The sequence below is a fragment of the Sphingobacterium sp. LRF_L2 genome (assembly GCF_965644235.1).
Taxonomy (GTDB): Bacteria; Bacteroidota; Bacteroidia; order Sphingobacteriales; family Sphingobacteriaceae; genus Sphingobacterium.
In genome coordinates, this window is the sequence record NZ_CBFFRI010000004.1 from 497,743 (window position 1) to 613,085 (window position 115,343).

Annotated in this window: 102 protein-coding genes (2 of these 102 only partly in view); 47 read left to right on the top strand and 55 right to left on the bottom strand. The window is 39.3% G+C overall.

Features of this window, described 5'->3' with window-relative positions:
* The 6 genes from ACSZOX_RS10905 to ACSZOX_RS10930 form a co-directional block, all read right to left on the bottom strand.
* Positions 1 to 24 carry the beginning of a hypothetical protein gene (locus ACSZOX_RS10905; protein WP_437919987.1) on the bottom strand. 312 nt of this gene lie to the left of the window's left edge, so only the first 24 of its 336 coding nucleotides appear in the window; the start codon lies at positions 22 to 24; its stop codon lies off the left edge, out of view.
* 225 nt (positions 25 to 249) lie between these two features.
* The gene (locus ACSZOX_RS10910) at positions 250 to 933 is read right to left on the bottom strand and encodes an SRPBCC family protein (protein WP_437919988.1); all 684 of its coding nucleotides are present in this window, start codon (positions 931 to 933) and stop codon (positions 250 to 252) included.
* Positions 934 to 1,303: 370 nt separating this feature from the next.
* Positions 1,304 to 2,947, bottom strand: a complete 1,644-nt coding sequence (locus ACSZOX_RS10915) for a sulfatase family protein (RefSeq protein ID WP_437919989.1) — start codon at positions 2,945 to 2,947, stop codon at positions 1,304 to 1,306.
* A gap of 43 nt (positions 2,948 to 2,990) precedes the next feature.
* Positions 2,991 to 4,445, bottom strand: coding sequence for a RagB/SusD family nutrient uptake outer membrane protein (locus tag ACSZOX_RS10920; protein ID WP_437919990.1), 1,455 nt, complete (start codon positions 4,443 to 4,445; stop codon positions 2,991 to 2,993).
* Between the two features lie 18 nt (positions 4,446 to 4,463).
* Positions 4,464 to 7,904 carry a TonB-dependent receptor gene (locus tag ACSZOX_RS10925; protein WP_437919991.1) on the bottom strand — a complete coding sequence of 1,147 codons (3,441 nt, stop codon included), beginning with the start codon at positions 7,902 to 7,904 and terminating at the stop codon, positions 4,464 to 4,466.
* A 166-nt stretch (positions 7,905 to 8,070) separates the two neighbouring features.
* Positions 8,071 to 9,213 carry a FecR family protein gene (locus tag ACSZOX_RS10930; RefSeq protein WP_437919992.1) on the bottom strand — a complete coding sequence of 381 codons (1,143 nt, stop codon included), beginning with the start codon at positions 9,211 to 9,213 and terminating at the stop codon, positions 8,071 to 8,073.
* Positions 9,214 to 9,393: 180 nt separating this feature from the next.
* On the opposite strand from ACSZOX_RS10930, the gene ACSZOX_RS10935 reads away from it, so the two are divergent.
* Entirely contained in the window at positions 9,394 to 9,972 is a 579-nt protein-coding gene (locus ACSZOX_RS10935; protein ID WP_437919993.1) for an RNA polymerase sigma factor, read from the top strand.
* Positions 9,973 to 10,020: 48 nt separating this feature from the next.
* On the opposite strand, the gene ACSZOX_RS10940 is transcribed toward ACSZOX_RS10935, so the two are convergent.
* Complete coding sequence (locus ACSZOX_RS10940) at positions 10,021 to 10,725, bottom strand: LytR/AlgR family response regulator transcription factor (RefSeq protein ID WP_437919994.1); 705 nt, start codon at positions 10,723 to 10,725, stop codon at positions 10,021 to 10,023.
* Between the two features lie 4 nt (positions 10,726 to 10,729).
* The gene (locus tag ACSZOX_RS10945) at positions 10,730 to 11,740 is read right to left on the bottom strand and encodes a sensor histidine kinase (protein WP_437919995.1); all 1,011 of its coding nucleotides are present in this window, start codon (positions 11,738 to 11,740) and stop codon (positions 10,730 to 10,732) included.
* Positions 11,741 to 11,893: 153 nt separating this feature from the next.
* Between ACSZOX_RS10945 and ACSZOX_RS10950 the strand changes: the two genes are divergently transcribed.
* The 5 genes from ACSZOX_RS10950 to ACSZOX_RS10970 are packed head-to-tail and all read left to right on the top strand — an operon-like array spanning position 11,894 to position 16,147.
* Positions 11,894 to 12,223 carry a hypothetical protein gene (locus ACSZOX_RS10950; RefSeq protein ID WP_437919996.1) on the top strand — a complete coding sequence of 110 codons (330 nt, stop codon included), beginning with the start codon at positions 11,894 to 11,896 and terminating at the stop codon, positions 12,221 to 12,223.
* Positions 12,198 to 13,136: an FAD:protein FMN transferase gene (locus ACSZOX_RS10955; protein ID WP_437919997.1), complete on the top strand. Its 939-nt coding sequence runs from the start codon at positions 12,198 to 12,200 to the stop codon at positions 13,134 to 13,136. The genes ACSZOX_RS10950 and ACSZOX_RS10955 overlap by 26 nt, the downstream gene beginning before the upstream one ends.
* Entirely contained in the window at positions 13,115 to 14,371 is a 1,257-nt protein-coding gene (gene rsxC / locus ACSZOX_RS10960) for an electron transport complex subunit RsxC (protein WP_437919998.1), read from the top strand. Before ACSZOX_RS10955 ends, rsxC begins: the two co-directional genes overlap by 22 nt.
* Complete coding sequence (locus tag ACSZOX_RS10965; protein WP_437919999.1) at positions 14,368 to 15,453, top strand: RnfABCDGE type electron transport complex subunit D; 1,086 nt, start codon at positions 14,368 to 14,370, stop codon at positions 15,451 to 15,453. Before rsxC ends, ACSZOX_RS10965 begins: the two co-directional genes overlap by 4 nt.
* Positions 15,446 to 16,147 carry a nitroreductase family protein gene (locus ACSZOX_RS10970; RefSeq protein WP_437920000.1) on the top strand — a complete coding sequence of 234 codons (702 nt, stop codon included), beginning with the start codon at positions 15,446 to 15,448 and terminating at the stop codon, positions 16,145 to 16,147. Before ACSZOX_RS10965 ends, ACSZOX_RS10970 begins: the two co-directional genes overlap by 8 nt.
* Positions 16,148 to 16,242: 95 nt before the next feature.
* Here ACSZOX_RS10970 and ACSZOX_RS10975 read toward each other — a convergent pair whose 3' ends face one another.
* The 4 genes from ACSZOX_RS10975 to ACSZOX_RS10990 all read right to left on the bottom strand — a co-directional run bounded on the left by ACSZOX_RS10975 (position 16,243) and on the right by ACSZOX_RS10990 (position 22,896).
* Positions 16,243 to 17,766, bottom strand: a complete 1,524-nt coding sequence (locus ACSZOX_RS10975; RefSeq protein ID WP_437920001.1) for a SusD/RagB family nutrient-binding outer membrane lipoprotein — start codon at positions 17,764 to 17,766, stop codon at positions 16,243 to 16,245.
* Positions 17,767 to 17,973: 207 nt separating this feature from the next.
* The gene (locus tag ACSZOX_RS10980) at positions 17,974 to 21,321 is read right to left on the bottom strand and encodes a SusC/RagA family TonB-linked outer membrane protein (protein ID WP_437920002.1); all 3,348 of its coding nucleotides are present in this window, start codon (positions 21,319 to 21,321) and stop codon (positions 17,974 to 17,976) included.
* Between the two features lie 4 nt (positions 21,322 to 21,325).
* Entirely contained in the window at positions 21,326 to 22,297 is a 972-nt protein-coding gene (locus ACSZOX_RS10985; protein WP_437920003.1) for a FecR family protein, read from the bottom strand.
* 44 nt (positions 22,298 to 22,341) lie between these two features.
* Complete coding sequence (locus tag ACSZOX_RS10990; RefSeq protein ID WP_437920004.1) at positions 22,342 to 22,896, bottom strand: RNA polymerase sigma-70 factor; 555 nt, start codon at positions 22,894 to 22,896, stop codon at positions 22,342 to 22,344.
* Positions 22,897 to 23,235: 339 nt separating this feature from the next.
* Here ACSZOX_RS10990 and ACSZOX_RS10995 point away from each other — a divergent pair, with 339 nt between their 5' ends.
* Together ACSZOX_RS10995 and ACSZOX_RS11000 are read left to right on the top strand one after the other, a co-directional pair.
* The gene (locus tag ACSZOX_RS10995) at positions 23,236 to 24,360 is read left to right on the top strand and encodes a sensor histidine kinase (protein ID WP_437920005.1); all 1,125 of its coding nucleotides are present in this window, start codon (positions 23,236 to 23,238) and stop codon (positions 24,358 to 24,360) included.
* Positions 24,347 to 25,039, top strand: a complete 693-nt coding sequence (locus ACSZOX_RS11000; protein WP_437920006.1) for a LytR/AlgR family response regulator transcription factor — start codon at positions 24,347 to 24,349, stop codon at positions 25,037 to 25,039. The genes ACSZOX_RS10995 and ACSZOX_RS11000 overlap by 14 nt, the downstream gene beginning before the upstream one ends.
* A gap of 128 nt (positions 25,040 to 25,167) precedes the next feature.
* On the opposite strand, the gene ACSZOX_RS11005 is transcribed toward ACSZOX_RS11000, so the two are convergent.
* Positions 25,168 to 26,301 carry a DUF3500 domain-containing protein gene (locus ACSZOX_RS11005; protein WP_437920007.1) on the bottom strand — a complete coding sequence of 378 codons (1,134 nt, stop codon included), beginning with the start codon at positions 26,299 to 26,301 and terminating at the stop codon, positions 25,168 to 25,170.
* A gap of 1,675 nt (positions 26,302 to 27,976) precedes the next feature.
* On the opposite strand from ACSZOX_RS11005, the gene ACSZOX_RS11010 reads away from it, so the two are divergent.
* From ACSZOX_RS11010 to ACSZOX_RS11020, 3 genes are all read left to right on the top strand, one after another.
* A complete protein-coding gene (locus ACSZOX_RS11010; RefSeq protein WP_437920008.1) occupies positions 27,977 to 28,576 on the top strand; it encodes a Crp/Fnr family transcriptional regulator in 600 nt (199 codons plus the stop codon).
* Positions 28,577 to 28,681: 105 nt separating this feature from the next.
* Positions 28,682 to 29,308, top strand: coding sequence for a MauE/DoxX family redox-associated membrane protein (locus tag ACSZOX_RS11015; protein WP_437920009.1), 627 nt, complete (start codon positions 28,682 to 28,684; stop codon positions 29,306 to 29,308).
* A gap of 138 nt (positions 29,309 to 29,446) precedes the next feature.
* The gene (locus tag ACSZOX_RS11020; protein WP_437920010.1) at positions 29,447 to 29,740 is read left to right on the top strand and encodes a hypothetical protein; all 294 of its coding nucleotides are present in this window, start codon (positions 29,447 to 29,449) and stop codon (positions 29,738 to 29,740) included.
* 85 nt (positions 29,741 to 29,825) lie between these two features.
* Here ACSZOX_RS11020 and ACSZOX_RS11025 read toward each other — a convergent pair whose 3' ends face one another.
* From ACSZOX_RS11025 to ACSZOX_RS11035, 3 genes are read right to left on the bottom strand one after another with little or no spacing between them, the layout of a single operon-like run.
* Complete coding sequence (locus ACSZOX_RS11025; RefSeq protein WP_437920011.1) at positions 29,826 to 31,187, bottom strand: RagB/SusD family nutrient uptake outer membrane protein; 1,362 nt, start codon at positions 31,185 to 31,187, stop codon at positions 29,826 to 29,828.
* Positions 31,188 to 31,191: 4 nt separating this feature from the next.
* A complete protein-coding gene (locus tag ACSZOX_RS11030; protein ID WP_437920012.1) occupies positions 31,192 to 34,443 on the bottom strand; it encodes a TonB-dependent receptor plug domain-containing protein in 3,252 nt (1,083 codons plus the stop codon).
* Complete coding sequence (locus ACSZOX_RS11035; protein WP_437920013.1) at positions 34,379 to 35,350, bottom strand: hypothetical protein; 972 nt, start codon at positions 35,348 to 35,350, stop codon at positions 34,379 to 34,381. Before ACSZOX_RS11035 ends, ACSZOX_RS11030 begins: the two co-directional genes overlap by 65 nt.
* A 966-nt stretch (positions 35,351 to 36,316) precedes the next feature.
* On the opposite strand from ACSZOX_RS11035, the gene ACSZOX_RS11040 reads away from it, so the two are divergent.
* Positions 36,317 to 36,538: a helix-turn-helix transcriptional regulator gene (locus ACSZOX_RS11040; RefSeq protein WP_437920014.1), complete on the top strand. Its 222-nt coding sequence runs from the start codon at positions 36,317 to 36,319 to the stop codon at positions 36,536 to 36,538.
* A 223-nt stretch (positions 36,539 to 36,761) separates the two neighbouring features.
* Positions 36,762 to 39,209 carry an SIR2 family protein gene (locus tag ACSZOX_RS11045; RefSeq protein ID WP_437920015.1) on the top strand — a complete coding sequence of 816 codons (2,448 nt, stop codon included), beginning with the start codon at positions 36,762 to 36,764 and terminating at the stop codon, positions 39,207 to 39,209.
* Between the two features lie 128 nt (positions 39,210 to 39,337).
* Here the strand turns inward: ACSZOX_RS11045 and ACSZOX_RS11050 are convergent, their stop codons facing one another.
* A complete protein-coding gene (locus ACSZOX_RS11050) occupies positions 39,338 to 40,567 on the bottom strand; it encodes a hypothetical protein (protein WP_437920016.1) in 1,230 nt (409 codons plus the stop codon).
* Positions 40,568 to 40,959: 392 nt separating this feature from the next.
* Between ACSZOX_RS11050 and ACSZOX_RS11055 the strand changes: the two genes are divergently transcribed.
* The 4 genes from ACSZOX_RS11055 (at position 40,960) to ACSZOX_RS11070 (ending at position 44,988) form a co-directional block, all read left to right on the top strand.
* Positions 40,960 to 42,576: a reverse transcriptase domain-containing protein gene (locus ACSZOX_RS11055; protein WP_437920017.1), complete on the top strand. Its 1,617-nt coding sequence runs from the start codon at positions 40,960 to 40,962 to the stop codon at positions 42,574 to 42,576.
* Positions 42,577 to 42,601: 25 nt separating this feature from the next.
* Positions 42,602 to 43,210, top strand: a complete 609-nt coding sequence (locus tag ACSZOX_RS11060) for a hypothetical protein (RefSeq protein ID WP_437920018.1) — start codon at positions 42,602 to 42,604, stop codon at positions 43,208 to 43,210.
* Positions 43,211 to 43,275: 65 nt separating this feature from the next.
* Positions 43,276 to 44,316: a hypothetical protein gene (locus ACSZOX_RS11065; RefSeq protein WP_437920019.1), complete on the top strand. Its 1,041-nt coding sequence runs from the start codon at positions 43,276 to 43,278 to the stop codon at positions 44,314 to 44,316.
* 177 nt (positions 44,317 to 44,493) lie between these two features.
* Positions 44,494 to 44,988, top strand: a complete 495-nt coding sequence (locus ACSZOX_RS11070; protein ID WP_437920020.1) for a hypothetical protein — start codon at positions 44,494 to 44,496, stop codon at positions 44,986 to 44,988.
* A gap of 197 nt (positions 44,989 to 45,185) precedes the next feature.
* Here ACSZOX_RS11070 and ACSZOX_RS11075 read toward each other — a convergent pair whose 3' ends face one another.
* Positions 45,186 to 46,031 (bottom strand): DUF3037 domain-containing protein, encoded by an 846-nt coding sequence (locus ACSZOX_RS11075; protein ID WP_437920021.1) that lies wholly within the window; start codon positions 46,029 to 46,031, stop codon positions 45,186 to 45,188.
* Positions 46,028 to 46,897, bottom strand: coding sequence for a HipA family kinase (locus ACSZOX_RS11080; RefSeq protein WP_437920022.1), 870 nt, complete (start codon positions 46,895 to 46,897; stop codon positions 46,028 to 46,030). Before ACSZOX_RS11080 ends, ACSZOX_RS11075 begins: the two co-directional genes overlap by 4 nt.
* 196 nt (positions 46,898 to 47,093) lie before the next feature.
* Here ACSZOX_RS11080 and ACSZOX_RS11085 point away from each other — a divergent pair, with 196 nt between their 5' ends.
* From ACSZOX_RS11085 to ACSZOX_RS11100, 4 genes are all read left to right on the top strand, one after another.
* Positions 47,094 to 49,655: an AAA domain-containing protein gene (locus ACSZOX_RS11085; RefSeq protein WP_437920023.1), complete on the top strand. Its 2,562-nt coding sequence runs from the start codon at positions 47,094 to 47,096 to the stop codon at positions 49,653 to 49,655.
* 50 nt (positions 49,656 to 49,705) lie between these two features.
* Positions 49,706 to 49,873 (top strand): hypothetical protein, encoded by a 168-nt coding sequence (locus ACSZOX_RS11090; protein ID WP_437920024.1) that lies wholly within the window; start codon positions 49,706 to 49,708, stop codon positions 49,871 to 49,873.
* Between the two features lie 39 nt (positions 49,874 to 49,912).
* Entirely contained in the window at positions 49,913 to 50,488 is a 576-nt protein-coding gene (locus ACSZOX_RS11095; protein WP_437920025.1) for a hypothetical protein, read from the top strand.
* A gap of 111 nt (positions 50,489 to 50,599) precedes the next feature.
* Complete coding sequence (locus tag ACSZOX_RS11100; RefSeq protein WP_437920026.1) at positions 50,600 to 51,259, top strand: hypothetical protein; 660 nt, start codon at positions 50,600 to 50,602, stop codon at positions 51,257 to 51,259.
* A gap of 258 nt (positions 51,260 to 51,517) precedes the next feature.
* Here the strand turns inward: ACSZOX_RS11100 and ACSZOX_RS11105 are convergent, their stop codons facing one another.
* From ACSZOX_RS11105 to ACSZOX_RS11115, 3 genes are read right to left on the bottom strand one after another with little or no spacing between them, the layout of a single operon-like run.
* Positions 51,518 to 52,000, bottom strand: coding sequence for a hypothetical protein (locus ACSZOX_RS11105; RefSeq protein ID WP_437920027.1), 483 nt, complete (start codon positions 51,998 to 52,000; stop codon positions 51,518 to 51,520).
* A 9-nt stretch (positions 52,001 to 52,009) separates the two neighbouring features.
* Positions 52,010 to 52,495 carry a helix-turn-helix domain-containing protein gene (locus ACSZOX_RS11110; protein ID WP_437920028.1) on the bottom strand — a complete coding sequence of 162 codons (486 nt, stop codon included), beginning with the start codon at positions 52,493 to 52,495 and terminating at the stop codon, positions 52,010 to 52,012.
* Positions 52,496 to 52,522: 27 nt separating this feature from the next.
* On the bottom strand, positions 52,523 to 52,954 hold the full coding sequence (locus ACSZOX_RS11115) for a hypothetical protein (protein ID WP_437920029.1): 432 nt from the start codon (positions 52,952 to 52,954) through the stop codon (positions 52,523 to 52,525).
* A gap of 642 nt (positions 52,955 to 53,596) precedes the next feature.
* On the opposite strand from ACSZOX_RS11115, the gene ACSZOX_RS11120 reads away from it, so the two are divergent.
* The 3 genes from ACSZOX_RS11120 (at position 53,597) to ACSZOX_RS11130 (ending at position 55,769) form a co-directional block, all read left to right on the top strand.
* Positions 53,597 to 54,067 carry a hypothetical protein gene (locus ACSZOX_RS11120; RefSeq protein WP_437920030.1) on the top strand — a complete coding sequence of 157 codons (471 nt, stop codon included), beginning with the start codon at positions 53,597 to 53,599 and terminating at the stop codon, positions 54,065 to 54,067.
* A gap of 566 nt (positions 54,068 to 54,633) precedes the next feature.
* Positions 54,634 to 54,918, top strand: coding sequence for a hypothetical protein (locus ACSZOX_RS11125; RefSeq protein WP_437920031.1), 285 nt, complete (start codon positions 54,634 to 54,636; stop codon positions 54,916 to 54,918).
* A 74-nt stretch (positions 54,919 to 54,992) separates the two neighbouring features.
* Positions 54,993 to 55,769: a metallophosphoesterase gene (locus ACSZOX_RS11130; RefSeq protein ID WP_437920032.1), complete on the top strand. Its 777-nt coding sequence runs from the start codon at positions 54,993 to 54,995 to the stop codon at positions 55,767 to 55,769.
* Positions 55,770 to 55,805: 36 nt separating this feature from the next.
* Here ACSZOX_RS11130 and ACSZOX_RS11135 read toward each other — a convergent pair whose 3' ends face one another.
* Positions 55,806 to 56,378: a YdeI/OmpD-associated family protein gene (locus tag ACSZOX_RS11135; RefSeq protein ID WP_437920033.1), complete on the bottom strand. Its 573-nt coding sequence runs from the start codon at positions 56,376 to 56,378 to the stop codon at positions 55,806 to 55,808.
* A gap of 424 nt (positions 56,379 to 56,802) precedes the next feature.
* On the opposite strand from ACSZOX_RS11135, the gene ACSZOX_RS11140 reads away from it, so the two are divergent.
* Both ACSZOX_RS11140 and ACSZOX_RS11145 read left to right on the top strand, forming a co-directional pair.
* Positions 56,803 to 57,480, top strand: coding sequence for a hypothetical protein (locus ACSZOX_RS11140; RefSeq protein ID WP_437920034.1), 678 nt, complete (start codon positions 56,803 to 56,805; stop codon positions 57,478 to 57,480).
* 139 nt (positions 57,481 to 57,619) lie between these two features.
* A complete protein-coding gene (locus ACSZOX_RS11145; RefSeq protein ID WP_437920035.1) occupies positions 57,620 to 57,952 on the top strand; it encodes a YegP family protein in 333 nt (110 codons plus the stop codon).
* Positions 57,953 to 58,050: 98 nt separating this feature from the next.
* On the opposite strand, the gene ACSZOX_RS11150 is transcribed toward ACSZOX_RS11145, so the two are convergent.
* Together ACSZOX_RS11150 and ACSZOX_RS11155 are read right to left on the bottom strand one after the other, a co-directional pair.
* Positions 58,051 to 58,683 (bottom strand): response regulator, encoded by a 633-nt coding sequence (locus ACSZOX_RS11150; RefSeq protein WP_437920036.1) that lies wholly within the window; start codon positions 58,681 to 58,683, stop codon positions 58,051 to 58,053.
* Positions 58,676 to 60,637 carry a tetratricopeptide repeat-containing sensor histidine kinase gene (locus ACSZOX_RS11155; protein WP_437920037.1) on the bottom strand — a complete coding sequence of 654 codons (1,962 nt, stop codon included), beginning with the start codon at positions 60,635 to 60,637 and terminating at the stop codon, positions 58,676 to 58,678. Before ACSZOX_RS11155 ends, ACSZOX_RS11150 begins: the two co-directional genes overlap by 8 nt.
* Before the next feature lie 166 nt (positions 60,638 to 60,803).
* On the opposite strand from ACSZOX_RS11155, the gene ACSZOX_RS11160 reads away from it, so the two are divergent.
* The 4 genes from ACSZOX_RS11160 to ACSZOX_RS11175 all read left to right on the top strand — a co-directional run bounded on the left by ACSZOX_RS11160 (position 60,804) and on the right by ACSZOX_RS11175 (position 64,422).
* Entirely contained in the window at positions 60,804 to 61,283 is a 480-nt protein-coding gene (locus ACSZOX_RS11160; protein WP_437920038.1) for a hypothetical protein, read from the top strand.
* Between the two features lie 281 nt (positions 61,284 to 61,564).
* On the top strand, positions 61,565 to 62,560 hold the full coding sequence (locus tag ACSZOX_RS11165; RefSeq protein WP_437920039.1) for an OmpA family protein: 996 nt from the start codon (positions 61,565 to 61,567) through the stop codon (positions 62,558 to 62,560).
* 185 nt (positions 62,561 to 62,745) lie between these two features.
* Complete coding sequence (locus ACSZOX_RS11170; protein ID WP_437920040.1) at positions 62,746 to 64,020, top strand: DEAD/DEAH box helicase; 1,275 nt, start codon at positions 62,746 to 62,748, stop codon at positions 64,018 to 64,020.
* A 180-nt stretch (positions 64,021 to 64,200) separates the two neighbouring features.
* The gene (locus tag ACSZOX_RS11175; RefSeq protein WP_437920041.1) at positions 64,201 to 64,422 is read left to right on the top strand and encodes a hypothetical protein; all 222 of its coding nucleotides are present in this window, start codon (positions 64,201 to 64,203) and stop codon (positions 64,420 to 64,422) included.
* Between the two features lie 85 nt (positions 64,423 to 64,507).
* On the opposite strand, the gene ACSZOX_RS11180 is transcribed toward ACSZOX_RS11175, so the two are convergent.
* A complete protein-coding gene (locus ACSZOX_RS11180) occupies positions 64,508 to 64,861 on the bottom strand; it encodes a LytR/AlgR family response regulator transcription factor (protein WP_437920042.1) in 354 nt (117 codons plus the stop codon).
* A 299-nt stretch (positions 64,862 to 65,160) separates the two neighbouring features.
* Here ACSZOX_RS11180 and ACSZOX_RS11185 point away from each other — a divergent pair, with 299 nt between their 5' ends.
* The 3 genes from ACSZOX_RS11185 (at position 65,161) to ACSZOX_RS11195 (ending at position 67,782) form a co-directional block, all read left to right on the top strand.
* Complete coding sequence (locus ACSZOX_RS11185) at positions 65,161 to 66,219, top strand: hypothetical protein (RefSeq protein WP_437920043.1); 1,059 nt, start codon at positions 65,161 to 65,163, stop codon at positions 66,217 to 66,219.
* Between the two features lie 38 nt (positions 66,220 to 66,257).
* Positions 66,258 to 66,962: a hypothetical protein gene (locus ACSZOX_RS11190; protein WP_437920044.1), complete on the top strand. Its 705-nt coding sequence runs from the start codon at positions 66,258 to 66,260 to the stop codon at positions 66,960 to 66,962.
* A gap of 349 nt (positions 66,963 to 67,311) precedes the next feature.
* Complete coding sequence (locus ACSZOX_RS11195; RefSeq protein WP_437920045.1) at positions 67,312 to 67,782, top strand: response regulator; 471 nt, start codon at positions 67,312 to 67,314, stop codon at positions 67,780 to 67,782.
* Here the strand turns inward: ACSZOX_RS11195 and ACSZOX_RS11200 are convergent, their stop codons facing one another.
* From ACSZOX_RS11200 to ACSZOX_RS11215, 4 genes are all read right to left on the bottom strand, one after another.
* Positions 67,783 to 68,898 (bottom strand): hybrid sensor histidine kinase/response regulator, encoded by a 1,116-nt coding sequence (locus tag ACSZOX_RS11200; protein WP_437920046.1) that lies wholly within the window; start codon positions 68,896 to 68,898, stop codon positions 67,783 to 67,785.
* An 82-nt stretch (positions 68,899 to 68,980) separates the two neighbouring features.
* A complete protein-coding gene (locus ACSZOX_RS11205) occupies positions 68,981 to 71,125 on the bottom strand; it encodes a sensor histidine kinase (protein WP_437920047.1) in 2,145 nt (714 codons plus the stop codon).
* Between the two features lie 4 nt (positions 71,126 to 71,129).
* On the bottom strand, positions 71,130 to 71,900 hold the full coding sequence (locus ACSZOX_RS11210) for a methyltransferase domain-containing protein (protein WP_437920048.1): 771 nt from the start codon (positions 71,898 to 71,900) through the stop codon (positions 71,130 to 71,132).
* A gap of 12 nt (positions 71,901 to 71,912) precedes the next feature.
* Complete coding sequence (locus ACSZOX_RS11215; RefSeq protein ID WP_437920049.1) at positions 71,913 to 72,725, bottom strand: hypothetical protein; 813 nt, start codon at positions 72,723 to 72,725, stop codon at positions 71,913 to 71,915.
* Positions 72,726 to 73,373: 648 nt separating this feature from the next.
* Between ACSZOX_RS11215 and ACSZOX_RS11220 the strand changes: the two genes are divergently transcribed.
* A complete protein-coding gene (locus ACSZOX_RS11220) occupies positions 73,374 to 73,574 on the top strand; it encodes a hypothetical protein (protein ID WP_437920050.1) in 201 nt (66 codons plus the stop codon).
* A gap of 253 nt (positions 73,575 to 73,827) precedes the next feature.
* Positions 73,828 to 74,211 carry a DUF2314 domain-containing protein gene (locus ACSZOX_RS11225; RefSeq protein WP_437920051.1) on the top strand — a complete coding sequence of 128 codons (384 nt, stop codon included), beginning with the start codon at positions 73,828 to 73,830 and terminating at the stop codon, positions 74,209 to 74,211.
* Between the two features lie 125 nt (positions 74,212 to 74,336).
* On the opposite strand, the gene ACSZOX_RS11230 is transcribed toward ACSZOX_RS11225, so the two are convergent.
* Both ACSZOX_RS11230 and ACSZOX_RS11235 read right to left on the bottom strand, forming a co-directional pair.
* Positions 74,337 to 74,993 carry a response regulator gene (locus ACSZOX_RS11230; protein ID WP_437920052.1) on the bottom strand — a complete coding sequence of 219 codons (657 nt, stop codon included), beginning with the start codon at positions 74,991 to 74,993 and terminating at the stop codon, positions 74,337 to 74,339.
* Positions 74,994 to 75,012: 19 nt separating this feature from the next.
* Positions 75,013 to 76,089: an ATP-binding protein gene (locus ACSZOX_RS11235; RefSeq protein ID WP_437920053.1), complete on the bottom strand. Its 1,077-nt coding sequence runs from the start codon at positions 76,087 to 76,089 to the stop codon at positions 75,013 to 75,015.
* 497 nt (positions 76,090 to 76,586) lie between these two features.
* Between ACSZOX_RS11235 and ACSZOX_RS11240 the strand changes: the two genes are divergently transcribed.
* Together ACSZOX_RS11240 and ACSZOX_RS11245 are read left to right on the top strand one after the other, a co-directional pair.
* A complete protein-coding gene (locus ACSZOX_RS11240) occupies positions 76,587 to 77,084 on the top strand; it encodes an RNA polymerase sigma factor (RefSeq protein ID WP_437920054.1) in 498 nt (165 codons plus the stop codon).
* 305 nt (positions 77,085 to 77,389) lie between these two features.
* On the top strand, positions 77,390 to 77,839 hold the full coding sequence (locus ACSZOX_RS11245) for a PA2169 family four-helix-bundle protein (protein ID WP_437920055.1): 450 nt from the start codon (positions 77,390 to 77,392) through the stop codon (positions 77,837 to 77,839).
* A 256-nt stretch (positions 77,840 to 78,095) separates the two neighbouring features.
* On the opposite strand, the gene ACSZOX_RS11250 is transcribed toward ACSZOX_RS11245, so the two are convergent.
* Positions 78,096 to 78,299: a hypothetical protein gene (locus tag ACSZOX_RS11250; protein WP_437920056.1), complete on the bottom strand. Its 204-nt coding sequence runs from the start codon at positions 78,297 to 78,299 to the stop codon at positions 78,096 to 78,098.
* Positions 78,300 to 78,728: 429 nt separating this feature from the next.
* Here ACSZOX_RS11250 and ACSZOX_RS11255 point away from each other — a divergent pair, with 429 nt between their 5' ends.
* The 3 genes from ACSZOX_RS11255 (at position 78,729) to ACSZOX_RS11265 (ending at position 84,037) form a co-directional block, all read left to right on the top strand.
* Positions 78,729 to 79,847, top strand: coding sequence for a baeRF6 domain-containing protein (locus tag ACSZOX_RS11255; protein WP_437920057.1), 1,119 nt, complete (start codon positions 78,729 to 78,731; stop codon positions 79,845 to 79,847).
* A 136-nt stretch (positions 79,848 to 79,983) separates the two neighbouring features.
* Positions 79,984 to 82,227 carry a bifunctional alpha,alpha-trehalose-phosphate synthase (UDP-forming)/trehalose-phosphatase gene (locus ACSZOX_RS11260; RefSeq protein WP_437920058.1) on the top strand — a complete coding sequence of 748 codons (2,244 nt, stop codon included), beginning with the start codon at positions 79,984 to 79,986 and terminating at the stop codon, positions 82,225 to 82,227.
* 1 nt (position 82,228) lies between these two features.
* Positions 82,229 to 84,037, top strand: coding sequence for a glycoside hydrolase family 15 protein (locus ACSZOX_RS11265; RefSeq protein ID WP_437920059.1), 1,809 nt, complete (start codon positions 82,229 to 82,231; stop codon positions 84,035 to 84,037).
* Between the two features lie 86 nt (positions 84,038 to 84,123).
* Here ACSZOX_RS11265 and ACSZOX_RS11270 read toward each other — a convergent pair whose 3' ends face one another.
* Entirely contained in the window at positions 84,124 to 84,309 is a 186-nt protein-coding gene (locus tag ACSZOX_RS11270) for a hypothetical protein (protein ID WP_437920060.1), read from the bottom strand.
* 267 nt (positions 84,310 to 84,576) lie between these two features.
* Here ACSZOX_RS11270 and ACSZOX_RS11275 point away from each other — a divergent pair, with 267 nt between their 5' ends.
* Positions 84,577 to 84,825 (top strand): Rho termination factor N-terminal domain-containing protein, encoded by a 249-nt coding sequence (locus ACSZOX_RS11275; protein WP_437920061.1) that lies wholly within the window; start codon positions 84,577 to 84,579, stop codon positions 84,823 to 84,825.
* Between the two features lie 17 nt (positions 84,826 to 84,842).
* The gene (locus ACSZOX_RS11280; RefSeq protein WP_437920062.1) at positions 84,843 to 85,886 is read left to right on the top strand and encodes a DNA topoisomerase IB; all 1,044 of its coding nucleotides are present in this window, start codon (positions 84,843 to 84,845) and stop codon (positions 85,884 to 85,886) included.
* A 134-nt stretch (positions 85,887 to 86,020) separates the two neighbouring features.
* Here the strand turns inward: ACSZOX_RS11280 and ACSZOX_RS11285 are convergent, their stop codons facing one another.
* From ACSZOX_RS11285 to ACSZOX_RS11305, 5 genes are all read right to left on the bottom strand, one after another.
* Positions 86,021 to 86,587 (bottom strand): DUF4142 domain-containing protein, encoded by a 567-nt coding sequence (locus ACSZOX_RS11285; protein ID WP_437920063.1) that lies wholly within the window; start codon positions 86,585 to 86,587, stop codon positions 86,021 to 86,023.
* A 139-nt stretch (positions 86,588 to 86,726) separates the two neighbouring features.
* Entirely contained in the window at positions 86,727 to 87,245 is a 519-nt protein-coding gene (locus ACSZOX_RS11290) for a hypothetical protein (RefSeq protein ID WP_437920064.1), read from the bottom strand.
* 94 nt (positions 87,246 to 87,339) lie between these two features.
* Positions 87,340 to 87,846 (bottom strand): pyridoxamine 5'-phosphate oxidase family protein, encoded by a 507-nt coding sequence (locus tag ACSZOX_RS11295; protein ID WP_437920065.1) that lies wholly within the window; start codon positions 87,844 to 87,846, stop codon positions 87,340 to 87,342.
* 103 nt (positions 87,847 to 87,949) lie between these two features.
* A complete protein-coding gene (locus ACSZOX_RS11300) occupies positions 87,950 to 88,795 on the bottom strand; it encodes a helix-turn-helix domain-containing protein (protein WP_437920066.1) in 846 nt (281 codons plus the stop codon).
* Between the two features lie 83 nt (positions 88,796 to 88,878).
* Positions 88,879 to 90,237, bottom strand: coding sequence for an amidohydrolase (locus tag ACSZOX_RS11305; RefSeq protein ID WP_437920067.1), 1,359 nt, complete (start codon positions 90,235 to 90,237; stop codon positions 88,879 to 88,881).
* Positions 90,238 to 90,483: 246 nt separating this feature from the next.
* Between ACSZOX_RS11305 and ACSZOX_RS11310 the strand changes: the two genes are divergently transcribed.
* Positions 90,484 to 90,942 (top strand): MaoC family dehydratase, encoded by a 459-nt coding sequence (locus ACSZOX_RS11310; protein WP_437920068.1) that lies wholly within the window; start codon positions 90,484 to 90,486, stop codon positions 90,940 to 90,942.
* Positions 90,943 to 91,006: 64 nt separating this feature from the next.
* On the opposite strand, the gene ACSZOX_RS11315 is transcribed toward ACSZOX_RS11310, so the two are convergent.
* The 5 genes from ACSZOX_RS11315 to ACSZOX_RS11335 all read right to left on the bottom strand — a co-directional run bounded on the left by ACSZOX_RS11315 (position 91,007) and on the right by ACSZOX_RS11335 (position 95,056).
* A complete protein-coding gene (locus tag ACSZOX_RS11315) occupies positions 91,007 to 91,876 on the bottom strand; it encodes a DUF808 domain-containing protein (protein ID WP_437920069.1) in 870 nt (289 codons plus the stop codon).
* Positions 91,877 to 92,027: 151 nt separating this feature from the next.
* A complete protein-coding gene (locus ACSZOX_RS11320) occupies positions 92,028 to 93,668 on the bottom strand; it encodes a PepSY-associated TM helix domain-containing protein (protein WP_437920070.1) in 1,641 nt (546 codons plus the stop codon).
* Entirely contained in the window at positions 93,658 to 93,957 is a 300-nt protein-coding gene (locus tag ACSZOX_RS11325) for a hypothetical protein (protein ID WP_437920071.1), read from the bottom strand. Before ACSZOX_RS11325 ends, ACSZOX_RS11320 begins: the two co-directional genes overlap by 11 nt.
* A 3-nt stretch (positions 93,958 to 93,960) precedes the next feature.
* Positions 93,961 to 94,242 carry a hypothetical protein gene (locus ACSZOX_RS11330; protein WP_437920072.1) on the bottom strand — a complete coding sequence of 94 codons (282 nt, stop codon included), beginning with the start codon at positions 94,240 to 94,242 and terminating at the stop codon, positions 93,961 to 93,963.
* A 103-nt stretch (positions 94,243 to 94,345) separates the two neighbouring features.
* Positions 94,346 to 95,056 (bottom strand): DUF4198 domain-containing protein, encoded by a 711-nt coding sequence (locus tag ACSZOX_RS11335; protein WP_437920073.1) that lies wholly within the window; start codon positions 95,054 to 95,056, stop codon positions 94,346 to 94,348.
* A gap of 381 nt (positions 95,057 to 95,437) precedes the next feature.
* Between ACSZOX_RS11335 and ACSZOX_RS11340 the strand changes: the two genes are divergently transcribed.
* Positions 95,438 to 95,851: an OsmC family protein gene (locus tag ACSZOX_RS11340; RefSeq protein WP_437920074.1), complete on the top strand. Its 414-nt coding sequence runs from the start codon at positions 95,438 to 95,440 to the stop codon at positions 95,849 to 95,851.
* 1,266 nt (positions 95,852 to 97,117) lie between these two features.
* Entirely contained in the window at positions 97,118 to 98,269 is a 1,152-nt protein-coding gene (locus ACSZOX_RS11345) for an NYN domain-containing protein (RefSeq protein ID WP_437920075.1), read from the top strand.
* Between the two features lie 65 nt (positions 98,270 to 98,334).
* Here ACSZOX_RS11345 and ACSZOX_RS11350 read toward each other — a convergent pair whose 3' ends face one another.
* Entirely contained in the window at positions 98,335 to 100,056 is a 1,722-nt protein-coding gene (locus tag ACSZOX_RS11350) for an ABC transporter ATP-binding protein (protein WP_437920076.1), read from the bottom strand.
* 27 nt (positions 100,057 to 100,083) lie between these two features.
* A complete protein-coding gene (locus ACSZOX_RS11355) occupies positions 100,084 to 101,841 on the bottom strand; it encodes an ABC transporter ATP-binding protein (RefSeq protein WP_437920077.1) in 1,758 nt (585 codons plus the stop codon).
* A gap of 123 nt (positions 101,842 to 101,964) precedes the next feature.
* On the opposite strand from ACSZOX_RS11355, the gene ACSZOX_RS11360 reads away from it, so the two are divergent.
* Positions 101,965 to 102,978, top strand: coding sequence for a helix-turn-helix domain-containing protein (locus ACSZOX_RS11360; RefSeq protein ID WP_437920079.1), 1,014 nt, complete (start codon positions 101,965 to 101,967; stop codon positions 102,976 to 102,978).
* Between the two features lie 575 nt (positions 102,979 to 103,553).
* Here ACSZOX_RS11360 and ACSZOX_RS11365 read toward each other — a convergent pair.
* Genes ACSZOX_RS11365 through ACSZOX_RS11395 form a run of 7 tightly spaced genes read right to left on the bottom strand, consistent with a single transcriptional unit; the run spans position 103,554 to position 112,016 of the window.
* The gene (locus ACSZOX_RS11365) at positions 103,554 to 104,528 is read right to left on the bottom strand and encodes a Gfo/Idh/MocA family protein (RefSeq protein ID WP_437920080.1); all 975 of its coding nucleotides are present in this window, start codon (positions 104,526 to 104,528) and stop codon (positions 103,554 to 103,556) included.
* Positions 104,529 to 104,530: 2 nt separating this feature from the next.
* Positions 104,531 to 105,742: a M20 metallopeptidase family protein gene (locus ACSZOX_RS11370; protein WP_437920081.1), complete on the bottom strand. Its 1,212-nt coding sequence runs from the start codon at positions 105,740 to 105,742 to the stop codon at positions 104,531 to 104,533.
* Positions 105,743 to 105,750: 8 nt separating this feature from the next.
* Positions 105,751 to 107,316 (bottom strand): SLC5 family protein, encoded by a 1,566-nt coding sequence (locus ACSZOX_RS11375; RefSeq protein WP_437920082.1) that lies wholly within the window; start codon positions 107,314 to 107,316, stop codon positions 105,751 to 105,753.
* Positions 107,297 to 108,682: a neutral/alkaline non-lysosomal ceramidase N-terminal domain-containing protein gene (locus ACSZOX_RS11380; protein WP_437920083.1), complete on the bottom strand. Its 1,386-nt coding sequence runs from the start codon at positions 108,680 to 108,682 to the stop codon at positions 107,297 to 107,299. Before ACSZOX_RS11380 ends, ACSZOX_RS11375 begins: the two co-directional genes overlap by 20 nt.
* A gap of 6 nt (positions 108,683 to 108,688) precedes the next feature.
* On the bottom strand, positions 108,689 to 109,468 hold the full coding sequence (locus ACSZOX_RS11385) for an SDR family NAD(P)-dependent oxidoreductase (protein WP_437920084.1): 780 nt from the start codon (positions 109,466 to 109,468) through the stop codon (positions 108,689 to 108,691).
* A 35-nt stretch (positions 109,469 to 109,503) separates the two neighbouring features.
* Positions 109,504 to 110,682 (bottom strand): galactonate dehydratase, encoded by a 1,179-nt coding sequence (gene dgoD, locus ACSZOX_RS11390; protein WP_437920085.1) that lies wholly within the window; start codon positions 110,680 to 110,682, stop codon positions 109,504 to 109,506.
* An 11-nt stretch (positions 110,683 to 110,693) separates the two neighbouring features.
* The gene (locus ACSZOX_RS11395; RefSeq protein WP_437920086.1) at positions 110,694 to 112,016 is read right to left on the bottom strand and encodes an aspartate aminotransferase family protein; all 1,323 of its coding nucleotides are present in this window, start codon (positions 112,014 to 112,016) and stop codon (positions 110,694 to 110,696) included.
* A gap of 171 nt (positions 112,017 to 112,187) precedes the next feature.
* Between ACSZOX_RS11395 and ACSZOX_RS11400 the strand changes: the two genes are divergently transcribed.
* Positions 112,188 to 113,000, top strand: a complete 813-nt coding sequence (locus ACSZOX_RS11400; protein WP_437920087.1) for an SMP-30/gluconolactonase/LRE family protein — start codon at positions 112,188 to 112,190, stop codon at positions 112,998 to 113,000.
* A gap of 53 nt (positions 113,001 to 113,053) precedes the next feature.
* Here ACSZOX_RS11400 and ACSZOX_RS11405 read toward each other — a convergent pair whose 3' ends face one another.
* Both ACSZOX_RS11405 and ACSZOX_RS11410 read right to left on the bottom strand, forming a co-directional pair.
* Positions 113,054 to 113,698 carry a GntR family transcriptional regulator gene (locus ACSZOX_RS11405; protein WP_437920088.1) on the bottom strand — a complete coding sequence of 215 codons (645 nt, stop codon included), beginning with the start codon at positions 113,696 to 113,698 and terminating at the stop codon, positions 113,054 to 113,056.
* A 70-nt stretch (positions 113,699 to 113,768) separates the two neighbouring features.
* A protein-coding gene (locus ACSZOX_RS11410; RefSeq protein ID WP_437920089.1) for a hypothetical protein crosses the window boundary here: on the bottom strand, positions 113,769 to 115,343 show its 3' portion. The gene runs 1,161 nt beyond the window's last position; the window shows 1,575 of its 2,736 coding nt (coding positions 1,162–2,736); the start codon falls outside the window, past its right edge; it ends in the stop codon at positions 113,769 to 113,771.

A 115,343-nucleotide genomic window follows, 5' to 3' on the forward strand; every position in this document is an offset into this window, starting at 1 on the left:
TATTGTTTCCAATTCCTTCTTCATGTTATATTTCCTTTCTTGACTATTAATATTATCCTTTGCAGAAACTAGCAATTCACAGACCAATGCCAAGCCGCGCCTTATCGGAGATCACATTTTACGTGTTTTTAAACAACGAACAGGTAGTTGTAAGGAAAAAAACAGAATTAATACGGACTACAGGTTGGTATATAACAGCTCTCCACCAAAAAAGCCTTGTGACCTTTCCCACAAGGCTTTTTTTTAACGTTACTCTACCATATCAGTAACTTCGTCATGCCCATTTTCTAACAAACGGCCAACTTCCTGAATATAACCAGCAACATAATCTTCGACTAAAGCATGAAAAGGCTGTATGACGCTCTTGCCAAATTTCCCGGCCGGCGGTGTATAACTAAAAACAAATTCCAACCGTGTCTCTTCAGGCGATCTACCTGGATGCACTTCAAACTTACCACTATTATAAAATACCGTATCATTCGCCGTGCTCCAACCCAAAAATTCATTATCCCTTTCCTTTACGATGAAAAAATCCCATTTCGCAGTCACACCTAAAAGATCCGCCTCCACGTGCCATCCACTATAGGTACCGTTTAACGGACTTACCGACTTCACCCAAGAGAAATGCTTTGTTAAATTGGTAAAATCACGAAGGTAAGCGAACACCCGATCAGGTCTTTGTCGGATGATAGCCTCCACCTTACAATTGAGTTGTCCATGATTTTCGTTGAGCCTTCGTAATAACGTAATGAAAGGCAATTTACCCGTCAATCCCATATAAAAAAGAAGCGCACTCGACGCTATTTTGACCGGAAGAGGTATACATCTTGTATTTGTCAATAAAATTCCTTGCGCCGCACATATCGCTAAAATTTTGGCAAAATCAGCTACGGGATGCGTATGTTTACGTTCGGTGATCTTTGTGATATCCATACTTTTTTGTTTTTTGTTTTTATGCCTTTACGTCTTACTTTATTTTATATGAAATGTCCAGATTTCCTTTGGAGAGCTCATTTCGCTCGGTTATCTTCATTTGTGTTTATTGATCGTGTTTAATTCCAATAGAATCAATGAGCTCATTACATTCGGTTTCCAATCATGGACATTCCACATGTATAACAAACAAAAGAGCATTCAGATTCGATTCAGCCTATTTTAGGTAGATTCCCCCATTGCATTGCCTTCGTTTTCAACGCTATAGAACTACATCGATCGAGTTTTCATCAACCTCCCATTGCAATCTTCACAAAAAAAGCATGGGTTATCTCCCATGCTTTTCTTCATTTCTGGCACGAACAAGTAATTAATGTTTTGCCTGTTCCGCTTTCAATATCGCTTTAGCTTCGCTATCCTCATATTTATCGATGGATTCCGTTAAGTAGCCCGCCAATTGACTAATCACTTTTTTATACGAAGCGTTACTATATTCGTTCACGAGCTCATTCGGATCCTTCTGTAGGTCGTACAACTCCCAGTAATCTTTCGGACCGTAAAAACGCACCAATTTATAGCGATCGGTACGCACGCCGAAATGCGGAGAAACATGATGTGGCTGCGGAAATTCATAATAATGGTAATACGTAGCCTTGCGGGAATGTTCCACACGTCCATTGCTCTGCAAAACATTTAAGAAAGATTCACCCTGGATATCGTTAGGAACCTTCACGCCAGCAATATCCAACAAGGTAGGTGCCCAATCAATATTAAGCAACTGCTGATTGATTTTTGTCCCTGGTTTCACCACATGAGGGTACTTAATCACAAAAGGAGTCCGCAACGACTCTTCGTAAATAAAACGCTTGTCAAACCAACCATGTTCACCCAGGTAAAACCCCTGATCCGAACCATAAATAACAATCGTATTTTCAGCCAAACCATGTGCATCCAGGTAATCCAATAGTTTACCAATGTTTCGGTCCAACGCATTCGCTGTAGATAAATAATCTTTGATGTAACGCTGATACTTCCATTCTACCAGTGCCTTACCCGTCAAATTCTTGGCATCAAATTCCTTACTGATCTTATCGTAATACGCCTGAATTTTAGCTTTTTGCTCCGGATTAAACCTATCGGTAGTCGAACGAAGATACCTTTCCACTTGTCTCTTCTGTTGATCCGATAAGCTATCCACGGTCGTCCCTAGATACGCCTTCGTAAATTCCTCCAACTTCTTTTCGCGGCTCCGATTATCGTCCTCATACTTATGCACCTTCAGATCCTCCTTCAAACGCATGGTTTTATCAATGGTCATATCCTGATCCGCTGCTGCAACCCTTCCATTGTAATCATCGTAAAAAGTCTCTGGCAACGGAAAGTCAACATCATCATAGGCCCCAAGGTCCTCCAAATCCGGTAGCCATTCGCGGTGTGTAGCCTTCTCGCCCACCACCAGGAAAAATGGTTTACTATCATCCCGTTGGTCCAGCCAATCCGTTGCCAGCTCCGTAATCACATTCGTCACGTAACCTTCCATGCGTATGGTATCGTTATTGGGATTAATAAAGTCTGGATTATAATACTGCCCCTGACCAGGCAATACATTCCAATAATCAAAAGCATCCCCCGGCAAGTTTCCAAGATGCCATTTTCCCACCCAAGCAGTCTGGTAATCTGCCTGCTTTAACAGTCGGCTAAAAAGCTGTTGCTGTACATTAAACACACCTTCATTTGCCTTATAGCCATTTTGATGACTATACTTTCCCGTCAATAGATTAGCACGACTCGGTCCACAAATCGAATTTGTCACCAAAAAATTCTGGAAAACGGCTCCCTCGTTCGCAATCTTATCAATATTAGGCGTTTTTGCATATTTATTACCGTATGCACCTATAGCTTGGTAAGCATGGTCGTCCGAAAAGATAAATAAAATATTAGGTTTCTTTTGTTGAGCGAACAAACCACTTATTCCCAATAAGCAGCCTGTCAAAAGTAAAAATCGTTTCTTCATATTTTTTTAATGGATCACTGTAGATAAAAAGTAAGACTTCGTGTTAATTATAACCCTCGTTTTGCGTTAAATTCGAATTAACTGATAGTTCGCGCTGTGGGATAGGAAACAGCACATGATAATCGCGTACATTTGCATTTCCCTTACTACGCAATACAGACAGCAAGTTGCCTGTGCGCACCAGATCAAACCAACGTTTATTTTCGTAGCCAAATTCCCAGCGTCGCTCATTCAATACCGCCTCCTGAAAATCCGCTTTCGTCAAGTTGACCAGATCAACAGTCGCGTCGCTCGTCGTAATCGATTTCCCATACGCCCTTCTTCGAATACGATTGATGGCATCATAAGCCTCTGCTGTAGGTCCATCCTGAAGCTCATTCAACGCTTCCGCATAGATCAACAAAGCATCCGCATACCTAAAAATAGCAAAATTAAGATCAGCTTCCCCTAAGTTTTGTATTGCCGCGGCATCAAAATACTTATACCAATGAGGTTTAAAGGTCACTGCCCCCGCTCCCGCATCGTAACTTGTAAAGAACGTACGATCCCGTCTCAAATCTCCAGCAGCAAAGCTGTCATAATATTCCTGCGTAGGCACATCGGCACTATTTCCCGCAACTTTTCCACCACCAGGCAAAGGGATAAGGCTTCTTGGAAGATACATAGACATACTAAAGCCCGTAGAGCTTCCCGTAAAACCTTTATTTTGTATCGCAAATAAAAATTCCTTATTAAACTTATTCTCCGGTGTAAAAAGATCAAAATAATCTGCTTCCAAACCATAGCTCTGCAGATCAATAACCTCCTTGGCCTTAATACGCGCATTTTCGTAGTCCTTCAACGTAAGATATGCATCCGCCAATAGTATTTTAGCAGACGCTTTCGTTGCTCTTCCAGCATCGCTGGAAGCATTCACCTCATCCAGGTGTTCTTCGGCAAAAGTTGCATCCGCAATAATGCTGGCATACACCTCTTCCACCGAACTTTTCGCGACATTCAGGTTTTCAGCAGAAGTTGTCGGTTCGAGCACCAAAGGTACAGCACCAAAAAAGCGGACCAGGTAATAATACAGCAAGCCCCTCGAAAAGCGCGCTTCGGCAACCAACCTATTTCGTTTCGTTTCATCAAAACTGATTTCCGGTATTTTAGCAACCGCCACATTCGCATCATTTACGGTCGCATAAATTGCACTAAACAAAGTTTCAATACGATCATTTACAGGACCAAATGTAAAACCATCTAAAGCAAATATATACGAATTAGCCACGCCTTGACCACACTCCGCATTATCGGTAGGCAGTTCCGAGAGCAGGTAGAGTTGCCTAGAGTAAATCCCGTCATAGACTGCCGCCACCGCCGCCTCCGCATCAGCCTCCGTCTTGTAAAAATTGTCCGTTGTCATCGTTGATGGCGCATCCTCCTGTAAGAAATCCTTACAAGAAGATACCGTCCCTAAAACAAGAAACAGAAGTGGATATAGAATAAAGTTATTCTTCATTTCAAAGTATATAAATCATTAAAAATTAAGATTAAGTCCGAATAGAAAAGTTTTTGCACTCGGATAAGCATCCGAATCAATTCCGCGCAAAATATTATCTTTTCCACTTCGGTTTACCTCTGGATCATAGCCCGTATAGTTGGTCCAAGTCCATGGATTCAAGGCCGAAACATACAACCGTAGGCTATTAAACGCCCTGGTGCGGAGCTGTTCTCCTCTAAACGTATAACCGAAAGTAACTGTCCCTAGACGAAGGAACGATCCATCTTCCAACAACGCATCCGAAAAAAGAAAAGACCGTGTGAGGCTCGCTCTCGGAATCGTATTGCTTGGATTGGTTGATGTCCATCGATCCTTCACCGCAGCCCCACTATTTTTCTGACCCGTAGGCAATTCCAAATCCGCGCGCGTACTATTCAGTATCGTATTACCATATACCCAATTAACAAACACATTCAGATCGAAATTTTTATAGCTTAAGTTGTGTGACATTCCACCAAAGAACTTCGGATCCGCATTTCCTATAAATGTACGATCCGCAGCATCTAGCACACCACTACCATCCAAGTCTTTATAACGTCGATCGCCAGGACTCGCATTAGGCTGCGCACCGCCTGCAATATCATCAGTCGATTGAAAAATACCATCACTCACATAGCCATAAAAACTACTGATTGGGTTACCCGGCCGAATGACAATAGGATCCGATATTTTTAGGTAACTGTTGATTTCACCGGTTAAAATTTCGGTAACAGGCCCCAGATCGAGAACCTTATTCCGATTAAACGCAATATTCGCCTGGGCAGTCCACCTCAGTTTGCGATCCATAATTTTTGCCTGCAGTCCCAGTTCCAATCCTTTATTTTCAACACTCCCCACATTACGAAGTGCCGACGAGAACCCACTGGACCAAGGCACATTCGTATTCAACAGCATATCATTCGTCTTTTTATAGTACAGATCTGCCGTCAAGTTGAGCGCACCATTAAACAAGCCTATCTCCGTACCCACATCATACTGCGAAGTCGTTTCCCATTTCAAATCAGCGTTCGGAATATTTCCAGGCGAAAAACCTGTGACCACATTATCACCGATCACGTAGCTCAGATCCGCAAGGCTTGCCAACGACTGGTAGCTCGCAATTTCCTGATTTCCTGTCCTACCATAGCTGGCACGGAGCTTCAGCTCACTGAATATCCCCAAATTTTTAATAAATTCCTCTTCCGTAAACTTATAAGCAATAGCTGCAGACGGAAAAAATCCATATTTATTGTTGTCCCCAAATTTTGAGGAACCATCAATCCGTCCCGTTGCTGTTAGCAACAAGCGATTATTAAATCCATAGTTTAGGCGACCGATATAAGACAATAAGCTCCATTTTGTTATATTGGTATTTGGCGTGCCAATATTGGAGGCAGACGCTAAGTTATTTGCCCCCAGCAGATCATTAATAAAACCAGTCGCGGCTGTAGATACCAGCTGACGTTCGTACTGTTGCGCTGTAAATCCCCCAAGTACGTTGATCGCATGTTTACCGAATGTGTTATCGTACGATAATGTATTTTCATTCAGCCACGAATAGGAACTTGCACTACCGGCCTTTCCACTGCCATTCACACTAAAACCCGCCAAGGTTGTACGCGGAGCGTAGTAAGTTTCTCGGTTGCTACTGATATCAGCTCCAACACTCGTACGAAACCGCAAACCATTGACAATCTGATATTCTGCAAAAATATTACCTAAGGTACGGTAGGTGAACGCTTTGTTCGTAATCTCCAGCGCCGTTGCCACGGGATTTCCCATAGCAATACCACGATCATTTTGAAGCACATAGCTACCGTCGGCATTGTATACCGGTAAAATAGGCGAAAATGTCAACGCCGCCTGCACCGGACCAATTCCCCCTTCGCCCCCCCCTGTCGCACTCAACGCCTGATTCGCATCACTTCGGCTAAACGTAAAATTATTGCCAAACGTAAGCTTCTCGTGTACCTTTTGCTCATAATTAAACCGTGCTGACAAACGTTTAAATCCCGAATTAATGACAATACCGTCCTGATCGTAATAGTTGATACTCGCAGCATAGCGTTTTTTACTGTCGCCACTCGAGACACTTAGGTTGTAGTTCTGCAAAGGTGCGGTTCTGAAAATCTCATCCTGCCAGTTTGTCCCTTCGCCAAACGAAGCTATTTCGTCCTGCGAATACACCTCACTATCGTTCGCATCGTTAACCAACAGCGCAAACTCAGTCGCATTCAGCAGCGGAATAGTCTTGCGTACCTTCTGCAAACCATAGTAGGCACCAAATTCCAACAGCGTTTTTCCCTCCTTGCCCTTTTTTGTAGTAATAATCACTACCCCGTTTGCACCACGGGAACCATAAATAGCCGTAGCAGACGCATCCTTAAGGATTTCGATAGACTCAATATCCGCTGTATTCAATTGACTCAATGCATTGACGCGCGGGCCGGCGGTCACACCCGCACTCGCACCCGAATCGTCGTTATAGACCGGAAAGCCATCGATCACATACAGTGGCTCGCTACCCGTATTCACCGAGTTATTCCCCCGCACGCGGATGCTTGTTCCACCACCAGGCTGATGCGAGGTGGTAGTTACCTGCACACCAGACGCCTTCCCTTTCAATATATTATCAAAAGATGCCGTTACCGTGTTTCTCACGTCAGCCGATGAAATCGACGAAATAGCCCCGGTAAGGTCCGAACGCTTTTGCGTACCATAGCCCACGACGACAACCTCGTCTAAATCCACATTCGAAGGCCTAAGTGCAATTGTCGCCGGCGAAGCAGTTATCACCAACCTTTGTGTTTCGTAACCAACAGAAGAAACAATAACCGTAAACGGTAACTTCTGTCCAGTAACAAGTTCGAAACGACCGTCATGATCCGTATACACACTATGCGTCACCGCATCAAGCTGAACCGTTGCACCTTCCAGTCCCGCACCCGTTCCTGCATCAACGACCTTTCCCACCAATGCCGCGTTAATAATGGGACTTGTCTTTCCCTCCTTCGAACGATTTTCGCCAGCTCCCGTATTTTTGATCCGCAACGTAATGGTCTTATCTTTAATATCATAATCCAAGATTTGATTTTTAAAGACAGCCTTTAGTGCGCTTTCCAACGGCACTTTGGTCAGTTTTACCGTAACAGGCTTCGATTTGCTAAGCAAATCAGCATCAAAAACAAACGCGTAATCCGTCTGCTCACGTAATTGCTTGATCACCTGCAACAAAGGCTGATTCGTCGCTGACAAACTGATACTTTGCGCGAAGCCCATTGTAAGGAATAAATTGAAAAAGATCAATGAAAACACAACCTTATAGGTTTGCCCATGCCCGATACAGGTACTTATTTTATTTTGTAGAAGAAGGCCTCTTTGCCATCTATGTAAATCTTTCATATAGCTCATCATGTGGATACCGAAGTACAGCCCCATATGTATACGCTAGACTTGCGTAGCCACACAATAACCTGTACTTTTGTATCCGTTGGATATTTTTAATTTGCAAAACGATTAAATGCTTCGGGTCCAATATTCGGCCGGACTGTTACCGCAGTACCGGCCTTTTTACGCCCCGCTGTATATCATAATAGGTTAATAACTATTTCACTATAATCCTCCTTCCTTGCTGTTCAAATGTTACTTCCCCGTAGCTGGCCAGTGCTGCCAAGGAAATCGAGAGCATCCTATCACGTGGAATCTCCGCAAAAAAACGTCGATCTTTGAAGCTCGGTGCAAAAACCACCTCCACATCGTACCAACGCTCCAAATGTTTTAGGATATCACTGAGTAACATATTATTAAAAGAAAATATATCCTGCGTCCAGGCGATATAATCTTTGGTGTTCACATGCTTAATATCAAATGCGCCTTTTGTCAGAACAGCCTGTTGCCCAGGCAGCAAGCGTTTCACTTCTCCGGATAATGGCGACGTCACTTCGACGCTTCCCGCAATCAATGTTGTAACCGAAGGCTCTTTAGCGTATGTCGACATATTAAATTTTGTACCCAACACTTTGATGTTCTGCTTTTCGGTCTTCACATAAAAAGGGCGATCAGCCTCATGTGCCACCTCAAAATACGCTTCCCCCTCCAAAGTCACTTCGCGCTTATCTTTTTCAAAGTGTAAAGGGTAGCGGAGTTTGGTTGCCGCATTGACAATCACATTTGTTCCGTCCGGTAAGGTAATGCGATACTGGCCACCACGCGGCGTCGCGATCTCGGCCACAGCCGACTCCATCTGCCGATCCGTAATAGCCGTCCCATCTTGGTACAAAAGCACATTTCCATCCGTTTTAATCCGGTTATGCTTTTCACTCAGCACATAGCTCTTTCCTGCTACTGTCAGCGTCGCCTTGTTACCTCCAGGAGCAACATCAGCCTGTATAAATCTTTTTGCACTACTGTCCTTGTTCTGATGCCATTGGTAACCTAAAAACGTTACCAAACCTCCAAGAAGAAGAATAGCCGCCGCATAAGGCATCATTCGTCTATACAAGCCAATATTCTTTCTCCTCGCACCTATTTTTCCTATACCAGCGTCGGTACGTGCCAATACCTTATCCACATCGAATGCAACAGGTTCGTCGGCATCCGCGGATAGCATCAAATAAATCAAAGACTTCACTTCATACTCCTTATCCGGATCCCGAATAAGTTCCAGCAATCGGTCAAACTCCTGCTTATCTATTTCCTTCGCGGTATATTTTTGCCAAAGCACGTGCAATTCCTCTCGTCCTGTCATCGATGTATTTTTGATTAATACGTGGCTTTTAAGAAAACCAATAGCTGCAAAATAAAAAAAACTACAAGTTTAGTAGATTTTAATTTATATTTGCTCCGTTGCCTACCTAAACCGTAGCAACGGTTGCCTTTAGCAGGCAATTATCCTATCAGATTTGAAGGTTTTAATTATACGACGACGATGACTACAACAGATTTTGATGAAAAAGCAACTTTGGCCTTATTGAGGGATGGCGACCATTTGGCTTTCGAAAACATATATCAACGTCACAAGCGACAATTGGCAAACAGTCTATTTACCTTACTACGTTCAGGGGATATGGTCGAAGAAATCATGCAAGAGGTATTCGTTCGTATATGGGAGAGCAGGAACCGTATTGATATAGACAAGCCTATTGCCTCGTACATCTACAAGGTAGGCACCAATTTGGTATTTGATTACTACCGCAAAGTAGCAAAAGACGAAAAGCTCGCACAAGAACTATGGTCAAAGCTATCGGAGACGCTCGATTCCGAGAGCTTAAAAATACAATTACTTGCCGATGAGGAGCTCATAAGAACCATAGAACTACTACCACCGCAGCGAAAGCTAGTCTTTAAACTGTGCAAATTAGAGGGTAAAAGCTATGCAGAAGCCAGTAAGATGCTGGCCGTATCCGAGGCCGCCATTAACGATCACATAACTAAAGCAAATCGTTTCTTATTAAAGAATTACAACAAATCTGTTGTACTAACCCTACTCTGGATCTACAACTTATAAAAAATATAAGTCGGTTTAAATCCTCAAAACACAAGGCACAGCAGAACGCTAATCACGCGAATGGAGCAATTCCAGCTTACGCATTACCTCCCGTTTATAAATTAATCCAATGGGAAGCTCCACAGATCCCAGTACAAGTTTTCTATCCTCATAGCTAGTAATTTTCTTCAAGTTCACAACATAAGACTTGTGTATTCTCACAAAGGCTTCCGGAGAAAGATCTTGTATGATTTCCTGGGTCGTAGTAGAAGCGAGGTAATAAGCTTCACCCATAAAAACCTTCACATAATTGCCAAAGCTTTGGACATAGTCAATATCCTTCTGCTCGATCTCGAGCATCTCCCTGTCGACTTTTATTGTAAGGAACTCCTTTTTAGCCGGTGTAGGTGTAGCAATGTACGAAATAAACCGATCGATAGCACGTTGGAAATGCTGTTGTGAGATTGGCTTTAAGAGGTAGTCGACCACCGCATAATCATAGCTTTCCAGCGCATATTGGGAGAAAGCCGTTGTTAGTATTGTTTTGGGCGCATTAGGATAAGATCGAAGAAACTCCAATCCCGTAATCTCTGGCAATTGAATATCCAGCAGTATCAAATCGACGTTATTGGATTCGAGAAAAGCCCTAGCGTCCACGATATTATAAAATTGAGCCGCTAAGACGATGCGGCCATCTTTTAAAATATGGTTTTTCAACACCAGATGTGCTGCCGGTTCGTCATCCACAATAATACAGGCCAGTTGTTCGCTCATAATCTTATAAGGCTATCTGAAGAAAAGTATCAAATTGACTTTCCGTACTTGTCAGCGTTAACATATGACTTTCCGGGTAGATCAGCTGCAATCGCGCTTGCGTATTTTCCAGTCCAACTTTAGTAGACACAATATTCCGCTTATTCTTCGCGAGCGAATTACTGATTTTCAATTTCAAAACAGCATCTACTGCAGTAATATCTATGGTAATAAAGTTATCCTTAATGTTATCAGTCCCATGCTTAAAAGCATTTTCAACAAAGGTAAACACGATCATGGGCGCTATAGAATACGTATCCAGGCGATCGATATCCACATTCAGCTGGATTTCGCAGCGGTAGCCTATCCGCTCCCGTTCAATCGAAATATAGCTCTCGATAAAATTAATCTCATCACGCAAGGAGACCGATTCTTTCGAACTACTTTCCAGTTGATAGCGAAGTAAATCCGACACTTTGATAATCGTATCCGGAGTCCGTTCCGGAAATTCAATACTCAGTCCGTAAATCGTATTCAGTGTGTTAAACAAAAAATGCGGATTCAACTGCTTATTGAGCAAATCAATTTTTGTCCTGTTGGATAAAATTTCCTGCCTGGACTCTTTACGTTGCTTACGATAATACTCTACAAATAAAGACGTTCCCGCTATACAAATATACGACCCTACCAATATTCCGAATTGATAACGAAAAGACAGTTTGACCGGATTATTATGAAGGAAGCAAACCTTATAGAGAAAAAGCTGCGCAATTTGCGTCAGTATCGCCGCAAAAATCAAGAAGCCCAGTAAGGTAAAGATACCGTACAAGTAGACATTTCTTTTTTGCAAAAGCAAGGGAAAAACATAAAACCGGTTTAACTGCGCATGCGTATATAAGACCAAATAATAGATGATGCCCAAGCTGAAGCTCGTCACCGTACTGATAAATATCCAGTCGTTCAAGACAAACAAAATAAATGACGAAACAAGTATCCCTATTTCTAGCACCCATTTTCTATCGACAAACCTCTTCATCCACTCGTAGATTTCACATACAAATATAACAATCTACAAAAAGGAACACTCATTTTAATGATAAACGGTGTTCGTCATTTATACCGAAAAAATAGGCATCAATTATCCCTTAAAGGATAAATTTGCTGCATTCAATAGCTGAATATACAGAACATGGTAAAAATTAAGTCACGTGATATTCTCTTATATAGCGTCGGTGTAGCCCTGCTATTATTTGGAAATCGGCAGTATTGGGAAAAGTTTCTTGCGGAGCAAAAGAAGAAGTCAGACAAAGCAGCGGCTGCTGTCGAAGCGCAAGCAGAATTCCAGAAGGAATTTGAAGTGCAGGAACTTCGTTATGATTCGGTAAAAAACACCTGGAAAAATGAATACGTCAATTTTCAGACGATTTCTATCGGAACCAGCAACGTGAACAGACCAGAACGAAAGTACACAACCACTGTGGAGACAAATGACGATGAACAAGCCTCAGACAGCAATTAAGACCTATCTTTCACAGACGCGTTATATTTTTCACTGCCACATCAAAGTGAAGATCCCTATAGCGTTTGGCGAAGAGGTGCTGGCAAACAGCTTCCAGCTTCTGGAAACAATAGATAAGCAGTATAACTCCTACCAAGAAGGCTCTTACTTCCATCAAATCAACCAACAAGCAGGAAATTGGGTCGATATAGACGGGCCAACGCATGATATGTTGCGAACCATCGCGACAGTCAGCGAAGCCACAGCTGGCGCATACGATATCAGTTGTATGCCCTTGCTCCGATTATGGGGATTTTACCGATCAAACCCTGATACTGTACCCGATGATAAGGAAATTAAGCAAGCACTCGCACAGGTAAACTTCGGTAACATAAGACTCGAACACACGAAAGTAAAGATTTTGCAAGAGCAAGAACTTATTACAGGTTCCTTCATCAAATCCTTTGCTGTTGACAAACTGGTTAAGTATCTCAGAGCGCTCGGTCTAGAAGACTTCATTATCAATGCAGGCGGTAGTACGATTTCAGGAGTAAATGATCATCTACACCCGACATGGACCGTACAGATTCCCGATCCTATTGCCAAGAACAACAGCGCTAACAGAAAAACGGTCCTTTCTAACCAAAGTTTCTGTTTGTCGGCACGCAGTATCAACCAAATAACCCTGGGAGGTCAATCTTACGGACATATTCTAAATGCGGCGACAGGCTATCCATCCCGTACGCTACAAGCCGGTGTTTGGTGTGACGATGCATTTACCGCCGACGTTCTATCTACCGCAATTTTCACGGTCGCATCCGACATCCTACCCGAAACCATCGCAAAGTTAGAAAAATCATTTACGTTCAATTATTTCCATATCGACGCATATGGAAGGCACACAACCAATTTATGCTCTACATACCATCCCTAAAATATAAGACCAAACAATCTCCAGTTCAAACGATCAGGGATCCTGCAGACTTCTACCTTTCGCTTCATGCTTATGGTAACCATAACCTCAAGCCTGTTGTCAGCATCGGAGAGCAAGTCCTCAAATACCAATGCATCGCTATTTCAGAAGGAACATTTGCCAGCACATTGCACGCTCCAGTCTCCGGCGTCATAAAAGCGATGATTGACATCGAAGGAATACCACACCTGCAGCTGGAGAACGACTTTGAGCAGATGGAAATCGAGACCGCGCCCATTGATCATTCCACGCTAAACGCAGCGAATTTCAGTACCTTTCTAATGCAGTACGGAATAGAAGGTGCCGGTGGCTCCCGCTTTCCAACCCAACTCAAGTATCAATTAAACGAAACACCTATCCATACCCTGATATTCAATGGTGTAGAATGCGAACCATACCTCAGTGCAGATGCCATTCTTATGCAGCGTAAACCTCAGGAGCTTCTAAAGGCGGCTAGCTTCATGCAACAGATCTTCGACATCAAACGCATCGTCTTTGTATTAGAAAAACAGAACCAAGATATTACGAAGATCCTGAAGAAAGCAGCTCAGGAATTAGGCATACAGGTCACATTTTGCACAGTCCCTGACAGCTATCCTCAAGGAGGAGAACTGCAAGTTATTAAAGCCGTTGCAGGTATAGAGATAAAAAAAGGCGATATTCCCTCACGTCACGGTATCTTACTCAATAACGTCGGAACCCTATGGGCAATTTACCAAGCCCTTTATGAGGGCAAACCTTTTGTGGAGCGAATTACAACCTTATCGGGAGATAAGAGCCGTATGCAGGGGAACTACCAACTAAAAATCGGAACATCGCTCGCCCATCTCATCCGGGAAACGCAGCAGCACGTAAATTTAGCCGAGCACATTGTCATTCTCGGAGGCGCTATGATGGGAAAAAAAGTAGATCCTGCTAACGCCTACATCCATAAAGGTGCAGGAGGAGTGCTTCTGTTGAAAGAACAAAAACAAAATGCAGCAAACTGCATCAAATGCGGAGCCTGCGTGGATGTATGTCCACAACATTTGATGCCGCTTGAATTCGTTCGCTACGCCGCAGAAGATCAAGTCGAAAAATTGCAGTCCTACCACCTTCCACAGTGCATAGAATGCGGAGCATGCTCCTACATCTGTCCAAGCGATGTCCCCTTGATGGAAAGCATCTTTCACGGAAAAAAACTTCTACAACGATGAACACACGTCACACGATAAAACCCGCGTTCAATAGTACATCAATGGTTATGTTCGATGTACTCATTGCCCTCATCCCTATTTTGGCAGCAGCTTTCATCGCCTTCGGAGTAGTCATAGTCTATCAATTAGGAACAGCTATCGCAAGCGCCGTCATCAGCGAACTTCTCTTTTCTAAAATCCTATTAAAAAAAGGAAACAGCCTTCGTGACGGTTCAGCAATTATTACGGCAATTTTACTCGTTTGCACCCTATCTCCACTTACCCCTTGGTATATAGTAGCCTTCGGTTCCTTTTCGGCAATTGTTTTCGGCAAAATTATCTGGGGAGGCTTAGGGAAAAACCTCTTCAACCCTGCACTAGTAGGCCGGGAGTTTATGTCCATTTTCTTTTCGAGCATCATGACATCTCCTCTTGTATGGAAAACCAGTGAACTCGTGCAAAAAGAGCAAATCCATATCTTGCCTTCGCTACAGTCAGCCTATACCTCAAGCTACCTTTCCGAGCTGCTCTACAAACCCAGTGGTGCCCTTGGCGAATATTCCATTATTGCCATTATTTTTGGGGGACTGTATTTACTGTTGCGGAAACGAATCTCCTGGCATATACCTACAGCACTGTTAGGCACTTTCTTTCTCTTAGAATGGTTAAATTGGAACGAAGTTCTTCCCTACTCCTTAGCCGGTATACTCTTTGGCACCACTTACATGGCTACAGACATGCCATCCAGCCCAACCACGAAAAACGGAAAACTAATCTATGGCGCCATGATAGGAGTATGCATTTTCATTTTCTTAAAAGCAGGCGTTCGTTTTGAATACATGTCTTACGCCATCCTTTTAATGAATGGTTTCTCTCCAGCGATCAGTGAACTTATGAAACCACGAGCTTGGTCAGAACCTAAACAGCCACTCAAAACGATAGAAGCGTTGGCGATACTCGTTATCAAGATCCTGACCGTTGCATTTGCCATTCTTACGCTTTATTGGTATGAAGCCCAGCACTATGTCCTTTTCCTTTACATCATCTATACGATTCTCAAATTTAATTTTTCATTTTTCAAATCCGTGAACAAATATGTTTAACAATAAGAATAAAGCCAGCACAGCGGCTGATACAAAAATCAGCAGACAAAAATTTTTAGGGTCCTTAGGAGCTTTGGGAGCACTGCCATTTCTGGCGACAGCCTGTTCGCCCACTTCCGAAAAACCACAGCTTTATGAAGGCGAAAACAAAGAGGCCATAATCGATAACATATTGAATAGAAGGTCTATTCGAAAATATACCGAACAAGAAGTTGACCAAGAAATTTTGGATAGGGTGATGCGTTGCGCCATTTTTGCGCCAAGTGCAGTAAATGCCCAACCCTGGGAAGTTCGCGTCATTAAGAACAAGAAAGTGTTGACAGAGATCAACGAGCGATGGCGACAATCCCCCCCATCGACAGAACTAGCCAATGCCCGAAATCCAGAATTTAGCACTTACCACCATGCTCCAGTGCTAATCGTTATCGCAGGCGATTCCAATAATGTCAAATCACGAGTCGATGTGGGCATCATGCTGCAGACCATTTTACTAAGTGCACATGCACTGGGTTTAGGAACCTGCCCCATTGGACGACTGGTCCCCACCCTAACACGACCTGAAAATAAAGATATTTTGGATATCCTCAACATACCCGAAGGTTACGAAGTGATGGCCAATGTAGCATTAGGCTATCCCGATGAGAATCCTACGGCCCCTATTCGCTATAGCGACAAAGTAAAATACATACGCTAAATGGCTATCGCCACAAAACAAACAGCTTCCATAGCACAAAGCCTACAGTCGAACAACTGTAGGCTTATATCGGGAATAGGAATAAAGAAATATTACTATTTTAAAATCCACATCAACTGATTCGGATCATCTACCCCATCATATTGTCGCTTAATAGCCTCTGATACATTCTCGCTATTCTTGGCGAATTCAATAGCAGGATACATCCAGCGTGTAGGAATCTTTTCAGGCGCATCAACATTTAAGCTCGAAGCCGGATTTATCTTCCATTTCGGATATCCAGTACGTCTATAATCATAGTAAGGCGTAATACGTCCCTGTAGAAAACTTGCTAAGAACTTTTGCGTAATGATTGCTTCAATTTTTCCTTCCAACGTTGTAGGGAATTTTGTACCATATTCATTTACAGCATTCGCAATATAGGTTTCATCCATTGGCATTCCTTGGTGAAAAGCTTCTGTATTCGTTGTATTTTCGACCACGAAGCTCATCGCCGCCTCAATACCCTTTTTATACCAATTCACATCCGACTCTGAGATCCATCCCCTAGTCGCAGCTTCCGCAATAACAAAACACATATGTGCATAAGAATATTGCTGTGTAGGTTCGCCCGTAGGAAGTTCCGTATACCGATCACCTAATTTCGAATAGTCATTCGTTGATCGTACGGTCGACAAGTCACCATAGGTCAGCGAAGGACTTATCCCCACATACGCATCGTAGTTTGTTGCCGATAGACCAGCAGCGATTTTAACCGGTGAAGGTTTTGCATAATAAAACAATCGTCTGTCTTTCGATGCTTTCAATCGATCGATAATCTCATCCGAAACAATCGGGTATATCAAATTATTGTTTCCAACTTTATAAAATGGGTACGTTTGTCCGCTGTTATCCGAACGTATCAACTGAAAGTTATCCGCACTCGACTGAAAAATAGGCTTTCCTGTAAAGATCGCATTGAAGCGTTCTTTCACTTTCAGATCCACATCATCCACCTTTTTGCTCAATTGCAATAAGACGTTCAATTCAAAACTGTTGGCAAGCTTACGCCACTTCGTCAAATCTCCAGCAAACATTGGGTCACCATCGAATTTGTCACCCGCTGCAAAAAATTCATCGGCCTGTTCCAACTCATTTAAAATACCCAAAAAGACCTCTTTTTGCGTATCGTACTTTGGAAAATACACCTGTTCAGATTCACCTACCAGCGCATCGTGGTATGGAATATCCCCCAGAGCCATCGTCAACTCATAAAAACGGTAGGCACGCGCGAAATGCATCAAACCTTGGTAAGCATTCTTTAATTTCTCTGTGCCGGCATAATCCACCATATACTGCACATCGTTCAATCCAATCAAAGACATCGTCTGCGTACCAAGTGCATTAAACTGGTAATTCTGATCGGCCATTTCACCCCATGTTATCGCTTTTGTCAAAAAATAAGGCCGCATGAAATCTTTCTGACCGGGTTGATCTGCAATACTCAAGATCACACGTGTCGCAATCATAGAAGATCTAACCTGTGCAGGTGTTTCCGGATTTGTATTAATTTCTTCAAATTTAGAACATCCCATAAGTTGCAAAGCCAAAAGTGCAACCGCGAAATATCTCTTTCTCATTTTCATATATAAATAATTTATCTATAAGTGTTAGATTTCATTGGAATAAATGAGCTCGTTTCACTCGGTTTGTTTTTAAAGGTCATATGGAATGTCCAGATTATCTTCATTTGTATTTATTGATCGTGTTTAATTCTATTGGAATCAATGAGCTCATTACATTCGGTTTGCAATCATGGACATTTCATAGTGATATATGTAATTCAATTAAAACGTCATGTTAATGTTAAAGCCGATATAACGCATCGACGGCGAGTTCAGATCCTCTTTACCGATATCCGGATCAGAGAATTTGTATTCTTTGGTCCATAAGAACAAGTTTTGTCCTGTCAATCCTATACTTGCCTTTGAAGCTTTGAAGCGAGACGCAATAGCGGTAGGTACCGTGTAGTTCAAAGAAACCTCTCGCAGTTTAATAAAGGTTTCGTCCATCAAGTTACGACGTCCACCCCAAGCAGATTTCCAATAAGCTTCGTAAGAAACAATCTGATCATTCTCTGCAAAAACGCGTGTATCCTCCATAATCTGTCCATATTTGTCATACGATACGGCTCCCGAAACAATCTTTACACCTGGTGCAACATACGTTTTATTGCCATTCACCACCTCTTCGTAACGGTATTCATTATCCGAATCAGGGTGCGCACCTGTTTGCCACAATCTTCCGTTGATACCCGAGTTCGACATACCTTTGATCCGACCATCAATACTAAAAGAAAAATTAAAATCGCGGTATTGGAATTGGTTGCTCAACCCCCAGAACCATTTCGGATCCGAATATCCTACCAAATGAGCAGCATATTTACCCGTGACTGGCATACCAGAAGTGTTGTGGACAATTTCACCAGAAGGCGATCTTTCCCAATCGGCAGAAGTAATATAGTCTGTCCGCATTCCTTCTTTCACATAAAGTGCATCAATCGAATACTCCGGATCTAACTTGTGGTAGTAATTTAAGTTCTGCGACAAGTTTGCGATGACATCCCATTTGAAATGATCATTCTTTATGGGTATACCACCTACAGTGATCTCATGGCCTCTCGTCATGATCTGTTCCTTTGTGTTGATAAGCCTTGTCTGGAAGCCCGTCATTTGCGATATCTCAGAAGAGATAGCTTCATTCTTTCTTAAACGGTAATACCGCGTATAGTTACCATAGACCCTATTTTTCAGGATTGCAAAATCCACCCCAAATTCGTAGGAGTCATTCTGTGTAGGCGAAATAGAGAAGTCCTTAATTTTAGAATCGTAAGTCGCTTGTGTCAATCCGTCCCATACATTACTTTTTAAGGTATACGCCTTATTGATATCATACGGTACAGGTGTTAATTTTGTAACCACCCAAGCACCACGAACCTTTAGATGATCTAACCAACTTTGTTTAAAATCCACTAAATCTGTCAAACTTGCACTAGCCGACAACGAAGGATAAAAGTAAGAACGTTGCGCCTTTGACAACGTGGAAGACCATTCGTTACGTCCGGTAGCCTCCACAAATAGGGCATTTCTCCAAGACAACGCCAATCGGCCATATAACGCATTACTCATCAATTCACGTCGTGTCTGTATGGTGCTTATAGCGCCCACCGAGTTGGTCAAGGAATAGAAGCCAGGAATAGACAAGCCATTCACCGTTGAAAACACAGATCCTTTTCGTAAGCTGTATAAAATTGCCCCACCGACTAGACCTTCTACATTAAAATCGCCCCAAGTTTTATTCGCCGTGAATATCGCATCCGTATTGCTGCTAAATCCATCTTCTTTTCCATTTTGGTATTTACCTCTGGCACTAAATCCACCATAATCGGTAAAACCTCCACGCGTACCATAAATACCTATCGGATTTCTTTGTATTTTTTCCGATCCAAAATAATCGTAGCCCGAGCGAACCATAAATTTACCCCAATCAGTTACCCTATAGTTTAAAGTAAGCGCCGCATTTATTTTGTTGATCGTCTCTGGGGTGATTTTCTCGTACGCTATCAGATAAGGGTTATCGTACCATCCGTTGTACATCCAGTTTTGAGACTGATCTTTGATCAACCAATAATCCTTATAATCGCGGATATCATACTCAGGTCCTGTCCACACCAACAAATTATAGATATACCCCTGCTCGTTGTAACCTTTACCAAAGTTTGTACTAGAGGAATTTCTATTGTAACCGATATTGGTCTCCAAGTCCAGTTTTTTACCCAATTTGGTTGTTCCCGTAACCGAGATATTAGTCAAATTCAATTGTTGATTTGGATACTGGCCCTTGTTATAAATATGGTTAACCGCTGTACGGATACTACCATATTCCCCCTGGTTTGTGAAGCTCAATGCATTATTTGTAATAAAACCCGGTACCAGGAAGTTTTTAAAATTATCTTTCCCAGCCGATATCAGCGGCATTTCCTCCCGTTGCTTTGTTATAGGGTTCCACTGCAGAGCTGTTCTTCCGATGTCCAACTTATCTCCCCAAACAAAGTCGTTATTATTGAACTTTCCACCTTCACCAGAAGAGTAAGACTGTTGAACTTTCGGTAAAGCAAGATAGCCCGAGAAAAACATGTTATTGCTGCTCACCGTTACTTCCGTTCCTGCCTCAGTCAGACCTTTTTTTGTGGTTATCATGATCGCACCACCAGCACCGCGTTCACCATAAAGAGCCGCTGCCGCCGCACCCTTCAATATATTCATATCTGCAATATTATCTACAGGTATCTCCCGCAAGGTCATATTCTCATAAAGCACACCATCAATCACCAATATCGGTGTCAAACCTCTTGCCTGGATTTCAGGCACAGCGTTAAACTCTGTACTGTTTCGAACCCGAACACCAGAAATACGTCCCGTCAGCGTAGTTCCCACATCCACACCTTTCACTTTTCCCAACTCATTTCCACTGATATTCTGCGTGGCATAACCTAACGCCTTTTTATCTCTCTTGATCCCCAGTGCGGTCACAACCACTTCATCTAGCTCCGAAGAAGAACGTTCCAACCGCACAGCGCTAGCTTGCGCTGCAGGCACATCGATTGTTTTGTAGCCAACAATCGAGAATTGCAATGTAGCATTTGAAGACGCATTGCGTAGCACAAACACACCATGTTCATCCGAGTTCGCTACCAAAGTAGTGCCCAATACACGAACATTAACCCCTGCAATAGCCTCACCAGTCTCTCGATCTACAATTCGTCCCCTTACCTCTTGCTGCACAGCTGCATTAACGGAACGATTCGCTCCAACAACTTGTTTCCCCTCCCTTTTGGAGATCACGTACAGCTTATCGTCGATCTTATTGACCACCAGTTCATCATTCGACATACGGCGTACGAAAGGCTCAATGTTTCCCCTGTTGAGATCTTCCAAATCGATATCGCCATGAACAGGTCGACTCGATATTGACGCGTCGTAGCTGAACTTAACATGGAGTTTCTTCTCCATTTTAGCGAGGATTTTTCCGATCGCTTCCGTTTGTAAGGCATGGCTAGCCATGACTTGGCCACCAATAAATAGGGAGATGAAAGCCCCTCCCATGGCTTTGAAATAATACTTGCTTAATTTCATAAAATCAGCGTCTAGAAATAATAATATTGTTGAATGCTTTGTTAAGGATTTCTATTGATTTGTCGAGATCATTAGACGGTAGGTAACCGGTAAAAATCTCTTGTTGGTAGTCTTTATGCAAGAACAGATGAGCCTCCGGATAAAGGACATTGAGGTCTTGGAATATTTGTGTCAGTGGCTCTTGTTCAAAACGGAGAAAGGCATAAGTCCAGAGTCCAGCTGTAACCGTATCTGCCTGCGATTTTTCAAAAGCTGACTTGTGCAGATCGTAACTTACCCCCTCACCCGGATCCACCAACATTTGCTGGTTACCTCGGGAAACCTTTACCTTACCATGTTTCAGTACCAAATTATTCTTTTGAGGCAGATTTACAAGGTTAAATGCAGTCCCTAGAACACGTACGTCAAAAATACCTGATTCGATCACGCAGAACGCTTTTTGTGGATTTTTGGCAACCTCAAAAAAGGCTTCACCTTCCAACTTTACCCGACGGACACTATCCTTATCAAAATCAGACAATATCGCCAAGCGCGCACCTTGCTTCAGTAAAATTTTACTCCCATCACGCAATTCTACCGATTTCACAAATTTCGTATGGTTACTGATCGATACAAGTTCCTTGTAAGGGAGAAGCGTGTTGTCCTGTAGATTCTTCCAAAAGAAAAGTGCAGCAAACAATACGGCTATTAACAAGGCCGCAACTGACATATAGCTTGGGTTACGCCAGATCGGCAAAGCTTTCGGCGACAAGCTTTGACCAGTAATATTTTTAAAGATAGCGTCCGTTTTGTCATCTGGTAGCACCCGAGCAGGAGCTTCCAGATGCAGGATCTCCTCCATATCACACAATTCATCTTCCTCTGCATCCAAAATTAATCCCAATAGAATAGCACGATCCTCTTCGGAGATATCATCCAACACGTACTTTTTGTACAGTTGATTCAGTTGGGTATTGCTTTTATTTTCTGCTGCCATATATACTATATACGGCTGTGATGAAACACAAGACGGTCACTTTTTTAAAAAATATCAAAAAAGATTAAAAGTGCTAATGAAATGCTTGTACGTTCCAGAATATACCCCCGAACAAACTTATTAGACTTCACAATATGTTCCCGAACTGTGTTTACAGAAAGCCCTAAACGTTCAGCAATTTCACTGTTTTTCAGAAATTCCTCCTTGCTTAAGGTATAGATTTCCAATCTAGATTTTGGAAGCTTAGAGATAGCCTCCTTATATAATTTTTCAAGATCACGATAAGCGATAGACTCTTCGTTGGAATTGTCCTCCGCTTCCACCCCTAACTGTTTCAACTCCGAATACTGATGCCTCACCTGTCTTTTCCTCAATTCATCAAAGACCAGATTGCGGGTGATACTGTACAAATAAGACTGGAAGTTTCGCTCTATGTCGAGCTGCTCCCATTTCGTCCATATTTTAGAAAATGCCTCCTGTACAATATCAAATGCGAGATCTTCATCCCTAAAGTGCATATAAGCATACCTATACACTTTATCTTTATAGGTAAGATAAAAGTCTTTAAAATCAAGGATGGTCCCTTTTTCAACTAACATAAGATATGTGTACTTGTATTCTTGATACGATCTGCGCCCCCTTTTGTTCAAGTTAGGCTTTTACGGTACAAAAAAAAGCAACTCTCTTTACGTAAAAATGAATTAAAAGTAAATCTAATGTTAAATCGTATACGCTTAAATATTTACACCATTGTTTTCCCCTGATCCAGTCGTGAATCCGCGCCATACGCCTCCAAGCGATGATCTTGTTATTTTTCACTACTATTTCAGATTCTGTGTTCCTCAAAAAATGATTGTAAGCCGATAAAACGAACATTTTTCACTATTTTAGAATAGTCTTAGCGATTAATATTTGAGACTGAAAAATTCGTTCGTTGCATGAAAAGCTATAAAAATACGCTACTTCTTATTCAGTTGATCGGGCTCCTTATTTTCATGGGGTTTCCACTGATTTTTTTTGAGAACGATCCCACACGCGATGTACTCGTCTTGTTTCTCTCCTACAAATACTGGATCTTCTGTATCGTTTTTGTGCTTCTTTACTTCCTACAAACCAAACTGGTTATCCCACGTTTGCTTTTGCAAAAGAAATTCTTCCGTTATATCGCCTTCACCAGCTTGTTATTTGCCGTGTTTCAGTTTTGCAAACCCTTTGAGCGGCTTATTTTAAATACATTTCGCGGCGGAGAAGCACCTTCAGCCTTTCATCCCGGCGGCCCTCCACCGTTGGGAAATCGGCCGGGAACAGCACCTGACCGCGGGCCTTCCCTTGCAAAGGGTCCTTCTGGCGGATTCTTCCATGGGCGTTTTGATGTCACTGCAGGTTATCTCTTTATTATCGTCAGCACTTTCAGCCTCCTGCAAGTCCTCGTCGTCCATTGGTTTATTTCCGAACGCAAACGAGCTGACCTAGAGCGGGAAAACGCGCTCGTCAATCTGGAGCTCTTGAAAGCACAAGTACATCCCCATTTCCTCTTCAACACACTGAATAACATCTACAGTTTGGCGATTTCAAATTCCGCATCCACCGTCGATAGTATTGTCAAGCTTTCCAACCTCCTGCGTTATTTTATGGAAGAATTGCCCGATGCCAAAGTATCGATTGAAAAAGAAATCGCCTTCGTGCAAGATTTTATAGCGTTGCAAAGGCTCCGCTTATCTGCCAATTGCGAAGTAACGGAAACCTATGATGTCGGCGGATGCAGCACGAAGATCTATCCTTCACTATTGATGCCCTTTATCGAAAATGCTTTCAAATATGGCATCAGTAAAAAAGAACCGGCCCCCATTCACATCAGCCTGCGCTGCCAAGAAAACAAGCTCCATTTCCAAACCGTAAACAAGGTTTTCAAATCGCCAAATACGGTGGGCTATGGCATCGGTTTAAAAAATGTAAGCAAACGGCTCAATCTGCTCTATCCAGAAAGCCATCAGCTTGCTATTCGCGAAGAAAATCACTATTTTACTGTCAATCTTGTAATCGAACTGCATGCAAACAATTAAGTGTATCGCCGTCGACGATGAGCCACTGGCGCTAGACATCATAAAAAATTTTTCCCTACGCGTAGAAGGGCTTGAATTGCTCCATACCTTCGATGATGCGACAAAGGTCGATGCATACGTGCAGGGACATGCTGTCGATGTCATGTTCCTGGATATAGACATGCCCGACATCGACGGTATCAGTCTAGCAAAACAACTGACTGATACCTATGTAATTTTTACCACCGCGTATAAAGATTATGCGGTAGAAAGTTATGATCTTGATGCTGTAGACTTTCTGTTGAAGCCTTTTACCTTTGAACGCTTTGAGACTGCGGTGGGGAAAGTACGGCAGAAATTAATGTCATCTGCCCCTCGCGATGGTCAATATCTTACGGTGTATTCCGGCTACCGACTGACTAAAATACGTTTTTCAGAAATCGAGTATCTGGAAAGCATCTCCGATTACGTCCGCATACATCTTCTTGATGGCAGTGCGATCAACACCCTATCCACGTTAAAAAGTATACAGGATAAATTATCTTCCGCACATTTCCTCAAAGTACATCGCAGCTATATCGTGGCAACAAACGTGATCCGAAGTTTCAAAAACAAAGAACTTAGTTTACGTACCACCGCTATACCCGTTGGCCCAAGTTATATACAAGCCGTAAAGGATTACCTGCGTCTTCTCACCTAAAAAAAGTATATCCCTTACAAACGGCGAGGTCAATTGAATCCATCACGAGAACAAAAAAGCAGTTATTTTAAAGTAAAAAAGTCGGTCTAAGATCACCTAGCCGACTTTCAAAAAGATATATATTGTATTTAATTTCCACCGTAATCCGTTAACTTATCGCGCCATACCGAATGCGGATGGGACACATTAAACACCACACCACCTTGGCCAGCCCACTCAATCCAAACCGAAGGACCATCGATACGGATATAATCTCCTCGCGTATTAAGGGCGGTTGTTCCCGAATAAGCGATATAAGTATTATCCAGCTCACTCTCGTACTTCGCCAAAATAGACTCCGATCCTGCCACATCGTTTACATAAGTTTTAATCGCTGTCAGCACCAATTCCTTTTGAGCCGTTGTTAAGTTACTGCATTTTATCCCCGAGTACGTGCTTGGGAAATTATCGTCCTGTTGTGGTCCAGCAACAAGATCGCTTACAGTGGGACTTAATTTAGCCGTAGCCAACTCACTTGTTGACAAGCTACTTAAAATATTTATGAATGCCGTCTGTTCCTGTGTCAACGGAATATTCGTTACACCGTTATAGGTAAAAGAAGCAAGCGGCTCTACCCCTCTAAATGAAGGCGTCGCACCAACCAACACGCCATCGGTGTATGTATTTGAGATTGCAAGATGGTGACCACCAAATTGGATTTCGAATGTACCCGTTGTTGCCGGTGTACCTAAAAAAGCCAAATAGTAATTAGCCGAACCGTAGCCACCATTTGCATTTAAGCTTGCAAGGTAGTTATCGGCATTTAAAATCTGCTCCAATTCACTGTAGCCCTCATTCTCGTCTGTTCCCGTGATCTCTTTCAGTAAAGCCTTTGCATACTGGATCTGTTCCGTAGACATAGAACCGAAGTTCAGGCCAACGCGTTTATAGGCGCTTGACACCAAAGCCTGCGGAAAATTAGACCATTTTATGGCATTAGCCTTCGAATAGCTCAATTGTACCGTTGCCAATTGGGTTGTACTCAGCTGGGCTTTAAACGCATCCGCAAGACATATTACCTTTGCAATACCGGTCGAAGTTGAACAGCCTGTAACTTCAATAGCCTCGGCAGCAGTATCGGTTTCTGAAACAGCAGTACTATCGACATCGTCTTTCGAGCAGCCCGAAAGCACAATACTAAAGGACAAAGCCAACTGAAGCAATCTACTGTAGCTGATCTGCAAATAATTATTCATTTGTGTTTTCAATCGTGAACCTTTCATAAACAATAATTTTTTCGTAAAAAAACGAGTTACTTTCAGAAACACAAAGTAGTATCGGCGTATACAGCGGATGTATCGGCAAATAGGTGTATTTTGATCTCAGCAGTAGGGCTTGCGCTCGCGTTTCTATAGCATCAGCTATCAATAAACCTGGCCGAAATAATTAAATTAGAAACGGTCATCCAACCCGATGAAAACTATATACCTACCAAGCTATCAACCAAAAATCGCTCTTTTTCTTAGGTGTGCGTTGTAATCTTCTTGGTTGTTTCTTGTGTATAGGCAGGGTATAGCTTGTATTATCCTTGGGTCATCCTTGGGTTGCGCTTGGGGTGTTCTTAGGTATTTCTTGCTCCGTTCTTGGTTCATCCTTAGGTTGCGCTTGGGTTGCGCTTAGGTCGTTCTTAGGTGTTTCTTGCTCCGTTCTTGGGTCATCCTTGGGGTGCGCTTAGGTCATTCTTAGGTGTTTCTTGCTCCGTTCTTAGGTCATCCTTGGGGTGCGCTTAGGTCATCTTAGGTGTTTCTTGCTCCGTTCTTAGGTCATCCTTGGGTTGTGCTTAGGTCGTTCTTAGGTGTTTCTTGCTCCATTCTTGGGTCATCCTTGGGGTGCTTCTACTATCTTTTATCGTAAATTCTTAAACGAAACAAACTCGCTTCGCTCAGACAGTGTTTCGTTCTTAACAGAATTTCCTGATCAAAGATTTCCGTAGAAAGAACCAAGGCCATTCCTAAAAAGATCGCTTTGCAATTATTTCCTCACGCGAGCTCTGAAAAGGCGATATTTGCACTGTTTTTTTTTCCTTCACAACTTTACAAATTCACGACTTTACAACTTTACGAATCAACGACTTCACGAATTTGCAAAAAATGTAATCTCGTAACTCTTTCATCACTTTGTAACTTATACCAATCAACGACTTTACCAGCAATTATGACCGGATATTTTTACCGGTATTTCTGCCTTACATAACAAACATAGAAAATAGGTCAATAAAAAAAACAGTGTTTACAGCGACTTGTCGGATAGTTGGCGGACGTGTGCTTACATCTTGTCGGATACTGTCGGATAGATAACCTTTCTTCGGATCTTGTTATAACAAACACCCTATCATCATCGCTAATTGTTCGGCCGCTGAAGTACATTTATGATACTCCCGTTATACTGTTTGGTTACTTCAGTAAAGAAATAGTATAACGACAGTAAGAAAAAAGTAAAGCGGCGACCGAAGAAAGGGCGAAGTTGGTCCGAAGAAAGTCAGAACAAAGGTAGAACAAAGGCAAAAGAATATGCCCTGCTCACGTTTATCGATGCAGTAAGCCCCAAACAGAAAAGACCGTTCGCGCACATTTTATCCTGTCTGCGCCGGATTCGCGCACGATTCGCGCCGATTTTGCCTATCCACGCTTTTTTTCGTCGAGATGAGGAGTCCTGATCTATATTGACGACAATCAATGTACAGGTTTAAAAAACACATTGAAATATCTGATTGATCAAACCATTAGAGGCTGTCAGAAAGCAATGACTTTAAACTGAGAATTCTAATTATGAAATGTCCATGATTGCACACTGAATGTATTGAGTTCATTGATTCCATTAGAATTAAATACGATCAATAAACACAAATGAAAATGATCCGGAAATTCCATATGGCCATTAAGAAAAGATAATTTACATATGAAAAACTATTTCAGCAAAGAAAAGGCTTTTAAGATCTTGTTGACCTATTGGTCAGCGCATGAGGAGATACAGGTAGAGCACGGCGTCTGGCTGAAAGCCAATAGCAAGGCCATGCAGGTGAAAAAAGGCCAGTTGCTTTACAGGGCGGGAGAAAAACAACAGAACATCTACTTTGTCTGCGAAGGACTATTGGCCAAACAACAGTTGGAATACAGAACCGGGAAAAGATCTCTAAAGACAGTGGCAAGGCCGCTTCAGGCACTTTTTACCACCAACCACAGCAAGAGCTCCACTCCGACAGACGTAGACATTATCGCACTACGCAATAGTACAGTCATTCAAATTCCCTATAAAAATGTCCAATTGGCTCGCTATGAAGATAAGGGAATTGAAAATTTGGTTGACCTCCTGTTCAACAAGAAAAAGAGACAGATCGACAAGCTGCTCGATATCCACCGGATAAGCGATAACGCAGAACGGTATCGCAATTTCAGAAATAACTTTCCAGACCTTTTTAGACTGTTGACACAAAAAGAACAATCGGAACTACTTGCAATCTCCTTAAGAACGATTCAACGCATTAAAAGATCCTTATAGGTCAAAATTACCCCAAATTAACGCCATATAGTGACGCTTTTTAGGGGAAAAATGCTTGCTACATTTGAAATGTAAGATTTACAGCAACATGCAATAAAAAAAGCAATGAAAACAGGAATAAGACATATCGCCCTTTACAGTATACGGATCTTCCTGATGGTATTCTGGCTGTATGTCGCTATCGATAAACTTTTCGCACTCGATAGCTTTAAGCTTGTCCTGCTAAGCCAGCCACTTCCCGACTGGTCAGCAGGCCTGCTCTACTGGTCACTGCCTCTGTTCGAATCAGCTATCGCCCTGTTGTTTATTTTTCCGGAACGTAAATTTCGTAAAGGTACCGTAACTATGCACAGCATCCCTTACCTCCTCTCAGCAGGACTGCTTCTGATCTTCAGTATCTATATCGCTCTGGGACTTTTAGGATACTACGCCGAGCGCCCCTGTGGCTGTGCATCGGTGTTCAGCAACTTATCATGGACGTGGCATCTGGCTATGAATCTCTTACTTGCAGCAATTTCGCTCTTAGGGGCCTATCTCACAAAAGGTAAGAAAAAGGAGAACCGCCCACGCCCTTATAAAAAGCCAAAATCCCTGTTCAGGGCCTTTTTCATCATACGGTCGCTCTGCCTGTTTGCGATTGCATCTGTGCGTTATCGGAGATTTCCAAGGAGATTCGCCCTATTCCCGGGCAGGCCGGTAGAGAAAAATAATCCGTTTACCGTATACACGTAAAGATCGGGCCGTTCGAAACGTCCCGTTCCGGTCATAACCATAAGCTACAGGTTCCGGAGAAAATACGGAAGGGGCTAACATCGGTACGCCTCGCGGAAAAGAGTACCGATATATCGCTAACCACTAATTTTTTCAATTATGAAAACATTAAAATCGTATACCATGGCCATAGTGGCTGCGGTAGCTGTATTAGGTTTTTCTGCTTTTGGTCTATCAAAAAACAGTACACGTCTTGTCGACAACTGGTATTACACAGATGCGAGCGGCTATCTACAGCCATTGGCAAATGTACCATCGGGAGACTGTAACCCTGAATTAACTTCGGGAACAGAGTGTGCCGTGCAGACACATAACCCAATATCATCACCGACGCTGCGTTCTGCTCTGACACCAAGTCAGATAAAAGATCAGGCTTTCAGTGACGAGGATTGATCAGTCCCTGTTTAAGATCATTCCTTTACACGGAGACCTGGTCACGCTCTAAAAGAAAGCCCCCATAGCCGGGGGCTTTCACCGATCAATACCTTACATTCTGCTCATATCCTCCCAGAACCACAGCATTATCGGGAATCGGAAACACATAATTTGGGCTGTTAGGTTCGAGCACATAAAGCTCACCGCCAATATTGCGGTACAGTGTCTTACGGCGTCCGTCTTCCTTGTTCAGCCTCTTCAGATCATTCCAGCGCATACCCCGGAAGACCATTTCCTTTCTCCGCTCCCCCAGAATAAAATCCAGCAATCCATCATCTGCAGGCAGCAGCGAAACAGGATCCGTAGAGCCAAGGTACCGGGCCTCCATCAATCTCAGTATATATAATCTGGCCTGGTCCATCTTCCCCATACGGGCGTACCCCTCTGCAATATTAAGATAAATCTCGGGCACACTCAGTCCGATAAAAAATGCCGATGTGCCGCCATACGATCCCTTGAAAGTGGTATTTGTCCCATTTTTCCTGAAAAAGGCAGTTTTTCGAAGATCATCACTGTGATAGGCCGATAAAAGAAGCGTATCAATCTGCAAACGAGTCTGGGTAAGCGGCGTTGTAGAGGCCATCACATCCAGGAATAATACCTCATCATTGTATTTGTTGAACGGAAAATTATCCGATATGCCCACCGAGTTGTAATCCATCAGTTTATCGTAAGCATCAAGCACCGTCTCCCCATATTCAACGCTTCGCCCGTAGTCCCCCATCAAGAGGTAGATCCGCGAGAGCAGCGCACACACCGAAAGTTTCGAAGGCCTGGTCTTTGCAACGATCCCCGTATCATCCCCGAACATCGAATCTGCAGCGAGCAGATCTTCGGTTATCTTTGTATAACTGTCCGAGAGACGGCCCCGTGCCACCGTTTCATCCACCAGGGCAGAGAGTTTCAGCGGTATGCCCGGCAGCTCTCCGGCCGTATCATTTTCGTACTGGCCACAGAACTGTGTTACCAGAAGATAAAAAGCATAACTTCTGTGGAACAGGGCACACGCTTTTACATAGTCGTATTCATTACGCTCTGTCCCGCTCACCTGCAGATCTTCCAGTCCGTCCAGCACCACGTTTGCCACAAGCACACGGCTGTAACCGCAGTTCCAATCGTAGCTCTGATCACCCTGAAAGATATCTCCCGACCACACATAGGCGTTCTTATACGTCAGGTTCGACAGTGCCGTCCAGCGGCCGGCATCGATAAAGTAATCATCGGTGGACATTTCGCTCAGCGTATAGCCGGCACCGCTGTTCATCAGCGTTTCATAATCGAGCATGGCTAAAAAATCCTTCAGCTGCGTGGGAACAACCATCGCCCTGTCCTTCTTTAAACCGAGAAAATCCTTCGTGCATCCATTAAGCAGCAGAAAGCACAGCATCCATACAAATCTTTTCATCTTATTACAGGTTTAGGTTCATTGATATATTTAGGGAACGGGAAGGGCGGTATTGCGCCGATGGGTAATCGGGATCGATCAGCGTACCCTTGGATTTCCAGAGTATCCCGATGTTCGAGAGCACGAGGTTCAGACGCAGACGGCGTGCAGTCCCGGCCCTCCGGCCGCCCCATTCGAAATCATAGAACAGCTGGACATCGTTCAGCCTTATGTGGCTGCCATTGGCCACCAGAATATCCGAATATCTGTAGACATTGTCCATCATCGTATTGGGGCTCTCCGGTATTGCAGGGATATGTGTATGTTTTTCGTCTCCCGCCGACTGCCATCTGTCCTGATAATCCACATGGCCCAGAAGATTATTGTAGAGCTGCGTATAGTCGATACTGCTCTGTCTTACCTTGTACGCCGCTTTCCAGGAGATATTGAAACTCATTCCACAGTTCTTCGAGGGCAGCGCTATCGAAGAACTGTAACTGCCGGTGAAAAGCGGGATCGAAGATCCCATCACCTTCAGGTCTGCGTGTGTAAGACCGTTAAAATATGATGCGTAGTCACGGCTTTCGTTTCCATCGATATATACGATAGGAAAACCATCTTCCGCACCCAGCCCGTTCCATGGGAGCGCATAGACAACATCCCGCGAATACCCCTCCATCGGTGTCGGCGAGAAGCTGTCGAGATAGGGAAGCACAGAAACCGGTGGATTTGAGTTATATGCCGTGATACGGTTGACCGCGTAGCTGAAAATAAAGTTGCCCTCCCACCCCACTGCAGAGACATTCCTGCGCAGATTGATGTTCATATCCATCCCGTATGTCTTCAGGCCCGCATAATTGATCAGATGGTCCATGTAGGCTCCTCCATAGGAAGAGATCCCCGAGGTCGGATCCAGTAAAGGCTCACCGATCAGGTCTACGTTGTTCTTCACATAACCGTCCAGGCTACCGCGCAGAAACCCCCAGAGGTCAAAATCAAATCCGAGGTTCGTGATCCTGGTCTTTTCCCACCTCAGATCCGCATTGCCGGGATTTGTCAGTGCAGCTGTGGTCAATCCAAGTTCGCTGTTCACACCATAGGTTACCGTGGGCACGGCCGAGGCCGACTTATTGATATTGCCGCTTACCCCGTACGTAAAACGGGCTGCAAGGTTCCGGTTCGCATCTTGGACAAGGGCATACTTTATCCCCGCGGACCACAGCGGTACACCTTTACGGTTGAAGTCAACCCCAAAAAGATTCGATGCATCCCAACGGGCACTACCGGAAATATCGAGCCGTCCCAACATCCTGTAATTGGCATTGAGGTAATAGGAAATGAATCTGTCCGTTATTTCGGCAAGGCTGTTCGGCAGCTGTTCGATACGGTACTGGTAGCCGTAGGGCCTGGTAGGGTAAAAGTTCATATAATCCGCGGACTGGTTTGCCGAAAGATAGTCGTATTCGAGCCCGATCAGACGGCTGCCCGGTTCGCTGCGGTACCGCGATTCCCTGATCTCCATGCCGCCCAGGGCAGTAAGCAGGCCTCGCTTACCGATGGCACGGTCCAGCACAAGCTGCGCCCTTCCCGTATGGCTCCGGGTCAGGGTCCCGAAATTTTCCAGAATATCACCCTCCGGAAAGATCTTTGTTCCGTCGTCCTGTGTAAACCTGTTGACAAGATCCCTTACATAATAGGAATTACGGTCCAGGAAACGCGTCCTGAGCCCCAGATAATCCTGAAAGTTATAGGAAAGTCCAAATTTAAGGCCTTCAAGGATCCGGTAGTCCAGTCCCGCCGTCAGATTAAGGTTACGTGCCGAAGTACGGTCATCATTGATCTCCACTTCCTCCAACGGATAATAACGCCAGTCAAGCAGCCCCTCTTCCATCAGCGATTCGACATATGAGGTACGGTATGCGGGCTTTGCGGCCTGGTAATCGCCTGCGGTTCCAAGGGTCGAATAAGGGTAAAAAATATTGCTCCCGGCCGCGGTATGCGAATATAACCCTATCCCGTTGTTTATTTTCGTCTCCCTTCCCATGATCAGGTTCACATCCGCCGATAGGGACCCGTTCAAACGGAAATGGTTGTTACTGTAGAAAGACAGAGACTGCCCGCTGTCACCGGTCAGTTCACCGAGGTTTTTCCTGTAGGATAGTGCATTGGAGAATCTATAGCCTCCCGCTGTACCTCCCTCGAAACGCAGATGCTGCTGGTGCACCGAACTCTGGCGGTAGAGCCTGTCACCTGCTTCCCTGCGGATATCGTTCACTGACAGTCCGTAAAGTTCCCTTTCCAGTACCTCAGCGGTGATATGGCCGTTTTTCTCTGCGAACAACAGTTCAGCTACCGGCGATAGCGGACTGATCGGATCCTCCACGGTATAACCGTTTGCAAATGCACGCTTTTCAAAATCGATCAGTCCGGCAGCATCCATGAACCTTCTGTTATAAAAAAGATCCGGCCTGCCCGAAAGGGAATAGGTCGACCGGAAGTTAAACCGGAGACCTCTCTGCTCACCGCCTTTTTTCAGCGTGATAACAATCACCCCGTTTCCGGCCCTGGCACCCCATATGGAAGCTGCCGCACCGTCTTTGAGAAAAACGATGTTGTCCACCTCGTCGGGGTTTAGATCATCCAGTTCACCGTCATAGGGAAAACCGTTTACAATGATCAGCGGCTCTGTCGAGGACAGGATCGTACCGAGCCCACGGACGCGGAGTGCAGGGGCCTGCTCAGCTGTTTCGACGCCCGCGTTGCGCCGGTCAAAGACAAGGCCGTCGACCGTCCCTTCCATCCTATCCAGCAGTGATACCGCATTGTTCCGCTGCAGTACCGTATTCGATAGCACGGAATAGGAACCCGTGCTCCTTTCTTTCGGAAGGGTTATATAACCCGAATTGATTGCAACCTCTTCGATCTCCCGGATGCTGTCCTGTAATACGACCGTCTGGTGGACGCCTCCTTTTGGTAGATGGACAACCAGGGAACGGAATCCCACGCCCGAAAAACGCACTTTGCCCTCAGACGGCCCCGTAAAACTGAAGCCCCCTTCTTTATCCGTTTTTAAACGCTCTCCTGTTGGATAGAGCTCCAGATTGATACCCGCCAAGGGACGACGGGACGCATCCAATACCGTTCCGCTATATTTCTCCTGCGCGATGCTGAAAAGGCAGACGCTGAACATAAAAAAAGATAGCACAAGACATCTAATCATTGTCCACTCCTTCCCCGACGGCATTACGGATATGGGCAAACGATAGATCGGATTCATATTCCACGTCCTCTCCGTCCAGCAGTGCCGTCAGCTCGGCCTCCCGGTATCCTTTGTTCTTTGGGACAGCAAAAAACTTACCGTCCCTGATAAATACCACGGCACCCAGCTGGAATTCCCTGAAAAAATAGGCATTAAGTAACCTGTGGACCTCTCCTACGATGGCCGTGGAACGCCAGCCTCTGTTTTTGATAAAAGGAAGTGCGCGGTCTTCGAAATCGACATATACGGTAAGGTACGCGATTTCACCGGCAGCGCGGTGCTCCATAACCGACTCCCATCTGCTCACTGTACGGATGCAGGGCGAACAGTACACCGTCCAGAAATCAAGCACAATTAATTTCGTTTGGCTATACTCACGCAACGTGACGGTACTGCGTCCCCCGCTGTGATTTACAACCCTAAGGGGCATGTCCCAAAGGCTCTCGGGAATACTATCCCCAAGGTATAAAGGGCGGATTACTGAGGTATTACGGGCGAGATAAAAAACAGATCGTCCGTTACTTAACATGCCATTTTCAAAGGACAGCTCGAGTGGATCGTACTGATCAAAGCTTATGATAAGATTACCCTTCGACTTCGGCGTTGAGATCTCGAAAATACCCTCCTTATCTGTAAATATCCAGGAGGAAAGCCCGTCGATACGGATCCTGGCCCCCTCTATCGGCAGATCTGTTGCCGCAGATCGTACCGCAGCTTTAAGTATGGTTGTCTGACCTCCTGAAAACCCATCGGCCCCGCTGTCCCTGCGGGGCTCCTGAGCAGTCAACTGATTACTAAACAACAAAACGAAACATACCCCGAAGCTGAACAGCGTCCTGCTACGGTTATTCTTTGATTTAAATATTAGTTTTAAAAGAAACTCTTTCAAAAGAGCATAGCTCTCCCCTTTGCGTAATTTTCGCATTCTTATAGCTATTAGATAGAGGCTAAAAAGCCTCTAGGTTAAAGAAAAATTGATTGCTTCCGAATGCCCTCTACTGGTCTTCATAATATAAGAGTTAATACTTTTCACTGGCCATTCACGGAAATGAAAATAAAAACCGACCTCCAATTATTGACAAACAACAATAATATAATTCGTATCGCTTGGAAGACGCAAAAAAGTTTGCTAATTTTAAAGTGCTTAAAAAATAAAAAGAACCAAACCGATCTACGGCCTATGTCCGCAGCGATGCACACATTCGTCAATTGTATAAAATAAAGAGGTCGGTACGGACATCAAGGAATAGTCTGGGAAATATTGTTCTCCCGACTTCGGAGGGATCTATAGTATAAAGCACCTAAGGGCGTCTCTATCTATTGAGCCAAGCTAAAACAAAAAAATCTTATTCCGATAACAGGAAGGATTTTTTTGAAAAGGCAGACTCCTCTCCTCTTTGTCCGAAGGCCATTTTATTCCGGCGAACAAGGTACGTTCTTATAAAGTTGTTTACGGGAATACCCCGACAATCGATCTTTGATCGGCTGCTGATGTTGGAAAGCGTGTGTTCTGTTCGTTCTCATAATGATATTTTTGGTTTATGTGAACGAGCCCTATAAATAACGAAGGGTGAAACCTTACGTTTAATCATTCTTCTCACTAAAGCAAAGCCCTAGGTCAGACCTAAGAAAAATTCGTAGGCGGCACCTGAAAATGATCGCACAGTAAGGCTCACCCCCACGCTATTATTATTTACAAATATAATAATATCTGTAGGAAATGAGCATAACCTTACCGTCCCATCCCAGGTGCCAATTGAGAAGTCAGAGACTCGTTGTTTAATCAGACAATGTCCAATTACTGCTCAAACTATATGATATAGCAAAACTAAATCATATACAAATATATGAAAGTTGATTTTTAAAATCAACAATAAAAATAAAATAATTTATGTCTATATATAAAATCAATCGTATATCCGAAGTTTTAGAGGAAAAAGGAGTTAAAAACAATGAACTTGTTGAACATTTAAAGGTAAAAAAGGAAACAGTCTCCAGATGGGCAAATAATAAACAACAACCAACTCTAAATACTCTAAATGATATTGCCAGATTTTTAGACGTAGATATAAGGAGTTTACTAAATGAGAGCGAATGGATGAGATATAAATAGCTTATGATAATGTATTTTTATTTCATAGGGTAAATTTTTATCAAAAAAAAAATTAAAAAATGAATATAAAAGTTATATTTTTCAAGCGAACTCATTTGAATTTAAAGGGCAACAACTAAAGTAATCGTTTGGTATTTGTGAAATCACATGATTTTACAATGCTAATTGATAATTTAACAATACTGGGGCTATAAACCCATTTAAAATTATTAGAATTTTGATTATGGAATTAGATAATCTATTAGAATCGGTTATTAGCGGAAATTGTACGCTTTTTACAGGTGCTGGGTTTTCTTTTGGCGCAAAGAATATACATGGGAATTTGCTGGCATCCGCAGCATCTTTAACGGAAAAGTTATATTTAGAGTGTGGAGTTATAGAGAATGATTACGATTTGAAAAATGCTTCACAGTTTTATATAGAAGAATTTGGCGAACATCAACTGATAGAATTTTTAAGAAATAACTTCTTTATATCTGAAGTAAGTAATTCCCATTTATCAGTAGCTAGTTTACCTTGGAAAAGGGTCTATACAACCAATTACGATAATGTTTTAGAATTAGCATATTCAAAATCTGGCAAACTATTATCCTCTATTGTCTTAGGAGATAAAATTGATCAATATCGGGACAAAAGGACATACGCTATTCATCTAAATGGATACATAGATAAATTGATACCTTCATCACTTTATAAAGATTTTAAATTAACAGATGTCAGCTATCTGACTACTGATTTCATAAATAGTCAATGGGTTGATTTATTTAGAAGCGATATTGAAACCTCTAAAGTTGTAGTATTTATCGGTTTTTCTTTGAATAGTGATCTAGATTTATCAAGAATAATTCTTGCTAAAGCAAAAAAAGATAAAATTGCTTTTATAGTGAAAGAAAACGAATCTAAACTACTAACACAGAAATTAAGTAGATTTGGAAATGTATTTGAGATCGGGATAGATGGCTTTGCCCAAATGTTAGAAATGAAAAAGACCACTTTTTCTCCTTCAGAAAATGATGACATAATTTACAGATCTTTCTCAAAATTTGAAATTAACAGTAGCCCTGTTAAGATAAAAGATACTGATGTATTTGATCTACTTTTTAAAGGAAATTTTAACTCTAACCTTATACACTATTCAATAACAAACTCATCTGATTTTGTTTACTATATTAAAAGAAAGGAGATAGAAGAAGTAGCTAAATATATTGAACAAGGAGGCAAAAATATATTAATACACTCCGATTTGGGAAATGGAAAAACTCTTTTTCTAGAAGGATTATCTGATACTTTAGTAAATATGCATTATGAGGTATTTACCTTTGTAAAATATTATGATCAGACCGACTTAGAAATAGAGCAAATTTGTAGAAAATCAAAAAAGGCAGCAATAATAGTTGAAAAATACAGTGATAATCTACAATTACTAAAAACTATTGCATTATTTAGAACATCAGATATAGTTTTAATAGTAAGCGATAGATCAACAATAAACGATACAGTTTACGTTGCATTGGAGCAATCTATATTTAGCAATGTATATCTTACAAAAAACCTAAATAATCTTTCACTTAGTGAAATTGAAGAACTTACAAAGTTATTAAACAAATATGGTCTGTGGGGAAAATATGCTTCCAATGATGTTGAAAAAAGAAAAGTAATTGTAGATAAGTGCAAAAGCTCATTTAGATTATTACTTCTCTATTTATTGGATTCTCCTGACATAAAAAAAAGATTTAATGATATTTTATTATTTATTGAAAGCGCAAATGAATCATATTTTGATGCAGCTCTTCTAATCTTAGCAAGTACTGTCTTCGATTTCAAAATAGATGTAGATAATTTGGTTTACATTTTGGATGATGAACTTTTAAACAACCCGTCCTTTAATAATAACGATTACCTAAAAGAATTTGTAAATTTCGGAAATTTACAAATTAATGTAAGATCTTCAATACTAGCGTTATCATTATTATCTCAAGCACAATACCATAAAAAATTAATATCGCTATTAATCAAAGTTTTCTTGAAACTTGATAAAAGAAGCATTGACAAAAATAATTATCAAATTTTAAAAAGCTTAGTATCGTTTTCAAGACTCCAAAGTATTTTCAATTTACATGAGAATAATCATTTTAGAAGTGTCGTCTTAAATTTTTATGAAGAAATCAAAGGAACACGTTTTGCTATAAAAAATCCTTTTTTTTGGCTTCAATATGCAATAGCTAGATTGTCTGCAAGAGAATATTTAATTGCTGACAAATATTTTAACACTGCCTACAGCTACGCCAATAAAAATCCTGACTTCGACACATTTCAAATAGACAACCATTACGCACGACATGTACTAGAAAATGAAATTTATAATGGCACGGAAGATACGTGTATGGAACAATTTATTAAAGCTCACAATTTATTATCAGTAAAGTCAAGCCTAATTGAAAACCGTCATTATCCGATTAGAGTTGCCATTAATTATGGCAAATTTTATGACAGATATTTTAATATTCTATCAGTTCAAGATCAAAGAGTGTTCATTATTTCTTGCGAAGAGATAATGCAAAAAATCATAGAGTATAAACTTTCTGTTGAGCGTGAAAGATGGAATAAAGCAATTTATAACTGTGAAAGAGAACTAACAAGGATTTTAGAAAAGCACCAGAATTCTATGTAGAATAGTAGCCTTACCGAAACGGCAAGGCTTCAATTCAATGTTTGAGAAACGGGAAGGCTTCAAAAATAGGTAAGTCTACCTCTACACTTAACAAGTAGTTGTTAAGTGTAGATATATTAATTGCTTACTTAGACTCTTTCAAAAAACATCTTTTCAAAATCATTGGGTAATTCAATGCATTTTTTAATACCATTCACACGGAAATTTCTTATAGCACCTTCTCTGAGCAAGCAGTTAGATCGAAGAGTTCTCCTTGATTCTCCAATGTTTTCCTCATCCGATCTAGGAAAATCCTGAACGTAAATAATTCGTTCGGTATAATTGTTTTGTTGATCAATATAACTTATGTAATACCATTTCCCTTTAAATATTTCGACGTTTTCTTCACTGAAAAATGCCTGAATTTGAATTAAGCTTCCTAAATCATGTCCATTTTTAAGAATTTCATCAAAATTCACAATCGATTCTACAGGAAAACTTTCAGGGTATGCCACCGACTTTTTGGAAAATTTATTCGATGTGTTGTAAACATAATAGTAATGTTTAAAAGTGACTGATTTCAAATAGACTGGATAAGCTTTATAATATAGATTCACATTCGATTCTAATTGCTTACGGCTTTGTAATGGTAAAAGATAAGTTTTCCTTGACTCGTATAAAACTTGAATATCATTAAAAGTGACCAGTTTCAAGCATTCTAACGGAACAATGTCGTCACTAATTTTACCAGACTCATTATTCAACCATTTGATCTTTGCTTGCAACGCTTGTTTTTGCGAAGAGATTTTGCCAGTCTTTTCATTGTGCTTAATATAATCATCCTCAAATTTTAGATCCATTATTGTACCTACAGGAGGTAAATAATCTAATAAAGTACTATCTTTCATTTTTGAACGACCATCTACGATGTCTTGAAATGTCTTCTGCTTACCTAGCTCCAAATCAACTGTCTGTAAAACAACCTCTTTACCAATTAATTCCTTTTTCCACTCATTTATATTTGGAGAATTAACTCCAAAATTTGTCTTATTAATCTCGCGAATAAACTTTAATTCTTCACCCTTAAACCATAATTTTTCAAATTTTCCCTCTGATGTAGAATAGAACAGGCATTTGTAATGATTCGAATCCTTTAGTCCGGTTAGAGTATCATGGGTAGATTTATTTAAAACCTCAAATACGATCATTAGCGGAGGCGTAAATTTGGCATATGCTCCAATCTTGGGTTCTGTGTAAGAAATTTGATACGGATGGCTTTTCAACGTCACAATATCGTTGAGCTTCAGTGCTTCTCTCGTTTTTTTAGGTTTAATAATAGATAGATAGTTTTTACTAATCTCTTTTTCGTGCTCATTCATAAATAAATTATTAATTGTTGTTGCAATTTAGTAAATTTGAAAGGCTTAGTCAATGGGATAAACAGCAGTTTACAATTAGGCAGGATTATAGAACCTACATGGTTTTACTGTTACTTAGAAAGTAACAGGCTAGATTTTACAAACACTGTTTGCATTCCACTCTCGGAGGCTCACAGATGTACTATCTAAACAGAAGCTTATTAACGCTCCCAAAGCATCAGCTTGAAGGAGACAGGTGATGGTTATCGCTATCATTCTAATCAAAGTTACAAAGTATTTCTTGTATTTATCGCTATTACAATGACTCAGTTATTGGGTCCTGATCCGCACCGTCAGGTGGTATGTAAACGATACGCATTATTGATAGCCCATTGCTAAGCCAATTTTAGATTATGAAAAGAAAACCAGACTGGCTAAAGAGCAAAGGCTATATGCACATCACGCCTTCATTGAGTGTACATACTAATTGGGAGGATTATTACCGTAAGGTAACCTGTCCAAAGTACGTGGCCAGGTACGCCTTTTTCCCATTAATACATCGTATCTTAGCAGACAGAAAGTATAAAAAAGCTGATCCAAAGAAACACCACATAAAAGAATCTAAGCCAAGAGGACATAGCCATAAGCGAAAAGATGGAACCGGAACTGACAAGTCTGTAAAGAACAGACCCCTCCACTACTCTAGCCATTTTGATTCGCTCATATATTCGTACTACGCGCACCTATTAGGAACAGCTTACGAAGGGAAACTGCAACAGGATGAAGAACTGGATAAGGCCGTACTCGCATACAGATCTATTCCTATTAGCCAAACTGACCGTAGTGGCAAGAGTAATATTCACTTTGCCCATGAAGTATTTGGAGAGATTAATAATCGGGTAGAATCGCAAGGTGACGTGGGCGTCTTAGCAATTGACTTAAAAAGCTTCTTCTCTACCCTTCACCATGAGACATTATACAACATCTGGGCATATGCAATAGATAAAGAAGACCTACCTCCTGATCACTATAATGTATTTAAATCTTGCACCAATTTTAGCTATGTATTATACGATGATCTAAAAAAGAAGGGAAAAAAGTATTTTGACGAATCTAAATTGGCAAAGATAAGGCGGAAAAAAGGGTATAAGTGTTTCTTCGAATCCAACGAGGATTTTAGGCGCGCGATTAAAGAGGGACGGCTACCTATTTACAAGAATCCATTTCGTGGAGATCGAGATGAGAATGGTAAGAATGAAATGATTGGCATACCGCAAGGGTTACCAGTGAGTGCAATTCTAGCCAATCTTTATCTAATCGAGTTTGACCGTACTATAATTAACGAGATCTCTCGGAAACTCGGCGCTCACTATCGCAGGTATTCTGACGATATACTTATCCTCTGTAAACCTGAAGAAATGGATTATGTTGACGAGTTTGTCAATAAACTGATCTTAAAATTCAAGGTAAAAATCAGTAAAGAAAAGACGGAACGTTTTATTTTTAAAAAGACTGTGTTTAACAAAAATAGAGATGAAAGGATTACGTCTATTAAAATCGTTGGTGAAAAAGAAGTCGTCGACTGTCCACTGAATTATCTAGGGTTTGAATTTAGAGGTTATAATACGCTTATTAAATCGACTAACATCGCAAAATACTACCGTCGTGTTATAGAGATTGTAAAGCGACGCTCACGTCGTGCTGTACGTCTATCTGCGCACAATCCAACCATACCTAGGGCTGTATACCTTAACCAGGTAAAGAAGCTATATAACTCACCATTAAAACATGCTAACAAGGCAGAGAATAAACAAGTGTTTCGTAGACGTTATTCACTCATAATAAATGATCGTGGTGATTTTATGTTTGATCACAGGGATGTAGAAGTAAAACAACATTCAAATTATCTCTCTTATATCAAGCGTTGCAAAAGACAGTTTGAGACAAACTCATTCTCGCGCCAACTTAAAAAGAAAAGACAAATCATAGGGCAGGCCATAAATAAACACTTGGTGAATAAGAATTGGTAATGTCTTAATTTATAAATAAAGTGGTATGAGCAAAATTCTTTCAAAGTGGTATGTTTCGTTGGTGATCGCTCCAGTACTTATTACCTATCTTACGAATCATTTTTCACTCCCTTTATTGCTTAGTGATTGGAAATTGTCTATTATATTTTCTTTAATAATCATCATCATAATATTGGCAATCGAACTAAAAATACAGCGAGACGACAATAAATCTAATGAGATCATAAAAAAGTCAGATACAGAAACCATTTTCAGGTTATTAGGCTTTCTTAACCTGAAAATGGTTCAGGAGGAGGTGTTATGCAATGACTCATGGAATGGATACCCTCATGAAGCAATCTGGAGTATAATAGCGTATCAACATGAGAGTAGACTATTGGAGAATAAGCTAATAGACAGGAATCTAGAAGTACTCTTTGGTAACTTCAACGATAAACTGAAGGCGTTTACGGATTTTTCCTCGGTTCACATGCATGGATCGCCCCATCCAGATTTTCTTATTCCTTTTAAGGATCCTGAGTACAGAGATAAAGGCTGGGAAGATTCTAAGAAAATAGATAAATTGGCTCAAGACGTTTACGAAGAACTAGAGATTTTAATTGGATACTTAAAAAGAAAGGGATACTGGGAATGAAAGTAAAATATGAAATTAGACATCATAATTTTTTTAAAGTACATGCGCCTATCAAGTACTACGACATGGAAGACCCAAAGGATGCTACCGAGCTACTCATGGAAGAGTCCGCATTGTTATATGGAGCAGAGACAACTCCAAACTTTACAAGTTCAAATCCCTTAAATGATAAGTTTTCAATAATACTGTTTCCCTCACTAGTATATGCCGCACGTTATTTCTGTTCTTCAGAAAATGAAATATATCAATATGTAAATAGAGTAATTGATAGAGAATTCGTATCCTTTTTGGAACACTTCGATCCTCTGTATAAATGTACAGGATTCATAGACTACCATATGCTGTTATATACAGGAAAGAAATCAGACTATATAAAGCATATAAAATATCAAATCATACCTCTGATACGTGCTAAGAAATCGAATTCCGAAAAAAATGTTGATTATGATAATCTTGAATCTATTGTTACAGACTGGGTACAGGAAAAGTCAAGCATCAACCTCCAGCCCCGCAATGAAGATCTATTGAACGCCTTTATCAATGTCTGTTTAACTTTCTTAGATAACGTCCCTTTGTACAGGAAATTTAAAGATGAAAACAAATACAACACCGTTATTTCGGCATTAATAAATCAACGGCTTAGCAATAAAAGTTGGACGGCTAAAGATCAAAGTTTAGGTGGTAGTTCTATTACTGAAAGTGAAGCTAACAGAGCTGGATTAGCATTTCGCGATATCATTATCAGCGATAACTTAAACAATAATATATCAGCGATAGAATGCTTCCGTTTATATTCTATTCCAAAACAACAAAACATAGACTCTTGTATCAGCTCACATCTAACAAAGATGTTTGCAAATGAACCTTTGGGTCTATCTCCTCTTTTCGTAATTGTGTATTGCGAGACTAAATCTTTTACCAAAAGTTGGAACAAGTATCTTAACTATTACAGAAGCATTGACTTTGGAAAATATAAATCAAAATCAATCCAAGATATTTCAGGTCATCAATATGAAGCAGTGAATCTCAAAACAGCTAAAGCCGTACACAACAGAGAAAAAACTGAAATTATTGTATATCATCTGTTCATTAATATGTATCCTTAATTGAATAGAAGTTTTTAATAAAACATTTCTCTTTATACGACTATGTAGAATTCAATTTTTCAGCGTTAATAATGGCACTACTTCTAGCTATAAACTAACTTCTACACCTTCCAACAGACCATGCAGTTTAATAAAAAACATGAGTATATATTTCTTTAACGATAAAATTAAAATACTATGAAAATTGAGCAAATCGTTACATCTTTCGAAACTTCCAAATTATTAAACAAAGTAATCCCAGGGAAGAAATCTCTATTTAGCTACTTTAAAAATGAATCCGGTAGATTATTTGTAGGAGAAACAACTCTAAAAATAGACTCCCAATTCGAATGCTACAGCTATACTTTTTCTGAACTTCTAAACTTACTTCCTGGAACTTTAGAAGTAACTGAAGAGACTTATAGCGCGTCCATAAGAAGTTATGAAAAAATCGTATTCCCTGAAGGTCGTGACTATTCATTTGCGCGCTTAGAGCTACTTAAAGTAGACGAAGACCCCAATGCCATAGAATATGTAGTTAGCTATACCTATGAAGGTAAAGTTATAGCATTTAGTCAAAATCAAAAAGGACAATATAACAACCTTATTAGATTTGGAACAACAGAGACCGAAGCTATGGCAGCTATGCTCTTAGCCTTAACTGAAGAAGAAATTTTCATATTCAAATTGTGACTAAACTTATAAATCTCTTTATTAAAATATAGAGTTCCGTTTTTAACCAAACTCTTTTTGAAAGAGAGCTATTCAAATAATCTATAGTTGAAAGACTGAAATAATAGATAAATTCTATATTATCGGGGAGGCAATAAATATTAAACAAGGTATGTGAAAAGCATAATTAAGAATTATGCTTTTCACATCTATAGATATCAAGATGGGTGGTTGACTATCTCTTCTTTAAGAGCATTTACAAAGTTATCAGCTTCATTTAATGTAACTATATCGACACGAACATCTTTTGAAGACTTGTCTGAAAGAAAAGAAGAAATATATTCACTCATCTGATCGTTAGTATCTGGCATATTGGCAAGAATATACAGGTGTAATTCTTCCCCTACAGTCTTAAGCTCCTCAATTTGCCCAGCCCAACGACGTACTTTATTCTTAATTGTATCTTCTTTTTGAAGATCAAAATTTACGGATTCGAAAAAGTTAATATGACCATTTTTCCAGGTATGCTCAAATGATATCTCATCATACTTCGTCTTGACAGTGCGAGGACTTAATAATCGAGAAATATCCCGATCATCAAAATAACGTTTAAACATTTTGGTCCATACCTCTTTATCAGATTTGATATCCTGATCAATTTCAATCTTACCTACCGTTAACATTCGCTCACCCAAATAATCAACTAAATGATCAATCGATATGTCTAGCGAATGTCGAATATCGGAGAATAACAATGCGCTGTCATCTCTGACAAACGCCTTTCTTGTTAGTTCATCAACTGATTTAAAAACATTCATCCCAAGCTTATCGCGCTCAATAGTGCTTTTTATCTTATTCAAACTGGTATGAATGGTATTTAGTTGTTTGATTAGATAGCGCGTATTGGCCTGCTCAAACAGTTGCCCAATAGCCCCTACTTTATGCAAAATCCGATAGGCTAGATTCTGATTACTTGGATCAAAAACAACAATACCAACATTCAGAAATTCCCCCGTGACCTTGTCCGGGCAAAATTGTAATACTTGATATTGAAACTTTTTCATGATAATAATAATTTGATATTTTGGATAAATGCAACTCTATTTTTCACCATCAAGTCAACATGGGTTTTGATAATATTAAAGCTATCTTCAGAGAACCATTCGTTTGGTATAATAGATTTAGCCCGTTCCCAAAAATCGTCATCAAATCTAGTCATTTTTTCAGAGAATCCATCAAGCTGCTCTATATTCCCCTTGACTCTACTGAATAAGCAATGTTTAAACAGTACGCCTTTATCTAATTCATTAAAATTCCACGGTTCGATATTTTTGTCCCATGGCATCTCTCTAACAAACGCAAAAGCAGCTTCGTGATCCAAAAGCAATAATGTATTACCATCAGTAATCATATTTGGCTTCTCTGCATTTCTATCTACATTACGTATAAGCATATCGAATGCCACAATTTCTTGAGCAACATCTTTTTGTTTGCCTGTCAAAGCAATATGGTTGTCTAAGATCAATAAACCTTTAACAAATTCGGATCCATAATTATATCCCAGACTTCTACTACAACGCAGAAAATGGCCTTTCCCTTTCTGAAGCTCGATAAAATCTTCACTTACATCAACTATTACAGGTACTACAACCGACAGGTCTAACTCAATTGCCATAAACGCACCAATGAGCTCAAACATCCTACCATTCGGTATCATGCGCTCGGAGGCATTTAATTTGACTACATATTCGGCTCGCTCATGTGTAGCTTTATTTATCGCTCCTACCACAAACGGTAAGTTGGCGCTATCAGTTAGTTCGTGTATTACTTCTACGGCATAAACCTGCGCAAGCGTAAATTGTTTGGATTTAATTGACAAAACAAATGATATTTTAAGATTATATAAATGGTCATGTATTCCCTCTTGCAAATTTAATTATTTTGTTATTCATACACATAGTTAAAACAAATAATATACTCAGAATGAGATGATAATCCACTGAGTATAATAGGCGAGAGAAGAAATTAGTAAATTTACGCCTCACTTGGCATAGCGTTTTTATAGAAAGCAATACGGAAGTTTTTATAATTTTATAAAAGAGAGTCTAATATTAATTAACCTTCAGATGCACAACACAAATAAATTCTCACAGAAAGAAGCCATTTACATCGATGGAAAGGACAAGACTAATGATATCCAGTCCTATTCTTTCGCGGGTGAGAAATGTATTGTGACATTCAAAAGCAGCAATAAAAAATATACGTACAATAAGGATAAAATTCAGATCGTCAAATCTGCTTTGCAAAGTAAAAAAGCGGAGACAACATTCAATTATCTGAAAGCGATTGCCGATGCTGTTGGACTTAAGTCCGAAGTGGGAAAAAACATTCTATCGGATAGCTACGACAGAATATCTTTTATCCCTGAATATGCCATCCTCTCCAATTATCTGAATGAAACGCAGCCAAAAGATTGTCCCCCTACCCTTCCTATCGAAATATTTCCCTTTGGATTCAACCTCAGCCAAAAAGAGGCTGTAAACAATGCATTTGCGAACCCGCTGAGTATTATTGAAGGGCCGCCAGGCACCGGTAAAACGCAGACTATACTTAATATCATAGCAAACGCTATGATAAATGGTCAGAGTGTAGCGGTAGTTTCGAGTAATAATTCGGCTACGAAAAATGTATATGAAAAACTTGAAAAGAATGGCCTTTCCTTTATCGCTGCTTTACTGGGTAATAGCCAGAATAAAAAGGAATTTATAGAATCGCAATCTGAAATCCCCGATCTGTCTAAATTTAACCTAACAGAGCAACAGCTAACAAAATTGAAACAGAAGAACAGTGAACTTTTCACTCAGCTTACTGAAAAGTTAGCGCAAAAGAACGAACTTGCCACACTGAAACTATTGATCGAAAATATAAAAACAGAACAGCAACATTTTCTTCATCAGGTGCAGTCAATATCAAATTTCAAACTCAACACGAATCTTTCATCGGATCGCTTAATGGCTCTCTGGAATTCAATTGCAATACATGAACGCTCGGGAGCAAAATTCAATTGGTGGAAGAAACTGGTCTATCGCTTTCGGTATCGCATCAAAGATAAGGGTTTTTATACCTTATCGCATTGGGATATGATCGAGATCACTCAATCGGCCTATTATAAGGCTAAAATAGCAGAATTGGCGCATCGCATCAAATCGTTGGAAAATGCCTTGAATAACTTCTCTTTTGAGAAAAAGGTGCAGGAGTATACGGATTCCTCAATGCGCCTTATTAAAAAGGTGCTTTATAACAGGTATCAGCATAAGGAGCGTCCAACTTATCAGGAAGCAGATCTCCGCGCTAAGTCTGCAAGTTTCATCGAAGACTACCCGGTTATCATGAGTACCACATACTCGCTACGAAGATGCCTGGCTGAGCATACTGTCTATGACTACGTGATCATTGATGAGTCTTCGCAGGTGGATTTGGCAACAGGTGCATTGGCGCTATCATGCGCTAAACGAGCCGTCATTGTCGGTGATCTAAAACAGCTCCCGAATGTGGTGGATACAACAATGGCACAAAAAACGGACGTTATTTTTCATGCATTCAAAATGTCCGAAGCTTATCATTATGCTAAAAATAGTTTGCTTGCATCGATCACACAGCTATTTCCAGATGTACATAGAACATTACTGAAAGAACATTATCGCTGCCATCCAAAAATCATTGAGTTCTGCAACCGTAAGTTCTACAATGATCAGCTCATTATCTTATCTGAACCAACAACAGAACGGGAACCGCTAATGGTCTATCGAACAGTCGCGGGTAACCATGCACGGGCACGCATGAATCAACGGCAGATCGATGTTATCCTACAGGAAATAATACCACAACAGGGGCTTGCTTCGGTTGACTTAGGCATCGTGACGCCTTATCGTAATCAGACAAATATATTGCAGGGTACATTTGCGGGCACCAAGGTTATCGCAGATACTGTCGATAAGTTTCAAGGGAGGGAAAATGATGTGATTATCCTATCTACTGTCGATAATGAGATATCGGAATTTACAGATAATCCTAACCGTCTGAATGTGGCCATCTCCCGAGCTAAAGATCAGCTGATCTTGTTGGTACATGGCAACGATTCTGGAAATGATAGCAACATTGCAGATCTAATCCGTTATATCGAATACAATAACTTCACGATTATACAGAGTACGTTGCATTCGATCTTTGATTACCTATACAAAGGCTATGAGGAAAAGCGACGCAGGATCTTGTCTCAGAAGCGTATCAAATCGGTATTTGACAGTGAAAACCTGATGTATACACTGGTATGTTCTGTATTATCTGATGACAGGTTTTCAAAATACGATGTGCTCCTCCATTTTCCATTGCGAAGCTTGATTAACGACTACTCACTAATGACACCTGCTGAAGCAAAATATGCAAGCCATCACATGACGCACCTGGATTTTCTGATCTACAACAAACTTGGCAAAAATCCGGTCCTGGCGATCGAAGTGGATGGTTATGCTTATCACGCTGTCGAAGGAAAACAATCGGAACGTGACGCAATGAAAGATGCCATACTGGAAAAGTACGGTCTGCCGCTACTCCGATTTTCAACTACTGGAAGCGGTGAACGGGAAAGGCTGACGAGGAGTCTTGGTGAGTTGTCTGCTCTTAAGTAATAGATAAATTCCCCCTATTGTGACTGGTAGTTTTTTAAGAAAATTAAGGTATGGATACAGTCATGCGTTTGTGCGTGAATATACTATTAAACGATCAATCAAGTGCAGAAAACCGTATTAAGCAACTATTTAACAGTAAATTGCCTCGAAATCAAAAATCATCAGACTTTTGCAGTAGTTTTGCTATACAAGAGATACGAGAGCGGAACTTCCTCTAAATTTCTTGAACAAAGAGTAACAACTATAAATACCGCAGCATGACGCAAAATAAGCTCACCTTTACCTATCAGGATTTAGCAATCGAGATTATAGATGAGCCTACTTACCATACGGGCTCTCCTGATAATACCTTAAGCTACGATAAACAATATCTCGGTGCCGAAGCGCATCAATATACCAGCTCGACACATGCTATAAGCGTTAGGCAGGGTAATCAAATCCTTTCCAGCTGTGTTGTAATAGGTTCGGGTAGTGCAACGACTATTCATGAAAACTCAACTATCCATGACAATGACCATTTGCTCCTTTGCTGTGGCAACACGGTGTTCTGCCTCCTATTACCGCATCTCGATCTCCAATGGCAAATCCACGCAGATCCCATAACTTGTTTTCAACTCTTTAGGCTACAGGATGACTATATCGTTCATGGCGAAATGCAAATAACGCGGATTGACAAACAGGGAAACATAGCATGGGAATTCGGAGGTGCGGATATTTTCGTTTCCGTGGAGGGAAAGCAAGAGATTCAAATCGGTCATGATAGGATTGTGCTCACCGACTTTTCCAACAGGATCTACACTATCGACTTTTACGGAAAAACAATAGACACCTAGAGCGACGCATCTTAACCTAAAGATAGGTCTTAAGAAACGTTATATTCGATCCTTTATAGCATCAGCAATCGGCTTAATCAACCATACGACAAAGATTAAAAAATAAGTATTTTGAAAAAGAATGGGCTTCTGATAATGACAATCAGTTTCTTTCTGATAGTAAACACCGTATGCTTCTGGGAAGGGCAACTTGGACTCCTTGCATTTCCTACTTTCTTTGTTTTGTTTGCCATTTATTTGGGGCTTGGAATTGCGCTAGCAAGGCAAATGTACTTCCTGGTTAAAGAAAAACTATCAAACAAAAAACGACTCATAAACACTGGACTCTTAGCTTTTGTGCTAATACTTACGTTTTTGAAGCCTAAAGGGCTTATAGATTTTGAGAAATTTGAAAGAGAAGATCTATTAATAGCTAAAAGAGAAGGCGTGGCAAACTGTACAACTACATTAAAACTTAAAAATAATTTTACTTTTATCGAACGAAGGATCTGCTTTGGTGTGACTGAAGTGAAAGGAAGCTACCACGTACAGAATGACACAATTTATTTTGACAATGTGAATATCGGCCGATCCACAGAAGATTTTTATAAGTTTGCGACCGTGAAAAAAGTAAAATTTGAAGACGAGAGTGAACAATATTACCTGATGTTACACAAGGGCTTGACTGATACGCTAGGCTATGAATTGGTGATAACAAAACAAATTGATTCTTGCTTTCTTTTCACAAATAAAGTAAGTCTACTACCTTTAAATCAACTTCGTCCATTCTAAACAATGGCTTATTTATATCCTAATAAAATTAATAACATGAGTAAATTCCACTATGACGAAGCGGCTGCAGAAGTAGTAAAAATTATAGATATCACTTTTGAGAGTTTTAGAGAAATAGCTCCGGATTACTTAATGAATTAACGAGAAAAGTTTAAGATTCCTTGAATACCCACTCTACGTAAGATTATTTTTTTTACAGAAACAATGTCCTGTGAATGTTTTGCTGAGTTTAGGATTGATCATACGAAAAGAACACAGCTATCCTTTATCCTTAACCTTACCAGTCAAATTCAACAATTTCTGGGTATTAATAACGGGTAAGAGTATGCCGTCTTTTATAACTGTACCTTGTGTACGGGTCAATATTATGCCACGTGCTGTAGAATAGATAATAGCAATCAATGTGTGCCCCAAAACAGATGATACACTGATTTGCTCTAGCTTTTTGTCAGAATCAACAACATACTTTTCAAGTTCATCTACCTTAAATAAAAAGTCAAACGTAAATTCTGCCGTTAAAGGTAATGGAGTATCATCGTTACTTAAGCCATGAAAACGTGCCGTAAAGAGAAATCGTACAAGCTGATCCTCAAGACGAAACATGCTCTTTACATCAAAATCAGTTTTAAAACCAACAAGCGGGCTCTCATCAAGATCGTCACCTACATCAATGTTTCCTTTTACTGTTTTAACTTCTAAAAGCTGAATTCTATCTGGATCTATGTTGTTATTCTTCGACATACTAACTGCTTAACTTGCGGTCTCAATATAAAACACCTCTCTGGAAAATTTTTCCTTGTTTGGTTTTCCTCCCTGTACATGTACAGCCGTTGTGACTTGAACACTCCCTGCCGAAACGAAATCTTTCATCCGCATTGGATTATTAGTTCTTTCAAACACAGGCGTTTTTATAGTTAAGGCATGAACAGCCTTTGAGATTTCCTCTTCGGATTCCTGAGCAGTATAGATAATCTGCTCTCTAAGCGCATGCTCTATCTTGGCTATTGATTTCACCGTGAAATTATGGAAACCCGTAAGCCATCTGCTGATTTCGGCCTCTTTCTTACCCAGCATGTTTGCAAGATCTCTTTGTTTTAATCCTTTTTTATCTAGGATAACGAGAATCTGGTTTGCAATAGCTAGCGAACGTGAAACGAAGAGTTTAGATTCGTTATCTGTACTTTCTAAAATCTCATCAAACAGATTCAAATTATCTATTACTTGTGGCGTTTTCATATTCTATACCAAAAATTTTAAGTCGATTTAAAGTTCTATCTCAAAATCATCATCCATGTGCAATTCCTTATCTACCAATATCACTTCTCTATTTTTTATAGCTTCATCAAGCTTGCGCACTAAACTGTTGGCGAAATGAAAATGTTTTCTACAATTGGGACACTCCTCTGGATTATTTTTTGTCTTAAGATCTCCGTTGAGCAGGATAACCACTTTCTCGCTCAGCCGTATACAATACAACCGCAGCCCAAATTTGTTTGGCTTTCCTGGCTGTATATAATATCGTGGTGGAAGAGCATCCGCAGCACGTTCGTGCCTAAAATGTGCTTCCCGCGCACCATACTTCTCGCCTATTTCCTTGATGAACTGTAAAATCATACCAAGTTGACCAGCATATTCTAGCACATTCTGCATACGCATTAAAAAATCTTCAAACTCACTTTGAGCCACGTCTTCCATCTGTACTGTATAAAAGCACACCTTCTCAAAGGATAATCGTCCGAGTCTTTTTATAGTGACAAACAACTTAACATATAAGTTAAGCACAAATATAGTGCTAAAATTGAAACAAACAATATATTGTGCGGTTTAACAATTGATTTATTACAAAACATTGATTATCAAATCTAATAAAAAAACAGTTTACTATAATAAACCTCGTTAAATGAAATTCTTACACTTATTTCGACGATCTGCAATAATTTTTTCTTCGTCACTCCAAATAGCCTTGATGAGTACGATTAGTTTTAGTTTTAATGCTTTTGTTGCGCCGCGAATTGCACCGCCATTTTGAGCGAACTACTGCTGTAATATAAACTATATGTGCGCAACAGGAACGACAGTTCCTCTAAATTTCTTGAACAAACAACAACGTTAAATACCGCAGCATGACGCAAAATAAGCTCACCTGCAGCTATCAGGATTTAAGAATCGAGATCATAGATAGCCTTCGGCTTGGAAGATACGCAAGGCTATGAATTGGTGATAAAAAAACAAATTGATTCTTGCTTTTTTTTCACTAATAGATTAATTCTACTACCTTTAATTCAACTTCGACCATTGTAAACAATGGCATGTTTATATCCTGATAAAATTAACAACATGAGTAAATTCAACTATGACGAAGCAGCTGCAGAAGTAGCAAAAATTATAGATATCACTATTGAGAGTTTTCGAGAAATGACTCCAGATTACTATACAGAAGAGTACTTGAATCACGTAATTAAAAATAAACTTTCCTATAGAGAATTGGCATTATATCCTAAACCAGGTTATCGAACAAAAGCTAGTTTACGATACGTGAAGAACGACGTACTTATATTTTTTCAAGAAGGAGAGGGCCCAACTGTGGAATACTTTTGGGCAAAGATTAAAGAAGCGAGAATCCCATTAATAAGAGAAAGCAGGAATATCGAAAAAATAATGAAAAGAGGTAAAATTAAGAATGAATTTGAATATGATTTTGTTATTGATGGATATACTTCGTTCCTAGAAATGGATTCTATTTCAGAGCAAGACATTGATAAATTAAACGAAATGATCGGAAAATTTGAAATGAGTAGAAAAAGCTAGTTAAATAACTTGGAATCAATAGAGTATTGATAGAAAATTTTTCTACTTTTAGCCTGGATGAAAAGCTTGTATTTTTAAGCAGATGTGCCTAGGGATACATCTTGAGACCGCAGTTAAACCGGTTCTCTCCTGTGGCAGGAAAGCAGTAAATTCACATCGTATCCATATTTAACCTGTAGATGCAATGTATTAGACTTAGTATTTTTGCAATTATTGCCTTCTTTGTAGGGGTGTATATCGCAGTCAGTAATACCAAGGAAGAATAAATAGATTTATGCAGTTTATCGACGGCAATGGTATCCCCTATTTTATTCGAAACGGGTTTATGAAAAGTAGCGGGTATGTTATTTGTTGCTTGGGGACTGAATTAGCTATTTTGGGAATAATATTAAAGAAAAAATGTGTTATATAAAATTAAACATTGCCTTACGTACGCTCTCATTGTGATATTATCATTGATGATCGGTAGCTGTAGTAATAATCGTAGCAATAATAAAAGTACTTATAAAATAAATAGCATATACGCTCCAAAACTACAGGCTCTAGAAAGTTCAATAATTTCCTACATGAAGACTGCTGAGCCCAACTATACGCAACGCGATGTAGATCAATGTATGGGAATACTGAAGGAATATCTGCAAAAGATGGCTGCTACCAACGCTAAAGATGAAGGGAACGAGGTTGTTCAATCGGCGGTTATTTCTTTGAACCAACTGAACGAGAAATGCGATTATGAATTGATAGAGACCAGCGAAAGAGAACAAATAGCAGATATTATTATATCCGCAGCGGCAGATAAAGGTTACACGACTTTGGAAGAGGATATCACCGAGGAATGGCGAGAATGGTAGATAAAATGTCTAAAGAGTGCCGTTTCTGTTTTAATGATTGGCATTGAATTTACTAACTTAAAAAAAAGTTAAAAATGAACATCCATATCATCAGTGATCTGCATAGGGAATTTGGATACAACGATATCAATCTGCAAATAGCTGATGTACTTGTGTTGGCTGGAGATACTGATCTGGGGATAAAAGGTATCAACTGGCTCAAATCACTTTCGCTGGATATACCTATCATCTATGTACTGGGTAATCATGAATATTATAAAGGAGCTTATCCAAAAACATTACATAAAATTAAAGATGCAGCAAAAAATTCCAATATTCATGTATTGGAAAATGAATCGCTGAATATCGACGGTGTCCGGTTTCATGGCTGTACGCTGTGGACTAATTTTTCTATTAAAGGTAATCCAATTGTGTATGGGTCGCTATGCCAAAGTCGAATGAATGATTACAAAAAAATTAGATTAGGTTATCAATATGCTAAATTGAGAAGTATAGATACCTTTAGAATTCATCAAACTTCTAGTCAATGGTTGGATGAAAGTCTTAGTACCAGCGAAACGAAGCACAATATTGTCGTAACGCATCATGCGCCGAGCATACGGTCACTACCAAAGAAATATTTAGATGATCCGATTAGTGCTGCCTACGTCTCGGATATGGAGGACTTCATACTAAAGCACCAACCCTCTTATTGGATTCATGGTCATCTTCATAGCCCTGTAAAATATAAAATTGGTAACACCGAAATTATATGTAACCCACATGGTTATATTGATGAACGTATAATGGGTTTAAAAACAATCTTATTATTGAGATATAAACTAAAAAGACAGAGAATCTTTTTGTTATGAAGATACCGAACATTCTTGGTCCTGACTTTGTAATTGTCAGAATTGTTTGGGTCTCTTATTTTGGCTGGCTAATACGGCAATTTCGTCTATACGTTTTTGTCGGGTTTCAGGTCGTTTTGCAAAAACAATCCAGCTCAGCATCATTTTTTTTATACTTTTGCTCGAAGACAAGAAATACGCCTTTGCGCCTTCATACTGTTTAAATGCTTTTTCTAGATCATCAGGAATAATAAGCTCTTCGACCTCATCCAAAACTGTCCAAGAACCGTTTTGCTTGGCAATTTCAATGCTATCCAAACCTGCTTGTCTCATTTGTCCACTTTCGATAAACTGGCGCACCTTTTCTTTGTTGATTTTTGACCAGGTACTGTTCGGCTTTCGTTTACTAAAAAACTGATGGGATGTTTCTTTGTCAATTTTAATCTTTTTGCTGTCTATCCAACCAAAACAAAGAGCAACATCTACCGCTTCTCTCCAACTGACGGTAGGCCTCTCCGATAATTTGGAATAGAAAACCAACCATACAGATTGCTTGGAAAGATGATTTTTTTCTAACCACTTTCTCCAATCATCTGGACTTGTTGGATAAAAAATTTCTACTTCGTTCATTTCATCATAGAATAACAGCTATCAAAATCTTCCACATTACATGCAGAAAGTTGATCAAAACAATAGACACTAAAGCATAGTCAAATATGCAAATCTTTATTGCTACTTTTATAGGTGAAATGAATTATGAAAGTTTGTATGAAATTATGAGTAAAACCAGGATGGAAACAGGTTATTTTAAGCGAGTTTTATACAAAAATTCTTGAAGATGGCTATCATACTTTCTGAATTACGAGATTATGATATAGCGAAAAAATATAAGTTTTTCTATAAGCACTGTTTTTCTATCAAATATAGACAAAACAATATTATTCAATCTACATCAGTCCTCTTAAAGGATCTTTCCGTATCGGATTAAACGTAATAATACCTATCTTTAGTTGCAAAAAATGGGGTTCCCATACGATTCAAAGCTGATGTCAATATGAAAGTTTACGCTGAATTTAAAAAAGATGAAGGACTATTATTCCGCACCAAAACATTATTACAATATGGAGATTCGTGGGACTTGATAGGCTCAATAGTGATGAAAAATCCAGGAAGCGCAAAACCCGGAAGCCAGTTAAGTGAAGACGCGAAAAACGATATCTCTGCTTTCTACGAAAAGAACATCGATTTTGATCATTGGACGTCGACCGATGCTGATGCCACGATGAAAGATATTTTGCCGATTTTTAATGGAAACTATGTAAATAAAAAAATAGATCTAAACGGTGTTATTCAGATCTATAACCTATTGAATGTATGTGATCCCAGTGTTGATTCTGCTTATAAGAAAACCAACCAAAGCAATTCTAAATTTTTATTTCCTATTTTTTCAGAATGTGAAAAAGAGTTTAAGAACAAGCCTATTTATTTGGGATTCGGCAACTTCTATACAAACAGAGGATATGCGTATTTTCATAAGCTACGCGATCTAGCAAAGGAATTCTTTGAATACATTAAAAGAAGTGAATTTGACTATTTAGAAGATGATTATCTGATCGATGAACACTTTTATCATAAGAACTTTTTTTATCATCCTCAATTTATTAATAAGCCTACAAAGCGAGAGAAATACCTACCTGTGCTCGACAAATTCATTAAACTGTTCCCACATTAACACCGTTATCCTGATCATTAGAAATTATCCACCAATTTAAATTCAGATCATGAAAATCCGCTCAGCACGAGTGCCTTAATAAATTTGTAAAAAAAACTGATTTTTCCGAAATCATACATAACTTTAAGAAAAAAGTCTTATGGGAAAATTTGTAATTACAAAAAGAACAAACGGGGAATTTCAGTTCAACCTCAAAGCGAACAATGGCCAAACCATCTTATCCAGTGAAGGTTACAAAACTAAAGCCAATTGTCAAAATGGGATTGAATCTGTTCAAAAAAATGCACAAGATGAAAGTAAGTTTGATAAGAAGACTTCCAGCAACGCGAAGTTTTACTTCAACCTGAAAGCAACGAACGGGCAAATTATCGGTACAAGCGAGATGTACGAAAGTGCTAGCGGAAGAGACAATGGGATTGCATCGGTAGCAAGTAACGCTCCTGGGGCAACTGTTGAGGATCTGACGAGTTAAACCATCCGAAATCAACATGTACAGCACGTATGAAAGAACCTCTACGTGCTGTAATACATTTTAGGCTCTAAATACGAAGCAAGAAGATTAAAGGAAAATTAGATCAACTTATTTTCTGCAGCTATTTTAACCAATTCAATCATATTTTTTGACTTAAATTTCTGCAATAAATTTCGTCGATGTGTCTCCACGGTGATGACCGAAATAAATAACTTTTCAGCAATTTCAGCCGAGGTATGTCCATAAGCAATGGATTCTAGGATCTGCTGTTCACGTTTGGTTAAACGGGGAATCTCAAAAGCCTGGGAAGAGGGCCGTAACATAATTTCCTGAACTTCTTTGCTTAAAGCCAGATCACCATTTATTGCATTGTCAATACATTTGACAATTTCCTGTGCATCGGCGTTCTTCAAAATATATCCATTACCTCCATTCTCTAAAAATCGAAAAATAATGCTGCGTTCCGCTTGATTGCTTATCGCGATAACGATGGTTTTTGGTAATTTTTGTTTGATGGCTCTGCAAAAGTCCAAACCACTTCCATCGCTAAGTACGATATCGAGCAAAACAACATCCACTTTGTTCTCTTGGATAAAATCTAAAATCGCTGCTCCTTTGGTGAAGGAGAAAATATGAAATTTAGGATCTTCTTGTAATAGCGATTTCAATCCTTCCAAAATCATGGGATGATCGTCAACTATGGCTAAATTTAGGCGGTCATTTTTATACATTACACTCTACATTTATGGTAGTTCCTTGTCCTTTGGCCGAAACTACATCTACATTTCCGTTAATCAATCGAACTCTATTTTCAATATTTTTCAGTCCCAGACCATACACTATTTCCGCCTTATCAAAGCCGATGCCGTCATCTTCTATTGTTAAGGTCAGCGTGTTGTCGTTTTGGCTTATCTGGACAATTACGTTATTTGCCTGCGCATATTTTATCACATTACTTATGCTTTCTTGGGTGATGCGATAAAAAGCAAGCTGTATCTGAAATGAAATGTTTTCTGACACATCGAAAGCCTCGAATTGGATAGAAAAATGTTTATGGCTCATCGACTCGCAGAGTTCTTTCAGCGCAATTTCAAGACCTAGGTTCTTTAAGGTCTCTGGCATAAGGTTTCTGGAAATGCGCCTCATTTCTAAGATGGATTTATCTATTTTGTCTAATAGAGCTGTAGATTTATCCCCCCCCATTGACGATATAGACATCCGTATATTTGCTAACATCCCTCCCATGCTATCGTGCAAATCCTGTGCAATACGTTGCCGTTCTTGTTCTTCACCTCGTAAGACGGCTTGGGAAGCCTCATATCTCCGTTCGCTTTCTATATGCATCAAATCTTGCTTGTGGCTTATATTGATCTGCTTATTTAACTTTTGTTGTTTTCTATAGGTGAGGTAGGATAAAAAAGCAATAACTAAGCTCAGCAAAAGGGCTATCCCCAAAATGGTAATCCGCAGATTCTTATTTTTGGCAATAAGCATATTTTCTTTTTTCTCTTGCTCCAAAGCATCAATGGTTTTCTGTTTTTCGGACGTCTTGTGCAATATTTCGTACTCATTCATCTTTTCTAACAGCTTTTGTTGACTTAAACTATCGCCCAAGGCATTGGATTTTTTCATCCACTGGTAGGCTTCTTTATGATTATCCAACACATCATTCACAGCCGCCAACTGGGTGTAGGTAATCCGGCGATTGACTGCTTCCTTGCTTAAAATATGCTCTTTTAGAATTTGTTCCAATTGGGCCTTGGCCTTTACGTAATCCTTTTGCATCAAATAGACATTATACATCCTGAAATACAATAGATGCAACAACCGCAGCTGGTGCTTTTCTTTAGCTAAGGTTACGCCCTTATTTAAGCTATTCAGCGCCTGTCCGTATTCCTGCCTGGTAGTATAGTACATGGCTTCCTGGTAATAATAGTTGGGGTAATGCTGCGAATCGGGATAAGGCTGAATCAGTTCCTGTGCTTTGTCCAGATAGATCTTTGCACTCTTGCTATCGGGTTTATAGCAATAATTACTGACTAAATTAAGGTATGTTATTAAATGTACTGTTTTTTCTGTTGGAATCTTCTCCAGCTGTGCTAGGGCTTTATTATGGTATTCTTCAGCTTTGTCAAACTGTCCGACGGACATAAAAGTAAGACCTAACTGGGTATAGCTATATGCCAATAAGGACCTATTATGGCTTTTTTCACTCAACGGTATACAGTGTTCGGTCAAGGTCTTTACCAAATAATCGTATCCCTTATCCTCCACTTGCATGTAGGCCGAATTATAGTAAGCTTTTATCAGCAAATCACTTTGTTTTGGATTATTCTCAAGTGCTTTTATGGCCGATTCGTAATACTGCCTGGCCGTAGTTTTACTTCCTTGATTTGCATAAAAAACACCTTGGTAATAGGCGATAACACCTTCATCTAAACTATTTTTTTTGGGTGATTGCAAGACCTGATTCAATGCTTCTAGGCTTTTCAGACTATCAATTTGCGCCCAATACTCGGATAGAAGGAGATAATGTTGAAGTTTAGCTGCAGACTGACCACTTGTAGTGATCTGACTGTCAATTTGCCTTAGATAGCCAGCCTCGTCCAACGGGACAAGTTGCTGCGCCATCAGCACTTGACTAAAATAGCAGACTAAAATCAATAGAAAGGTATTCTTCAACATTACCAAATAATTAAACTACAAATATCCAAAATAAAAAAACGGTATTTTATTTCCGCCCCCAAAATCATGGTAAACCATTAGAAATAAAATGCTAGTTTACAATGATTGCCTCAGGTTCACAATTTACTGAAATTTGTATTTCACAAAAAATTTAAAACGGAACACGATGAGAAAAATTAGCGCAAAGATAGTTCTATTAGGACTTTTATCGGTACTGACATTTGGAACGATATTAACAAGCTGCAGCAGTAGCGACGATAACACGGAGGAGATTAATCAAGAGCTAAATCACTACAAAATCACCGTAACGCTGAACAATGTGGATCCAGATCGCGATTTTGTGTCGGTGACAGTAGTAGGCGGAAATATAAATGGAAAAACGGACGTTTGGAAATTAAATGGCGTAGCGCAAACTGGTGAATCGGCTGTTGGATTGGACAAAAATGACTTTGCCGGGACGACAAAAACTTATGTTATTGAGACCACAGAGCCTATTCGCTTGTTCACCGGCGGTGTCCAAATCATTAACTACGGCGATCCAATGCCGCTAAGCTTTAAAATTGAAAAAGGTAGCGAAACTATCATTAATGAAAATCTGACATTAACCGGTGACGGAGCAGACTTCACAAAACAGTATTCTTTCTAAGAGAAAAAGGTGTTGCATATTATATTTTTAAACAGTCATCCTAAAATAATGAAGCATCTAACACGCTGAATCGAAATGCTTCGACCTTATAAACGATGACAACAAAAATATTTTAAAGGCTTTTAACGTACAACGAACTTGCAACATAACAACCTTACGCCGCAGCAGATCAATTTGTTGCGGCATAATTTTAATTCGTCAATATGTACTCTGAGCGGACTTTTGCTGGACAAACACCGCTTTAAGAGCTAACCAGATTGAATTTGAAAAAAATCTATAAGATGAAAAAAGCAACAATTTTATTTGCAGTAAGTACTTTGATCATATCATGCAATCAGACTGCTCGGGAGCGTGCGAATACGGATACTCCTACTGAACAGTCTGTTGAACCAGAAAAAGCACCAGAACCGGTAAAGGGTATGGATGTGGAAAGCATCCCTTTCTCAACCAATGATGTGGGGAGTTTTCCTTTTTTCACCTTACCTAAAGGATTGAAAGAAATGAACAAACCGCTGGATAAAAACTTTGATGTATGTTTTTTTCCGATAAACGGGGTGATGACAGCTTTTGAAGGGAAGCTGTATAAAGCTAATATTACTGCCGAACAAGGTGAAAAATTTTCTCAGCATTATTTTGAGAAAAGCATGTCCGAATACCTGACTTCCATAGGTGCTGTTCAGATTTTCGACGGTGAAATTACGCAACGAGAGTATGAGCGCTACGCGAAAGCAGATCCGAATAAGGGTGACGATGGTGATATTGGCTATCCTGGAGAATCTATCAAATTTTATGCGATACGGACGAAAGACAAAGGCAATATCTATGTGCAATACTCGTCAACAAATGCAGGAGCAAAATTAAACGTATTGCAGGAGGATGTATTTCAGCAGACAATTACGAAAATTACAGCCGATGATATTCTAAAAGATCTAGCTGATGAAGGGAAATCTATTCTGTATATCAATTTTGATACGGATAAATCGACTCTTTCTCCTGACGGCAAACTAGCCGTGGAGGAAATTGCTGTCGCATTGAAAAAAGATACAGGTTTAAAGGTGGCCATAGAAGGACATACGGATAATACGGGAGACGCCTCACACAACAAAAAGTTATCCGATGACCGGGCGAATGCCGTACTAAATAACCTATTGTCATTAGGGATTGAAAAATCTAGACTTTCCGCTAAGGGATTTGGCGCTGAACGTCCTTTGGCAGACAATGATTCAGCGGAAAGTAAAGCAAAAAACCGCCGGGTCGAGTTGATCAAAACAAACTAATCTGTACAAGCTCTTCGATTACGGAGGGCTTTTTCTTTACTCTTTTCAACTGTCTTCTTGCGATGATTTATTCGTATCAGAGATCTCGCCCAGATTCAATAAACAACGAAGTACGCGACTTCTTGATGAAGATACACTATATTTTAGCTAACTTTGCAAATTGGTAATCATTTAAATAGTTGGCAGTGTCTTTAGATAAATTAAAGCTTAGTAAACGTCTTCATGTATCCATGAATGATTTGGGGTATTTTTCTGCGAAAGAGTTTCAGTTGAAAACGCTCTCCAGAATAATAGGTGGGCATAGTATAATAGGTATTGCTCCGGAAGGGGCTGGAAAAACCACAACCTATGTGCTTGGTGTTTTAATGCGTTTGAAATATACGCAAGATGAAGCTCCAAAAGTTTTGATTTTAGCCCCCAATGAAGAAAGGATTACTGAAATTGTCGACCGATTCATTACCATAAGCAAGAATAGGGAACTTCATATCATGGGCCTAAAGACCAGCGGTAGCATGGAGGAAGAGATCGAAAACTTGGTTCGAGGGGTGGATATCGTTGTTGCCACACCGAATCGCGCACGTGCTATTTATCTGAAGCTAGGTCTCAACTTGAATCGCATTCAAACCTTCATCATTGATGACGCAGACGAAATTGTAAAGCAGGGTATGCAAACCCCGGTAAGGGAACTTGCTCAAAGTTGCGGAAAAGTCCAATATGTGGCATTCAGTACTGTGGAGCATGAAAAGTTACACTTGATGATAGACGATTTCATGCCTCTAGCGACCACTATTGAAGTGGACGAACTGGGGGAAAATGCTGTAGAGACGCACGAGTTGTTACTTTATCAGGTTCCCAATTTTACAACAAAAATCAACCTGTTAAATCTTTTGCTACGCGATGATGAAGTTTTTGACAAAGTTGTCGTGTTCGTCAATAGTCGATTGACTGCGCAAAAGCTTAGCGAGAGTTTACATGCAAAGAAAGGAGAAGTGGCTGTTTTACATCCTCTTTTCTTTGATGACGCGGGAGTGGATGATGTCAATGATTTTAAACAAATACCGGAATGTAGGGTGCTTATTATCGCTAATGAAAACACGGATGTGCTGGATTTAAGTGGAATACCTTTTATATTTCATTTTGAAATTCCTGAAAGTAGGGAAGTCTTCCTGCAACATGTTGTAAAAAACACAGATGAAGAAGTATTGGCGATAACATTTGCAACGGATATCGAACTCCCGGAAGTAAAAAAAATAGAACAAGCTTTGGGTTCTAAAATACCGACAATGCCTCTCCCCGATGATCTTATTATTTACCAGCCATCCAACACGCAGAAAGAGAAAAATGAAGTCGATGAGTCGAGAGGTGGTGCTTTTCACAAAAAGAAAGAAAGTAACAGCAAAACGTACAACTACGGTGGCGGCGAGAAAGCAAAAATGAAAATGAAGAATAAGAAACGCTAATTCTTATTTGTACATCGGCATAGTATTTCCAAAGACAGCTTTTAAAGGCAATAAAAGCTGTAAAGGAACAAATGCATAGATTGATTGAAAAACCGCAAATATTGATTGCAAGCTGGCTAATATAAATTGGGCATTTTAGCGTAGCTTACTAATAATTAAATTCAAGGAAAATTAATTATTATGAAATCAATAAACAGTTTTTCTGGATCTGCTTTAACGGAAAGCGAAATGAGGGAATTGGGAGGTGGCTTTAATCCACTTGGTCCAATTTCTTTTACCTTTGAGCCTGATAATGGTAGAGAAGGTGGTGGTACAATTAACTGGTATCTTGGGGGTACGCACTATGCATCGACGTATTTCTTACCGGAACACAATTGGGTGTATACAAGTAGCTATTTGTAGGATAAAAGATCCATCATGTTCTGCGCTATAGGAATAGGCAGAACATGATGTTCATACCATTCGTCAATCATCCTATCACAAAGGTCTATCCTAATTTTCCTATAAATTCTAAAACACACTCCCTCCGACGGCTGGAAACAGGAATGATTTTACCATCTTTCATCTCTATCTGCCCGTCTTTAAAGTACTTATGTATGTGAAGTGTATTGATGAGATAAGATTGATGACACCGTATAAATTGGGCTTCCGGAAGAATGTTCTCGAAGTGCTTGATTACCTTGGATACCATCAGACTTACGTTCCCTTTCAGATAAAAAGTCGTATATCCCCTATCACTAAAACAATAAAAAATATCTTCTATATCTACAATTTGTGTAAAATCGTAGGTCTTCAGTGCTATTTTACGGCTTGTTTGGTTTGACATTTCGCCCTGTTCCATACCTTTAGATTTTAATATAAACGAAGATAACGATGCTTAGAATTGTGTTTAAAAAGGATTTATATTCGCTAAGTCCGATTTACAATTCGTTTAACAGAAGTTCCGTCCAACAAATGATCCTTAACAGTCAAGCTATTTTATACTATTGGCGCTATCAAATAATATGGGAAATAGCATCAAATAGGAATACCACAAAGCCAACAAAGACCAGCAATTCATAAATCCAAATTGACGAATTGTAAATACATGCTGCTGCTTTCTTTGATTAAGCCTACATTAGTTGATAGGAAAACGGCAACATGTACAGGAAAAAGCTTTTTTTTATAGGATTGATCATTGCAGGATTACTTATTTATTTGTTTTTCTTCAGAGAGGATAAAGGTATCTATGAGAACGATAATACCGCAATTCCACAACAGTACCAGCGGTATCAATCCATAACGGCAGCTTATGCATCCGAGACTTTTAAAGTCGACGAAGTTTGTCGTGCGAAGGTGAACAGTTCCGCATCCTCTAATCCTATACGTGCTTACCAGTCGGTCCAAGATCAGATTATCATCGATTGTAATTCTGAGATAGACGAAGATTCTAAAAGTGATGCTACCTATTTCAAAATCAATAAATTGGGGATTATTACCGATTCACTCCATGTGAAATACGGGGGCTATTGGACGGTTTTAATCGATGATTTCATGCTGCATACCCAAGAGAAACTGGCTTATTTTACCACTTGGCCAATGAATGGCAACACGGAACATCAGCCATTTATAGCTTACAATACTGATTTTCAAATGCCTGAGAAAGAGTTGCAAATAGAGCTTGCAAGAATCAAAGAAGAAAGCTTGTATTATTTTGTTCGTTCCTACGTTGGCGATCATCTTTATACGGTGGCCACTTATTATTATGATGCTAAAGGCTGGCAGATCCTCTGGCAAAAGGTAGCTCGTTATCAATCGGAAAGTGATTCCGAAAGTGCGTCGCGCTATCAGCAGGAGATTTACCGAAGCGGCGAGCCCGAACCTTATATGGATGCTAAAGTGCATATTGAATATTTTCATCCGCAGGATCGATTAAAATATTTCCATGTAATTGGCGGCGGAACGCCTGGTTTTTCTAAGGTGGATTGGCGAGGAATCGGATTTTTCAGAACAGAAATCGATGGAGAGCCTTTTCTTTTTTCCATTTCCGACCTCGTGATTGAGAAAGAAAGCCATGATCGGTTTAGGACTCGCTTGTACCAGGTCGATGAACCAAAAGCGGCAGTAAAGCATATCAACACAAATTTCTACCATTCGCCATTTGGATTTGCTTTGTATGCTCCGAATGCGAAAATATTATATGTTATCAAAAAAAATTAATCCGCAGCATTTCAATGAAACTAAACTATAAATTTCTTATGCAATTCAGCTTAAAAAAGAACGCGCTTGCATTTTTTGTCCTTGTGTTGATGACCAACTGCTATGGGCAAAAAAGATCATTGTCTGACACGATCTTGGAATTGGAAAACCTAGACTTTACCACGCCAATAAGTGCATTGATACCGGAAGAGACAAAAGATACAGCATACGTTGATATGTATAACGTAAAAAACACTTCTCTACAGCGATTCATTACCAAGGAAAATGAGTATTACGACGATGCCAAACCTATCTGGATTGAGTACCGCCAGTTTCAGTCCCGAAGCAGCGATGAATTAGCTAAGTTTGATGATGTCACGTTCAACACGTTCAATATGGTGGTCACTCTACAAGAAGAAATGATGCTGTTCAATGCTATCGCTGAGGATCTGGATAAAGAGGAAAGTGATGCGTTTATCGAGCTACTCAACAAAAAATATGGTCCTGCGGAAAAAACGGAAGGAGAATTTCTCAATCCTTTTGAGATATATACCTGGAAACTGGAAGACCGCGTGCTTAAATATGTTCCTTTATATGATGATGAACATAATACCTTAAAGATTGTGATCGATAAAGAAAACGACACCCTAGAGGCTGGCGAGAAGACACCGCATTATAGAGGACTTTTTTATGTCATTGAAGCGAAATACAGCGATAAGGTAATTGGCAATTTTCATACGGGTGATCTTTTATATTGCCAATAAAAAGATAGGGATAGAAAAACTTATTATTCAGGAATATCTACCCTCGGAAAACGAAACCGATTGTGATAAATTTGTGGAACATTGCAGCAGTAAAAACGTGCAAGAAAAAGCATAGCTAAATAATATTCATGTTACAAAATGTATTTTTTTGTCATTTTTCAACAAAAAAGATGATGCTTCACGTCAATGTAAATAAATAAAACTACGTCATAAACAAACGGTTGCAACAATCAAGTTGAATATATTATTCCATTGGTCAAACATTTAGACTCTTCCGTTTGTTAAAGAGTTTTACTAACTTGGCGCAAACATTGCATTACCTCTATTGTTGCAACAAAAGAATGGACTCATGGAAAATAAAAACAACAAGATCGTGGTATTATACGTCGATGATGAGGAAAACAATTTGGTTTCCTTCAAAGCAACATTTCGATTAAAATACAAGGTCTACACTGCTATAAGCGGTACTGAAGCAATAGAAATCGTAAAGAAGAATCCTATAGATATTATCATAACTGACCAGCGTATGCCAGAAATGACGGGCGTTGAGTTTCTCGAAGAGATTATCAAGATTAATCCCGAGCCGATGCGGATATTATTAACGGGATATACAGACATGGGGGCTGTTGTTGATGCTGTCAATAAAGGAAAAATCTTTCACTACCTAAACAAGCCTTGGAGTGAAGCGGAACTAGATGAAACTATACAACGTGCTTACGATCTTTATTCAGAACGTAAAAATATGTTAGATACCTATTCTAAACTAGAGATATCTAATGAACAACTGGAATTTCTACTAAGGCAAAAACTACTGTCTTAATCAGTTTACAGAATCTTTGGTCAATATAGGAGATTTATTAGGGATAACCACTGTAAAGGTGGTTCCCTTATTCGGTTCAGAATTTACATCGATGGTTCCTTGTAGCTTCAACAGTGCATTTTGTACATTATAGAGACCAAATCCCATCCCCTGTGCTTGGTCACTAGCACGGAAAAAGAGTTTAAAGATATCTCGAACATAATCTGAATGTATTCCAATCCCCGTATCACGAACTTCGATAATCGCGAAATCGTTAGCCACCGATACTGAAAGACTTACACATTTATTATCTGCATCTTTGCGTTGGTATTTAAAAGCATTCGACAACAAGTTGTGCAAAATTAATTGAAGTACTGCTTTATCACTTTTGAATAATTGCGATTGCTGCACGTGAATATCAAATTCTACGTCGTTATTTTGCGTATAAACCTTATAAAACTCACGAATATCCTCAAAAAGTCGGACAAAATCGATGTCAGATAATGTCAACTCTCCTCGACGCAAAAGATAATAATCACGTAAACTGTCAATATAGGCATCTAGCCTGATCACCGACCCTTCCATCAGGGCTAGTAGCTCATGAATACGTCCGATATCATCAAATCCTCTAGCAAGCTTTATCGCTGACAAGACGCCTGTAAGCGGATCACGTAAATCGTGGCTTACACTATAGGCAAATTTATCCAATTCTTCATATGCCCGTTGCAATTCCTCATTTCTAATATCGAGCAAAGAACTTGTTATATAAAACTTATTGGCTTCTTCGATAGAAGATATAATTTCTTCCTCCTGCCAAGGCTTACGAACAAAACGGAATATATGCCCTTTATTAACAGCTTCTACGACGGTTTCCATATCAGCATAAGCTGTTAATAGTATACGTACTGGTCTAGGAAATTCTTTCTTAATGCGATTTAAAAAGTCGACACCCAACTCGCCAGGCATCCGCTGATCACAAAAAATGACGCGTATTGCAGGATGGGCAGCAAGTATCTTTTGAGCTTCGACAGTCGTAGCAGCAGTATGAACCGTATACCGATACCTAAAATTAGCTTTGAATCCAACTAAATTGTTGACCTCATCGTCTATATATAGTATTTCTAGCTCTTTTTGCATAATCTGACAATAACAAAGTTATAAGCAAACAACCCTCTAAACGAAGTTAACGATATTTGTAACATGTAAGGCTTACTTTTTCTTAAATATTTTGTTGAATAGGGATAACTAACGTAAACACAGTTCCTTGCCCCTCCTCAGATTCCACTAAAATCTTGCCTTCGTGTTTCGCTATGGTATTGTAAGCGATGGACATACCTAAGCCGGTTCCCTCTCCTACATCTTTTGTTGTGAAAAATGGTTCAAAAATTTTATCACGGATAGCTTTAGGTATTCCAGTACCATTATCTGAAATTTTCACAAAAATGCTCGAATCATTATGTAAACCTGTCTCTATTCGAAGTGATCCACCGACGGTTGATCCAAACTTCTTGTCGATTGCATAAATAGCATTCGTTAAAATATTTAAGAAAACCTGATTCAACTTACCAGCATAACACTCAACTTTTGGGATATCGCCATAAGTCTTTTCTACTGTAATTCCATCTTTTATTAAAGAATTGAGAATGATCATCGTAGACTCCACGCCCTCATTGATGTCGGCATATTTAAGGGCATCCTCATCTACACGAGAAAAAATACGTAAACTCTTAACAATCTCTGCCGTTCGATATGCTCCATCATGCATTCCTTTCAACAAGAAATCAACTTCAGTTTTGAGGTATTCTATATCGATATCTTCCTTATACGCATCGATACGTGTCTGTTTCTCTTCCTTAGACAATCCTTCGTCAAAAGCCAAACGCTCAACCTCTTCCAATGTATCCCAAATCATCTTAATATCTCGTTTCAATGGCGCAACATTCGATGTCACAAAATTTATTGGATTATTGATCTCATGCGCCACACCAGCTGTAAGCTGCCCCAAAGATGCCATCTTTTCAGCTTCCACCAATTGGGACTGTGCTTCTTTTAAATGAACCAACGCTGTATGAAGAGACTCATTCGATTCCGTCAATTCTTTGGTCCGCTCTTCGACTTTTTGCTCGAGAACGATATTTTGCTCGCGAATAAGGCGTTCATTTTCTAACGATATCGTCAACTCTCGCGCTTGGGAAAGTTCTTTCTCCCTTTTCATTATATTGATACGGGAAGCAAGAGCAAACGATAGTAAAGCCATCTCTACTATAGATGCTAAACGGAATGAATTGCTTGTGAAGAGGTTATAGGGTAAAATACCATAGTCCTTCAGCAGGAATATAAGGGCTCCTACCAACAATATCGACCAAGCAGCGAAGAAGTAACGTGCCGGCCTATAGTTTCTCCTAAGTGCAAAGAGTGATGTAATAATCAATACAACAGTCTGAATAGATGTTGCCCCTTGCATAACCTGAAAACCAGTCTGCGTATAACCGAATACGGTTAACAATATGCTCGATAAAAATAGGAAAAACAGGGCAAGCAGTACCGGTCTGATGAAAGGCACATTATCTTTTAATTTCAAGAAGTGATCGGAGAAAAATAAGACAGCGATACTACTAGAACAAGCGAAAATAATGACACTCACCGCCTCCCAATGAGGTGAATTAGGCCATAGAAACTGAAAATTGAAACCTACAATACCCAATTGCGTCAGTCCTAAAAAAATGACATATAACACATAGTATAAATAGGATCGGTCTTTAACGGAAAGAAACAACAGCAAATTGTAGATACTCATGATCAACACCACACCTAAATACCCTCCTATAAAGATATTTTCTTTCGTTAGCTTTTCCCAGATACTTTTTGGTTTGCCTATGGCAATCGGTAAAATAATCTGCTCCGAACTTTTGACTCTTAAATAATACTGTTTCTTCTGATTAGGCGCAATATCTAAATCAAAGATATAATTAGCATGCTTATAATATCGTTTGTCGAACTTTTGGAAAATACCGTAATGCCCCTTTGTGATGAGCTGCCCTAAAGAATCGACTTCGTAGAGTTCGATGTCATCCAAAATAGGATAGGCTACATCTAATATATAATCGGATGAATGGCTTTTGTTTTCTAGGTCAAAGGATAGCCAAACACTGAATTTACTCAATCCCAAATTTGGATTAGAATCTTTACTCTGTATAAACTCATTGCGCTTTAAAATGACATCCTTTGAACTGATTTCCTCATCGACAGTTAATATGCGTAAACTGGAATCGGGAATGATCACATGACTATCATCCTTAACCGTAATCTGGCCAAATAAATGAATTGGAACAATCAATAATAGCAGGAAAAATCTCCACTCCATATGCTTACTTTCTACCAGAAACGATAACGATATTCATACTACAAGAAAAGAATCCCGCTCTATCGGCATTCTTCTGAGCTTCGATAAAATCATCATGTGCTTGCTGATCGATTAGATTTAAAGTAAGCATCTCATTGATCATTTTATCTATCCAGAGATAATTACAGGCCTCGTCATACTTCGTCAGTACAAAGGGCCAAACCTCGACGCTTATTTCGCTAAATTTTGTCTGTAGCAAATAATTGGTCAAGGACTGTGCGGCCCTTCCATTGTTCACTTTTTTAGCAACTAAATACCTATTTAATTGATCTGCAACAGCTAAATTACCATTATAGAAAGTGAGACTATCCCAATCCGATTCAACAATCGCGGTAATTCCACCTTCCTGAAGCACGCGATGAACTTCGTCGAAAAGTCCAATGGGATCACTAACATGCTGTACTAAACGTTCCATACGTACACCCGCAATAGCTCCATTTTCAAATGGCAACTGGAGAACATCAGCCTTCAAAAAGCGGACCCCTTCCATTTGTTCGGCAGACTTCGCTGCTTCTTGGATCATATTCTCGTCGTGATCTACGCCGATGTATTGATGTTTTTGATCAGCGAACAAATTCGCCATATTGATCAAGTCTTTGCCTATACCACATCCCAAATCAACAATAGTTGAAGATAGTGAGATGTTTTTAAAATATTCGTAGGAATTTTGCTTTACACCACCTAAAATCTTAACGGTTTCTTTTAGGTAATTTATATTATAATGTTTTTCAGACATTGCGATGTTTTTCTATAGTATATTTAAATTATTCTCGTTGAAAGGTTCATTAGATTGCCGACCTTTCGACATGCCGTTGATAATAGACTGCAAATCCCAATTTTGCATATTGTCTAGTTGCAACTTGTACTGTATCTCGATTTTTTTTGACCTTAATTCCTCAATCCGTACAATATCTCCCTGTGTCCTTAACGCCAGAATTGCATTCTTATCTTCATCCGAAGCCAAACTTAAGCTTCCGACATCGTCAAGAATCATCGTCGTCGCTAACAGATCTAATTTGGGGTAATAGAATGTGCCGTTATTCCCTACATTAGTTTCTAAACGATATCCCACACATTTTGTTAGATTTATCGTATAAGGCGCACAAAGGGCAAACAATGATTTTATCCCTATTTGAGGCGCAATAGCTATAGCTGCACGGGTTAAAAATATGCTCCCTATCCCGTAGCCTGCTATCTCTCTAGAATTCCAAAGTCCACAGCCTTCCCCCGTTCCTTCTTGTGCATAGCGCCATACCAGATCAAAAATCTTAGGATCCATTTGCCCAGTCGCTTCTTCAATAGGAAGTGGTTGAGAACCTCCCGCAACGTGAATTCGCGCTCCACCATATACATTTTCGCCATCCAAAGATTCGACGATCAATACAAATGCTGCAGGATTATACATCCAGTCATGGCTGGATGATGTTACTTTTTTGACGCCTATCGCTGTTAAGACGTGCGCATGTCCTTCTATAAAGCGCTCACATGTTGCTGGATCATCTATAGCACGGAATGCTCTTAATCTAACAACTGGACGCCCATCTTTTAATATTAATGCCACGGAAATGGTTATAAATTATTCGAATGAACACAAAACTAATCAATTAAAACCAAAGCTGTTTACAATTAGAATAAATAATTTGCCGTCACGAAAGCCTAAGCAGCTTGTTAATTTAAACAACAATAAGCACTCCGTTATAAAAACAAGAAACATTAAAATCTAGTGGATAGAACTGTCTTATCCCCTAAAAAAAGCTCAACAAGGTGATTGACAACAGTAAAACACAGAAAATAAGGACAATATCTACAAATCCTTTGTTCGCTTTTACCGTTGCAGCCTATGAAATATAGTAAACGAAGGTAATGATATGGTTAAATTAAAGCTATGCGCGGGAAGATTTTTGTAAACCTTCCCTACTTTTCATCTGTTATTATAGCAAAATAAGAAACTAAAACGGTATAAAGACGAATCGTTCGTCTAAAGGATAAGCTTGTGAACCGAACAATCACGTCACAAATTCTTACCGTTGCATGATATATATTGAGTGGGTTGACGGCGGCTGGCGTCGCGGAATGCATATCCAAAAAGAAAAAAGAGGAGAAAACAAAAAAGGGAAGAACTACCGTTTATGATCTAATTGTTTTCTAATGGAGAACATAGCGGGTTTTAATGGTTCTGCTGTATATTCGAGATTTAAAAATGGAGTTTATGAAAGCATATTTTATCAAAGGAGAAGTGAACTCTTACGAAAACTGTAGGAATGAGCTGAGAAAATTAGATAAATACGGGTTGATGAAGCGATCTTATGAACTTTTAAATAAGATACGTAAGGCCTGGAATGAAAAAGAATACAGGGAGTGGTGTGCTATTCAAGAAACGCTCTATACCATGATGCAAAACTCAAAGTAGACAATCCAAAAAAATAAAGATATAAACCAAGGACATTTTTGATTAACTTTAGCTGACAGTAAATCAAAAGGTCTTACTGCATATATTATCCATCGAATATAGACATAGGTCTGAAGAAACACTATTTATAATATGATTAATAGGTATTTACCTCTCATTTCGAGCTGCTTACTATTCTTTTCATGCCAAGAAGGTTCAGTAAAAAAAAATAGAAAACGACGAAGTAATTAATTTTCGCTCGGATGATGACGTAATGAACAAGGCCATGCAAGAAGCTAAGGATTCTTTTTCCTCTTTTGTCAATGCTTTTCATACGCCAGCAGAAGGCATGGAAGCCTTTGCCATTAAACAAGCCTACGCACCCCCAGATCATAGCCTAGAACATATTTGGGTTGGTAATCTGACTTACGATGGAAAGCAATTTCACGGCGTGGTCAACAATAGCCCCAGCTCTACAAAACTTGTTAACCTTGGAGACAGCGTAAAAATCGACCCTGAAAAAATTTCGGACTGGATGTATCTGGATAAGGGAGTACTACGTGGAGGCTATACGATAAGGGTGATGCGCAATCAACTATCTGAAAAAGAAAAAGAGGAATTCGACCAATCAGTAGGCTTCATTATTGAAGAACTCTAGCCAATTACCGGCTGCTGCTACTATCTATTGTCCGGAAAGAGTTCAGCTCTACCGGTAATCAAATTGAAAAAAAAGCGTCCGTAGTAACCGAACGCTTTTCATAGGTAGGTAAAAATATATAACTGTTATTTTATAAGTCCGGTTTTGACCGCTAATTTGATTAAGGCTGCAGAATTTTTAACGCCTGTTTTGTCTATTAAATTCTGTCGGTGCCCTTCTACCGTTCTTTTGCTCAGAAATAGTTTATCGGCGATCTCTACGTTAGTGTGTCCTTCTCCGATAAGCTGGAGTACTTCTAGCTCTCGTTCCGAAATATCCATTTGCGAAATTAGGTCTTCCACGCTTGTATCTGTGGAAGGCGCTGCCTGCAACTTTTCAACAAGCATCATTGCTAATTCTTCACAGAGGTAACGTCCTCCTTTACCCACATGCTGTACGGCAAACAGCAGTTCATCGTACCCTACATTTTTCACCAAATATCCCCAAGCTCCTTTTTCAAAAGCCTGAAATACGTGCTGACTGCTACTCATCATAGATAAAATAACGACTTTAATTGCGGGATACTCCTCTTTTAGCTTCTCGACCAAAGTAATGCCATCCATGCCCGCCATGCTGATATCGGAAAGCACGATATCGGCCTCACATCCATCACGTAGTAATGACAAGACATCGTTACCGTTATCAGCCTCACCAACGACGCTGAGGTGATCCTGAGAATCAATTAGCAACTTTATTCCGTTTCGGACGACAAGATGATCTTCCGCAAGAATAATTTTTATCATATATTTCCAATCTTTAATATTATGTGTACAATTTAATTTGTATTCTGCTCCCTTGTGATGAACTTGACATATCCATCGAACCCGCGTAAAGGGCTATTCTATTCTTTATATTACGTAAACCTGTCCCTAAACTCAACGAAGAGTCTATATCTTCCCTAAAACCATGTCCATTATCATCCACTACAATACAAGCGTAGTCGGCTCTTCGTTGCATAGTTAAACTAACGCGATTGGCTCTTGCATGTCTTAATGAATTACCAAATAATTCCTGTATAATACGATAGCAACAAAATTGCAGCTCTTTACTCAAATGCTCCATTGCAGGATCGATCTGAGCAACGAATCTTACATCGGCTCTATTGAGCCTAAAAATCAAATCTTCAATCGCCTTGAGAAATCCCATATCACGTAATACTGCAGGCGTTAGGTCATTTGAAATATTGCAAACATTATAGATTGCATCGTTTAGCATTTTTTTTATAGGTGCAATTTCCGTCTCAAATCCGTGTTCAATTAAGAAGCGTTGCAAATTGAGTCGAATAGCATAAAGTTCCTGAGCAACATTATCATGAAGCGCCGCACCGATAAATTCACGCTCTGCTTCCTGCGTCTCTATAATAGCTCTGTAGAAAGCTTCGTTTTCTTCTTTGGATTCGCTTAACGGATTGAATTCGTTTCTCAAGAATACGAAGATATACATATCTTGCTCATAAAACGACTGTTCTAATCTTTTCAGATAAATGGTAACAAACCTGTAAGGTCGTTTTGTGCATTTGACTTTGACTAAGCGCAAAGGATCGCCAAAATGAAACGTGCTTTTTTCGATTGCGGCCTGCAGACGGACACATTCATCCGCTATCAAAAAGTCAAACAGGCTCCTATTTCGTAAAGCCTCGCCTTCGGCACATAAAAGCTCTTGCAACTTCTCGTTATAATGTTTAACATGTCCAGTGCCATCCGCGAAAAGGTAACCAAAGGGCCCCTGATGAAGCGATTCAAAAAATAATTGTAAATCCTGCATCTCATCTCCTGTTGGACCAGTAGGGAGAGATGATGGAGAAGACATGTTCTTTTTATCTGAATGAATTATACTCATTTAATACTTAAAATCCAAATATAATGCACCTTAAGTTCTGTGTTCATTAGCTGCATTTGAGCCTACTTTAGCAAAAATCAAACCCAGAAACAAAGGTAAAATACCCAAATTAACAGCGACTAGATACGTAAAAATACGTATACAAATAAATTCATCGTTTCTCCAAACATAGTTTTATTGGCGAATTATAGAAAATGCCCAAAAGTTACGTCAGATCCTACAGATACCCTTACCTGTAGAAAAAACTTATTGTAAAAGAATAAACACCTGAATATTCAATGCTAGAAAAAGTAATCTTTTCTACTTTTCGCGTAACAAAACTCCGTAAAAAAGCCCTTTTAAGCTTAATAACACTGATTTGGAGTATTTTTTTCCTTCAACCGTATTTACCACAGTGCATAGAATCATCAATCAGATCTCGTACACTTACCGGCTTTTTTTGCATCAAATTTGTTCCATTGAGTCCAAATTTATTGTTTAACAAACAAGGAAATAATATGAACGCTGAACTACTTAACGCCACAATCGAACAAAATCAACCGCTTTTAAAGCGCATCGCAACAAAATTCACCCAAGATCCCTATGAAATCGAGGAATTGGTACAGGAGACGTTTATCCGTTCTTTATCCTCGTTGGAAAGATTCATCAATAATCCGAAACTTGTTGCTTGGCTGTTTGTGATTATGCGCAATGTGTACATCAACAACTATCGCAAGGCTTCCAAGTATAGAACTATAGAAAGTGAACTGACACATACGTCGCACTTTGAACAGCTCACCCGGAACGGTAGCGAATCAAAATTCGTCATGAACGATATTCAACGTGCAATAGACAAGCTCCCGAAGGACAATTATGTCGCTTTCACTATGTTCATGGACGGTTATAAATACCAAGAAATAGCGGAACAGCTGCAAATTGCCGAAGGAACAGTGAAAACACGTATACACATGGCTCGTAAAATATTGAAAAAGAATCTAAAGGTATACCGAGCTTAAATTTTACATAGATTTTGAACTTTTGTATCGGTTCGACGTTACTTATTATATATAGCATTTTTGCTATTAAAAAACTTTATCAATTTTGATCGTCGGATAAATGAAGTGCATTTGTTCGTTAAAAGAAACAAAAAGAGGCGACAATTAGATACGAAAAAGATCAATTTTGATTATAAGAGGGCTTGGCTATCCAAGCCCTCTTCCTTTTGATTAAATGTGAAGCTTGCTATAAAGCATTTTTTATGGTTTAAAATAGAACGAAACAAGGAGTTTACGGTTCTTTCTTTATATCATTAAAACATGTCATGGAAGATTATAGGGAACTTGTACACGATTTAATCCAAATCAATAACGACAGGATTGCGGGCTACACAAAAGCTATTGAGCTGTTAATTCAGGAGGAAGATCAAGACTTACGTAAAGTATTTGTCTACTACCGTTCTCAAACTCAAAAACACGTAACTCAACTGGGGGCATTTGCGTTGAACCTAAACCTAAATCAATCAAAAGCACCCATTGTACAAGGAGAACTTTTTCGTATATGGATGGATATTAAAACGACAATAACAGGAACGGATAGATACAGCATCCTGATGAGTTGTGACCAAGCAGAGGGTACCTATAAACAAGCCTATGAACAGGCATTGCGAAATTTATTGAATGTACCTCTATCGGTTACGAATACCATTCGTCAACAAGCGGAACATCAATACATGGAGCATAACCATATAAAAACGTTAAGGGACGCAGGTTGACGTACCGATATACAAACAATTGTTTCATCTCGCCCCTAATTTACTGTTAGGATAGTATAGCTATTTTTCTTCCGTAAATATTTATTCAGAGCAGTTTTTCATCAAACAGTAGCAAAGCTGTGCTATAGGTTCGAATACGTTCTATCTTTTACTGAGAAATTATGCCGACAATAAGAATGTCTAAAAAAAATAAGGTGATGAGCCAAGCGACCACCACCCTATTTATAGAGAGAGAATAAAAAAGTTGTCTTATTGCTTAATTTAAAGGCGGAGTTGGCAGAGGTTGACCTATGGTATCCGTACTATCACGTCTTAATGTATCTAAAGTCGGAGCTGTTTCTCTACTTTCATCATACATACTATCAGCGCTATTCACATCATTATTTTGTGAAGGATTACCACATGCAAACAAGAAACTGAAAATAAATAACGCTGGTGTGTATACTAGAAATCTTTTCATAACCAAATATTTTAAAGTTTTAATTTTCTTGCGAAAGAACACTAAATCTGTTTTGTCTTTCACCAAATTAAACGACTACTTTTCATTTTGGTTTTTGGAGCGTAGTTTTTGGGTATTTTACACGTCGTGTTAAGGGAATATATACGTGCTTTATTCTTGTTTAACAATAAATATTTCAAAAAAAAACAAACAAAACAACATTTAAGAATAGCTTTTTGCATTCGCATATTTTTTTCAAATGCTTACGCCAATTACCTATTTACAAAACCATTCCGCCTGCATGCTGTTTATTTTAATACAGGAAATTCACTTAAAACACGACGAATGATCCTATTAGAAAGATCAAAATAAGTCCAACTAAAATGTATTAATTTAAAAAAAGCTAGTTTACAATAAACCAGCTATATATAAACGGATAAACAAGAAGGTATGAAAACATTCGATGCTACGTTACTCCAAGACTTAACGGCTGAACAACATTTTCCGTCGTTAAGCATATTTGTGCCAGTACACAATAAATTACCAGAAAGTCAACAGGATAGATTAACGCTCAAAAATTTGATAAAGCATATCAGGAGTTCTACAACGCTAGATTCAGAAGCTGTAAAAGAATTACTTGCCCCTGTAGAAAAATTATCGGAAGAAATTGAACTTGAACGCGGTCATCAAGGCACATTAGCAATTTACACGAATGCAAAAAAACTGGAGACTGTTTTCTTAACTGAAGTCTACCCGAGCACCTTTTATATTGATGACACCTTTTACATTGTGCCCCTTCTTGAATTAGTTGATAACGATCATCCATTTCATTTGCTAGCAATCGGAAAGAATCACGTTCGATTTTTTAGCGGAAATCGATTTACATTGGAAGAAGTGGATCTTGAGGGAAAAATGCCGACAACTATGAAGCAAGCATTAGGAAATGATCTCACGGACAATCATCTACATGCCGCGGCCAGTGGTTCGGCAACTATTCACGGTTATATGGAAATTAGCGATGAAAAGGAAACCGATAATATTCGCTTTTTTCGTAGGATAGATCGTGAGATCGCTGAAAATTTCACTAAAGATGACAAACGCCCCCTCCTATTGGCTGCACTACCAGAAAATCAAAGTTTATTCCAGTCTATTAGCAAGAACGAATGTTTACTAAAGAATGGTATTGTGCTGAATATCGAAGCTATTGACAAGATAGAACTCCATACCAAAGCACTAAGCATTTTGGACGACTTAAAAAAAACAGCATTAGAAAAACAACTGAATCGATACGCTGTTGGAAAGAATGAAAAAATTTCATCAGACAATATAGATGATATTGCTACATCAGCCATGGACCGCAGAATTGACCGTTTATTTTTGGAAAAAGGCAAGCAGTTGCCAGGAACAGTTTCTATCGAAGAACGTAAAATCAAACCGGATAAAGATAGCAAAAGCGACATTATTAATAAGATTGCAATTCTCACTTATAGAAACGGAGGTAAAATACACACTTTAACGAATTTCACGGGCAAATTACCACAGGGAATCGGCGCATTGAATCGTTATTAAATAACATATACCAATCAAACAAAAGCCAATTCGATAAAAAATCAAACTTTTATTGGATTGGCTTGTTCTTTTAGTACCTATTTAACACATAAGTAAACGTATCCCAACACCGTTTACTTGGATTTTTTCACAAAGTATGCGTAATAAAAGAACAATAATTATTTCAAATCGATTACCGGTCCGTGTGGAACGACATGACCATGAATTATGTTTTATCCCTAGCGAAGGAGGCTTAGCCACAGGACTGGGTTCAATTTATCAGCAGGAAGGCAACATTTGGGTAGGATGGCCTGGATTCGTTCCCGAAAATGAGGAAGAAGAACGGATTACGCGGGAAAAACTCGCAGAGCTTAATTTGGTTCCGGTATTTCTGACAGAGAAAGAACTACAAGGCTACTATGAGGGCTTTTCAAATGAGGTACTTTGGCCAATTTTCCATTACCGCCCTTCTTATGCCGTTTACACCGCAGAAAATTGGGAAACCTATAAACAGGTAAACAATAAATTTGCCGAAGCTGTTAATGCACAATATCCCAGTGATAAAGATGAGGTGTGGATCCACGACTATCAACTGATGCTTCTCCCACAAATGGTGAGACAACAGCATGAGCAATTGGCAATAGGATATTTTCAGCATATTCCCTTTCCTCCAGACGAATTATTTCGGAGTATACCTTGGCGCGATGAGCTTCTCAATGGGCTTTTAGGGGCTGATCTCATCGCTTTTCATACGTATAACGACACGCAACATTTTTTGAATGCCTGCACACATATCTTGGGAGCGCCTATTCAAAATAACTGTTTACACATCAATGGTAGAAGTGTATTCGTAGAGGTATACCCGATGGGTATAGACTTCGAGAAATTTAGTATTTTGGCGAAGAACCCTTCTACTGTACAACGTGCACAAGAAATTCGAGATTATTACCAAAATAGAAAATTCATCCTCTGTATCGATAGATTAGATTACAGTAAGGGAATCATCGAACGTTTGCAAGCTTATGAGAGTCTCCTTAAGGAATATCCAGAGATGCGCGAAAATGTAGTACTCTACATGTTAGTCGTTCCATCAAGGGACACCGTTCCACAATACAAACTCCTAAGAGATGAGATCGACAGGCTGGCAGGCCACATCAATTCAGTATATGGTGTGAATGAATGGCATCCAATTGCTTACTTCTACAATTCTTATCCTGTGGAAGAGCTATCTGCTCTTTACGTTGCCGCTGATGTTTGTTTGGTAACCTCTATTCGGGATGGCATGAATCTAGTCTGCAAAGAGTATGTAGCAAGCAAAGAGAATACGAATGGTGTGTTGGTATTGAGCGAACTTGCAGGAGCTTCGAAAGAGCTATTAGAGGCCGTTCTTGTTAATCCAAACTCGGTTGAACAAATACGGGATGCCCTAAAACTAGCACTTTCTATGCCTGTTGAGGAGCAACAACGACGGATGTTGGACAGCATAGACATTGTTCGTAAATTCAATGTGAGACACTGGGTAAAAATATTTTTTAACCGACTACACGAGATCAAAACTTTTCAGAAACAAGAAATGGCTAGACGTGTCCGTTCGGAAGTCAAAGAACATATTTTACAATCTTACCAATTAGGCAAAAAACGCCTGTTTTTCCTAGATTATGACGGAACACTAATAGGCTTTCATAAGGATGCTGATGCGGCCGCTCCAACAGAGTCACTCTATCGGACATTGGAAATTCTTCAGAGTAATCCAGCCAATCAGATCGTAATTATCAGTGGACGTCCGCATGAAACACTGGACAGATGGTTTGGTGGAAAAGATTATTTTTTGGTGGCGGAACATGGCGCATGGAGCAATTATCCGGATTTTCAGTGGAAAAGTAAAACAAACATATCCACAAGATGGAAAATCCCGGTAAAACATATCATGAACAAGTTTGCAAACCGTACTGCCGGCGCAATCGTAGAAGAAAAAACATACTCACTTGCCTGGCATTACCGAAAGGCCCAAACCGGATTAGGACAACTGCGCTCGCAAGAATTGGTAGATAGTCTTCGGTACCTCATTCCCCACCATGGTTTGCAACTTTTGATGGGTGACAAGGTTATTGAAGTAAAAAACAGCGAGCTAAATAAAGGAAAAGCTGCAATAGAGATTGTAAATCATTTTTCGCCAGACTTTGTATTTGCTATAGGAGACGATGCCACGGATGAAGATATGTTTTTGGAATTGCCCCAACAAGCTATTACAGTGAAAGTGGGCAACAAAAAATCTGCGGCGCAGTACTACGTAGAAAACCAAGAGGAAGCCGTCAACTTGATTGAGTACTTTGCCAATACAGACAGCGATGACGTAAAGACGGACAACGACAATAAATCTTCTCATCTTCAGAAATTATAATATGCAGAAAGAAAGGAAACACACCTACAACACGGGCATTATAGGAAATTGCTCCTATATTGCACACATAGACAAATCGACAAACATCAACTGGCTTTGCTGGCCTTCTTTTCAAGATTCTTTCGTCTTCGGCGGATTATTAGATAAAGGTTTAGGTGGAGAATTTTCTATACTTCCCAGCAACGGCATAAAAAATAGTACACAACACTATCTGGAAAACACCAATATCTTATGTACGGTGATTGATAGCGAGGATGGCACCTACCGTGTCACTGATTTTGCTCCCCGTTTTGAGCAATATGAACGTTATTACAAGCCACTGATGCTTATCCGTAAAATTGATCCTATTGTTGGACATCCTAAAATCCGTGTGAGTTGTGAGCCTGTATCCGATTATGGTCAACAGGCCTTTCAGAAATTTAGAGGCAGCAACCACATTCAATTTGAGCGTGCAGATGCAAAAATGCGATTGGCAACAAATATGCCTATAAGTCATTTTTTTGATGATATCCCATATGTACTTAGTAAACCAATCTACCTAGTGCTTACCTATGGAAGTCCGTTCGAAGCTCCGATAGAACGTACGTCAGAAGATTTTTTATCTCGAACTAAGCATTACTGGCAAAAATGGGTGAAGAATGCCTCTATTCCCCCCTTTTATCAAAAAGAGGTCATTCGATCTGCACTGGTTCTTAAATTGCATCAGTATGAAGATACAGGAGCGATCATCGCCGCCAGTACAACGAGCCTGCCTGAATTTCCAGGATCAGGCCGAAATTGGGACTACCGATTTTGTTGGCTACGGGACAGCTTTTATGTTTTGACGGCGTTAAGCCACATCGGTCATTTCGAAGAAATGGAGAAATATGCCTCCTACATTGCAAATATTACGCAAACAGATCGCGGAAGGCTTCAACCCCTCTATGGAATAATGGGCGAACATAAACTGGAAGAGCAAACGTTAGATTATCTGGAAGGCTATTTAGGCAATCGACCTATACGCGTTGGAAATCAAGCGTATGAGCATATTCAAAACGACGTTTACGGCCAAGCGTTAATCGCTCTGCTCCCACTCTTCACAGATCATCGGTTCCGTCATCAGAATTTGGCTTTTACCAAAGATTGGACTACTTTCATCTTAGATAAAATTGAAGCAACTATTGATGAAAAAGATGCGGGAATATGGGAATTTCGTAATTTTGAAAACCGCCATTGTTACTCAAACCTTTTTCAATGGGCCGGTGCTACCGCAGCTTTGAAGATAGCAAAACAATATGGTTTTGGAGAGATGGAGGCGAAAGCTTCCTTACTTCGAGAAAAGGCCATGACGCATATTGAAAGTTGTTACGACGAAAATAAACAAGCCTACACCAATGCTGTGGATGGCGAAAATTTAGATGCGTCTACTTTACAGCTTATCATGATGAATTACTTAGATCCATCCAGTGATCGTGCAAAGAAACACTTAGAACAGTTGGAAAAAGAGCTTAAAGGTGAACATGGTTTATTTTACAGATACTTACATCGCGACGATTTTGGAAAACCTAAAGCTACATTTCTGGTTTGTGCATTCTGGTACGTAGAAGCATTGGCTTGTGTAGGGCGTTTAGATGAGGCTCAGGAAGTATTTAAGCAGTTGCTATCCTTTGGAAATCATCTCATGTTATTCAGTGAAGATGTTGATGATCAAGATGGTAGTCAATGGGGAAATTTCCCACAGGCGTATAGTCACGTTGGATTAGTAAATGCGGCCTATCGTATTGCTATGAAATTAGATAGTCCTGTATTCTTTGAAAGTTTATATGAATAGTATTTACGGCTGCGATTAATAACGGGCTTCAATTTCAGCAAAAAAAAGAGGAGGTTAAATATGTAACCTCCTCTTTTTTCTTATTTCTATTTGTGATAAAAAAATAAAAAATAAACGAGGGCTAAGATGATCACCGTAATAACTATAGTCCAAGCTATAGTCTTTGCTGCGGGTTTATCATTTATTTCCTCTTGTGCGGAACGAGGGACCTCTGTTCTTGGCGTATGATCCCTAGGTTCTTCTGGATCGTATATCTCTGTATTGTTTTCCATAATACTATTGATTTAGTGTTCTCTTCTCTTTCTTATCTGAGGAACTTTCTATGCATTTGCATAAAAGAATCCAGTTTAAAATAAAACATCTTTAGGTCCTCCGATGTTCAGAATTATCCAATATCAGGTATAAACCCCTATTAAACGATGCGGAATAAAGCCGTTCATAATGGATACAGCAAGTAGATTACGCAGCAAAACAGGTAAGCCAATAAAAAACTTTTATCCTTCCGCTTGGTTTCTTTAAAACAGAATCAAAAAAGAAATATGACAAAAGATCATGGTAAACAAATTAAAGACGATGCGAAATATGAAGCACTGCGTAGGCAGGGAGAAAGTAAAGAGAAGGCAGCACGCATAGCAAATAGTACTGGTGCCAGCAGGCGCGGTGGAGGGGCTAGTCGATTGGAAAAAAGAACAAAATCAGAACTTTTGGGTGAAGCGAAGAAAATTGGCATCACAGGCACGCACAAAATGAACAAATCGAGGCTAATTGATGCCATTCGAAACCACTAATGCAATCTAGTTTTCGTATGGAAAAAATAGATGATGTTTTAGAGTTATCTCTTCAGGAAGCGGGCTTACAGTATGTCACTTGCGATCAACAGGGGTACCATAGGATTAGCAGTGGTAAAAAAGTACAATATATCAACAAAAAGGGTGAATTGATTCGAGATGAGCATGTCCTTAAACGTATACGTGCCTTGGTTCTTCCCCCGGCCTGGAGTGATGTTTGGATATGTGCCTTGCCAAACGGCCACTTGCAGGCAACAGGAATCGATGCAAAGGGGCGAAAGCAGTACCGCTATCATCCTAATTGGATTTCTTTACGTAGCAGTAAGAAATTTGAAGATATGTTCCTATTCGGTAAACGGTTACCTTATCTCAGAAAAAAAATTGTGCACGATCTACGAAAGAAAACACTGTCTTTAGATAAAGTATGTGCTTTAGCTATATCGATTATGGACGAAACATCTTTTCGATCGGGCAATCGCGTATATGAAAAAGAAAATGGATCTTATGGGTTAACAACACTTCGGAATAAGCATGTCAAAAGAATTTCCTCCAGCAAGCTCTTCTTTCGTTTTGTAGGTAAAAAAGGGGTTATACAGGAAAGCTTTCTTCGCAACAAGTCTTTAGTACGAATTTTATCACAGGTAAAAGAGATTCCTGGTCAGCGTTTATTTCAATATTACGACGCAACACATCAAATAAGAACACTAGAATCTGGCGATATCAATAACTACCTTAAAGAGGCTATGAAATTAGATGTTACAGGTAAGAACTTTCGTACCTGGAATGGTTGTATTCTTGCTTTAAGTTATATGGTTCAGTTGCCTATTCCTGACACTGTCGCACAAAGAAAGAAAAACATATTGCTCGTGATAGATCAAGTAGCTGCTGCATTAGGTAACACGAGGACAGTAACAAAAAGCCATTACATCCATCCTGCCATTCTGGATTTCTACGAAAGTAAGCGATTAGACAAATGGATAGTTAAGGCAAGCAAGGATGAATCCAATGATCTAAGAAAAATCGTTCAAAAAAAACTTTTCTCTATATTACAGGACAATTGAATCCCTTGATGTCGAATTGATTGCGGGTAATAGATAAAAAGCAGAACAATACGAATGCTATCGTTCTGCTTTATCCGATCGTTTAGCACCAAAATATTATTGTCGTCAGAATAGTCTGTTGGTAAAACTTAGCATTAAATGGAATCCAATGGCGAGATTTCAGATTCAGGAATCCGCTGATTACCTACTGGTATTGATTTAATATGCTCTAGATGACTTCTAAGCATAGGAATCTTTTCTGTAGCCCATGTTCGCAATTCGGGATCTACAACAGCATCTTCAGCTGAAGCAGCTTCTAAGAGCGCTATCCCGTCTCCATGCGATTTTAGAACTACTCTTTTAAAAGTTTCATCAAAATCATGATCTGCAATGGCAGCTAACGCATTTAAGATCTCTGCGTGATTCTCATCCAATCCACTTGGCAAAACAAGTTTTTTCGCGATAGCAGCTTGCTCTAATTCTCTTAAGAGTTTTGTGTGATCATTCATCAATAACTGTCCATACTGTTGGATATCTTTAGAATTTGATCGTTGCAATGCTTGATTTGCTAAGGCAATTTCAAAACGATTAGAATAGACAATCTGATTTAAAAATTCCTGGTCCATAGTTTGCCTGCTTGCAACATCCTGTGCATTCGAAACAGAGCTGTTCAGTATGATCAACCCCAATATAATCATACAGGTTATAAGATAATTTTTCATAGTATACTTATTTTCGTTAAACATGTTGTTACCTTCTTCATTCTCTTCGTATTACATGATTGAACAGTTTGTAATTTCGCAGACTCTGGATCCAAAAATTACCAAGATGATATGAAAGATCTGTTTAAACCGACAGCAATCAAAAACTTGCCTTAGTTGATAACGCAATACCTGCTCGCATAGCAGCGAATTCATCGTACTGATTATATAGGTCAGGTAAAGCAACAAAAGAGAAATAACTGATACCTTCAGACTCTTGTCTACGAATCAAATTTTCATACAAAGCGATAGTTGACCGAATATTCTCTTGGTAGCAATCGAGATAAAAACAGTCGACAGAATCTCTTGCAGCAATAAAACGTTGATGAACATCATTCCATAGCAAGGTGAAATCGCTTTCTTTCAACTCCATACTATAACCAGTACATAAACGTAAAAAATCCGGATGAGTCAGTGTATAATATTTTTTAACTCGTTTACAAACTGTTAAAATCTCTTTATTATCAGCATTACTAAGCATATATTCTGTCATAATCAAACCCTCAGTACGTAGTAAAACTAACTCCTGTAGTACGTCTGATTCTCCTGCCTTAGTATTATCTCTTCTTACTTCACAAGCGCCCAGTATAAACACAAGAGAGAAAGCAACAACACGCATATGTATATTGTTTTTAAGGTCGATTAATATCTTCCTTTTAAAAGGGATGTGTCTACAGGCTTTCAAGCTACAAAATATTAAATGGGTAACTATTTTAGATCATAATATCGCCATGGATATCTTCTTCATCTTTCGATCCTTGAATAAGGGATTTCAGCGCTTTGATAGGTGTCGGCGCATAAAGCTTACGATCCCAATAATGCCCTTCCAAAACCTCGACGCGTAGCAATATAATTTGTGGATCCTCTGGTCCCTCGAACCAACTATCAAACTGATCTTTCCATAATTCGTGTATTTTTTCCGTATCGTGCTTTACCTCAGCAATGCCATACAAATTAAGAAAAGTAAGTTCCTTTCCATTTTGCAGAAGGACGTGAACAAATGGATTTTCTTTGATTTCATCATCTTTGTGAGTCGTGCTTGATGTCATAAACCAAAGATATCCTGCATCGTCTACTTCAAGGATGTGCATTGGACGTACGGACATCGGAATTCCTGTTCGTATATCGGTACACAAAAAACAATTTCTTATCTCATCTACAATAGCGCGAACCTTAACTAAAGCATCTTGTCCTACTAAATTTTCTTCCTGTTGTATCATGTTCTCTATATTTTATTTCCAATTACCTATCGGCAATTTCTTTTATATAGAGAACTGCTAGTTAAAGAAAAAGTTCAAAATTGTGCAAGTGGTATACGAAAAATTATCTTCGAAAATCGGATGGGGTCATAGCGGTGAGGTTTTTGAAAAACTTTGTAAAACTAGCGTGATCATAAAATCCAAGTTCGTAAACGATATCTTTTATGGATCTATCTGAAATTTTAAGTAGACGTTTTGCTTCTAGTAGCAACCGATCTTTAATAACTGTTGAAGCTGGTTGTTCCAAATGTTTTTGACTCATTACATTTAAGTAATTTGGAGAAATATGGAGCTCGTGGGCATAAAATGCTACTGTATGTTTTTCTCTGAAATGTTTCTCTACTAATTTCTGGAATGCAATGATCAACGGGGGTATCGCTAGTAAAGTAAACTCAATGCCGCTCTCTTCCGAAAGTTTATCGAGTAGTAAGCCGATGAGTTTCGTTCTTGTCTGGATAATTTCCAACGATACTTTACGCGCATTAAGTTCGTACTGAATACTTAAAAATTCGTGGAGCAACGATTGACTAACGTCAGTCGGTAAATCCCACACAGGACGACGTTGATAATAAGCGGAAGAGAAACGTAACGATGAAAGCAAAGTCTGAAACCAAATGCGACTCACCATCAACTGGTATCCAAAAGCGCCCTTCTCGATGTGCCACTGATGAAGCTGGCCTGGAAAAATCAAATGTATTTGTTTGCTTTTAATCGTATGGGATATAAAATCTATGGTATGCGTCCCTCCTCCTTCTAAAAAGAAAATCACAATAAAAAAATCGTGTGTATGCGGTTTTTCTATTATATTTTCGCCAATAAGCTCATGAAATAAAAGATCCTCCTCACTTAGAGTACGTTCACTAAACTCTTGGAGATTTAAAATAGGATAATTTTCATGCCGTTGGATCATGCACTAAAATAACGAAAATTGACCATACCTGATTTGATGGACTGTAGAAATAGGCACAGGAAATCCTATCATTTTGCAAATGCCTAGGTCTTTTCGTCTCCAAAGACCAAATTTCCTTGATGAACCAACAACTTCACGTCGGAGATTCTCGCTACAGCTTCTGCGGAACAACTTGCGTCAAGAAAAGCAAAATCTGCACGGTCGCCAACTTTTGGCCATTGTTGTTCACCTTTATCTGTAAGTGGTAAAACGTCGGCAGTAGCAAGTCTTAAAATTCGTGACAGTTCCCATTCGGTGTTATATCCATAAAGCCTCGCCGCTAGGTTAGCCTTCTCAAGGACGCTTCCTGTACCAAAAGTGTTCCAGTGATCGACTATGCTATCATTTCCCGTAAATACCGAAACACCATATTGGTATAATGTAGGTATTGGCATAACTAGCCCACCAAATGGAACAGTGGAAATAATACCTATTTCTGCCTCTGCTAAACTCTCAGCTACTTCTTGTAATTTATTTTTTTCTAATTTCCCCAAAACAAAACAGTGGCTCAAAAATGTTTTTCCCTTTAGAATAGGATTTTCTAAAACCCGATTCACAAGATATTGCACCGTCTTTAATCCTGACTCGCCTGACTCGTGCAAATGAATATCAATACCTTTATCCGAGTCAAGGGCAAGCCCCACCGTAAAATCCATGGTTCTTTCCATATCACCGTCTACGCTTTGCGGATCAAGGCCTCCGATGAAATCAATATCCAATTGAGCCACCTCCTTCATCAAAGCCATGGAATCGGTATAATATACACCATGCTGAGGAAATGCAACTAATTCGCTTGAGAAGCTTTTCTGCTTATTTGCCAAAGCTTTTTCCAAATTTCTGAGCGAACGAAGTTTGGAAGTCGGTTCAATATTGACATGACTGCGAGCGAATGTGCTACCCTTTGATTGAAGTAATTCAATCAGACGCTCAGCTTTGTATGTGGAATTTTCGAGAATGTGAGACATTTCCTCTTGTTCAAGCGCAATCATTCCCTTGACACCCCCATTTCGTCGTCTTGTAGCACGCCAAGTATCTCCATAATAAGTTTTATCCAAATGGATGTGCATATCCTTAAAGGCAGGAAGCATCAGATATCCTTTTGCATCTATTGCATCAGCATGAGGTTTATTTTCATAAATCCCTGCTACTTTACCATTGGTGACTTCAATGAGAGCTAAAGCAGTTTCAGTTCCTATCACCTCATTATCATCATCATACACGAATCCAACTTCCAATCGTACATTTTTAATAAAAGAACGTACAGTGCTGTTTTTCTGAAGCAAATCTGTTTGTACAGCCAACGCCTTAGCATTGCCAAAAGTTAGTCCCGCGGCTACCACGGCCGTATTCTTCAAAAAGTCTTTTCTTGAAATCTCTGAACCTATATTCGTTGTATTATTCATCTTTCAAAATTAGCTATGCGACAAAACAATTACTTGTATAATTTATTCCATTATTTGTCTAGTTCATCTCTGTAGAGATTCTACAGAAATAAACTGTAACAACCATATGTGATGTTCTTCCCATAAAAGTTACAATTTGTTAATACTTTTTAATACATTCGTTCATGTTTTGTCTAGATATAAATGTATAAAATCAGAGATTATTAGACAGACAAGCAGCGGTAAAGAATTAATCAATAACATAAAATGGTAATAATCAACAACTTTGAAGAATATAAATCTTACGAAGGAAAGTCTTTGGGTTTATCAGAATGGCTTAAAATAGACCAGCAACGCATCAATAACTTTGCCGAAGCAACATTAGACTATCAATGGATACATACTGATGAAGAAAAGGCAAAGACGGAAGGCCCTTTTAAATCTACTATAGCTCACGGTTATTTGACGTTATCTCTTATCCCCTACCTTTGGAAACAGATTGCTGATGTTCGTAATGTGAAAATGGAAATCAATTACGGTATCGAGAATTTGAAGTTTGGACAAGCTGTACTTGTAGATAGTGAAGTACAATTACATGCAAAAGTAAAATCTATCCTGAATTTAAGAGGTGTGGTAAAGGCAACTATCGAAGCCACGTTGGCAATTAAAGATGCGCCTAAACCTGCATATGTGGGGGATGTAGTATTCTTATATCATTTCAACTAAAAATATTAAAGGCCGAAAGAGTAGATGCTCTTCGGCCTTTAATTGTAAGATTTTGCTCTTCTAATTATGCTTTTTTCGTTTGACGGAATAACTTCTTGACCAATGTTACCAGTATAACAACAAGAATTCCGGCGATAATTCCGACAAGAGATTCTTTGACAATCGAAGGCATATTGGGAAAAGCGTGATGCACTGCATCAATATTGTGAACAAAGATTCCTCCCGAAACCAACAAAAGTGCAATTGTTCCAATTACGGCTAATGTTTTAATAACTAACGGTAATGCTTTCACTAAAAGATGCCCCAACTTGGAGACAAATCCTTTATCTTGCGATGATTTTATCAGGCTATATCCCATATCGTCCATTCGAACGATTAGCGCAACAATGCCATATACACCAACGGTAGCCAAAATAGCAACTGCAGAGACCGTCAGAATTTGTACGGTAAAACTCCGATCCAATACTGTACCTAATGCTATTATAACAATCTCTACGGATAAGATAAAATCTGTGGTAATTGCCGATTTTACTTTTGTTTTTTCAGCATCGCCACTTTCCTCTACACTTTTATCGATGACTTCTTCGCCTGACTTTTTTTTATGAAAAAGATACTCTACAATCTTTTCTACACCTTCATAGGCTAAATAAAATCCTCCGAGCACTAAAGCCACCTTAATAGCTATAGGAAAAAAGGCATTCAACAACAGTGTAATGGGAATAATAATTAACTTATTGAGAAATGAACCCTTTGTAATTGCCCACAAAACAGGCAATTCTCGTGACGACAAAAATCCAGTGGCTTTCTCTGCGTTCACAGCAAGATCGTCCCCCAATATTCCTGCTGTTTTACGCGTAGCAATCTTACTCGCTACCGCTACGTCATCCATTAAAGCTGCTATATCATCTAAAATTGCAAAAAAGCCTGATGCCATATTTAAAGTTAATTTTTTATAGCAGTAAAAATATAAATTAAACGCGAGGGTTTCGGTCCATTATAAAAATAATATTTGGAATTTATACCTAAAAAAAAGGGATAGCATACGCTATCCCTTTTCATATTTCCTATATATAGTATATAGTTTTTTACTTCTTACCAAAGATTTTGAAGGGTTTGGCTTGTTTTCTTACTTTCAAATACGCGAACAGACAACCTAATGAAAGTACCAGGAAAAGAGCGTCAATGAAAAATATATCATGTGCTCCCCGTGAAAGAGACGACCACATCCACATTCCCGTTCCAATACCATTAGCAATAGGCACCCCTAAACATAATAAGATAGACAGAATCAATACATGCTTGTTCATCAATGCCAGATTTCGTAACACCATCAAATATACCCCTAAAACCAACCAACTGTAAAAATAAAGCTGATAGACCACAGATTGATTGATTACAGGAACAAATTTTAACGCAATGAATGTAAATGCTGTTACAGGCAACATGCTTAAGCAACCAGCAAGGAAAAAGTTTGAGGCCCAAAAATTAAACTTCCGCTTGTACGCAGGAACATTGTTTTTATCTCTCGCTACTAACCAAATCATAATGCCGGAGATGATAACCAGACATCCCATAAGACCTAGTGTAAAAAACACGATTTGGAGAGGTCTACCGCCAAAATCACCAAAGTGTAAATGATAAATTAGACTTTTAACACCATCAATGTAATTCCCATCTTCTATAGGAGACTTCTCTGCCAGAACTTTTCCCGACGCGATTTCTTCCAATGCATATCCAGAACCAGCAAAGGCAACTTTAGAATCTGGCTTGGCCTCAATGCCAACATGCATACTTGCATCTTTATAATTACGTATATAAATTCTCGAAATTTTACTTCCCTTCCATTTCTGTTCCCACTTCGCAACAAAGGCATTCATGTCGAATTCCCCTTGTAGAGCACTATACGTATAGTCTACCTTAATATTTTTGCTATATTGTAGTTCTTCATAAATTTTCTCACTATTTCCATCATAGAGAAGTTTACTAAATGGTGTGACAAGGACAAAATTTACGATTAATATAACCCCAGTAACGGCAAACACAAATTGAAAAGGAAATCCGATCACACCAAGTGCGGTATGCATGTCTGTCCAAACTGTTTTCCACTTACTCAACGGACGAAATAAGAAAAAATTGGTTTTTATCTTGTCCCAGTGAAGGAAAAGTCCGGTTATCAATGCAAATAAAAACAGAAAAGAAACAATACCTGCCAGAAGATAACCGAAAGGTGTTCCGATATTAATTGGGATTTGATTGAGCGGTGCGAGGAAATGTAAACGATAGAGAAACTCTCCCATGTCGTAGCCATCAGCATAAGAAGAAGGTGCTTTTTCCGCAAATGAGTACAGGAAATAAGCAGAATCTTCATCTCCTCCCCTGCGACGCCCACGTCCCCGTCCTTTTTTTTCTCCAGCCGGCTTCGGTTTACTTATCGTTGTGTCCTGCGACTCACTCATATTTACATATGTGCCTTGCCCCTGCTTCAATAAATAGAAATCAAAATTTCTGCCAACGAGATTATATTTAGTTGACAACGAATCCATCAAATGATTATAATCTGCGGTAACCTGTTCGCTACCCGTTACGCGACCTTTTTGCCAGGCTGTTATGCTTTCTTTAAAAAAAGAAAAGGATCCTGCAAAGAAAATGACATAGAGCAATGCAGCGATAATGATACCACTTATGGTATGCGTATGAAAATAGATATTATACTTTCTAGGATCCATGATTAAAATTTGTATTCAGCAAGTAAGGTAAAAGAAAAAGTACGGTCAGCAGTATATACGTCAACCAAACGCGCCAAACGTTTTTAGCGATAAAAGCCCATAGTAAAAGAAAGGCCCAGATAATGTAGCCAAGAATAAAAGCTGTTGCGATAACTTCCTTTTTGGGTAAAAAGCTTGTCAAAGCAAGGTGAAAACTAAGCATCACAGCATACCCTCCGACGGCCCCTGCTAAAATTTTTGCAAGACGTAGCCAAGGAGATTTTGTTAGATATTTTTTATTTGCAGGCATAATTTAGAAAAGCAATTCGATGGAGATACATACAACAAATGCGATGATAAGCTGTATTAATCCGATATAACGAAACGGAAAAAATAAAACGACAAAACATCCCACACTCATTAACATGACTATAGAAGCGAATATTCCGCTACCTACACCCAGTACCACGATACTCAACACTATGGCTACTAAAAATAAAAGAGTAGCTAAATATTTACTTCGTTTGGGTTGTGAAGATAATTGAATTAATAGACGATGTTTTTCAGGCCAACTTACACGTTTTGAGGTATTCATCCAACAAACAAAGCCTGCAAAGAAAATAAAACAGATAACGGTTATCATACAATTTAAACTGGACGGAAAGAGAGGCGATGTTGACCACCTCCCTTTCCTACTATTATTTTACAATAAAACTTGTTGTGATACCCTGCCAAGTAGATTCATATGTTTGGCCATGCCAATCTCCCGACACTTTCTGTGTATGTCCAAATTCAGCAACATACTTGCCTGGCCATATCGCGTCTATTGTAGCAACTCCCTGATCGTCTGTCTTATAAGTTTTAGACCAACCAGACTCAGACATTATTAAAATATCTTGATCTTTTAATGGAGTACCTTCTTTAGTTAATGAAATTGCAATCTTCTGCCCGCTTTTATAGCTCTTTGGAGACGCTAACAATTGATAAGCTAACTTTCCTTTCAAATCTTCTTTCACTTTTCCCACTTGAACAGGAATTTGAGAAGTGAATTCGTAACGCATTTTACCGCCTAAATCTTTTGTAGGATGACTTGTAAAAATCAAATATATTCCATCGCTATCTGGTGTAAATGCAGTTTCTAAGTATTCTCCTTTATCTTCAAGCTTTAACTTTACTTGAGATTGATCCGGTTTCAAGACAAACACTTCCAATTTATTTAAATCAGAGTACCAATCTGACGTTTTCTCGAATTCGGCTGTCGCATATTCACCATAATAAACACGAACGGATTGTTCTTTGCCTTTCGTACCGGCAGAACTACTTTCTAACCAAATAGCATGTGCCTGCGCCACATACTGTCCAAAGAACAAGCAAATGGTTGTTAAGAATAGGTAATACAATGATTTCATCTTTTTTCTTTTTATGTATTTAATAATTATTAATTAGTAACATATTCTCTCTGATCGCAACACTACGTCTGATGAGGCAGTCTCTATCCACAGAAAAAATCATTCGGCAAATATAATCAAAGGATTCATTATTTAGAATTAGTATAATTAAAATACGTAAATTTACAGATAACAACTATAAAAAAAACACTAAATATCAACAACTTAAACACCTATCTTATCGAAATCAAAAAAACAGTTACAGCTATTCTTTTGCGTATTTTTAAAACTATTTCCACACTTTTTCTTTCATGCGTTGTTATATAAATACACTAAAATAAATTGGTGCATTTTAGTTTCGAGAAATTAAGAATGATATAGAAATTAGAAAAATTTAAGCATATGAAACGTAACGCAACAGCCATTTGGACTGGCACAATCAAAGAAGGACAAGGACATCTGACAACCCAAAGCACAGTATTAAATGAAACACAATACTCTTTTAACAGCCGTTTCGCCGAAGGAGTCGGTACAAACCCTGAAGAACTTTTAGCTGCAGCACATGCGGGGTGCTTTACCATGAAATTAAGTTTAGACTTAACGGAGGCTGGCTTTACACCAGAGAAATTGGAAACACAATCGCTTATTACCTTAGAAAATGGTAAGATAACGAAATCTGAATTGATACTACAGGCTACAGTAGACGGAATTGACAATGATCAATTTCAAAAAATTGCAACCGGTGCAAAGGATAATTGTCCAGTTAGCAACGCTTTTAGTTTTGAAATCACATTAAGCGCCACATTACATACCTAAGCAAAATAGTTTGGATGATATAGCGCCAGTATACTCTATATATTTCCATTATTTTCATGATTTATAATCCTGCGTATTTTACTCAGGATTTTTTGTACAGTTAGGACATCATGTAAAGAAGACTTTCGCCTTAGCAACGTTATCACAAATGAAATAGGTGCTTCTCACGTAGAGTTACACAAGAACACAACACCTTTACTTACAACATTTTAATACAACATTAAAAATGTTACATAAAAAAATTAAAAAATATTTGCACTTAGTGTACATTTAACACTATATTTGTGTCATCATAATTTAGGTTTATAATTGGTTAGCTAAAGGTTTTCATTCTCCCCGTTTGAAAACCTTTTTTTATGCACATATGGCACGTTATACCCTTTTTTATCAAAACGTATTATACCCTATTGAGCATGTTAAGATTTCATATAATTGCTATTTTTATTTTCCCTATCAATTAAGAAGAAAGAATCAAAAACTTTCCCTGTCATTTTCTAGCTACATTTTCTATAATCGATGTTTGCTTTTTTAATCAACAAGTGATATATTCGTTATAGATTATTTGCGAACCAAATTGTTATAAACATATCATTCAATAATAATAAGTCGTACACTTTTTATGATTTAGTTGACTACCATAATGTATGGAATGTTAGCCATAACCTATTTTAAAGTTGATACAACGAGGAGTTTAAGGGAAGTCTAAAATCAAATTTTAACGTCGTGAGAAATAACATTATACATACGGTTTCGATCCTAATTATCCTATTTTATATAGGTCTTCATTTAATGGCGATGGGTGTATCTTCCAAAACGACGATCATCCTATTTAACTACGTATCATTTTCCTCCGGATTGTTACTCGTCTTAGGATCAATTGGTTATTGCGTCTTCAAATGTTCAGCAAAATATCTACAAGTCCTCAGTGAGCATCAAGAGAGCAGGAATATAGAGTGACTTCATTTAACTGAATACTAATTGATACAATTGCTTTACGGCTTATACTCATTAAGTAATTCCTTCGAGATAAATATTCAGAAATCTTTTTCCTGTACACTATCCTTTGGTTTCATTACATCTCAATTTAAGCTGTTCTAGGTATGGAAATCCAGAGCAAGCTGCGAAATAAATTCATAATAATCATACGAAGTGACTATATTGCGTATAAAATAAATTGACTTAGGCTTGTTGAGACAACCTAAGTCAATTTATTTTATACGGTAAATACAACATTCTCATTTAGGCGCGTGCGCAGAATACATGAACATGGCAAATCAAAAAGACCTTAAAATAGCTATATTGATCGATGCAGACAATGTATCATCTAAAAAGATTGAAGAAATTTTAAACGAAGTCAACCGTTATGGTGTACCGACGATTAAAAGAATTTACGGTGATTGGACTCGACCTTATGTCGAAAACTGGAAAAACAGCTTACTCATTCATGCCATCACCCCCATACAGCAATACAGTTACACGCAAGGTAAAAATTCGACAGATTCAGCCCTCATTATTGATGCAATGGATATTCTTCACACGGATAGAGTTGATGGCTTTTGTATTGTTTCCAGTGATAGTGATTTCACTCGTCTCGCAACTCGACTTCGGGAGTCTGGAAAATTAGTCATTGGCGTTGGCGAACGAAAAACACCTAAGCCTTTTATTGCTTCTTGCGACAAGTTTATCTATGTTGAAATATTAGAAAAACTAGTTCCAGAAAAGAAAACAGCTAAGAAAAGTGTAATAAATGTAGCAACAAAATCTCCTCGAGTCGAGGAAACCAATGTAACAGCATTAGATGAGGACACACTTCTAATCTTGAAAGATGCTGTCGATGATACGGCAGACGAAAACGGTTGGGCTTTTCTCGGTGAGATCGGAAACCTCATTATGAAGCGGAAACCTGATTTTGATGCCCGAAATTATGGATTTGAAAAAATTTCGCAACTCTTTAAATCGATGAAAGAGGACTTCGAGATTGAAGAAAGAACTACGGAGAAATCCAGAAACAAATTATATTATATCCGGAACATTATAAACAAACAAATCATAATAACGTCACCTATAGCTCTTCCTGAAGAAAAACAAGTCCAACCCCAAAAGGAGTTGAATACGACGACTATTCCTTCAAAAGGAAACAAAATAACGGCAGATGATGTCAAAAAGAATCAAATTAGAATTACGAAAGATCTCAAGCCGATATTTCCTAATCGAACGAAAAAACTAAAAATCATCATCAAGAATGAATTTGAATGCAGATTTTCTTTTCGAGGCGATAGATCTCATGTATTGAACTTAGGAAAAGAAGCTGCAATAGAACTTGGATTAGAAGAAGGTGCTTCCTTTGAGCTCTTAAAAATAGATGATCTAACTTTTAAAATAGAAAAAGTTGAAAAGAGTAGTTCTCTAGAAAACTAAATCTGTACATCATTAGCGGCTATGTAAAATGCCCTCTTCTGCAACTATAGAAGAGGGCATTTTATTTATCGAAGGCTCCAACCGCTAAGCGTTTGCTGAATAGACCACATCCTTTCGTAAATGCCATTTTCCTTTAGCAATTCGTCATGTGTTCCTCTTTCTACAATTCGTCCTCCCTCCAAAACCAAAATCTGATTGGCATTTTGAATTGTTGCTAACTTGTGCGCGATGACAACTACTGTTTTCTGTTTGACTAACTCTTGTATAGCACGCTGAATATAAACTTCATTTTCTGGATCTAGACTCGCTGTTGCTTCATCTAGAAGTACGATGGGAGCATCTTTTAGCAATGCTCTAGCGATACTGATACGTTGCTTTTGTCCACCTGAAAGTTTACAACCGCCTTCCCCTACTAAGCTGTGCATTCCCCCAGGAAGTTCCCAGGCAAACTCCAATACTTGTGCTTTCTCTGCAGCTTCTATAATTTCCACCTCTGTAGCTGATGGTTTACCAATCTTGATGTTGTTGTAGATACTATCATCGAAAAGATAGACATCTTGAAAAACCTCACTGATCAGTCCATAGAATGCGTCTTGATTTATCTCCCTGATATCAATCCCTCCAATACTGATGCTGCCGTCATTTACATCCCAAAAACGAGCAATTAACGACGCAATGGTTGTTTTACCAGAACCAGAATGTCCGACTAAAGCCAACATACTTCTTTCAGGAACAGTAAAATTTAGATCCATTACAGTAGGCTTATCCTGATAACCAAACGTTACATGGTCAAAAACTATCGTATACTTCTCAGGGGAACGAACGTGAAAACTTTCCATCGTAGGGTGTTCCATCACGTCAACTACACGAGTCAAACTTTCGTTCATATATTGTAACATAACGTAGTCAACCATAATGACTTTAAGAGGCTGATACAAGTTATATCCCAAAATAAGAAAAGTGATTAGCACTGGAATTGTTATGGTTTGATGATTTAAATAATACAATCCAAGAGCCAAAGCCAGAATAAATCCTACCTCAAAAACGATCCCTGCACATAAAATAAAAGGACCAGGAATAGCTTCCATACGTATACTCTTCACACGTAGTTCTTCTAAGGACTGATACAACTTGGCATGCTTATCTCCAACCAGCCCGTATGATTTTAGATGTCTGATGCCTTGTACATATTCCAGAAACCGAGCTCCCATAGTGTTTCTTGCTAAAATCTGCTTATGACCTAATTTTCGAACAAAATATTTCGCTGCTAACAAAAAAGGATAAACGAAAGGTAAAGCTGCCAAAAGACATAAGGCCAAACGCCAATCGAAATAAAATAAGAAGGAAGATAAGATAAGTGTTCCAAAAACGCCAGAAGTAATATTCCCTACGCTATGTCCAAAAATACCTTCAAAGTTTGCCACGTCCTGTAGCACAATAGACGCAATTTCTCCAGGGTCTCGTTTTTTGAAAAAACCCAAAGAAAATCTTTGTATCCGGTTTCCCAACTTGATACGTAAACCGTTAGCCAAACCATATACCCAAAGGTTTGAATGAACCATTGTTTTCGTCGCTACGATAAACTGTAGCATTAAAAGAACGAACATACACGTAACCACCGACCATACTTTGACAATATTGGGCGTTTCGGAAAACAATTCCCAAACAATAACCAACAGAATTCCTGAAGGTATTGCGACAAAAAGGCTATGCAGCACTTCCCAGAAGATAACTTTCCGCGTTCCATTTTTATCCAAAGCTGCAACATATTTTAAATTTTTAAGCATATGCTATTTCCTTAAGTAGTAGTTATTTTATATCGTAAATTCTTTTGCACGCACATGTGCATTCCACATTCTTTGGTATAATGAACATGAATCCAGTAGCATATCATGCTTACCTTGTGCTACAAGTTCTCCCTTGTCAAATAAAACAATGCTATCCGCATCAACAATCGTACTGAGACGATGTGCAATAATAAAAACGGTTTTATTTTGTATCAGCGAAGACAAGGCCTGCTGTATTTTAAATTCATTCTCGGGATCTGCAAAAGCGGTAGCTTCATCAAGTATCAGAACAGGAGCATCTTTCAATATTGCCCGGGCCAATTGAATACGCTGCTGCTCTCCTCCACTTAGATGTACACCAGCCTCACCAAAGTTCGTATTGTATCCTCTAGGCAATCGCATGATGCTATCATGAATTTGGGCAGCATTAGCCGCATCAACAATTTCTTGATCTGTTTTTTTCATTCCCATTCGGATATTTTCCAGAATAGTTTGTTGAAACATGAAGCTATCTTGAAAAACAAAGGATACCATTTCCATAAGCTGTTCCTGAGGGAAGCGTTTGATATCGATGTTACCTATCGTGATTTCTCCATATTGAATATCCCAAAAACGTGCGATCAACTGACCAACGGTACTCTTTCCTGCACCAGAAGGACCAACGAGTGCTATGATTTTTCCTTGCTCGGCTTTGAAATTGACGTCACGTAACACCCAGTCGTGCTTATTGTAAGCAAAACGTACATTTTTAAAAATCACATCGTAATGCGTTGGATTCTGTCTGTTAGCATCACTTGTTTGTATTTCTTTATACAATAAGCCATCAATTTGTTCCATACCTCGGTTAATGATCGATAGCTGCATGCCCATATTGCTTAGTGCAAATAGCGGCTTTATATAGCCTGTACCCAACATGAGAAATAATAAAAAAGTAGCCAAGGTTACACCTTGTTGAAAATAGAGGAATAATCCCAGCGCTAACACAGGCAACATGGCATTGCTGGTAAAACTCATAAATATGGCAAAGGCAGGCGTACTGCTCTTTATCCATTTTCCAACAAAAAGATTAAACGTTTTTACCGTTTCTCCATATTTTTCAAAAGTTTCAGCCGACTGTCCAAAGATCTTCATTACAGGCATTGCTCTAACGTATTCCACGATACCTGCATTCATATCTTCCAATGACTGGTGATATTGACGAATTAAATGCTTATTCCGCTTGCCGTAAAGTAATGGCAACCAAATCACCAATATCAATAATGGGACGAAGCTTATTAATGCTAAGCGCCAATCTTGAAAAAAGAGGTAGGTGATTGTTAGCAAAGGTAGCGCAGTGCCCTTTACGAAATCTGGAATTTGATGAGCAATAAAATTTTCTATGCGCTCCACATCATCGGAAAGTATTTTCTTGAGCGCACCAGAACTTCGAGCAGTAATCTCACCTAAAGGAAGCTTTCCCACTTTATCGACAATGTATCGACGAAGTTCAAATAATATATTATACGCTGCAATGTGCGATAAGACTCCGGATAGGAAAAAGACAAACATGCTCCCAAAAGCTCCCAGCACAGCATAGGATAGGAAAATGCGAATTTGCTCAAAATTAACCTTTTCCATAGTGAGTTCCTTCAGTATATAATAAACCAATACATAAGGGACTAAACTTAGTAGTGCGTGTAAAATTGCCAGAAGACCCGAAGCAAAAAGTAATAACTTTCGACTTCCAGCGAGCTGTAATAAGCGGGCTATACCTTTTTTCCGTTTCGATTGATTAAGTTCATCCATGAAAGTATATATTAATTAAGAATCGTTCTAAATAAAATAGTAACTTTGCACAAAGATAACTCGTGGAATGTTTTCATTGAATCCGAAAAAAGGAGTAAAACGTCCGCATTTAGCACTAATATTATGCAAGTACGTCTATACGATCCCGCAATGGGACATACCTTACTAGAAAAAGAATATCCAGACTCTTATTCGGTCGTCAGGAACAATGTGATAGAATATGATACTATTTTTAATCACCCAATCGGAGATGGAAGCTACAAGGAGATTTATTTTGACGGAGTGCATATAGGTTATGGTCACGCCAAATTAAAAAAAGAAGCCAAATTCAGCTTCGAAAGTGATTTCGAAAGCGTAGAAATGCATTTTGCCCTCGAAGGCAAAAGCCTAGCGAAGTCGCATAACTTTGGCGGAAAGGTTCTGTTTGAGGCAAATCAACACAACATTATCTATGCAAACCAAATGAGTGGAGAAATGGAATGGACAGATTCTGATTTTAGGTTGTTTGAAGTAAATCTCGCGCCAAAGTTCTTCCAAAAATACCTACCTCAGGAATCTGCTTTATTTGAGAGGTTCAATAGTACTATTGCAAAACGGAAGTCGGGATTATTACATAAGAACAATCAGTTGATAACGCATAACATGGGGCAAATCATCTGGGACATCATCCAGTGTGATCGTACAGGAATGTATAAAAAGATGTTCTTAGAATCCAAGGTTATCGAACTCCTGCTATTACAAATGGAACAAATGGACTGCAAAGAGGCTAATTATTCCATTAAGAAGGGCGATATAGACAAGATTTATGCCGTGAAAGAATTCCTAACGACACATTTGGATGAACAACATTCTCTTTTGCATATTGCCCACCGATTTGGAACAAACGAATTTACATTGAAAAAAGGTTTTAAAGAGCTATTCGGAACTACTGTCTTTGGTTTTTGGAATGATCTGAAAATGATTGAAGCAAAGAAAATGCTCCTTGAAATGGATATGCGTGTCGGTGAAGTAGCAGATGCAATAGGTTATCAAAACTCTAGACATTTCTCCACAGCATTTTCTAAAAAATTCGGAGTTTCCCCTAGTCGTCTAAAAAATAACCCGCTGAAGTCTTTAGAGGTCTATCAATCAGCCTAATATATTGCTTATAAAAAATACTTGTATCCGGAATCTCATTTTAACTCAAAGTGATAAAAGTGACGAAAATCATTTTTTGTTTTAGAAAAAATAGATTAGTTTTAAGACGACAAAAAATACAACTCGTCACCAGTATTTAACCTTAGCAGGGAAATCCTCATATCTGTTTTAGTTAAAGAAGATGACTGGGGCAGACAATTGAGGGATATGGTATTTGGCAACAATTCATATGCTGTATTACATGAAATGGTCAATGCTGGTTACATTGGCCTGCCAGACGCCTTTCCCCCTTTGCCTGTTTCTACTCTTGCTCTCCAATACAGCGACGACAGTCCCTAATCGGGTAAAAACTTCACGAATACCTTTCTGCTAGAAAAGTCTCATTTAAGGCTTTAAAACGTTAAAAAATGTTAATATAAAACAACATTTATACTATATAGATCGTATTCTCCGTTTAAACCGTAATTCATAATTTCATAATTTAGGTTAATAATTGGTTTGGTAAACACCTGAAGTTCCCCGCTTCAGGTGTTTTTCTTTACGATCTATTTTGCTGCTATACTTTATTTGGTCGCTTAATATTTAAGCATTATTTTCTGCCCGGTTTTGTTTTTACTTTGATGAGCAGCATCCATAAATGCACAAATTTCTAAGGTTTGGTGTATGTCAAAAGGCAATTTGCCACTATCAAAAAAATTAACAATGTTATTCAGCAAGTTTGTGTATCCCTCAAATTTCTTTAGGGTCACTATCTCATCTTGCAAGAATACAGTTCCTCCAAAATCCTGCTTTCCATTCTTGATAGCGCGCAACGTTGCATACCGTCCATCGTTCCATTTTCCTGTAATTAAGTCCGCATCCGCAGATGTACTACAATAAACTTCCTTACATCCTCCCCCCATAATACTGAATAACATTTCGACTCCGTGAATACCGTACCAATACAAATCTTTATGACTTGGTTCCAAAGGACAGGGCGTATAAACATCTGCTCCATAAACCTTTGATTTATCTAAAGCTTGGATATCTGACTGAAAACGAAGGGAGCTGCTGGAAAAAAAAGCAACTCCAAATTTCTTTGCCAATTCAAAGATCTGTTTCGCTTCTGTGTAAGAACTCGCTATTGGTTTATCAATAAATAGCATTTTACCCGATTTTAATACTTGTTTTACTTGTTGCAATCGGGTATTGCCATCATTCGTCAAAATCATTACATGATCAACTTCTTCAAGCAAAGCTGCAACAGAACTGACGATATTAATATTCATATTTTGTACTTCGCTCAAAAACTTTGGTATCCTCTCTTTATTCGAAGCAATGGGAGTATCATAAAACGGAAAAATGGCCGTAATCTGATACCCTAAATAAGATGTGTTAAATCGTTGTTCGAATAAGGTCTTCGAAAAAGCTACCGTATGCGAACTATCCAATCCAATGACTCCGATTCGCTTTTTAGTATTTTCAGAGAGAATAGTAGCATGTGCATTGGAACTTAGGAGAGATAAAACTCCCAACGGCAAGGCTATGTTAAAAAAACTCCGTCTATTCATGTTTATACGTCTAAAGAAACATCCTTCGCCAATAAATCAAAAGTGATCTGCAACATACTCTGCATAGCGAATTGAAAAGCGTCTTCATCCAAGTCAAATGTAGCTGTATGCAAACCCGACACACCATTTTTAGTCTCTTTATTAACACCTACAAGATAAAATAGCGATGGAAACCGATGGGAATAATATGCGAAATCTTCAGCGGCCATCCAAATATCAACAAGTTCTACTTTGGCAAGAGCGGTATCTCCTACACTTCTTAAAAATTGCTGTGCTAGCTCTTCATTGTTAAGCAAAAATGGATAACCATGGCGTACTTCTAATTCTACATCAGCACCTAAATTGCGGGGTAATTGTTCAATCAAGCCCCGAATACGATCCAGAGCCAAAGAACGCCATCCTTCATCGACTGTACGAAATGTCCCCTCCATATACACTTCATCGGGAATCACATTTGCAGCGCCATTAGCTACAACTTTACCAAACGACAAGACCGAGGGGATCTGCGGATTTGCGAGCCGGCTAACAATTTGTTGTAATGCTGTAATTAACTGAGCAGCTATCGTAACAGGATCAACACATAAATGAGGCTCAGCTCCGTGTCCACCTTTTCCCTTAATACGTACATAAAATTCATCGCTAGATGCCATAAATTTTCCGCCACACAGACCTAAAGTACCAGAAGGCAATCTAGGGCTAACATGCAAACCTAAAACGGCCTGCACACGATCCTTATATAAGGCGAACTCTGCAGCTTCCAATACCGCTTGCGCTCCTCCAGGAATCTTTTCTTCGGCCGGCTGAAAAAGCAATAGGACAGTACCTGAAAATTGTGCACTCATTTCTTTCAGCACCTTTCCTACCCCCAAGAGATTCGCCGTATGGAAATCATGTCCGCAGGCATGCATCACCCCATCATTTAGGGATGAAAACGGAAGTCCTGTATTCTCCTGTATAGGGAGAGCATCTATATCTGCTCGGAGCATAATGCAGTTATCATTATTTTCTCTAGTTCCTTTGATCTCCGCCAGAACACCTGTACCTGCAATTTCTCGCCAAGGAATATCCCAAACCGTTAACCTATCTTTAATAAATCGGGATGTTTCATATTCATTAAAAGAGAGTTCAGGATTGGCATGTAAATGCCGTCGTATCGAAACAACCTCTTCCTTATTCTCGGAAATCAATCTTCTTACAAAATCTTTTATCATCATACCTATTTCTAGAAGAATCTAACATAGAAGAACAGTACTAATGCAGTGATAATACCCCACCAAAGTACAGGGTTCTTCCATCCGCGATAAGTGCCCCGTTCTGCTTCGGGCAGTTTCAAACTCTCTTTTTGCCAAATCAGCCCCTCCAATTGGAGAGCAGAGCTCGGTTTCGTACATAAACTTACTACAAAACAACTCAACATACATATCCAGAATACAATACCTGTTCGATTAAAAAAGGGCATATCTGGAAAAATAAATTCGATTAAAATAGAAAGAGGAATAGTTATCAAGCCTGCAACAAGTGCTCCTTTAGCAGTTGTCCTCTTCCAAAATATCCCCATCAAAAACATGGTCGCAATACCAGGGGTAAACAATCCATACAAATTCATGAGATACAAAAACACAGGTTTATCGGAATAGCTAATTAATAAAATTGAGCTCAAAATTCCGGCAGTTATAATGACCACACCTGACCATTTGCCAAATCTTATTGCTTCTCGATCTGTAGCATTTTTATTGACATACTCTTGGTAGATATCAACGGTCAAAATTGTGGTACATGAATTTATAGCCCCAGAAATATGCGACATGATTGCTGAAATTAGTCCAGCCATAACAAGGCCAATCAATCCCTGTGGCAGGAGACGCTCCACAAGAGTTGCAAACAAAAGATCCGGCTTCTCGAGTTGAGGGATAAATACAGGGGCTACCAATGCCGGTACGGTTATAATAAGAGGTATTAGAAATTTTAGAAAATCTCCAAAAATAACCCCCATTCTACCATGCCACTCATTTTTTGCTGCTAACACCCGCTGCACTATAAATTGATTCGTCGCGCAATAAAACACACTAATACAAAGCAGACCACCCAGGTACATTGTCCACGGAAAATCAGGATCGGAAGCCGGATAAAACATCTGCCAACTTTGCGAAGATTCTACAACCGCATCAAATCCTCCGGCAGCCTTTATTGTACTAAAAGTCAAGATAATACCCCCCAAAACAAGTACTACAAGTTGTACCATTTCGGTCCATATCACAGCTCTCAATCCACCGATAATAGTGTAAATTCCTGTTAAAATAGCCAAACCAATCACACTGTACAAAATAGGTACATCAAACAGTGCATGTAAAGACAAAGCTCCTAAAAACAATACTGCCCCAATCTCCACAAATACGTATGTCAAAAGAATGAGTATAGCATATAGTGCTCGCGTGGCTTTCCCGAAACGTTTTTGCAAATATTCGGGTATGGTGTAAAATCCATTCCTTAGGTAAAATGGCAGAAAAATCCACAGCAAAGCGTTAAAACCTATCAGTATAGCTCCCCATTCTAACGTGATAGCGACAAAACCACGGCTGTATGCAGCCCCCATTGCCCCAACCAAATGGTGGCTACTGATATTCGCCGCAATAATACTTCCCCCTATCATCCACCAGGGTAATTTATCACCTGCTAGGAAGTAGTCTCTTTTAGAATCACTTCCCTTTCTAGAAGCATATAGGCCAAGAAAGACAATGCCCAATATATATATAACAAAAATACTTATATCAACTAATTCGAGTTTCATAATCACAATGTTTTACTATTAATTCTTGGGCTGCTGTTGTTAATTTCTCCAAACTACCTGCAGCATAAGGCGTCTGCCAAACGGCATACATATCATTCGAATAAAGTTCTTTTGGGGGAAGATACCCCACATAACCATTGGCGATGTTAACCACAACAATTATCTTATGGGGAAATGATTTACGTAGCTCCAGCTGAAAATAGGAATAAGCCTCATTAGGTTGTGCAACCAGAATAATCTCTCCGATTTGCCAAACCCATAGCGGCAAATCGGCCACTTCTTGTTCGCCTATAACCAGTCTAGTATTCAACTTTCGCCATAGACGATCTTTCATCACTCGATCCTGTGCCAATAGGTATTCTTTTTCGATAGCTAACAAATCAGGCAACTTCTTATAATCCACTGTCACCGTAAATTTTTCAGCGTAGACTGTTTCAACAATAGAAGTTGGTTTAGTTTTCCATATCGCCAATGGCGCCCCCGAAGGCAATGCGTGATCATATACGAGATCATCTCCTGCGCTACGAAATCCCTCAATAGTAGACAATACAGCATATCCCAACTTTCTACCATGCCTGTCAACAATCGCCGGATCAGAGACGTACTGTTCTTTTGGTGCCAAATCTCCCGAAGCCCCCTGTAGAAATAAGGTCGGAACTTTCCATTGATTTTCGACAACCTCACGCATAGCCCCCACAAAATCTGGGGATAGTAAAGTATTTTCATAAGCAAAAGTCGTGGGATGACAGGCATAATTTACAAAAATAGCACCAGGCTTACCGTCATTCCATCTTAATAAGCCAACAACCAGCGTGTCGTCTGCCGTTGCTGTGGGATCATACCCCACCAAGAATTCATTTCCAACATGTAAATCGCGTTTAGTAGCTAGATCACAAACTCCATATCCCCAGACAATAGTTCCTTGAGCCATTTCATTATTTGCTTGCTGAATCAAACTAACGGCAGTTTCATAAAGCCTTTCTAGGTAATCTTCTATGTACTCTCCACCAGGCTTTTCTCTATCAGCAGAGCATAAACTAGGCCCCGCATGTGTATGTGAAAGACAGAACAGGAGCTGAGATTCCTGCAGACTAAACTTTTTCAATAGACGGCTTCTTAAATGCACTTCATCGGCACTATTCTTCCACCAACCAAGATCGGCTGTAAGAATTACTTGTCCAAGCTCCCCTGTTTCACTTCCAATGATGAAACACTGCATAACTAAGGGTCTATGAATTCCTTGTGCATTGTCAAATGCCGCAGCCCCCCAGTTTCGTGCATAAATAGCTAATGGAGGAGTGATATCAGCTTCTTTGACTGCAAAAAAAGCACGCGAAGCCTGTTGATGGTCAATCTTTATCGACATATCTTTTTACTTTCTGACGAGGGAAAGTCCGCCGTCGATTAGTATTGTACTTCCTGTAAGATGTTTATTTTTAGGATTACAAATCCATAACAATTGATCGGCAACCTCGTCAGCTTCAATAATATCGCCTAATGGAACCTGCTGTCTTGCCTGCTCTATTTCTGCTGGATTTTTCGACCAAACAATTTTGCTCAATCCTGCATTAACAAAACCTGGAGCCAATTCATTGACACGAATTCCGTAAGTGGCATATTCTAAGGCCATCGATTGACAAAGCATTCTAATAGCAGCCTTAGAAACACTGTAAGCAGGTAAATTTTGATGAACGGCATGTGCAGCCCAACTTCCCATAAACACTATATTCCCTTTCGTTGCGTTCTTTACAAAGCAATTTGCAGCGTAATTTGCAACAAAAAAAGACCCATCCAAATTAACACGAATTTCCTTCGACCAATCCTCTGGAAGCAGTTCTTGATATCCTTTCAATGTAACAGTTGCTGCATTTGCAACTACGATATGAAATTCCCCAAATCTATCATATACGTTGTCGATCCAAGTTTTCACCTGATCAAAATCTGTCACATCAACCTCATCATAGTGATATACTGCTCCCAAGTTATCTAAGACGGATAATTTATCCATTGCAATATCTTTGGGATGGCGATCACACAGCGCTACGATAGCACCTTCACCAACAAATCGCTGAGCAATAGCCATTCCTATATCACCCAAAGCCCCCGAAACCAATACCACCTGTTTAAAAAAAACTGGAGAATTTAAATTCATTTTTAATTTGTTTATAACGTCTACCTTATCCTGTACTACCAATCCCCTATACTTCCATCTTTATAGAAGGTTCTTTGCAAAATTTCCTGTTGAAAAGGGTGTTTCTTCACCTCTGCTTCATTTATCTCAATTCCTAATCCTGGGCGCGTGTTGGGCAGTACAATACGTCCTTCTTTCTGCACCGTAAAGCCTTCTGAGACTACATCACTACGCCACTCGACATCATTATGTACACTTTCGCAAATGATGTAAGAAGGAGTTGCAAATCCCAATTCGATAGACGCTGCAGTACTTACCGGCCCTTGGGGGTTATGAGGAGCCATAGATACTCTATAGGCATCTGCTAGCGCTCCAATTTTACGCGCTTCAGTCAAACCTCCACAGTGCGTAATATCGGGTTGGATAACACTAACAGCTCTCTTCTCTAACATATCCCGAAATGCATGTACGCCGACTAAACGTTCTCCTGACGCAATTGGAGTTTGGACAGCGCGTTGTATCAGGGCAATATCATCCATACTTTCGGGCCAACAAGGTTCTTCAAAGAAATACAATCCATAAGGTTCCAACGCCTTTGCGAAGAGCATTCCCATACGAGGGGACGGTCGAGCATGACAATCGACCATGATATCAATATCATCTCCAACCGCATCACGCATAGCCGCCACACACGCTTCTGCGTATTTTATCGGCTTTAATCCTTCTAAGGGCATGGTTTCGGGAACCGCCATTGATTTGAAGGCTGTAAACCCCTCTTCAACAGCCTGTTGAGCCAATTCACCAAAGCGTTTAGCATCACCAGGTGCCGTCTCATAAAAATCTTCCATTTTACCTCCGCCCAAATGACAATACAGACGAATATAATCCCGCACGCGACCTCCCCACAGTTCGTGACAGGCAACCCCATGAATTTTACCTAAAATATCCCAAAGTGCGATATCTATACCACTAATTGCTGTACCACGGACAATTCCATTGCCATGCCAGAAGTGTTGCCTATACATCATCTGCCACAAATACTCAATACGTCGAGGATCTTCGCCAACCAACAATTGTGAAATATCTTTTATTGCTCCAACGACACTTTGCGTATGCCACTCCAATGTAGCTTCGCCCCACCCCCATAGTCCAGGCTGATCTGTAAGAATCTTAACAAAGATCCAATTTCGCATTCGAGCATGACATACATGAGTCTCAATAGCTGTAATTTTCATATCAGTTGTTTTTAGATTTCGTTTACGGCGTCTTTCGTTTTTTCCAGGGTAACAGCAATGTCCTCTTCTGTATGAGCGAAGGAAATACTCCCTTGCTTGATCGCTGCCGGAAAATTAAATATTCCTTTTTCTATTAATTTCTTTCTATACTTAACATCGAATTCAAAATCATGATTCGCTAAAATATCGTGGAAATCTACAGGCTGATGATCCATAAAATAAGTACAAAATGCAGAGCCTTGTCGCGCAATATGAAACGGCCGTCCTAATTTAGAAAAAATATCATTGAGTCCTGACTCCAATATTACGCCTAATTTGTACACATGACCATATACATCAAACGTTGGATTCGACAGTTTCTTTAACGTGGCTATCGCAGCTGCCGTTGTCAACGGAAATGCATTATATGTTCCGGCAATCATCACTCGATTTTCTTTAACAGGATCAATAAAATAATCCATATACTTTTTCTTACCACCAATTACACCTACGGGATATCCATTAGCTAACGCCTTTCCAAAAGTTGAAAGATCTGCCTGTACATCGCAAATGGATTGATAACCTCCCAAAGCATGACGAAATCCAGTTTTTACTTCGTCAAAAATTAATAAAAATCCATTTTCATCTGCCAATTTTCGTAAACCTTCTAAATAGCCTGGTAGAGGTTTAATCATCCCCACATTTTGCAGCATAGGCTCCAAAATAATGCAAGCAACCGGATATCTTTTTACAACGTAAGCAACAGAATCCAAATCATTGTAGTTTATAACATGTATAAGTGAGCTGTGTCCATAAGGTACACCAGCCGACGCTGCATCGTAAGGATACTCACCTGGGCTTACGTAAGAACCAATGTCATTTAAACTGCTGATAACATTACATGCTACATCATTATGCCAACCATTATAGCCACCTTGCATTACAATGACATGTTCTCTTTTTGTCGCAGCCCTTGCGATTCGAATAGCGTGGTAAGTTGCTTCAGATCCTGTCGTTGTAATTTGTATACTGTCGACTGTTGGTACACAAGCACAAAATAATTTTGCAAACTCCCCCTCCAGTAGTGTAGGTCCAGCCCCCATCAAAACCTGATCTTCTGCCAAAGTATTTCGCACAGCTGCATTCACATCCGGATCATTATGTCCAAGAAAAGAAGCCGCAAATCCAGCTTGATAATCGATATATTCATTACCATCGATATCCTGAACACGGCTTCCCTTTCCTCGAACAAAACAAATATTGGGATCTGATTTTCTATTAAGTGATACAATTCCTCCAGGTATCCAGTTTTCATTTTCCAGCAACACGCCGGACGATTGTTCCCATGATGTCATAGATAATTTAATTTATGTTATATATTTTTAATAATTGTTATGCGATACTATTTCTTTTCTAATGAGGATCTCCTTTAAGCAAAAGAGAAAGTCGTCAATCGATCAGTTATTTTGTATACTAAATTAAAATATATTTGTATACTTTTATAATAAATTGAAAAAAAAATTAAAATGGATACTTTTGATATTTACGAATTAGCAGATAAACTTGATTTCCCAGAGGGCCCGATCAGCTTAACAGATGGAAGCATTTGGTTTGTAGAGAAAGAATCAGGCTGCATAACACAGTACAAATCTGGCTCACTTCATCGATATCAAGTCAATGGAGCGCCAAATGGATTAGCGAAGTTTCAACATTCAATATGGTATTGTGATGCGCTCCAAAATAGCATCTGCAAGTTTGACCTTGAAACAAAAGAAACCGAAACTATGGTGGATCAAATTGACGGAGAACCACTTTTTATGCCAAATGACTTAGCCTTTGACAACAAGAAAAACCTCATATTTACCTGTCCGGGTCCTTCATTGGGGACAAAAAAAGGATACGTATGCTGCTTATCTGAAAGTAACGATCTTACAAGAATTGCTACTGGACTAGATTATCCAAACGGCATAGCTTTTTCTAAAGATGCAAAACACCTCTATATCGCAGAAACAGGCAGCAGGAAAATATGGCGAGGAAAATGGGACGACAAAAAAAGGCATTGGCTCAACCCACATCCAATAATAGAAACAGGGGGAAGCGTCGGTCCTGACGGGATGGCTTTTGACGAACACGGAAATCTATATATTGCTATTTATGGAGAATCATCAATAAATGTATACAATAAAAAACATGAATTGACCAAAAAGATTATTGTTCCAGGAAAAAATCCCACGAATTGCGCTTTCGCTATATCAGGCACCGGTTTGATCATAACAGAAGCTCAATTTGGAAAACTATTACAGGTCTCTATTCAAGCTTACGGTATATTGCCAGCATAAAAAAAGGGAACTTCCAGACGGAAGCTCCCTTTTTTATGATCCTATCTTTAGTCTTAAACAAACACTAAAGATAGCACCTCTTTTTCACCGCGATCCAGATGAGCCGTCAAAGCTTTGAATGACTGCTCATAATTATTACGCTTAATGCCATCTAAAATTTGTGCATGCTCATCTTTTGTCAACATATAATCGTCTAAGTCACTCAGCACACTATCCAATTTCATATGAAACAGCGGAATATTACTGTTCTTATATATACTAAGAAGACGCTGATTTCCAGAACCTTCAATTAGTTTTTCATGAAATCTAATATCAGCCTCGCAAGCACCACCAAAGTATCCTTTATCCACCATTATTTCAAAATCTTTACACAACTGCTCAAGCTCATGAATCAGCTGCTCATTTCTCTTTTCAAAGATCAACTTCAACGCCCCCACTTCCAAAAGTTCCCTAAGTTCACGAATCTCATGCACATCATTTGTGGTCATCTTCTTAACGAAACTACCTCCCTTTTCTCCAAACTCGACTAAGTTCTCCCCCGCCAGACGCATAAAAGCTTCGCGAACGGCTACCCTACTGACATTCAGTTTTTCAGCCCATTGACTTTCAACTAGACGCGCACCGCCAACCAACTGATTGGATAATATTTTTTTTCTTACTTCGAGATAGACCTTAAAGGATAGCGAATCTTCTTTCATATTGTATACATTTACAGCTCAAAATTACATTTTTATTTCTAAATTATGTCAATAGATAATGGTTTTATATTCAATTCATTTGATAATCCATCAAACCATATTGCCGACCAGGTTTTAAAATTACATTTTGACTACTCGTCTCAAAACTGTATACATTATCTCGATTTTTAATTTCAACATTTTTCCCTGCGTGACCTTCTTCAATAATCTGCCAAAAACCGCTTTGAAGTCCTGCTATCACTATTTTTTTAGGCCTATTTGGTAAATCGCTTAGCAAGAGCTCTTTTTCAATAAAGCCGTCGTGCTTTGGAAGACAAACGACCACGTCCGCAAATTGAAGAACATAAACATCATTCTCCATCTTCATATCCACAACATACGGCTTAACACCTTCTTCCGCCATTTGAAATACCGTAAGAAAAGAATTTTCATCTTTTAAATGCGCGGGAGACACCATAATCCTACTCCCCTTAGCCTCCGGCCAACTAGAATTAGGTGTATACTGAAACCCAAAAACGTTATTCGCCATGGAACCATTTAAAATTTGCACTTCACGATCCGCTGCAGCCGGAACTAACATCTTCACATACGTTTTTCCTACCATTCCTTTATGCTGATTATGAAGAACCCAATCCCCATCTTTCACAAGCGGCTCGTACAGTGTATTAATCTGCCAATACTTCCGAAAAGAACTATCTGCACTACGAATATGATCGGCAAGGATGACAACTGCTGGTATAGAATCGTTGAACATATTTAAGAAACAGAACGATCTGACATAACTTTTCACTTTCGCCGTATACGCAGCTGCGAGATCCACTTGAAAATAACTGTAAAAAGGCTTTATTTTATCTGGACCAAAAGTGGAGGACTTCACTTGTCCAGTACTGAACCAAGGGTTCGACAGAGCTTCTTCCGGACTACGCGGAAAAAGCTGACTGAAACGTGTTCCTCCATCATTAGCCTCGGTACGAAATCTCAGCGGCTCTTTAGGATCTTTAACAAGCATCATACTATGAGCAACAGACCTCTTATTAAAATTAAAATCATAAGGAGGGCCATAAGACAAATACAATCCTAAATCTCCAACCTGTATTCCTCGATAATACAGTTGCAAAGCACCTGCATCCGCATGTTGATGATTACCAAAATGATATCCCCCTCCTTTTATTTCAGCTACAACATCTGAACTCTCCGGCCTTTGATCCCATCCTGTACGCGCCAACATACCACCCAACACATCGCCAAAATCCTTACTCAATGGCAGTCCATCATAACTCGTCAATGGAGGAAGACTTGGATCGTTCAATAACAAAAACAAGACCGGATTATCCGGAAGCCCTCCTTGTTTATAAAACTCCCCCTTAATCAGAGGATCTTTAGCGTAAGCATAACATAAGAGCATCGTTTGTGGATTTTTCCAATAGAAATCATCACTATTAGCGTATTTCACATTAAACATGTCACCATCTCGCATCATCTTACCATCCGGCGTACGCATGTACACCCAATAATAGGGCAAGTTTTTAATGTTACTATCAAATACCTCACGCCCCAACATGCGATAAAAAAACCAGACCGCATGCATCTCCCAAGCGAAGCGATACCCACCATAATCAATCCCTTGATTATGTCTAGACGAAGC

What these genes read in the sequence shown, in the direction of transcription:
- ACSZOX_RS10910 (WP_437919988.1), bottom strand. Translation starts at nt 933, where the DNA reads ATGGATATCACAAAGATCACCGAACGTAAACATACGCATCCCGTAGCT.
- ACSZOX_RS10915 (WP_437919989.1), bottom strand. Translation starts at nt 2,947, where the DNA reads ATGAAGAAACGATTTTTACTTTTGACAGGCTGCTTATTGGGAATAAGT.
- ACSZOX_RS10920 (WP_437919990.1), bottom strand. Translation starts at nt 4,445, where the DNA reads ATGAAGAATAACTTTATTCTATATCCACTTCTGTTTCTTGTTTTAGGG.
- ACSZOX_RS10925 (WP_437919991.1), bottom strand. Translation starts at nt 7,904, where the DNA reads ATGGGGCTGTACTTCGGTATCCACATGATGAGCTATATGAAAGATTTA.
- ACSZOX_RS10930 (WP_437919992.1), bottom strand. Translation starts at nt 9,213, where the DNA reads ATGACAGGACGAGAGGAATTGCACGTGCTTTGGCAAAAATATACCGCG.
- ACSZOX_RS10935 (WP_437919993.1), top strand. Translation starts at nt 9,394, where the DNA reads ATGACTACAACAGATTTTGATGAAAAAGCAACTTTGGCCTTATTGAGG.
- ACSZOX_RS10940 (WP_437919994.1), bottom strand. Translation starts at nt 10,725, where the DNA reads ATGAGCGAACAACTGGCCTGTATTATTGTGGATGACGAACCGGCAGCA.
- ACSZOX_RS10945 (WP_437919995.1), bottom strand. Translation starts at nt 11,740, where the DNA reads ATGAAGAGGTTTGTCGATAGAAAATGGGTGCTAGAAATAGGGATACTT.
- ACSZOX_RS10950 (WP_437919996.1), top strand. Translation starts at nt 11,894, where the DNA reads ATGGTAAAAATTAAGTCACGTGATATTCTCTTATATAGCGTCGGTGTA.
- ACSZOX_RS10955 (WP_437919997.1), top strand. Translation starts at nt 12,198, where the DNA reads ATGAACAAGCCTCAGACAGCAATTAAGACCTATCTTTCACAGACGCGT.
- rsxC (WP_437919998.1), top strand. Translation starts at nt 13,115, where the DNA reads ATGCTCTACATACCATCCCTAAAATATAAGACCAAACAATCTCCAGTT.
- ACSZOX_RS10965 (WP_437919999.1), top strand. Translation starts at nt 14,368, where the DNA reads ATGAACACACGTCACACGATAAAACCCGCGTTCAATAGTACATCAATG.
- ACSZOX_RS10970 (WP_437920000.1), top strand. Translation starts at nt 15,446, where the DNA reads ATGTTTAACAATAAGAATAAAGCCAGCACAGCGGCTGATACAAAAATC.
- ACSZOX_RS10975 (WP_437920001.1), bottom strand. Translation starts at nt 17,766, where the DNA reads ATGAGAAAGAGATATTTCGCGGTTGCACTTTTGGCTTTGCAACTTATG.
- ACSZOX_RS10980 (WP_437920002.1), bottom strand. Translation starts at nt 21,321, where the DNA reads ATGAAATTAAGCAAGTATTATTTCAAAGCCATGGGAGGGGCTTTCATC.
- ACSZOX_RS10985 (WP_437920003.1), bottom strand. Translation starts at nt 22,297, where the DNA reads ATGGCAGCAGAAAATAAAAGCAATACCCAACTGAATCAACTGTACAAA.
- ACSZOX_RS10990 (WP_437920004.1), bottom strand. Translation starts at nt 22,896, where the DNA reads ATGTTAGTTGAAAAAGGGACCATCCTTGATTTTAAAGACTTTTATCTT.
- ACSZOX_RS10995 (WP_437920005.1), top strand. Translation starts at nt 23,236, where the DNA reads ATGAAAAGCTATAAAAATACGCTACTTCTTATTCAGTTGATCGGGCTC.
- ACSZOX_RS11000 (WP_437920006.1), top strand. Translation starts at nt 24,347, where the DNA reads ATGCAAACAATTAAGTGTATCGCCGTCGACGATGAGCCACTGGCGCTA.
- ACSZOX_RS11005 (WP_437920007.1), bottom strand. Translation starts at nt 26,301, where the DNA reads ATGAAAGGTTCACGATTGAAAACACAAATGAATAATTATTTGCAGATC.
- ACSZOX_RS11010 (WP_437920008.1), top strand. Translation starts at nt 27,977, where the DNA reads ATGAAAAACTATTTCAGCAAAGAAAAGGCTTTTAAGATCTTGTTGACC.
- ACSZOX_RS11015 (WP_437920009.1), top strand. Translation starts at nt 28,682, where the DNA reads ATGAAAACAGGAATAAGACATATCGCCCTTTACAGTATACGGATCTTC.
- ACSZOX_RS11020 (WP_437920010.1), top strand. Translation starts at nt 29,447, where the DNA reads ATGAAAACATTAAAATCGTATACCATGGCCATAGTGGCTGCGGTAGCT.
- ACSZOX_RS11025 (WP_437920011.1), bottom strand. Translation starts at nt 31,187, where the DNA reads ATGAAAAGATTTGTATGGATGCTGTGCTTTCTGCTGCTTAATGGATGC.
- ACSZOX_RS11030 (WP_437920012.1), bottom strand. Translation starts at nt 34,443, where the DNA reads ATGAATCCGATCTATCGTTTGCCCATATCCGTAATGCCGTCGGGGAAG.
- ACSZOX_RS11035 (WP_437920013.1), bottom strand. Translation starts at nt 35,350, where the DNA reads ATGCGAAAATTACGCAAAGGGGAGAGCTATGCTCTTTTGAAAGAGTTT.
- ACSZOX_RS11040 (WP_437920014.1), top strand. Translation starts at nt 36,317, where the DNA reads ATGTCTATATATAAAATCAATCGTATATCCGAAGTTTTAGAGGAAAAA.
- ACSZOX_RS11045 (WP_437920015.1), top strand. Translation starts at nt 36,762, where the DNA reads ATGGAATTAGATAATCTATTAGAATCGGTTATTAGCGGAAATTGTACG.
- ACSZOX_RS11050 (WP_437920016.1), bottom strand. Translation starts at nt 40,567, where the DNA reads ATGAATGAGCACGAAAAAGAGATTAGTAAAAACTATCTATCTATTATT.
- ACSZOX_RS11055 (WP_437920017.1), top strand. Translation starts at nt 40,960, where the DNA reads ATGAAAAGAAAACCAGACTGGCTAAAGAGCAAAGGCTATATGCACATC.
- ACSZOX_RS11060 (WP_437920018.1), top strand. Translation starts at nt 42,602, where the DNA reads ATGAGCAAAATTCTTTCAAAGTGGTATGTTTCGTTGGTGATCGCTCCA.
- ACSZOX_RS11065 (WP_437920019.1), top strand. Translation starts at nt 43,276, where the DNA reads ATGGAAGACCCAAAGGATGCTACCGAGCTACTCATGGAAGAGTCCGCA.
- ACSZOX_RS11070 (WP_437920020.1), top strand. Translation starts at nt 44,494, where the DNA reads ATGAAAATTGAGCAAATCGTTACATCTTTCGAAACTTCCAAATTATTA.
- ACSZOX_RS11075 (WP_437920021.1), bottom strand. Translation starts at nt 46,031, where the DNA reads ATGAAAAAGTTTCAATATCAAGTATTACAATTTTGCCCGGACAAGGTC.
- ACSZOX_RS11085 (WP_437920023.1), top strand. Translation starts at nt 47,094, where the DNA reads ATGCACAACACAAATAAATTCTCACAGAAAGAAGCCATTTACATCGAT.
- ACSZOX_RS11090 (WP_437920024.1), top strand. Translation starts at nt 49,706, where the DNA reads ATGGATACAGTCATGCGTTTGTGCGTGAATATACTATTAAACGATCAA.
- ACSZOX_RS11095 (WP_437920025.1), top strand. Translation starts at nt 49,913, where the DNA reads ATGACGCAAAATAAGCTCACCTTTACCTATCAGGATTTAGCAATCGAG.
- ACSZOX_RS11105 (WP_437920027.1), bottom strand. Translation starts at nt 52,000, where the DNA reads ATGTCGAAGAATAACAACATAGATCCAGATAGAATTCAGCTTTTAGAA.
- ACSZOX_RS11110 (WP_437920028.1), bottom strand. Translation starts at nt 52,495, where the DNA reads ATGAAAACGCCACAAGTAATAGATAATTTGAATCTGTTTGATGAGATT.
- ACSZOX_RS11115 (WP_437920029.1), bottom strand. Translation starts at nt 52,954, where the DNA reads ATGGAAGACGTGGCTCAAAGTGAGTTTGAAGATTTTTTAATGCGTATG.
- ACSZOX_RS11120 (WP_437920030.1), top strand. Translation starts at nt 53,597, where the DNA reads ATGAGTAAATTCAACTATGACGAAGCAGCTGCAGAAGTAGCAAAAATT.
- ACSZOX_RS11125 (WP_437920031.1), top strand. Translation starts at nt 54,634, where the DNA reads ATGAAGACTGCTGAGCCCAACTATACGCAACGCGATGTAGATCAATGT.
- ACSZOX_RS11130 (WP_437920032.1), top strand. Translation starts at nt 54,993, where the DNA reads ATGAACATCCATATCATCAGTGATCTGCATAGGGAATTTGGATACAAC.
- ACSZOX_RS11135 (WP_437920033.1), bottom strand. Translation starts at nt 56,378, where the DNA reads ATGAACGAAGTAGAAATTTTTTATCCAACAAGTCCAGATGATTGGAGA.
- ACSZOX_RS11140 (WP_437920034.1), top strand. Translation starts at nt 56,803, where the DNA reads ATGAAAGTTTACGCTGAATTTAAAAAAGATGAAGGACTATTATTCCGC.
- ACSZOX_RS11145 (WP_437920035.1), top strand. Translation starts at nt 57,620, where the DNA reads ATGGGAAAATTTGTAATTACAAAAAGAACAAACGGGGAATTTCAGTTC.
- ACSZOX_RS11150 (WP_437920036.1), bottom strand. Translation starts at nt 58,683, where the DNA reads ATGTATAAAAATGACCGCCTAAATTTAGCCATAGTTGACGATCATCCC.
- ACSZOX_RS11155 (WP_437920037.1), bottom strand. Translation starts at nt 60,637, where the DNA reads ATGTTGAAGAATACCTTTCTATTGATTTTAGTCTGCTATTTTAGTCAA.
- ACSZOX_RS11160 (WP_437920038.1), top strand. Translation starts at nt 60,804, where the DNA reads ATGAGAAAAATTAGCGCAAAGATAGTTCTATTAGGACTTTTATCGGTA.
- ACSZOX_RS11165 (WP_437920039.1), top strand. Translation starts at nt 61,565, where the DNA reads ATGAAAAAAGCAACAATTTTATTTGCAGTAAGTACTTTGATCATATCA.
- ACSZOX_RS11175 (WP_437920041.1), top strand. Translation starts at nt 64,201, where the DNA reads ATGAAATCAATAAACAGTTTTTCTGGATCTGCTTTAACGGAAAGCGAA.
- ACSZOX_RS11180 (WP_437920042.1), bottom strand. Translation starts at nt 64,861, where the DNA reads ATGGAACAGGGCGAAATGTCAAACCAAACAAGCCGTAAAATAGCACTG.
- ACSZOX_RS11185 (WP_437920043.1), top strand. Translation starts at nt 65,161, where the DNA reads ATGTACAGGAAAAAGCTTTTTTTTATAGGATTGATCATTGCAGGATTA.
- ACSZOX_RS11190 (WP_437920044.1), top strand. Translation starts at nt 66,258, where the DNA reads ATGCAATTCAGCTTAAAAAAGAACGCGCTTGCATTTTTTGTCCTTGTG.
- ACSZOX_RS11195 (WP_437920045.1), top strand. Translation starts at nt 67,312, where the DNA reads ATGGAAAATAAAAACAACAAGATCGTGGTATTATACGTCGATGATGAG.
- ACSZOX_RS11200 (WP_437920046.1), bottom strand. Translation starts at nt 68,898, where the DNA reads ATGCAAAAAGAGCTAGAAATACTATATATAGACGATGAGGTCAACAAT.
- ACSZOX_RS11205 (WP_437920047.1), bottom strand. Translation starts at nt 71,125, where the DNA reads ATGGAGTGGAGATTTTTCCTGCTATTATTGATTGTTCCAATTCATTTA.
- ACSZOX_RS11210 (WP_437920048.1), bottom strand. Translation starts at nt 71,900, where the DNA reads ATGTCTGAAAAACATTATAATATAAATTACCTAAAAGAAACCGTTAAG.
- ACSZOX_RS11220 (WP_437920050.1), top strand. Translation starts at nt 73,374, where the DNA reads ATGAAAGCATATTTTATCAAAGGAGAAGTGAACTCTTACGAAAACTGT.
- ACSZOX_RS11225 (WP_437920051.1), top strand. Translation starts at nt 73,828, where the DNA reads ATGAACAAGGCCATGCAAGAAGCTAAGGATTCTTTTTCCTCTTTTGTC.
- ACSZOX_RS11230 (WP_437920052.1), bottom strand. Translation starts at nt 74,993, where the DNA reads ATGATAAAAATTATTCTTGCGGAAGATCATCTTGTCGTCCGAAACGGA.
- ACSZOX_RS11235 (WP_437920053.1), bottom strand. Translation starts at nt 76,089, where the DNA reads ATGAGTATAATTCATTCAGATAAAAAGAACATGTCTTCTCCATCATCT.
- ACSZOX_RS11240 (WP_437920054.1), top strand. Translation starts at nt 76,587, where the DNA reads ATGAACGCTGAACTACTTAACGCCACAATCGAACAAAATCAACCGCTT.
- ACSZOX_RS11245 (WP_437920055.1), top strand. Translation starts at nt 77,390, where the DNA reads ATGGAAGATTATAGGGAACTTGTACACGATTTAATCCAAATCAATAAC.
- ACSZOX_RS11250 (WP_437920056.1), bottom strand. Translation starts at nt 78,299, where the DNA reads ATGAAAAGATTTCTAGTATACACACCAGCGTTATTTATTTTCAGTTTC.
- ACSZOX_RS11255 (WP_437920057.1), top strand. Translation starts at nt 78,729, where the DNA reads ATGAAAACATTCGATGCTACGTTACTCCAAGACTTAACGGCTGAACAA.
- ACSZOX_RS11260 (WP_437920058.1), top strand. Translation starts at nt 79,984, where the DNA reads ATGCGTAATAAAAGAACAATAATTATTTCAAATCGATTACCGGTCCGT.
- ACSZOX_RS11265 (WP_437920059.1), top strand. Translation starts at nt 82,229, where the DNA reads ATGCAGAAAGAAAGGAAACACACCTACAACACGGGCATTATAGGAAAT.
- ACSZOX_RS11270 (WP_437920060.1), bottom strand. Translation starts at nt 84,309, where the DNA reads ATGGAAAACAATACAGAGATATACGATCCAGAAGAACCTAGGGATCAT.
- ACSZOX_RS11275 (WP_437920061.1), top strand. Translation starts at nt 84,577, where the DNA reads ATGACAAAAGATCATGGTAAACAAATTAAAGACGATGCGAAATATGAA.
- ACSZOX_RS11280 (WP_437920062.1), top strand. Translation starts at nt 84,843, where the DNA reads ATGGAAAAAATAGATGATGTTTTAGAGTTATCTCTTCAGGAAGCGGGC.
- ACSZOX_RS11285 (WP_437920063.1), bottom strand. Translation starts at nt 86,587, where the DNA reads ATGAAAAATTATCTTATAACCTGTATGATTATATTGGGGTTGATCATA.
- ACSZOX_RS11290 (WP_437920064.1), bottom strand. Translation starts at nt 87,245, where the DNA reads ATGCGTGTTGTTGCTTTCTCTCTTGTGTTTATACTGGGCGCTTGTGAA.
- ACSZOX_RS11295 (WP_437920065.1), bottom strand. Translation starts at nt 87,846, where the DNA reads ATGATACAACAGGAAGAAAATTTAGTAGGACAAGATGCTTTAGTTAAG.
- ACSZOX_RS11300 (WP_437920066.1), bottom strand. Translation starts at nt 88,795, where the DNA reads ATGATCCAACGGCATGAAAATTATCCTATTTTAAATCTCCAAGAGTTT.
- ACSZOX_RS11305 (WP_437920067.1), bottom strand. Translation starts at nt 90,237, where the DNA reads ATGAATAATACAACGAATATAGGTTCAGAGATTTCAAGAAAAGACTTT.
- ACSZOX_RS11310 (WP_437920068.1), top strand. Translation starts at nt 90,484, where the DNA reads ATGGTAATAATCAACAACTTTGAAGAATATAAATCTTACGAAGGAAAG.
- ACSZOX_RS11315 (WP_437920069.1), bottom strand. Translation starts at nt 91,876, where the DNA reads ATGGCATCAGGCTTTTTTGCAATTTTAGATGATATAGCAGCTTTAATG.
- ACSZOX_RS11320 (WP_437920070.1), bottom strand. Translation starts at nt 93,668, where the DNA reads ATGGATCCTAGAAAGTATAATATCTATTTTCATACGCATACCATAAGT.
- ACSZOX_RS11325 (WP_437920071.1), bottom strand. Translation starts at nt 93,957, where the DNA reads ATGCCTGCAAATAAAAAATATCTAACAAAATCTCCTTGGCTACGTCTT.
- ACSZOX_RS11330 (WP_437920072.1), bottom strand. Translation starts at nt 94,242, where the DNA reads ATGAATACCTCAAAACGTGTAAGTTGGCCTGAAAAACATCGTCTATTA.
- ACSZOX_RS11335 (WP_437920073.1), bottom strand. Translation starts at nt 95,056, where the DNA reads ATGAAATCATTGTATTACCTATTCTTAACAACCATTTGCTTGTTCTTT.
- ACSZOX_RS11340 (WP_437920074.1), top strand. Translation starts at nt 95,438, where the DNA reads ATGAAACGTAACGCAACAGCCATTTGGACTGGCACAATCAAAGAAGGA.
- ACSZOX_RS11345 (WP_437920075.1), top strand. Translation starts at nt 97,118, where the DNA reads ATGGCAAATCAAAAAGACCTTAAAATAGCTATATTGATCGATGCAGAC.
- ACSZOX_RS11350 (WP_437920076.1), bottom strand. Translation starts at nt 100,056, where the DNA reads ATGCTTAAAAATTTAAAATATGTTGCAGCTTTGGATAAAAATGGAACG.
- ACSZOX_RS11355 (WP_437920077.1), bottom strand. Translation starts at nt 101,841, where the DNA reads ATGGATGAACTTAATCAATCGAAACGGAAAAAAGGTATAGCCCGCTTA.
- ACSZOX_RS11360 (WP_437920079.1), top strand. Translation starts at nt 101,965, where the DNA reads ATGCAAGTACGTCTATACGATCCCGCAATGGGACATACCTTACTAGAA.
- ACSZOX_RS11365 (WP_437920080.1), bottom strand. Translation starts at nt 104,528, where the DNA reads ATGAATAGACGGAGTTTTTTTAACATAGCCTTGCCGTTGGGAGTTTTA.
- ACSZOX_RS11370 (WP_437920081.1), bottom strand. Translation starts at nt 105,742, where the DNA reads ATGATGATAAAAGATTTTGTAAGAAGATTGATTTCCGAGAATAAGGAA.
- ACSZOX_RS11375 (WP_437920082.1), bottom strand. Translation starts at nt 107,316, where the DNA reads ATGAAACTCGAATTAGTTGATATAAGTATTTTTGTTATATATATATTG.
- ACSZOX_RS11380 (WP_437920083.1), bottom strand. Translation starts at nt 108,682, where the DNA reads ATGTCGATAAAGATTGACCATCAACAGGCTTCGCGTGCTTTTTTTGCA.
- ACSZOX_RS11385 (WP_437920084.1), bottom strand. Translation starts at nt 109,468, where the DNA reads ATGAATTTAAATTCTCCAGTTTTTTTTAAACAGGTGGTATTGGTTTCG.
- dgoD (WP_437920085.1), bottom strand. Translation starts at nt 110,682, where the DNA reads ATGAAAATTACAGCTATTGAGACTCATGTATGTCATGCTCGAATGCGA.
- ACSZOX_RS11395 (WP_437920086.1), bottom strand. Translation starts at nt 112,016, where the DNA reads ATGACATCATGGGAACAATCGTCCGGCGTGTTGCTGGAAAATGAAAAC.
- ACSZOX_RS11400 (WP_437920087.1), top strand. Translation starts at nt 112,188, where the DNA reads ATGGATACTTTTGATATTTACGAATTAGCAGATAAACTTGATTTCCCA.
- ACSZOX_RS11405 (WP_437920088.1), bottom strand. Translation starts at nt 113,698, where the DNA reads ATGAAAGAAGATTCGCTATCCTTTAAGGTCTATCTCGAAGTAAGAAAA.